This window comes from Butyrivibrio sp. INlla21, assembly GCF_900116875.1.
GTDB lineage: Bacteria > Bacillota > Clostridia > Lachnospirales > Lachnospiraceae > Butyrivibrio.
Genome location: NZ_FPCC01000006.1, coordinates 1 through 114,493, shown reverse-complemented (window position 1 = coordinate 114,493; position 114,493 = coordinate 1). Strand labels below are relative to the sequence as shown.

Annotated in this window: 127 protein-coding genes, 7 tRNA genes, 1 other RNA gene, 1 pseudogene and 1 riboswitch (1 of these 137 cut by a window edge); of the genes and pseudogenes, 15 read left to right on the top strand and 121 right to left on the bottom strand. The window is 41.8% G+C overall.

Features of this window, described 5'->3' with window-relative positions; genetic code table 11:
- From BM377_RS05180 to BM377_RS05150, 7 genes are all read right to left on the bottom strand, one after another.
- Positions 1–522, bottom strand: partial view of a hypothetical protein gene (locus BM377_RS05180; RefSeq protein ID WP_092244753.1) — the 5' end (the start) only. 1,524 nt of this gene lie to the left of the window's left edge; 522 of the gene's 2,046 nt are visible here — the first part of the coding sequence; it begins with the start codon at positions 520–522; the stop codon falls past the left edge of the window.
- Positions 509–1,312 (bottom strand): CPBP family intramembrane glutamic endopeptidase, encoded by an 804-nt coding sequence (locus BM377_RS05175; RefSeq protein ID WP_092244750.1) that lies wholly within the window; start codon positions 1,310–1,312, stop codon positions 509–511. Before BM377_RS05175 ends, BM377_RS05180 begins: the two co-directional genes overlap by 14 nt.
- A gap of 45 nt (positions 1,313–1,357) precedes the next feature.
- Entirely contained in the window at positions 1,358–2,437 is a 1,080-nt protein-coding gene (locus tag BM377_RS05170; protein ID WP_092244747.1) for an alpha/beta hydrolase, read from the bottom strand.
- Between the two features lie 26 nt (positions 2,438–2,463).
- A complete protein-coding gene (locus tag BM377_RS05165) occupies positions 2,464–3,285 on the bottom strand; it encodes a CPBP family intramembrane glutamic endopeptidase (protein WP_092244744.1) in 822 nt (273 codons plus the stop codon).
- A gap of 8 nt (positions 3,286–3,293) precedes the next feature.
- A complete protein-coding gene (locus BM377_RS05160; RefSeq protein WP_092244741.1) occupies positions 3,294–4,082 on the bottom strand; it encodes a CPBP family intramembrane glutamic endopeptidase in 789 nt (262 codons plus the stop codon).
- A gap of 195 nt (positions 4,083–4,277) precedes the next feature.
- Positions 4,278–5,150, bottom strand: coding sequence for a LysR family transcriptional regulator (locus BM377_RS05155; protein WP_092244739.1), 873 nt, complete (start codon positions 5,148–5,150; stop codon positions 4,278–4,280).
- A 133-nt stretch (positions 5,151–5,283) separates the two neighbouring features.
- Positions 5,284–5,781: a hypothetical protein gene (locus BM377_RS05150; protein WP_092244736.1), complete on the bottom strand. Its 498-nt coding sequence runs from the start codon at positions 5,779–5,781 to the stop codon at positions 5,284–5,286.
- Positions 5,782–5,896: 115 nt separating this feature from the next.
- Here BM377_RS05150 and BM377_RS05145 point away from each other — a divergent pair, with 115 nt between their 5' ends.
- Complete coding sequence (locus BM377_RS05145; RefSeq protein WP_092244733.1) at positions 5,897–6,421, top strand: hypothetical protein; 525 nt, start codon at positions 5,897–5,899, stop codon at positions 6,419–6,421.
- 45 nt (positions 6,422–6,466) lie between these two features.
- Here BM377_RS05145 and rlmD read toward each other — a convergent pair whose 3' ends face one another.
- From rlmD to kduI, 19 genes are all read right to left on the bottom strand, one after another.
- On the bottom strand, positions 6,467–7,783 hold the full coding sequence (rlmD, locus tag BM377_RS05140; RefSeq protein ID WP_177223804.1) for a 23S rRNA (uracil(1939)-C(5))-methyltransferase RlmD: 1,317 nt from the start codon (positions 7,781–7,783) through the stop codon (positions 6,467–6,469).
- A gap of 85 nt (positions 7,784–7,868) precedes the next feature.
- Positions 7,869–8,267: a hypothetical protein gene (locus tag BM377_RS05135; RefSeq protein ID WP_092244730.1), complete on the bottom strand. Its 399-nt coding sequence runs from the start codon at positions 8,265–8,267 to the stop codon at positions 7,869–7,871.
- Positions 8,268–8,419: 152 nt separating this feature from the next.
- Positions 8,420–10,582 carry a glycoside hydrolase family 2 TIM barrel-domain containing protein gene (locus BM377_RS05130; RefSeq protein WP_092244727.1) on the bottom strand — a complete coding sequence of 721 codons (2,163 nt, stop codon included), beginning with the start codon at positions 10,580–10,582 and terminating at the stop codon, positions 8,420–8,422.
- 9 nt (positions 10,583–10,591) lie between these two features.
- Entirely contained in the window at positions 10,592–12,457 is a 1,866-nt protein-coding gene (locus BM377_RS05125) for a glycoside hydrolase family 35 protein (protein ID WP_092244724.1), read from the bottom strand.
- Between the two features lie 97 nt (positions 12,458–12,554).
- Positions 12,555–14,198, bottom strand: a complete 1,644-nt coding sequence (locus BM377_RS05120; RefSeq protein WP_092244721.1) for an ABC transporter substrate-binding protein — start codon at positions 14,196–14,198, stop codon at positions 12,555–12,557.
- A 60-nt stretch (positions 14,199–14,258) separates the two neighbouring features.
- Positions 14,259–15,185 (bottom strand): carbohydrate ABC transporter permease, encoded by a 927-nt coding sequence (locus tag BM377_RS05115; RefSeq protein WP_092244718.1) that lies wholly within the window; start codon positions 15,183–15,185, stop codon positions 14,259–14,261.
- 53 nt (positions 15,186–15,238) lie between these two features.
- The gene (locus tag BM377_RS05110) at positions 15,239–16,192 is read right to left on the bottom strand and encodes an ABC transporter permease (protein ID WP_092244715.1); all 954 of its coding nucleotides are present in this window, start codon (positions 16,190–16,192) and stop codon (positions 15,239–15,241) included.
- A gap of 247 nt (positions 16,193–16,439) precedes the next feature.
- Entirely contained in the window at positions 16,440–17,501 is a 1,062-nt protein-coding gene (locus BM377_RS05105) for a LacI family DNA-binding transcriptional regulator (protein WP_092244901.1), read from the bottom strand.
- Positions 17,502–17,673: 172 nt separating this feature from the next.
- Positions 17,674–19,302: an ABC transporter substrate-binding protein gene (locus BM377_RS05100; protein WP_092244712.1), complete on the bottom strand. Its 1,629-nt coding sequence runs from the start codon at positions 19,300–19,302 to the stop codon at positions 17,674–17,676.
- Positions 19,303–19,463: 161 nt separating this feature from the next.
- The gene (locus BM377_RS05095) at positions 19,464–20,495 is read right to left on the bottom strand and encodes a LacI family DNA-binding transcriptional regulator (protein WP_092244709.1); all 1,032 of its coding nucleotides are present in this window, start codon (positions 20,493–20,495) and stop codon (positions 19,464–19,466) included.
- A 65-nt stretch (positions 20,496–20,560) separates the two neighbouring features.
- Positions 20,561–21,319, bottom strand: coding sequence for a DUF4097 family beta strand repeat-containing protein (locus BM377_RS05090; RefSeq protein ID WP_092244706.1), 759 nt, complete (start codon positions 21,317–21,319; stop codon positions 20,561–20,563).
- A 6-nt stretch (positions 21,320–21,325) separates the two neighbouring features.
- Positions 21,326–22,303 carry a permease prefix domain 1-containing protein gene (locus BM377_RS05085; RefSeq protein ID WP_092244703.1) on the bottom strand — a complete coding sequence of 326 codons (978 nt, stop codon included), beginning with the start codon at positions 22,301–22,303 and terminating at the stop codon, positions 21,326–21,328.
- Position 22,304: 1 nt separating this feature from the next.
- The gene (locus BM377_RS05080) at positions 22,305–22,640 is read right to left on the bottom strand and encodes a PadR family transcriptional regulator (protein WP_092244700.1); all 336 of its coding nucleotides are present in this window, start codon (positions 22,638–22,640) and stop codon (positions 22,305–22,307) included.
- Positions 22,641–22,771: 131 nt separating this feature from the next.
- On the bottom strand, positions 22,772–23,824 hold the full coding sequence (locus BM377_RS05075) for an acyltransferase (RefSeq protein WP_177223803.1): 1,053 nt from the start codon (positions 23,822–23,824) through the stop codon (positions 22,772–22,774).
- Between the two features lie 35 nt (positions 23,825–23,859).
- Positions 23,860–25,125: an HD domain-containing phosphohydrolase gene (locus BM377_RS05070; RefSeq protein WP_092244695.1), complete on the bottom strand. Its 1,266-nt coding sequence runs from the start codon at positions 25,123–25,125 to the stop codon at positions 23,860–23,862.
- A gap of 100 nt (positions 25,126–25,225) precedes the next feature.
- Complete coding sequence (locus tag BM377_RS05065; protein ID WP_092244691.1) at positions 25,226–26,251, bottom strand: sugar kinase; 1,026 nt, start codon at positions 26,249–26,251, stop codon at positions 25,226–25,228.
- 52 nt (positions 26,252–26,303) lie between these two features.
- Positions 26,304–27,266 (bottom strand): bifunctional 4-hydroxy-2-oxoglutarate aldolase/2-dehydro-3-deoxy-phosphogluconate aldolase, encoded by a 963-nt coding sequence (locus BM377_RS05060; protein ID WP_092244688.1) that lies wholly within the window; start codon positions 27,264–27,266, stop codon positions 26,304–26,306.
- Positions 27,267–27,295: 29 nt separating this feature from the next.
- Positions 27,296–28,129: a gluconate 5-dehydrogenase gene (locus BM377_RS05055; RefSeq protein ID WP_177223802.1), complete on the bottom strand. Its 834-nt coding sequence runs from the start codon at positions 28,127–28,129 to the stop codon at positions 27,296–27,298.
- A gap of 52 nt (positions 28,130–28,181) precedes the next feature.
- Positions 28,182–29,045, bottom strand: a complete 864-nt coding sequence (kduI, locus tag BM377_RS05050; RefSeq protein ID WP_092244683.1) for a 5-dehydro-4-deoxy-D-glucuronate isomerase — start codon at positions 29,043–29,045, stop codon at positions 28,182–28,184.
- 264 nt (positions 29,046–29,309) lie between these two features.
- Here kduI and BM377_RS05045 point away from each other — a divergent pair, with 264 nt between their 5' ends.
- The 3 genes from BM377_RS05045 to BM377_RS05035 are packed head-to-tail and all read left to right on the top strand — an operon-like array spanning position 29,310 to position 32,293.
- Positions 29,310–31,004, top strand: a complete 1,695-nt coding sequence (locus BM377_RS05045; protein WP_092244681.1) for a vWA domain-containing protein — start codon at positions 29,310–29,312, stop codon at positions 31,002–31,004.
- A 52-nt stretch (positions 31,005–31,056) separates the two neighbouring features.
- Positions 31,057–31,539 (top strand): RNA polymerase sigma factor, encoded by a 483-nt coding sequence (locus tag BM377_RS05040; protein WP_092244677.1) that lies wholly within the window; start codon positions 31,057–31,059, stop codon positions 31,537–31,539.
- Positions 31,532–32,293: a hypothetical protein gene (locus BM377_RS05035; RefSeq protein WP_143104464.1), complete on the top strand. Its 762-nt coding sequence runs from the start codon at positions 31,532–31,534 to the stop codon at positions 32,291–32,293. The genes BM377_RS05040 and BM377_RS05035 overlap by 8 nt, the downstream gene beginning before the upstream one ends.
- Before the next feature lie 108 nt (positions 32,294–32,401).
- Here BM377_RS05035 and rnpB read toward each other — a convergent pair.
- Positions 32,402–32,876: RNase P RNA component class A (gene rnpB / locus BM377_RS05030), an RNA gene on the bottom strand.
- Between the two features lie 113 nt (positions 32,877–32,989).
- On the opposite strand from rnpB, the gene BM377_RS05025 reads away from it, so the two are divergent.
- A complete protein-coding gene (locus BM377_RS05025) occupies positions 32,990–33,799 on the top strand; it encodes a S1 family peptidase (protein WP_092244670.1) in 810 nt (269 codons plus the stop codon).
- Between the two features lie 3 nt (positions 33,800–33,802).
- Here the strand turns inward: BM377_RS05025 and BM377_RS05020 are convergent, their stop codons facing one another.
- The 11 genes from BM377_RS05020 to BM377_RS04965 all read right to left on the bottom strand — a co-directional run bounded on the left by BM377_RS05020 (position 33,803) and on the right by BM377_RS04965 (position 45,202).
- Complete coding sequence (locus BM377_RS05020) at positions 33,803–34,912, bottom strand: NAD-dependent epimerase/dehydratase family protein (RefSeq protein ID WP_092244666.1); 1,110 nt, start codon at positions 34,910–34,912, stop codon at positions 33,803–33,805.
- 68 nt (positions 34,913–34,980) lie between these two features.
- Positions 34,981–36,636: a nucleoside kinase gene (locus BM377_RS05015; protein ID WP_092244663.1), complete on the bottom strand. Its 1,656-nt coding sequence runs from the start codon at positions 36,634–36,636 to the stop codon at positions 34,981–34,983.
- 33 nt (positions 36,637–36,669) lie between these two features.
- On the bottom strand, positions 36,670–37,566 hold the full coding sequence (locus BM377_RS05010) for a class I SAM-dependent methyltransferase (RefSeq protein ID WP_092244660.1): 897 nt from the start codon (positions 37,564–37,566) through the stop codon (positions 36,670–36,672).
- Positions 37,566–38,741 carry an RNA polymerase sigma factor RpoD gene (gene rpoD / locus BM377_RS16715; protein ID WP_092244898.1) on the bottom strand — a complete coding sequence of 392 codons (1,176 nt, stop codon included), beginning with the start codon at positions 38,739–38,741 and terminating at the stop codon, positions 37,566–37,568. Before rpoD ends, BM377_RS05010 begins: the two co-directional genes overlap by 1 nt.
- A 750-nt stretch (positions 38,742–39,491) precedes the next feature.
- Positions 39,492–41,270 (bottom strand): DNA primase, encoded by a 1,779-nt coding sequence (dnaG, locus tag BM377_RS04995; protein WP_092244657.1) that lies wholly within the window; start codon positions 41,268–41,270, stop codon positions 39,492–39,494.
- A 62-nt stretch (positions 41,271–41,332) separates the two neighbouring features.
- Complete coding sequence (locus BM377_RS04990) at positions 41,333–42,340, bottom strand: deoxyguanosinetriphosphate triphosphohydrolase (RefSeq protein ID WP_092244654.1); 1,008 nt, start codon at positions 42,338–42,340, stop codon at positions 41,333–41,335.
- Positions 42,341–42,448: 108 nt separating this feature from the next.
- The gene (locus BM377_RS04985; protein ID WP_092244651.1) at positions 42,449–42,760 is read right to left on the bottom strand and encodes a hypothetical protein; all 312 of its coding nucleotides are present in this window, start codon (positions 42,758–42,760) and stop codon (positions 42,449–42,451) included.
- Between the two features lie 5 nt (positions 42,761–42,765).
- Complete coding sequence (locus BM377_RS04980) at positions 42,766–43,431, bottom strand: DUF6465 family protein (protein WP_092244648.1); 666 nt, start codon at positions 43,429–43,431, stop codon at positions 42,766–42,768.
- A gap of 66 nt (positions 43,432–43,497) precedes the next feature.
- Positions 43,498–43,950, bottom strand: coding sequence for a hypothetical protein (locus tag BM377_RS04975; RefSeq protein ID WP_092244645.1), 453 nt, complete (start codon positions 43,948–43,950; stop codon positions 43,498–43,500).
- Positions 43,951–44,102: 152 nt separating this feature from the next.
- Entirely contained in the window at positions 44,103–44,582 is a 480-nt protein-coding gene (ybaK, locus tag BM377_RS04970) for a Cys-tRNA(Pro) deacylase (RefSeq protein WP_092244642.1), read from the bottom strand.
- Positions 44,579–45,202: a VOC family protein gene (locus BM377_RS04965; protein WP_092244639.1), complete on the bottom strand. Its 624-nt coding sequence runs from the start codon at positions 45,200–45,202 to the stop codon at positions 44,579–44,581. Before BM377_RS04965 ends, ybaK begins: the two co-directional genes overlap by 4 nt.
- Positions 45,203–45,444: 242 nt before the next feature.
- On the opposite strand from BM377_RS04965, the gene BM377_RS04960 reads away from it, so the two are divergent.
- Entirely contained in the window at positions 45,445–46,722 is a 1,278-nt protein-coding gene (locus BM377_RS04960; RefSeq protein ID WP_143104463.1) for a 1-acyl-sn-glycerol-3-phosphate acyltransferase, read from the top strand.
- 138 nt (positions 46,723–46,860) lie between these two features.
- Here the strand turns inward: BM377_RS04960 and BM377_RS04955 are convergent, their stop codons facing one another.
- The 7 genes from BM377_RS04955 to BM377_RS04925 form a co-directional block, all read right to left on the bottom strand.
- Entirely contained in the window at positions 46,861–48,069 is a 1,209-nt protein-coding gene (locus BM377_RS04955; RefSeq protein ID WP_143104462.1) for a hypothetical protein, read from the bottom strand.
- A gap of 171 nt (positions 48,070–48,240) precedes the next feature.
- Positions 48,241–48,325, bottom strand: a tRNA-Leu gene (locus BM377_RS04950).
- A 178-nt stretch (positions 48,326–48,503) separates the two neighbouring features.
- A complete protein-coding gene (locus BM377_RS04945) occupies positions 48,504–49,382 on the bottom strand; it encodes a carbohydrate ABC transporter permease (RefSeq protein WP_242948094.1) in 879 nt (292 codons plus the stop codon).
- A 45-nt stretch (positions 49,383–49,427) separates the two neighbouring features.
- Positions 49,428–50,375 carry an ABC transporter permease gene (locus tag BM377_RS04940; RefSeq protein WP_092244624.1) on the bottom strand — a complete coding sequence of 316 codons (948 nt, stop codon included), beginning with the start codon at positions 50,373–50,375 and terminating at the stop codon, positions 49,428–49,430.
- Between the two features lie 95 nt (positions 50,376–50,470).
- Positions 50,471–52,174: a type 2 periplasmic-binding domain-containing protein gene (locus tag BM377_RS04935; RefSeq protein WP_092244620.1), complete on the bottom strand. Its 1,704-nt coding sequence runs from the start codon at positions 52,172–52,174 to the stop codon at positions 50,471–50,473.
- A 132-nt stretch (positions 52,175–52,306) separates the two neighbouring features.
- Positions 52,307–53,887 carry a response regulator transcription factor gene (locus BM377_RS04930; RefSeq protein ID WP_092244617.1) on the bottom strand — a complete coding sequence of 527 codons (1,581 nt, stop codon included), beginning with the start codon at positions 53,885–53,887 and terminating at the stop codon, positions 52,307–52,309.
- Positions 53,888–53,890: 3 nt separating this feature from the next.
- On the bottom strand, positions 53,891–55,459 hold the full coding sequence (locus BM377_RS04925; protein ID WP_092244614.1) for a sensor histidine kinase: 1,569 nt from the start codon (positions 55,457–55,459) through the stop codon (positions 53,891–53,893).
- A 54-nt stretch (positions 55,460–55,513) separates the two neighbouring features.
- On the opposite strand from BM377_RS04925, the gene BM377_RS04920 reads away from it, so the two are divergent.
- From BM377_RS04920 to BM377_RS04895, 6 genes are all read left to right on the top strand, one after another.
- Positions 55,514–55,846, top strand: coding sequence for a hypothetical protein (locus BM377_RS04920; RefSeq protein ID WP_092244611.1), 333 nt, complete (start codon positions 55,514–55,516; stop codon positions 55,844–55,846).
- A gap of 164 nt (positions 55,847–56,010) precedes the next feature.
- Positions 56,011–56,093 (top strand) — tRNA-Leu (locus BM377_RS04915).
- Between the two features lie 55 nt (positions 56,094–56,148).
- Positions 56,149–56,233: transfer RNA gene (locus tag BM377_RS04910), tRNA-Leu, on the top strand.
- A gap of 441 nt (positions 56,234–56,674) precedes the next feature.
- Positions 56,675–57,283: a class I SAM-dependent methyltransferase gene (locus tag BM377_RS04905; RefSeq protein ID WP_092244608.1), complete on the top strand. Its 609-nt coding sequence runs from the start codon at positions 56,675–56,677 to the stop codon at positions 57,281–57,283.
- Between the two features lie 121 nt (positions 57,284–57,404).
- Positions 57,405–57,677, top strand: a complete 273-nt coding sequence (locus tag BM377_RS04900) for a type II toxin-antitoxin system RelB/DinJ family antitoxin (protein ID WP_092244605.1) — start codon at positions 57,405–57,407, stop codon at positions 57,675–57,677.
- Positions 57,674–57,955 carry a type II toxin-antitoxin system YafQ family toxin gene (locus tag BM377_RS04895; RefSeq protein ID WP_092244602.1) on the top strand — a complete coding sequence of 94 codons (282 nt, stop codon included), beginning with the start codon at positions 57,674–57,676 and terminating at the stop codon, positions 57,953–57,955. The genes BM377_RS04900 and BM377_RS04895 overlap by 4 nt, the downstream gene beginning before the upstream one ends.
- A gap of 97 nt (positions 57,956–58,052) precedes the next feature.
- On the opposite strand, the gene BM377_RS04890 is transcribed toward BM377_RS04895, so the two are convergent.
- The 11 genes from BM377_RS04890 to epsC form a co-directional block, all read right to left on the bottom strand.
- Complete coding sequence (locus tag BM377_RS04890) at positions 58,053–58,916, bottom strand: arginase family protein (RefSeq protein WP_177223801.1); 864 nt, start codon at positions 58,914–58,916, stop codon at positions 58,053–58,055.
- On the bottom strand, positions 58,879–59,655 hold the full coding sequence (locus BM377_RS04885) for an adaptor protein MecA (protein WP_143104460.1): 777 nt from the start codon (positions 59,653–59,655) through the stop codon (positions 58,879–58,881). Before BM377_RS04885 ends, BM377_RS04890 begins: the two co-directional genes overlap by 38 nt.
- A 186-nt stretch (positions 59,656–59,841) precedes the next feature.
- Positions 59,842–60,489: a sortase gene (locus BM377_RS04880; protein ID WP_092244592.1), complete on the bottom strand. Its 648-nt coding sequence runs from the start codon at positions 60,487–60,489 to the stop codon at positions 59,842–59,844.
- A gap of 61 nt (positions 60,490–60,550) precedes the next feature.
- Entirely contained in the window at positions 60,551–61,633 is a 1,083-nt protein-coding gene (locus BM377_RS04875) for a Cna B-type domain-containing protein (protein ID WP_092244589.1), read from the bottom strand.
- Positions 61,634–61,659: 26 nt separating this feature from the next.
- Positions 61,660–62,508 (bottom strand): class C sortase, encoded by an 849-nt coding sequence (locus BM377_RS04870; RefSeq protein ID WP_092244586.1) that lies wholly within the window; start codon positions 62,506–62,508, stop codon positions 61,660–61,662.
- Positions 62,509–62,645: 137 nt separating this feature from the next.
- A complete protein-coding gene (locus tag BM377_RS04865) occupies positions 62,646–64,121 on the bottom strand; it encodes a SpaH/EbpB family LPXTG-anchored major pilin (RefSeq protein WP_092244583.1) in 1,476 nt (491 codons plus the stop codon).
- A 115-nt stretch (positions 64,122–64,236) separates the two neighbouring features.
- Positions 64,237–68,979, bottom strand: a complete 4,743-nt coding sequence (locus BM377_RS04860; protein WP_092244580.1) for an LPXTG cell wall anchor domain-containing protein — start codon at positions 68,977–68,979, stop codon at positions 64,237–64,239.
- Positions 68,980–69,039: 60 nt separating this feature from the next.
- Positions 69,040–69,615 carry a signal peptidase I gene (gene lepB / locus BM377_RS04855; protein WP_092244577.1) on the bottom strand — a complete coding sequence of 192 codons (576 nt, stop codon included), beginning with the start codon at positions 69,613–69,615 and terminating at the stop codon, positions 69,040–69,042.
- Entirely contained in the window at positions 69,608–70,207 is a 600-nt protein-coding gene (locus BM377_RS04850; RefSeq protein ID WP_092244574.1) for a hypothetical protein, read from the bottom strand. Before BM377_RS04850 ends, lepB begins: the two co-directional genes overlap by 8 nt.
- 248 nt (positions 70,208–70,455) lie before the next feature.
- Positions 70,456–70,541: riboswitch (cyclic di-GMP riboswitch) on the bottom strand.
- 372 nt (positions 70,542–70,913) lie between these two features.
- Positions 70,914–72,242, bottom strand: coding sequence for a flagellar hook protein FlgE (locus BM377_RS04845; protein ID WP_092244571.1), 1,329 nt, complete (start codon positions 72,240–72,242; stop codon positions 70,914–70,916).
- 115 nt (positions 72,243–72,357) lie between these two features.
- Entirely contained in the window at positions 72,358–73,257 is a 900-nt protein-coding gene (gene epsC / locus BM377_RS04840; RefSeq protein WP_092244568.1) for a serine O-acetyltransferase EpsC, read from the bottom strand.
- A gap of 89 nt (positions 73,258–73,346) precedes the next feature.
- Between epsC and BM377_RS04835 the strand changes: the two genes are divergently transcribed.
- Positions 73,347–74,405 carry a tRNA dihydrouridine synthase gene (locus BM377_RS04835; protein ID WP_092244565.1) on the top strand — a complete coding sequence of 353 codons (1,059 nt, stop codon included), beginning with the start codon at positions 73,347–73,349 and terminating at the stop codon, positions 74,403–74,405.
- A 3-nt stretch (positions 74,406–74,408) separates the two neighbouring features.
- Here BM377_RS04835 and BM377_RS04830 read toward each other — a convergent pair whose 3' ends face one another.
- The 5 genes from BM377_RS04830 to BM377_RS04810 all read right to left on the bottom strand — a co-directional run bounded on the left by BM377_RS04830 (position 74,409) and on the right by BM377_RS04810 (position 80,882).
- Positions 74,409–75,236 (bottom strand): energy-coupling factor transporter transmembrane component T family protein, encoded by an 828-nt coding sequence (locus BM377_RS04830; RefSeq protein WP_092244562.1) that lies wholly within the window; start codon positions 75,234–75,236, stop codon positions 74,409–74,411.
- Positions 75,236–76,945 (bottom strand): ABC transporter ATP-binding protein, encoded by a 1,710-nt coding sequence (locus BM377_RS04825; RefSeq protein ID WP_092244559.1) that lies wholly within the window; start codon positions 76,943–76,945, stop codon positions 75,236–75,238. The genes BM377_RS04830 and BM377_RS04825 overlap by 1 nt, the downstream gene beginning before the upstream one ends.
- Positions 76,946–76,949: 4 nt before the next feature.
- Positions 76,950–77,507, bottom strand: a complete 558-nt coding sequence (locus BM377_RS04820) for an ECF-type riboflavin transporter substrate-binding protein (protein ID WP_092244557.1) — start codon at positions 77,505–77,507, stop codon at positions 76,950–76,952.
- Between the two features lie 67 nt (positions 77,508–77,574).
- Entirely contained in the window at positions 77,575–79,251 is a 1,677-nt protein-coding gene (locus tag BM377_RS04815; RefSeq protein ID WP_092244554.1) for a putative bifunctional diguanylate cyclase/phosphodiesterase, read from the bottom strand.
- Positions 79,252–79,751: 500 nt separating this feature from the next.
- On the bottom strand, positions 79,752–80,882 hold the full coding sequence (locus BM377_RS04810) for an RNA-guided endonuclease TnpB family protein (RefSeq protein WP_092244551.1): 1,131 nt from the start codon (positions 80,880–80,882) through the stop codon (positions 79,752–79,754).
- A 134-nt stretch (positions 80,883–81,016) separates the two neighbouring features.
- Between BM377_RS04810 and BM377_RS04805 the strand changes: the two genes are divergently transcribed.
- Positions 81,017–82,198 carry a tyrosine-type recombinase/integrase gene (locus BM377_RS04805; RefSeq protein WP_092244548.1) on the top strand — a complete coding sequence of 394 codons (1,182 nt, stop codon included), beginning with the start codon at positions 81,017–81,019 and terminating at the stop codon, positions 82,196–82,198.
- A 9-nt stretch (positions 82,199–82,207) separates the two neighbouring features.
- On the opposite strand, the gene BM377_RS04800 is transcribed toward BM377_RS04805, so the two are convergent.
- The 60 genes and pseudogenes from BM377_RS04800 to BM377_RS04525 all read right to left on the bottom strand — a co-directional run bounded on the left by BM377_RS04800 (position 82,208) and on the right by BM377_RS04525 (position 114,038).
- Positions 82,208–82,942, bottom strand: a complete 735-nt coding sequence (locus BM377_RS04800) for a helix-turn-helix domain-containing protein (RefSeq protein WP_092244545.1) — start codon at positions 82,940–82,942, stop codon at positions 82,208–82,210.
- Between the two features lie 382 nt (positions 82,943–83,324).
- A complete protein-coding gene (locus tag BM377_RS04795; protein ID WP_092244542.1) occupies positions 83,325–83,522 on the bottom strand; it encodes a hypothetical protein in 198 nt (65 codons plus the stop codon).
- Positions 83,509–84,021: a dCTP deaminase/dUTPase family protein gene (locus tag BM377_RS04790; RefSeq protein ID WP_092244539.1), complete on the bottom strand. Its 513-nt coding sequence runs from the start codon at positions 84,019–84,021 to the stop codon at positions 83,509–83,511. Before BM377_RS04790 ends, BM377_RS04795 begins: the two co-directional genes overlap by 14 nt.
- Positions 83,999–84,349 carry a hypothetical protein gene (locus BM377_RS04785; RefSeq protein WP_092244536.1) on the bottom strand — a complete coding sequence of 117 codons (351 nt, stop codon included), beginning with the start codon at positions 84,347–84,349 and terminating at the stop codon, positions 83,999–84,001. Before BM377_RS04785 ends, BM377_RS04790 begins: the two co-directional genes overlap by 23 nt.
- On the bottom strand, positions 84,331–84,897 hold the full coding sequence (locus tag BM377_RS04780) for a hypothetical protein (RefSeq protein WP_092244533.1): 567 nt from the start codon (positions 84,895–84,897) through the stop codon (positions 84,331–84,333). The genes BM377_RS04785 and BM377_RS04780 overlap by 19 nt, the downstream gene beginning before the upstream one ends.
- Before the next feature lie 15 nt (positions 84,898–84,912).
- The gene (locus BM377_RS04775; RefSeq protein ID WP_092244530.1) at positions 84,913–85,434 is read right to left on the bottom strand and encodes a helix-turn-helix domain-containing protein; all 522 of its coding nucleotides are present in this window, start codon (positions 85,432–85,434) and stop codon (positions 84,913–84,915) included.
- Between the two features lie 3 nt (positions 85,435–85,437).
- Positions 85,438–85,863 carry a hypothetical protein gene (locus BM377_RS04770; protein WP_092244527.1) on the bottom strand — a complete coding sequence of 142 codons (426 nt, stop codon included), beginning with the start codon at positions 85,861–85,863 and terminating at the stop codon, positions 85,438–85,440.
- Positions 85,860–86,942, bottom strand: a complete 1,083-nt coding sequence (locus BM377_RS04765) for a cysteine desulfurase family protein (protein ID WP_092244524.1) — start codon at positions 86,940–86,942, stop codon at positions 85,860–85,862. The genes BM377_RS04770 and BM377_RS04765 overlap by 4 nt, the downstream gene beginning before the upstream one ends.
- A gap of 147 nt (positions 86,943–87,089) precedes the next feature.
- Positions 87,090–89,234, bottom strand: coding sequence for a DnaB-like helicase C-terminal domain-containing protein (locus BM377_RS04760; RefSeq protein ID WP_092244521.1), 2,145 nt, complete (start codon positions 89,232–89,234; stop codon positions 87,090–87,092).
- A 12-nt stretch (positions 89,235–89,246) separates the two neighbouring features.
- Positions 89,247–89,507: a replicative helicase loader/inhibitor gene (locus tag BM377_RS04755; RefSeq protein ID WP_177223800.1), complete on the bottom strand. Its 261-nt coding sequence runs from the start codon at positions 89,505–89,507 to the stop codon at positions 89,247–89,249.
- A gap of 1 nt (position 89,508) precedes the next feature.
- Positions 89,509–89,676: a hypothetical protein gene (locus BM377_RS16315; RefSeq protein ID WP_177223799.1), complete on the bottom strand. Its 168-nt coding sequence runs from the start codon at positions 89,674–89,676 to the stop codon at positions 89,509–89,511.
- A 15-nt stretch (positions 89,677–89,691) separates the two neighbouring features.
- Positions 89,692–90,198, bottom strand: coding sequence for a hypothetical protein (locus tag BM377_RS04750; protein WP_092244517.1), 507 nt, complete (start codon positions 90,196–90,198; stop codon positions 89,692–89,694).
- A gap of 162 nt (positions 90,199–90,360) precedes the next feature.
- Positions 90,361–90,418 (bottom strand) — tRNA-OTHER (locus BM377_RS16310).
- 61 nt (positions 90,419–90,479) lie between these two features.
- Positions 90,480–90,552: transfer RNA gene (locus BM377_RS04740), tRNA-Gln, on the bottom strand.
- A gap of 195 nt (positions 90,553–90,747) precedes the next feature.
- Positions 90,748–90,807 (bottom strand) — tRNA-OTHER (locus tag BM377_RS04735).
- 124 nt (positions 90,808–90,931) lie between these two features.
- Positions 90,932–91,003 (bottom strand) — tRNA-Trp (locus BM377_RS04730).
- 201 nt (positions 91,004–91,204) lie between these two features.
- Positions 91,205–91,627, bottom strand: coding sequence for a single-stranded DNA-binding protein (locus tag BM377_RS04725; RefSeq protein WP_092244510.1), 423 nt, complete (start codon positions 91,625–91,627; stop codon positions 91,205–91,207).
- 12 nt (positions 91,628–91,639) lie between these two features.
- Positions 91,640–91,972, bottom strand: coding sequence for an HNH endonuclease (locus tag BM377_RS04720; RefSeq protein WP_092244507.1), 333 nt, complete (start codon positions 91,970–91,972; stop codon positions 91,640–91,642).
- Entirely contained in the window at positions 91,929–92,468 is a 540-nt protein-coding gene (locus BM377_RS04715; RefSeq protein WP_092244503.1) for a hypothetical protein, read from the bottom strand. Before BM377_RS04715 ends, BM377_RS04720 begins: the two co-directional genes overlap by 44 nt.
- Positions 92,465–92,683: a hypothetical protein gene (locus BM377_RS04710; RefSeq protein ID WP_092244500.1), complete on the bottom strand. Its 219-nt coding sequence runs from the start codon at positions 92,681–92,683 to the stop codon at positions 92,465–92,467. Before BM377_RS04710 ends, BM377_RS04715 begins: the two co-directional genes overlap by 4 nt.
- A 10-nt stretch (positions 92,684–92,693) precedes the next feature.
- A complete protein-coding gene (locus BM377_RS04705) occupies positions 92,694–93,452 on the bottom strand; it encodes an ERF family protein (RefSeq protein ID WP_092244497.1) in 759 nt (252 codons plus the stop codon).
- A gap of 11 nt (positions 93,453–93,463) precedes the next feature.
- Positions 93,464–94,252 (bottom strand): DUF1351 domain-containing protein, encoded by a 789-nt coding sequence (locus tag BM377_RS04700; protein ID WP_092244494.1) that lies wholly within the window; start codon positions 94,250–94,252, stop codon positions 93,464–93,466.
- A gap of 483 nt (positions 94,253–94,735) precedes the next feature.
- Positions 94,736–94,996 (bottom strand): hypothetical protein, encoded by a 261-nt coding sequence (locus BM377_RS04695; protein ID WP_092244491.1) that lies wholly within the window; start codon positions 94,994–94,996, stop codon positions 94,736–94,738.
- Positions 94,997–95,149: 153 nt separating this feature from the next.
- Positions 95,150–96,079: a phage lytic cycle repressor MrpR family protein gene (locus BM377_RS04690; RefSeq protein WP_092244488.1), complete on the bottom strand. Its 930-nt coding sequence runs from the start codon at positions 96,077–96,079 to the stop codon at positions 95,150–95,152.
- The gene (locus BM377_RS04685) at positions 96,072–97,280 is read right to left on the bottom strand and encodes a DNA sulfur modification protein DndB (RefSeq protein WP_092244485.1); all 1,209 of its coding nucleotides are present in this window, start codon (positions 97,278–97,280) and stop codon (positions 96,072–96,074) included. Before BM377_RS04685 ends, BM377_RS04690 begins: the two co-directional genes overlap by 8 nt.
- A 75-nt stretch (positions 97,281–97,355) precedes the next feature.
- A complete protein-coding gene (locus tag BM377_RS04680; protein WP_092244482.1) occupies positions 97,356–97,802 on the bottom strand; it encodes a hypothetical protein in 447 nt (148 codons plus the stop codon).
- A 74-nt stretch (positions 97,803–97,876) separates the two neighbouring features.
- Positions 97,877–99,049, bottom strand: a pseudogene (gene iscB / locus BM377_RS04675) (RNA-guided endonuclease IscB); the annotation flags it as partial.
- A gap of 160 nt (positions 99,050–99,209) precedes the next feature.
- Entirely contained in the window at positions 99,210–100,364 is a 1,155-nt protein-coding gene (locus BM377_RS04670; protein ID WP_092244477.1) for an RNA-guided endonuclease InsQ/TnpB family protein, read from the bottom strand.
- A 39-nt stretch (positions 100,365–100,403) separates the two neighbouring features.
- The gene (locus BM377_RS04665; RefSeq protein WP_092244474.1) at positions 100,404–100,607 is read right to left on the bottom strand and encodes an RRXRR domain-containing protein; all 204 of its coding nucleotides are present in this window, start codon (positions 100,605–100,607) and stop codon (positions 100,404–100,406) included.
- A 279-nt stretch (positions 100,608–100,886) separates the two neighbouring features.
- Positions 100,887–101,012, bottom strand: a complete 126-nt coding sequence (locus tag BM377_RS16615; protein WP_278289935.1) for a hypothetical protein — start codon at positions 101,010–101,012, stop codon at positions 100,887–100,889.
- 9 nt (positions 101,013–101,021) lie between these two features.
- Complete coding sequence (locus tag BM377_RS04660) at positions 101,022–101,213, bottom strand: hypothetical protein (protein WP_092244471.1); 192 nt, start codon at positions 101,211–101,213, stop codon at positions 101,022–101,024.
- A gap of 16 nt (positions 101,214–101,229) precedes the next feature.
- Positions 101,230–101,661, bottom strand: a complete 432-nt coding sequence (locus BM377_RS04655; RefSeq protein WP_092244468.1) for a hypothetical protein — start codon at positions 101,659–101,661, stop codon at positions 101,230–101,232.
- Complete coding sequence (locus BM377_RS04650; RefSeq protein ID WP_092244464.1) at positions 101,658–101,864, bottom strand: hypothetical protein; 207 nt, start codon at positions 101,862–101,864, stop codon at positions 101,658–101,660. Before BM377_RS04650 ends, BM377_RS04655 begins: the two co-directional genes overlap by 4 nt.
- On the bottom strand, positions 101,827–102,714 hold the full coding sequence (locus tag BM377_RS04645) for a Panacea domain-containing protein (RefSeq protein WP_092244461.1): 888 nt from the start codon (positions 102,712–102,714) through the stop codon (positions 101,827–101,829). Before BM377_RS04645 ends, BM377_RS04650 begins: the two co-directional genes overlap by 38 nt.
- Positions 102,715–102,882: 168 nt before the next feature.
- Complete coding sequence (locus BM377_RS04635; protein ID WP_092244455.1) at positions 102,883–103,224, bottom strand: hypothetical protein; 342 nt, start codon at positions 103,222–103,224, stop codon at positions 102,883–102,885.
- Entirely contained in the window at positions 103,221–103,562 is a 342-nt protein-coding gene (locus BM377_RS04630; RefSeq protein ID WP_092244452.1) for a zinc ribbon domain-containing protein, read from the bottom strand. Before BM377_RS04630 ends, BM377_RS04635 begins: the two co-directional genes overlap by 4 nt.
- Complete coding sequence (locus BM377_RS04625; RefSeq protein WP_092244449.1) at positions 103,559–103,831, bottom strand: hypothetical protein; 273 nt, start codon at positions 103,829–103,831, stop codon at positions 103,559–103,561. The genes BM377_RS04630 and BM377_RS04625 overlap by 4 nt, the downstream gene beginning before the upstream one ends.
- Before the next feature lie 4 nt (positions 103,832–103,835).
- On the bottom strand, positions 103,836–103,991 hold the full coding sequence (locus tag BM377_RS16305) for a hypothetical protein (RefSeq protein ID WP_177223798.1): 156 nt from the start codon (positions 103,989–103,991) through the stop codon (positions 103,836–103,838).
- Entirely contained in the window at positions 103,992–104,453 is a 462-nt protein-coding gene (locus BM377_RS04620) for a hypothetical protein (protein WP_092244446.1), read from the bottom strand.
- Between the two features lie 11 nt (positions 104,454–104,464).
- Positions 104,465–104,734 carry a hypothetical protein gene (locus BM377_RS04615; RefSeq protein WP_092244443.1) on the bottom strand — a complete coding sequence of 90 codons (270 nt, stop codon included), beginning with the start codon at positions 104,732–104,734 and terminating at the stop codon, positions 104,465–104,467.
- Positions 104,721–104,966 (bottom strand): hypothetical protein, encoded by a 246-nt coding sequence (locus tag BM377_RS04610; RefSeq protein WP_092244439.1) that lies wholly within the window; start codon positions 104,964–104,966, stop codon positions 104,721–104,723. Before BM377_RS04610 ends, BM377_RS04615 begins: the two co-directional genes overlap by 14 nt.
- A gap of 9 nt (positions 104,967–104,975) precedes the next feature.
- Complete coding sequence (locus BM377_RS04605) at positions 104,976–105,155, bottom strand: hypothetical protein (protein ID WP_092244437.1); 180 nt, start codon at positions 105,153–105,155, stop codon at positions 104,976–104,978.
- Positions 105,139–105,288 (bottom strand): hypothetical protein, encoded by a 150-nt coding sequence (locus BM377_RS16300; protein ID WP_177223797.1) that lies wholly within the window; start codon positions 105,286–105,288, stop codon positions 105,139–105,141. Before BM377_RS16300 ends, BM377_RS04605 begins: the two co-directional genes overlap by 17 nt.
- A complete protein-coding gene (locus tag BM377_RS04600; RefSeq protein WP_092244435.1) occupies positions 105,275–105,652 on the bottom strand; it encodes a hypothetical protein in 378 nt (125 codons plus the stop codon). Before BM377_RS04600 ends, BM377_RS16300 begins: the two co-directional genes overlap by 14 nt.
- Complete coding sequence (locus BM377_RS04595) at positions 105,649–105,900, bottom strand: hypothetical protein (RefSeq protein WP_092244433.1); 252 nt, start codon at positions 105,898–105,900, stop codon at positions 105,649–105,651. The genes BM377_RS04600 and BM377_RS04595 overlap by 4 nt, the downstream gene beginning before the upstream one ends.
- Positions 105,897–106,313, bottom strand: a complete 417-nt coding sequence (locus BM377_RS04590) for a DUF551 domain-containing protein (RefSeq protein ID WP_092244430.1) — start codon at positions 106,311–106,313, stop codon at positions 105,897–105,899. The genes BM377_RS04595 and BM377_RS04590 overlap by 4 nt, the downstream gene beginning before the upstream one ends.
- A 208-nt stretch (positions 106,314–106,521) precedes the next feature.
- Positions 106,522–106,749: a hypothetical protein gene (locus tag BM377_RS04585; protein WP_092244427.1), complete on the bottom strand. Its 228-nt coding sequence runs from the start codon at positions 106,747–106,749 to the stop codon at positions 106,522–106,524.
- Positions 106,750–106,752: 3 nt separating this feature from the next.
- Positions 106,753–107,241: a hypothetical protein gene (locus tag BM377_RS04580; protein ID WP_092244423.1), complete on the bottom strand. Its 489-nt coding sequence runs from the start codon at positions 107,239–107,241 to the stop codon at positions 106,753–106,755.
- Positions 107,242–107,733: an HNH endonuclease gene (locus tag BM377_RS04575; protein WP_092244420.1), complete on the bottom strand. Its 492-nt coding sequence runs from the start codon at positions 107,731–107,733 to the stop codon at positions 107,242–107,244.
- A complete protein-coding gene (locus tag BM377_RS16295) occupies positions 107,730–107,882 on the bottom strand; it encodes a hypothetical protein (RefSeq protein ID WP_177223796.1) in 153 nt (50 codons plus the stop codon). Before BM377_RS16295 ends, BM377_RS04575 begins: the two co-directional genes overlap by 4 nt.
- A 217-nt stretch (positions 107,883–108,099) precedes the next feature.
- Positions 108,100–108,333 (bottom strand): hypothetical protein, encoded by a 234-nt coding sequence (locus tag BM377_RS04570; protein ID WP_092244417.1) that lies wholly within the window; start codon positions 108,331–108,333, stop codon positions 108,100–108,102.
- 238 nt (positions 108,334–108,571) lie between these two features.
- Entirely contained in the window at positions 108,572–108,817 is a 246-nt protein-coding gene (locus BM377_RS04565; RefSeq protein ID WP_092244414.1) for a hypothetical protein, read from the bottom strand.
- A 1-nt stretch (position 108,818) separates the two neighbouring features.
- The gene (locus BM377_RS04560; RefSeq protein ID WP_092244411.1) at positions 108,819–109,211 is read right to left on the bottom strand and encodes a hypothetical protein; all 393 of its coding nucleotides are present in this window, start codon (positions 109,209–109,211) and stop codon (positions 108,819–108,821) included.
- A gap of 97 nt (positions 109,212–109,308) precedes the next feature.
- Complete coding sequence (locus BM377_RS16290; RefSeq protein ID WP_177223795.1) at positions 109,309–109,482, bottom strand: hypothetical protein; 174 nt, start codon at positions 109,480–109,482, stop codon at positions 109,309–109,311.
- A gap of 66 nt (positions 109,483–109,548) precedes the next feature.
- The gene (locus BM377_RS04555) at positions 109,549–109,812 is read right to left on the bottom strand and encodes a hypothetical protein (protein WP_092244408.1); all 264 of its coding nucleotides are present in this window, start codon (positions 109,810–109,812) and stop codon (positions 109,549–109,551) included.
- An 856-nt stretch (positions 109,813–110,668) separates the two neighbouring features.
- Entirely contained in the window at positions 110,669–110,956 is a 288-nt protein-coding gene (locus BM377_RS04545; protein ID WP_092244402.1) for a hypothetical protein, read from the bottom strand.
- On the bottom strand, positions 110,956–111,726 hold the full coding sequence (locus BM377_RS04540; RefSeq protein ID WP_092244399.1) for a LytTR family DNA-binding domain-containing protein: 771 nt from the start codon (positions 111,724–111,726) through the stop codon (positions 110,956–110,958). Before BM377_RS04540 ends, BM377_RS04545 begins: the two co-directional genes overlap by 1 nt.
- 209 nt (positions 111,727–111,935) lie before the next feature.
- Positions 111,936–112,316: a hypothetical protein gene (locus tag BM377_RS04535; protein WP_092244396.1), complete on the bottom strand. Its 381-nt coding sequence runs from the start codon at positions 112,314–112,316 to the stop codon at positions 111,936–111,938.
- Between the two features lie 44 nt (positions 112,317–112,360).
- A complete protein-coding gene (locus tag BM377_RS04530) occupies positions 112,361–113,338 on the bottom strand; it encodes a tyrosine-type recombinase/integrase (RefSeq protein WP_177223794.1) in 978 nt (325 codons plus the stop codon).
- Positions 113,328–114,038: a hypothetical protein gene (locus BM377_RS04525; protein ID WP_092244390.1), complete on the bottom strand. Its 711-nt coding sequence runs from the start codon at positions 114,036–114,038 to the stop codon at positions 113,328–113,330. Before BM377_RS04525 ends, BM377_RS04530 begins: the two co-directional genes overlap by 11 nt.
- Before the next feature lie 259 nt (positions 114,039–114,297).
- Between BM377_RS04525 and BM377_RS04520 the strand changes: the two genes are divergently transcribed.
- Positions 114,298–114,493 (top strand): IS110 family transposase (locus BM377_RS04520; protein WP_143104457.1); only part of this gene is annotated, 196 nt, incomplete at its 3' end.

Below are 114,493 nucleotides of genomic sequence, written 5' to 3'. Positions count from 1 at the left end.
TATAAAAAGAAAAAAGGCTCGAACAATATTGAATCTAAATGGCATTCTGTCATTTACCACGATAGAATCAAATACTATTTCATCAATATCATCTACAATATTCAATTTTATCTTATCTACCTTGCCAAACGCTTCCACCGGCAGGTACATTGAATCCGGAACCAACGGACTTACAACATTTTGAACGAAATTATAGAAAAGAGCATGGCCCTCATCCGTAACGGAAGTCAGGACATGAAGCACACATTGTCTGTCTTTCCTCTTCCATCTTTCATCATTACAGTCCGAAACACCTATATGGATATTCTTTACATCGACGCCGATGCTCTCCGATTCCAATTCCATATTTTCTGAAACGGTATAACTTTGGCCACTCACAACAGGAGTGCCATCTTCAAAATAAAAAGTTGGCGTTATCGGCTGCCCCATATTTCCATAGAGCCAGAACTTATAATTAAATCCAAAAATCTCAATAAATAGAACAGCAAGGAGAGCTATAAACACAAACTTATTTTTCTTCATGAAGTTCACAGCTTACATTTTTTCTTTTATTAAGAACTACTATTAATAAGATAAGTGCGATCACTCCGAAGATCGTGTCGGGAATTGCAGACATGATTCCTTCTAAAATTGTTTTATCCATTGCAGGCATACCAATTCCGTCTAACTGACTTGAATAGCAAGCCCAAACACTTTCAACGAAATCATAAACTCCGTGTATGAAAACAACCACCCAAAAATTATTTGTAATATAGTAGATACTAGCTAAAAAAATTCCGGCAAAAAATACATATACAACCTGGAAAGTTGTAGTTACTACAAGATTTGGATACATCATAAGATTTGTAAAATGAATAAGAGCAAATGGAATCGCAGACATAACTACTGCCAAGATTATCCCTCTCTTGCTTTCACCAAACCTATTTCTTAATGTATTGAAAAGTACACCTCTAAAAAGAGTCTCTTCATATAATCCAACTCCAAACATAAGTATCAGCATAAAGATTGCACTTGGAAGTCCCTCCATAAAACCTATATCAGTCGGAGACATGCCACCTATAAAACCACGTATGCAACAAGCTATTCCAAGCAATCCTGCAACACTGAAGAGTCCTTTGGAAAAGCCTTTGAATTTAAATTCAATTCCATACAGCTTAGTCATGGAAACAACTCCAATTATGCCTATAACATATCGTATTATCGTTCCCGGAACTCCCAAGGCTCCATCCCCTAAAAGCGTCATCACTACTGTCGATACTAAAAGCAAAATGATAAACAGCACCAATCCCGGTGCAGATTTTCTTTTTTCCATATTTTTTCTCCTTAAAACTAATTACCAAACTAAGATCCCGATTTTTCACTCTGCGCGCTCCATCGCAGCAATCTCATGCACTATATCAGAGAACTCTCCTGATCTTACCTCTAAAAGTCCATGGGCCATATTCTTCATATAATACATTTTCTTTCTCGGAGCTTTTACACTGTCAAAATAATCCTGCGCAAGTCCGGAGTTTGCCTGATAGTCCATGTCACCGTTTATGTTGTAATACGGAACCTTGTACTCAGTTCTATCAAGTATGGAAAGGCTATTGAATTCTTCTGATGCATCCCAGTCTAGATAAGAATTGGATCCATTTGTGCCTGTCTTAAACCTATACCAATCCCAAAGACTATAATAGGGATTAAAGAAACAAGTTGCGGGAATACTATAATCACTCTTTTCAGCGCTAATGTTATATCCGTATTTTTCCATCATTCCCTGCCTCGCATGATAGTATTCACGACTCAATTTCGGAATTTCTCCCGACGCACACTTTTCAATGAGCTGCTCATCTTCTTCATTTCCCTTTGCCCACTCTCTGGCTGCTTCCCAGTACCTTTCCTCGTTCTTTGTCAGATCAACAACCATTCCTGTTCCGATAAAGCAGTCATAGTATTCGGGATGATCCTGTACAAGCATTGCTCCGTAGATAGACCCCCATGAATGTCCAATGATCGAGATCTTGTCTTTTCCAAGATGGCTTCTCAAAAACTCAGTCATCTCAACTCCGTCTTCCATCATGGTGGTGGTAGCATCAAGAGTAATAGGCGTAGTGTCTTTTGTATTTTTTAACCAGCTCTTTCCGCAAGCTCTCTGATCCCAGGTAACAACCGTATATACATCTGCCCACTTTCTTGTAAAGGCATAGTCCATCATGCTGGTCGAATAACCGGGGCCACCGTGAAGATATAAAAGAACGGGATTGTTCTTATCTTTGCCGTAGATGCTGATCCACTGCTTGGTTCCGTTTATGTCAACATAGAGACTCTCGTTTATTCCGCCCTTTGGGGTTCTTGAATTAAGGAGTCTTCCTGTTGTTCTCACCGCAGAAGCCGTAGCGATTATTATTATTAAAGCGCCTAATATTCCAAATAAAACTCTTTTCAAAATTTTCATTTAAAACTTATTCCTCCTAAAATACTTCATTCATTCTCATATCTTTCTATACACTTCTGAAGCTTGGAATCTCTTATAAGGAAAAGTCCTATGGCAACGCTCACAACAGTAATAGCTATTCCCTTAAGGATGAGTGCATCATATCCAAGCCACTCCGCAACACAACTGTTTATTGCTCCAAGTCCTTCATTTCTGAAAATGCAGAAGTAAACCATGACTGAAAGATCAAAAACTGCATGGAGTAAAGAGCATACCCAGATATTACCGCAGCGCACATAAAGTGCATTGAAAAAGAAACCTATTCCGATAGCATAAATAACCTGCGCATATATGGGTGTCGGATCACTACAACCATTAAGATTAAAAAGATGTATCAATCCAAACGCTATGGATGGAATTGTCATGGCAGTAATAATACCTGCCTTGGTGTTCCCGATCGCAGATCTGATAAAGTTAAAAAGGACTCCTCGCGTAAGGAACTCCTCTCCCATACCTGCTCCGACAGTTATCGCTATCACAAAAATAACAATATCTTTACTTCCCATAAGTGGGGTTCCATAATCTTTTATACCTTTGATCAAGTAGAAAACAATATTAAAAACAGTCCACGCAGTGAAAGCTCCGCCTACAACAATTCCTTCTCCAAGGCTTTTTAGATTGAAACGAAGTGATTTCTTTAACCCAAATGCAAGTATGAAAACTATATATGTCGCCACGCCTATAATGGAATGGATCATGTAATCCACCATGCCATCACCGGTACTGGGGATCATTGGTAAAAGTATCATTTGGGCAAAATATGACACAATAAACAAAATTATTCCTATCCAATACTTTGTTTTATTCATAATCTCTTTTACTCCTCAATTCCTCTTTTCTTAAATTCTCTAAACAGCAGAATAAAGAATATTACTGCAGTAACTGCAAATAAACCTGATGTTTTGATTGCTTCCAATACGGTGATATCCTGATCGGCATAAATATGTGATCCTGAAGTCACAAAACATCCCATAATGGTAGCTGCTATGTCAAAAAGTCCATGTAGGATGGAAACCACCCAGATATTGTCTGTAATGTAATAAATGCACGCCAAAGAAATTCCGATCAATGTCGCGTATGCAACCTGATTAAATGTTGTAACCACAAGATTGGGACAATCCATAAGATTGATAAAATGCATGCATCCAAATATGAGCGAAGAAAAAACTATCGACTTTACTATGCTGCTACGGCTTTCACCCATACGATTTCTGAATGTATTAAACAACACGGCTCTGCAAAGGGCTTCTTCAAAAAGACCTACACCCATTCCCCATATCAGAATAATGATAACTGCGGGGAGCGCCTGCAAAAATCCAAATTCCGGTGTTTGCCATGCATCAAATAGGTTATGCACACATTCAGCCAGAAAGAGCAGTGATCCGGCGGAAATAAGCCCTCTAAGCACATCTTTTCCTCTGAATTTAATGTCAATTCCAAACAGCTTGGCAGCAGCAATGATTCCGCCAAAACTTATGATTACACGAACTGACGTGAGTCCTAAGCCGAAATTCTCGGCTCCGCCAAATATAGTGCTTGCAATGTTATAGAGGACAAACATAATTATCGCGACCAAAAAACCCGCTACTGTTTTCCTTTTTTCCATTTCTAATCTCCTTTTGAATTAAATAAAAAACGTGGCTTGTTACTTTGTATATAAGGCCTTTTGTATACCACATCTGTCGTACTACTATTGACATGGTACGCTATGCTGTAAAACAAATCCACACACTGTTGGTATGGAAAAAATAAAAAAATGCCGCCCCGTGAGTATCATCGGGGCGACATTTTTGCCTGACTATTATTTCTTTATGATATCAACCAAACCATTGATTGCTTTGTTTTGATGCTTATCCTTATGGATCAGTACCTGCGAATATATTGGGAAATCATCTCCCTTCCAAGAAAGACGTTTGAGCTTTCCGGTCTTAACTTCTGTTTCTGCCGTGATATCTGGGATAAACGCCACTCCTAAGCCGTTTATGGCAAACTGTTTCAGTATTTCTTTACTGCTTGTTTCCAGCACTATTTTAGGTGAGATCCCATGCTTCTCGAGGTCTGCGACCAGCATATTCCTAAAATTACATTTGTGTCCTGTCAAAAGAAGTGGCAACTCTCCAAGCTCTTTTTCCTTAATGCTCTTACCTGCAATCGGATGCTCCGGAGATACGTAGAAGCCGAGTTTTTCCTTTTTCTTGTGCAGGATCTTAACCCTCTCATCCTCTATAAGCGGGTTTAGTGTATAAACCATATCAATCTCACCCTTTTGCAGAAGATCCGGAATACTTTCATGCGTGACAAACTGTATTCTGATCTCTGTCCTCGGGTTATCCTTGTTATACTCCATCAAGATTCGCGGAAACCTGGTTATACAAAGGGACTCAGATACGCCCAATTTCAATACGCCCGAGGAATTTGCTTCATCTGCCACATCGAGGCGAATATCCCGCTCTAATTGCAGCATCTTCTCAGCATATGCTATAAGTCTATCCCCTTGTGATGTTACCGAAATAGTTTTGCCAAGGCGCTCAAACAGTACACACCCCAGTTCATCCTCCAGCTGCTTGATCTGCGTCGTAACAGTCGACTGTGCATAACCCAGATTGTCGGCCGCAGCGGAAAAACTATCCAGTTCAGTGATTTTCAAAAAAGTGTTTAGCTGTGTAATTGTCATAATATCCTCCATATAGTTCAGTTATAAATCCATATCCACGTGAAATAAAAAGCTTGACACAACTAGTATTATCGTTATAGAATTCTTTCAAGAAATGTGGTTTTGTGCCGTACGGTTTTACCTATGCGGGGTACTACGTTTCTTTTTTTATGTCTATTATGTCATAAAGATATCTTTTTCCATCTGCACCATGACGTATGATCATTCTGCCTTGATAATAATTTCTTCCTGTTATATTTCCTTTATCATCAAATGTGGGTAGTGAAAACCTAACTGTACACCTATACCAACCGAATTTGGCATTTTTGCTATGTTTTTCTTCGTTATTCTCTCGAAATGATATGTTTGAGGCAATTTTAATAAGTTCAGGAATAACTTGCGATGCATTGGCTTTTGCTTTTCCTATTGTTCCTAATGCTTTGGAACTGTAGCGACTGTTTGCGTATTCATCAGGAAAATCAGATCCTATATAAACTATTTCATCTGTCTCATCTATCGTATAACTCTGCCCGACGTATTTTTTTAGATATTCTTCTACTCCCTTCCAATCAATTCTCCGCTTACTGCTGAAAATTATTGTATCTATCTGAATGACTCTTTGGCCTTTTTCATTTATTACTATGGATGACATACAATCTCCTGTATTCAGTAAATTTGAACCAAATAATAGTTTATTTCAATTTTACTGATGTTATGTTTGGTGTTATTATACGATCAAATCCAACCAAACGCAAGGAGGGCTTCACATGAACGAACTATGTAAGATCATTAAAGACACCGTTAAACCCAACTTCTTAAACATCCGAACTTCCATACAAACCTATGACAGGGATGCTATCTGCTGCGACGCTCCATGTTGGAGATGGGTGTATCACGCTCTCCACTCAGCCGACAAATGTTTTTTCAATCCGTTCGTTTACGAAGAACCTTCATTTCATGAGGCAGGAATGGATAATCCGGATAATCCCACAAGCGTTGTGCTCTCTGATGAGCAGCTCTTGTCTTATCTTGACCGAATAGAAAAGAAAACCATGGATTATTTGGATTCACTTACTGATGAAGATCTGTATGATAAGCCGGAGAAATGTATCTACACGCGACTGGAACTGGTACTTCGCCAATATCGTCATCTCTCCTTCCATACCGGAATGCTGAACGGACAGACCGCGGTAACAACCGGTAAATTCCCCATGTGGGTTTCGGAAACGGATAAATATGTCGATGACGGTATCTTCTTCGGGCGCTATCGCAAAGGGCAGATTACAACGTAAAAAAACCATGTGTTTCTTTCTGCGGAAACACATGGCTTTTCACAACTATTTCGTTAAGAGAACTACGGTCTCTACCCCGCGTGTAAACGGGAACATGTCTACCGGAACGGCCTTTTTTACTTTGTAGCCGCCTTTGGTTATGAGCCCTAAATCTCTTGCGAGAGAATCAGGGCTGCAAGAGATGTAGACGATCTTCTTCGGTGAAAGGTTTATCATCGATGAGATAAATTCAGGTGTGGAGCCGGCTCTAGGTGGATCCATAAACACGATATCTACCTTGTCACCGGAATCTGCCATCTGCTGCATAAATCTCGTCGCATCGTTCTGATATACGGTGATGTTCTTGACTTCATTTATCTTGGCATTAAGAATAGCGTCTTTTACCGCATCCTTGTTGAGCTCGACCGAAATGACCTCTTTTACGTGAGGACTCATTATGATACCGATCGTTCCGACGCCGCAGTAGCAATCAAGCACTGTTTCTTTTCCGGAAAGCTCTGCCATGTCAATCGCAGTCTTATAAAGGAGCTCTGTCTGCACGGGATTTACCTGATAGAAGGACTTGGGGCTTATCTTAAACTTCATGCCACAGCATGTGTCGTAGATAAATCCGGGGCCGTACATGGGCTTCTCCTTATCGCCGAGGACCATGCTGGTCTGCTTGTCATTTACATTGAGCACGATTGTAGTAATCTCGGGATGCTCTTTCAAAAGAGCCTTCACAAAGTTGTTCTTTGACGGAAAAATGGGCGAAACGGTAACGAGCACCACCATGATCTCGCCTGTATATTTACCTATTCTTATGAGCACATGGCGAAGAAGTCCATAGCCGTTGTCCTCATCGTAGGTCTTGATCTTGAACGAAGGAAGAAGGTTTCTGATCGTCGCAATGATCGCATCGGCCTTCTTATCTTCAAGCAGGCAGCTCTCAACCGGAACGACTTCATGGCTTCCCTCTTTATATATTCCTGAAAGAGGTCTTCCCTTTTTATCATGAGTAAATACCGCATGAACCTTACATCTGTAGTGTTCGGGCTCTTCCATTCCGATAAAAGAAGCAAGCTTGGTGTAGGGCTCGAGAAGCTTAGCCACCTTGCCGTGCTTGAGGTTAAGCTGCTTGTTGTAAGGCGTGTCGATCATCTGACAAGCACCGCACTTCTTAGAATACGGGCAACGACTGTTCTTTGAAACTGCGCTCGCTTCTTCACCACGCTTAAAGCTGCGTCCGGCGCTCTTAACAGGTTTGCGTGCCGCTGCGTTCGCGGGCTTCTTTCCTTGTGCGAATGCTTTCTTTGCGGACGCAGGCGCATTCTTTGCCGATGTATTCTTTCTTTGTGCGGTCTTCTTAATCTCTTTTGCCATAAAAAACTCCCTAAAAAAAGGTAGAAGAACATCCCCTACCTTCAAAACTCTCATAATTCACAAAGCGGCCGCCGGGCGGCTGCAATTACTCGGAATCGCTTCCTGAGATCTCTTCAACTTTGATCTTCGGGATTTCCATATCGGAACCGTCGTCTTCCTTAACCTTGACAGCTTCGCTTCTTCTCTTAATGATGTTATCGTTGTCGAGATCGCCGTTGTCCTTAAACTTGATTCCCTCGATTCCCTGGCAAAGCTCTCTTGCCTTGGCGATATCGCTTCTGTTGATCCTGAATGTGCAAACTATCTTGTTGCCGCTTCTGTCAAAGAGTCTCTGGAAAAAAGACTTATCCTGCCACTCGATAAAATAAGAAATCCTGTGCGCAAGAAATCTCTCTTCAAGGAGCTTCTTATTCTCTATACTGTAAACTCTGCAAAATGAAACTTCGTTATTAAAAACCTGACTATTCTGAATAATTGATGCCATAACTAACCTCTCAAAACTAATATATTTTCAATCTCGTAAAAAAGAATTATCCTCAACAAAAAAACAAACGCGGGGAGTGTATGTGTTAAAAACCCCGCACAAATATACTAACATTTCACTCCCGCGCTCGTCAAATTTACCTTATTATTTACTTAAAGATTTATATCAGCTTTTTCTTCAGAAGATGCCGCATCATATATCCTTACATTGATCTCGCCGCCCCCAAGTCGTCTCACATAAACGACAAGATTGCCTTCGTAACATTTCCTTGAATCTGATGAAAAAGAGGTGTTGTCCGAGAGATTGCCGTTGTCGATTCCGGCTAGTTCTCCGGCCCCCGATACCTCAACTCTGTACTCGGCGTCGCCTGCGCCCGTTATAAGAAGCTGGTAGAGATAGCCGATGTCGCCTGCGCTCTCCAAGGTATCGCCGTCCACCGCGATCTCGGGCTGCCACAACTTAACGCCGCCCACGCTCGCAGCCTCGCCGGGCTTCGAATCAACCGCGCCGCCAATCGCAGCCGCAGCCGCTCCGGCATCCGCCCCTGCGCCAACTCCGCTTCCGCCCCAGAGGCCTGCTCGTTCATTGAACTCTGCCTTAGGGAAGCCGGCGGTCGTGATAAATCCTGCGCCGGAGCCGTGGATCGGCCAGCCATGCGCTTCACCGAGATAATCAATTCCCGTCCAGAGGAACTGCCCGCAAATATAATCATTGTCTTTTACCGCATTCCATGCTTCAAGTCTGTGGCTGTTCTCGCTTCCGACAAAGGGCTTTCCCGGAAATCTCATGTGGTCTTCCGCATAGAGATGCTCCTTGTAGTTGTAGCCGACAACGTCCATCACATCATTAAATCCAAGCTTGGACGAAAGCTCAGGGAACGCAGCAGCAGCCGTAACAGGCTTGGTCGGATCCTCATCCCTAACGATATCCGCAAGCTCTTTTGCTATAACAACAAGCCGCTCCATATTTGGCTTATTAACATCGTACTCCATCTCTTTGGCGGGCTTATTGTTGTCGTTGTTGCCCGTCATCTTCGTAAATATCGGATGGCAATATGGGTCGTTCGGATAATCTATCTCATTTCCGATGCTGTACATAATGACGCTCGGATGATTCTTGTCGCGCCTTATCATCGTGCGAAGATCCTCTTCATGCCACGTAGGGAAATCCTCGTAATACCCTTGGTGCTTCGGCGGATACACGTTGTGTCCCCGGTGCCACTTATTCTTGGGATTCTCCCACTCATCAAAAGCTTCATCTATCACAAGAAACCCCAGCTCGTCGCATAGCTCATAGAGCTCGGGCATGTGTGGATTGTGGCTGCATCTTATCGCATTGCAGCCCGACTTTTTGAGTAGCTCGAGCCTGCGCCTCCAAACTTCCTTCTTCATCGCAGCGCCGAGACAACCGCCGTCGTGATGCACGCAGACGCCCTTAAGCTTCATATTCTTACCGTTTAAGGAAAAGCCCTTATCGGGGTCAAAAGAAATTGTTCTCACGCCAACCTTCTGCGAATCGGCGAGGTACTCCTCCTGTCCGATCTTTATGAAAGTATCGAGTGTATAGAGATTAGGCTCATCCACAGACCAGAGCTTTGGATACTCTATCGTTCCCCAGAAGTTTACAGTGCTGATGCCGTCTTCGCTCTTCTCAAGCTCTTTTTCCATCGAAAGAACAGATAGTCCCTTATTATCATAGACAACGCACTTAACACGTATCTTGCCCACATCACTAACGCCCGTAAATATCTTCTGGCTTACATTCACTTCCGCAACAGGCTTATCGCCCGACTTTCCGATAATAGCAGTGTTAAAAGAAAGCCCATGCAGCACGGGAGCAACTTTCTCTGAAACGATAAGAGAAACCTTCCTTGTTATGCCGCTTCCCGTAAACCATCTCGAATCCGAAATATCGGTATGAACGACCTTCACGCAAATAACTGTCGGTTCATCCCCAAACGAAGCCCTGTCCGAGATATCATAGCTGATCTCCGAGTAGCCATAGGGTCTTTTGCCCATAAAATAACTGTTCACCCAAACATAACTGTTCTTATAAATACCGTCAAAAACAAGCGTGATGCGCTTTCCCTTACATTCTTCGGGGATCTTCACAGAAAGCCTGTACCACGCGATACCGCCTCTAAGATATCCCGTTCCGCTTGAGTATTCTTCAGAAAACGGACCCGTAACGGCAAAGTCGTGCGGCACGGTTATCTCTTCCCATGAGCTGTCGTCAAAGCCCTTGTACCACGCTTCTTCGCACTCTCCGTAATGAAATTTCCATCCGCCCGTAATAATCTTTTTAACAGTATCCATAGCAAAACCTCAGCCGATATCCGGCTCGTCCTTTAATTCTATATAATCCGTGACCTTGCCCTCTGTCTCAAAGATGACAAGCTCATTCTCCCCTTCTCTTAAAAGAGGCGCGGGGATATACAATCTCTTTTGCGGCCCGATTTCCCAGAAACGTCCAAGATTGAAGCCGTTGATAAATGCCACTCCCTTGCCCCAGCCTTCGAGGTCAAGGAAGGTATCACCCTTTTCTTCAACATCAAATACAAACTTGTAAAAAGAGGGTGTGCCGTCAATATACTCTTTTCCAAAATCAACCTTATCAATGTTATCAAGAGGAAGCGGATAGATGTCCCAGTCGTTGTGGATGTGGCCGTTTATCTGCACGCACCTTCCGATTCCCTTGCGCTGAGTCTCCATCCTTGGACCGAAATTAACGCGGCCCATGTTCTCAACAAGTATGTCAAAGCGCTCGTTAAGTCCCTCAAAGCTTCCCGTACAAAGCCCGGGATCTCCGAGATTCTCATCAACAGCTTCAAGCGTATCGCCGCTTTCTTCCATGATCTTATTCGCAAGCTCTTTTGCGGGAGCGCTTACCGACAGGTATTTCTCGATCGGTATCTCGTGCTCTTTTTCAAGCTCGTGATCGTACAATGTCAAAAGAGGCTTCTCATCAACAAAGATACTGGCTCTGTCGAAAGTCTCCCAAAGCCTTATCCTCTCTATTCCCGCCTCTGAGTGAAGTCTTGATCTGTAAAGGATATAGCCGTAGCTCTGATCAAGTTCTTCCATGTTTACCGTGTACGGAAGATGCGTTTTGGTGCTCATTTCATCGATCACAGAGAAAAGACTCACCTTCTCGCTGCACCTTATTTTTCCGTAGCCGGCTCTTTTTATCTTGGGAAGTATTTCTTCCGAAACGGCATTGTATCTGCCGATTATTTCCTTATAAACTCTATATTTCTCGGTAATCCGACCGTCCTCCGTAAGAAGACCGTCGTAGTCATAGCTTGTGACGTCGGGTGTCAGCTCGTCGTAGTAGTTGGAGCCGTTCATGAACCCGAAATTCGTTCCGCCCTCAAACATATATATGTTGACGTTTCCCATCTCAAGCATCTTCTCAAGGTCCTTGGCGCTCTTTGAAAGATTGCCCGTTACATGTCCGCCATTCCCCCAGTGGTCAAACCAGCCCACCCAGAATTCCGCGCACATCAAAGGGCCGCCATCCGTGTAGTTTTTAAGTACGTCAAATCTCTCTTTTGTCTTTGAGCCGAAATTACCCGAAGGCAAAACGCCATCTATGCTTCCGCCCCTGTAGCAGTCGTGATAGGGGCCGTCCGAAGTAATAAGCGGAACTTCGATATCGTACTTTTTCATAAGATCTCTCATCCAAGTAAGATACTCTCTGTCGTTGGCGTAGTATCCGTACTCGTTCTCAATCTGCATCAAAATGATGTTTCCACCTTTGGTGATCTGATATTTACTTAGCTTAGGCAAAAGAACCTTATAATAATCCTCCACAGCATCCATAAAAGGCTTGTAGCTTACCCTTAGGCGCATTCCTCTGTCTTTTAAAAGCCATGCGGGAAGTCCGCCAAATTCCCACTCCGCGCAGATATACGGAGACGGTCTGATTATGATGTAAAGGCCAAGCTCTGTCGCTGTTTCAATAAACTTTTCAACATCACAAAAGCCTTCAAAACAAAAGACGTCTCTTTTGGGCTGCACAAGATTCCACGGTATATATGTCTCAACCGTGTTGCATCCGAGTGCTTTAAGTTTAAGGAGTCTGTCTTTCCAATATTCGGGAACAGTCCTGAAATAGTGGAAAACTCCGGATATTATTTTAAAGGGTTCGTCATTAAGATAGAATTTATCTTTGATCTCAAATTTTGCCATGATAGTGTCTTTCCGGTAATCCCTCATAAAAAAGTCTTTTTAAAAAGGGAATACTAATCCCAAAGAATAAGTATTCCCTTTCCGCTGTCATTTTGTATTACTTGTAAAGCTCGTCAAACTGCTTCTGAAGCTCAGCTGTAACATCATCGATGCCTGCTGACTTAAGAGCTGCCTGCATCTCAGCTACGATGTCCTCGGCACTGCCGTTGTAGATACCGTAAGAGATCTGCTTCATGTAGTTTGTATACTGCTCGTTACAGTTGTCGATCTTAGCCTGAATGCTGTCAACTTCGGGAACGAACTGTCCGTAAGGATAGTCGATCTTAATCTTGTCATACTCTGCATAGAGCTTGTCGATTGCATCCCAGTTTCTTGTAGCATCCTTAACTTCAAGATTATCGTTTCTGCCCCACCAGTAGTTAGTCATACCGTTGATGTTCTGTGTATCGGGGTTGTAGCTGTCGGGAGTCTTTCTAAGTCCGTTCTCATCGAGCTCCCATGAAACTCCCTCGATACCGTAATTGAAGAGCATGTAGCAATCCTTGTCGTTTCTGATAAGGTCGTAAACCATAAGTGCTCTCTCGGGATTCTCACTTCCTGCAGAAATTGCCATAGCACCGTGTGTGATTGAAAGTGCCACTACGTTCTTGGTCTCCTCACCAAAGTAGAAGAAACCTGTCTCTGCCTTCGGGTCATCCTTATAAATTGTGTTCTGAGGTAATGCTGAGCAAAGGTCTGTCCATGTCTGTGTATGATGCTGCTCAACACCAACCTGTCCAACTCTGAACTCGTCTCTGTTACTTCCTGATGTATTGTTAAGAACGTCTGTAGGCCAGATACCTGCCTGTGACCATTCTTTCATAAGCTTAGCGTACTCAACGAGTGAATCTGTCTCTGTCATAACAGGTGTTGTAACTGTGTAGAGATCAGACTTTGTGCCGCCCCAAATAGCGCCTGAGCAGATACCGTCTATAGATACGAAATCTGTATGTGATGCGATCCATCCGTTAGCCATCTGAGCGTACTCTGTTCCGTCTGAATCCCAAACATACTTAAGGTCTTTCTTATTCTCTTTTACCCAAAGAACGTACTTGGACATATCTTCCCAGCTGTGAACGCCGTTCTCAAGTCCGGCTTCCTTAGCCCAGTCAAGTCTGTAGATCCAGCCGTGGTTGGTCCACTGTGCAAAGTTGTCCTCAGGCATGAGATAAATCTCGCCGTTGTATTTGCAAAGCTCCCAGTGATCTGCGGGAACGCTCTCCCAAGTCTTGGGCGCGTATGTCTTAAGCATATCCTCTGAAAGTTCGAGGAAAGCTCCGTTCTTGGCATTGGGCCAAGCATCAAGCCAGTCTGAAGCTGTTCCTACAAGGTCTACACTGCCGTCCAATCTGGCAAGTGTAAGGTTATAGTTTGCAAGATAGTCTGTCCAAGGAATATAAACTATCTCAATCTCAGCGTTAACCTTCTCTGTAAGGATCTTGTTGAGTTCATCAAGCATAGCATTTAAGCTGGCTTCCTTCTCTGTTCCTGCCTCCGGTGGATCTCCCGTGGTCATATATTTAATTACAACGTGCTCGGAAGTATCGATCTCCGCAGCAGCTTCATTTGCCGATGTGCCGCTCTCATCTCCGCTTCCAGCGGGTGCTGAGCCGGTTCCGGCGCCTGATCCCGATGAGCCACATGCTGCTAACCCAATTACCATGCTTACGCTAAGCAGGGCTGCCAGTAACTTTTTCTTCATGTTAATCCTCCTTCTTAAAATGAAAAATAAAAAATCTGAACTCATTTCTATGAGCATCATTCAACCTTTAACGGCACCTACCGTGATACCTCCGATGAAGTATTTCTGTACGAAAGGATACAGAAGTACGATGGGGCCTGTAGCCAAAACCGCGTTGGCCATCTTAACGCTCTGCTCGGGAATATCCGTAAGCGTTACGAACTGTCCGGCAACGGAGTTTCTAAGTGCATCAAGCTTATTTACAACCTCATATAATGTGTACTGCAAAGGCTTTACAGCAACCTTCGTTGTAAGGAAAAGAGATGACTGATACCACTCATTCCAATATCCGAGTGCAAGGAAAAGACCTATCGTAGCAAGTGCGGGCTTTATCATGGGAAGGATAAGATGTATGAAGATCGTCATATCTCCCGCTCCGTCAATCTTGCCGGATTCAGTGATCTCATGCGGTATCTGCTTGATAAAGTTCTTCATCAGGATGATGAGCCATGGCGACATCATAAGAGGAAGAAGAACCGCAAGATAGTTATCAAGGAGCTTATAAGTCTTGGTCATAAGCAGGTAATAAGGAGCAAGTCCTGCGCTGAAAAGACTTGTAAAGTAGATGTAAAAAGAGATCGCATTCCTAAACGGAAAGTCTTTTCTCTGAAGTGCATATCCCGTCATCGCTATGATCAGAAGTCCCAAAGTGGTTCCGATAAGAGTAAGCGCTATCGTAAGTCCGTATGACTTCCAGATATTGCCGCTTCCTATAACCATGTCATAGCCCTTGGTTGAAAAGTCCATGGGGATCAGCTGAACTCCGTGAGTTCTTATATAATTTTCGCTTGTAAAAGAAGTTCCTATAATTATGAGAAACGGGAACACACACGCAAGAGCATACAGTGAAATGAGAACATATCCAAAGCCTCTTACTATGTAATCCGAAGTTCCTATTTTTATCTTGGAATTGCTTGGAGCAAAATCCATTTCTTTTTTCTTAGCCATCTTTATTTCTCCCTTTAAGTAATCACTTAATTTGGTATCTGCCGAATCTTCGATCAGAACAGTGAATAGTCCGGATCAATCTTTTTAACTGCAAAGTTGGCAAACATAACTACCACAAATCCTACCAGTGACTGATAGAAGCCGACTGCCGAAGCAGTGGAGAAATTAAAGTCTGACATTGTTGCTCTGTATACGAAGGTCTCGATGATATCCGTTGTAGGATACAGTACCGAGTTGGATCCGATTACGTTCCAGAACAGTCCGAAGTTACCTCTTACGATTCCTCCGAGTGCAAACAGAAGAAGGATGACGATCGTAGGTCTCAGCGACGGTAAGATAATGTATCTTATTCGCTGGAAAGCATTGGCTCCGTCAACCTTGGCCGCCTCGATTATCTCTGCATCTATTCCGCATATCGCTGCGAAATATACAACTGAGTTATATCCTGTCTGTTGCCATAAGTGAATGAGAACTATGATCACCGGCCATACCGACGGGTTCGAATACGGTTGCCACTTCGGTCTTCCGAGAGCTACCAGTATCTCGTTTACAAAGCCGGTATCATAATTGAGTAAGCTGTAAACAAGAAGTCCCACAAGAACCTGTGAAATGAAATAAGGCAGGAACATAAGTGTCTGCGAAACCTTCTTGAACATCTTGCTTCTCATCTCGTTTAGAAGTATCGCTACGAGTATTGCAAGGAAATTACCAAGTAAGATAAATGCCAGATTGTAAAGAATGGTGTTCTTGGTAAGATCAAAGAGCTTTCCGGATTCTGCCAGGAACTTGAAATTATCAAGTCCTATGAACTTACTTCCGAATATACCCTTTCTGTAGTTGTATTTAACGAATGCCACGTAGATACCGGGCATTGGCATATAACTGAATAAAAAGAAAAAGAGCACGGCCGGAAGACACATCAGTTCAAGTACTCTGTATCTCCATATTGTCTCGAAAATTCCCCTTTTCTTTATACCTTCGGGTGAGGTTTTCTTGTTTTTACTCATTACTCCCTCCGTGCAATTACTTAGTTGTTGTGCATTTTGAACTTTCTGCAACCGATTTCATATAATAATTTAAACATAATCAACAATGCCTCGTCAATAGATTTTTGAAACCGATTGCAGTTTTGTGAAAAAGCAACAAATTGCCCCTGTTTAACTTACACGTTTTCGTACGCATATATCCTGACAAACAAAAAAAGAAGGTATCTTAAGATACCCTCTTTTTTTGTGGAATATGACGATTATTATTTTATTTTTTACCGGAACGTGGTGCGGGTCCCGTGCTGTCTCTTATTACTATCTGAGGCTCTACCATTCTGATATTGTCCGTATCCTTGCCTTCTGCGGCGCTGGTGGCAATCTCAATAAGTTGCTTACCGTAGTCCTCATAGTTGTAATCAACACTGGAAAGCTTAGGCATTACAAGGTCTGCGATATATGTGTTATCAAAGCTTATTACCGATATGTCCTCGGGTACATGGAGCCTATGCTCTCTGATACTGCGAAGTGCTCCGCTTGCCGCAAAGTCATTTATCGCGATTATCGCGGTCGGTCTGTCCTTAAGCTCCAAGATCTTATTGGTCGCTTCGTATCCCGTCTCGGGATCGTAGGTTCCGTTAACGACATACTCACCGTTTTCCTGTATGCCGTATTTATCAAGTATCTCACGATATTTCTGGTATTTAAGAAATGTGGAATTAACTCTCATCTCTCCGCCGACAAGCGCGATCTTCTTATGCCCGAGCCCTATAAGATGCTCCATGACAAGATTCATGCCCTTGGCTTCGTCAATGACAACGCTGTGAACAGGCGCCTTATCAAGCTTACCTGTTACGACAACCGGGGTTGTCCTACATACGCTTCTGACCTTCTCGGCGTATGTATCGTCGGTTATCAGGTCATCCACTCTTCCGCCCATCTGTATGATCGCATCGACTCTCTGCTGAAGCAAAAGATCCAACTGCGCCTGCTCTCTCTCTTTTTCTCCGAGAGAATTGGCAAGGCTGACGTTGTAACCGGCCTCTTCCGCAGCAACCTCGCATGCCACGAAAAGCGCGGAATAATAAGGGTTTCTTACATCCGCCGCGATGATACCGATAGTCTTGGTTGATGTATCGGAAAGCCCCTTTGCAAGGGCGTTCGGTCTGAAATTGTATTTTTGGATTATGCTCTGAATGCGTTCCTTTTTATCCTGGCGAACGGCTGCGTTGCCTGTAAGGACGCGCGAAACCGTAGAAGCTGAAACTCCCGCTTCCTTGGCAATATCATATATGGTTATTGTCTTTCCGGCTCCCGTCTTATCTTTTTCCATAAATACTCCGATCAAAACAGTCTCTGTTGAAACCGATTTCAATTTTAATATTACGGAATGAAAAACGTATTGTCAAGATACCGAGCCTGGTGATTACTTAAAAAAGAATCCCCGAAGCGGGGAAAGTGGGGGTGCTCCGGGGATTCAAAATGGGAATTAGGTAAAACGCATATTAATATATATTGTTTTCATTTGCCCATGCATTAAGGGCTCTTTGTTTGGCTTCCATATAATCTTCAAGACCTGCGGCCTTTAAAGCCGTCTCAAGCCTTTCTATTCCCTCTTCGGGTTCGATAAATCCGTGTACAAGCTGTGGTGCGAATTCATCATAGGCTTCCTGCAAGTTTCTGCACTCTGCAGCGTAATTTGTGTTATCCCATGTAAAACCAATGGCCAGGGATCTGCATTCACAGTTATCGTTAAAATCGGAAATTTCCCGACCAAGGTCAGGTGAATCTCCTTTCCAAACATATGCGATATATGGATTGGGCATAAGCCACAACACATTGGGATAGTACTCGGAATTGTTAGCATCGACACCGTCCGCAAATGTTATGGTACCCTTGTGACTTAACTTATAATCAACACCCTCTTCGCCCCAACATATCAGATTCTCAATATAAGGATCTGTATAAAGAGCGTCAAGGACTTGCATTGCGGCGATGGGGTCTTGAGAGTCCCTGTTAACGCACCAGGGAAAGTTTGATACGGCCGAAGAACTCATAAAGCTCTCTCCCACATCAAAGACAACCATCTCTCTCCCACATTCACCTGAAATCTGAGTCTTGTATCCGGGCTTACACGCAGCCATTAAGGACATATAAGCTCCGGACTTGACCTTTGCCGAAGCCGCCTGATTGTTGGTCAGTGCATCCTCGGCAATATACCCCTCATTGTTCCACTCATAAGTTCGCAGACACCACTCCTTGAAAACATCCGATGAAAATACATCCTTGACCACAAGTGAATTCTCAGGATCAAGAAGCGTTCCGAAATAATCTCCCCCGAGATTATCAACCGTACTACCCTGGGTTAAAATATTATCCTGGGTTGCTATCACGTATTTATCGGGATATTTTTCATGGAGCTGTGCGTAAATATCGTTAATTTCAGACCAGGTGGCCTTTGGATAGCCGAGCTCACCCTTAGGGAGTCCGTCTGCGTTATATCCAATGCCGTCAAGGTATTCTTTACCGATACATACGGCACAAGTCTCTATTGCGTAATCTTTGATCGGAGGTGTTCCGTAAAGTGTGCCTCCAATGCGACATGCGTCCAAATATTCATCTCTGACTTTGCTCTTAAGTCCCGCGCAATAATCATCAAACAATCCGTTCTGCTCAAGATCAAGCGCATATCCGTCATTGATACAAGCATTGTACCCAAGGAAAGCGCTGGTAAAAAGATCAACCTGTCCTTCCGAAGATAAAAGAACCTTCATATCATCGCCGTATTGAGACGAATCAAAGATCCTAAGTTCTACGTCAAGTCCAAGTGTCTCTTCAGTGTGAGCTGAAATCGCAGCACTGATCCTATCTGTACCGACAGGTCTTCCTGTCCAGTCAAAAAATGCCACTACCACCGTTTGATATTCGCCGGTCTGACGAGCCATAGCCTTTCGCTCTGTGATCGCTTTCGCAGCCTTTTCAAAATCAATGTCTGCCACCAAGTCCCCCGACTTGGGAATAACTGCGTCCGACTCATATTCTTCAGCTTCGGAGCCAAACTCCATGCCACATCCTGTAAGAAGTGTTGTTAATAAAGCGCCGGTAAGAAGTAATGATGTAAACTTACCTCTCATCTCCACCTCCAAAATAATTAGGTTGATTAAACGATTAACCTAACATATTCTGAATATATTTCATTCGCGCTAAAAAGTCAATATGGTTTACATAATACTGTATAGTATATATAAAAAACGTCTGTTTTACAACAGACGTTTTTGTAAATAATGCACAATTTTTATCGTTTAACCATTACAGACTGCCTCTTGATCATCTTGCAAGGAACTCTCACAAGCTGCTCCGTCTCTTTTCCGTCGAGTTTATCAAGAAGCATGTTCATTGCTGTCCTTCCGATACCTATAAGATCGATCTTGGTCGTCGTAAGTCCCGGCATGAAGTAATCGGATATCACCTGATTATCAAAGCCTACTACGGAAATATCTTTTCCGGCTTGCATATTATGTTCAAAAAGATATTGATACAATCCGCCGGCAATCTGATCACTCATACAGAAAACCGCTGTGACTCCCTTTTCAAGGATCTTAGCTGATTCTCTGTATCCAAACTCCTTGCCCCAGCCAGCATAGATAACAAGCTCGGGGTCGTAAAGAATTCCTGCATCGTAAAGAGCTTTCTGATAGCCCAGCATACGAAGCTGCGCATGAAGGTTATCCTGCTCACCCGCAAGAACTCCTATCTTCCTGTGTCCGTGATCTATAAGATACTTAACAACAACTCTTGCCGCATCTTCATCATCAATAACAACGGACGGAACTTTTTTATCCTGAGAATATGCATAAGCAAGCACAGAAGGAATGTTGTATTCACTCGGGAATCTGCTGATATTTCTTGCATGTCCCGCTATGTAGATTATTCCGTCAACTCGGATTGAAGCCATTTCCCGGACAGCCGGCTCCATCACGGAATTACACATGGTCTCATTGTCGAACCATATATCATTCCATCTTGAATAAAAACGGAGATTCTGAACAATGGTCCTATATCCGTTTTCTTCGCATACTTCCATAACACCCTCGATCATCTCGGGTGTTGTAAACTGACCGATATCTTCAGCTATGATACCGATAGTCTGTGTCTTCTGTTTTCTGAGTCCCTGCGCGATATAGTTGAGTTTGTACCCCGTTCTCTCAACCACCGCCATGACTCTCGCCCTGGTCTCTTCACCTACATTCTTTTTCCCGTTAAGAATGTTTGAGACCGTAGCGGTCGATACACCGCACTCTTTTGCGATCTCTTTTATGGTTACCAATTTTCTTTTTTCCTTTCACGACCCCACTAAATACTATCAGCAACCCCTATATGTATTTCGTTTTATTATTTGATCTTTACGCTACCCATTGAACATTCAACTTTGATGTTTCCAAGATCACCGTTCTGGCTTGAAGAGGAAGCTCCATTGGCTTTAACATCTCCGCACTCTATACTTCCCAACTCGGAATTGGCTTCGACATTGTACTTGTTCACATCCTGCGCAAGATCGATCTCAACATTACCGAGAACGGCTGTGATATCAAGATCAGTGAAATCACCCTCAAGTCTAAGATCTCCCTTAACAACCTCTGCTTTCAGATTGTCTCCCTTTGAGTTATGGATCACAATCTCACCTGTAGGGACATCAATATCAAGATTTTTGGCATTCAATGTGTCAATGTCGAAATCCGCCATAACGGACTCTATTTTAGCGTTATCAAATACCTTTCCGTTAGGAATGGTGACTGTAAGCTTATTTTCATCATGAGCACGTATAGAAGTAACAGGGAAATTTCTGTCACCGTTGCTAACAACAAGTGTGTCACCGTCTGATTTGATCACAGGCTTATATTTATCTTTTCCTTTATAATCAACCTTGAAAACATCGCCATCCTTGACCTCAACCTCTACAAGTGCCATTCCGATCTCAATATTGTCGAAATCTTTATCAAAGACTTCACCCATCTTACTGTCACCGTCATTGTCTGAGCTGAAATCGTAGCTAATATGCATATTATCTCTGCATGAATTAAGATGTATAACAGATCCCACGATAATGGAAACTACCGTGACGATAGTTAATACGGTAATATATTTTTTCATTTTATTTTATCTCCTCTTATCACTATATGATGTTGAAATAACTCTGTGGATGACCCAGGCAATCGGCCAGATTATCCAAGACTTGTGCCAATGGAATGTCAAAAAGCTCCATATAAGGTAAACACATGTTACCGTTTTCCAATAAACAGGCATGATCTTATTGAAGATCTCATTGCCGTAGTCATGCTGTGTCGATCTGACAGAATCATAGTTTCCGGCAACCTTCTTGGCATCATTGATAGAAAGAAGCTTGTTGTATGCTCCTTCTTTTGCTGTTGAAGCAATGATAAGAAGTACTCCGATGCCAACCATGATAAACAACGCAGCCGGAGCCATTTCAGCACCGAAGAATGACTTGACTGTGAGCTCATCAAGAATGATAACAGGAATAAATGACAAAATGATGCACATAATACCGATAGTCTTCATAACAGCTTTACTGAGTATATTGTTTCTAAGCTCTGTATATAATGCGTTGGCTGTTGCATATTCAATAATGCAGTTGATGTTATCCAAAAAGCTCCATTTTCCCATACGAACAGATGAAAGAATAATGAGAGCTACTCCGATAGCTATACTTACAAAAAATCCGACGAGTCCCAATGCATTTCCCTCACTACCTGAAAAAAGGATAGGGAATATAGGTGAAATGATGAAAAGCATAACAGCTACACCTACAAAAAGCTTGTGCTGAGAAGCATCAAGCACATAATCCATTGCCTCTTCATCTGTAACGACTCTTGTATCAAGATCCACATTATTATTGACAACACCGCTGATTCCGAGTGTTTCGGCAAGCTCTTCAAGATTACCGAACTCCGAGATGATGATACCTACAGCCTCATTCTCATGCTTACCCTCAGCGATCAATTCTTCATATTTATCTTCCATCATCTGATAAAGCTCATTCTTAGCCTTCAGAACATCCATAGTATTTGGAAGGTTCGCAAACATAGTCTCCAAATAGTTTCTTATCGTTTCCATATCACTCGTCTCCTCTGATAAAGTGCTCTACCACTTCTTTAGTAAGCTGCCACTCAGCACATTTATCCTTATAATATGCCTGGCCTGCCTCTGTAATCTTATAGTATGTTCTCTTCTTTCCGTTATCGGCGTTCTGGCTATATGAAATAACATAGCCGTTTTTTTCCATTCTGGTAAAAGCAGAGTACAGGGTAGTTTCTTTGATGATATACTTGTCCGAAGTCATCGCCCTTATTCTCTTTGCAATCTCATATCCGTATGAAGGCTCCTCCATCAGTATGTATAAGATCATCGTGTCATTATACCCCCTAATGACATCACTGCTAATTTCTATCATATTATTAATCACTTCCTCTCCTCAGCTTTTTTTTATCATCTATAAATCACCTCGTCTATCGTACTATTCCTGTCGTAGTAAAATATACTACGACGAACGAGGTAAGTCAATACTATTTTTAAAAATATTTTTTATTTTCTTATTTTTTTAAATAAAAAGGTGATAACTCCGCATATAAACATCGATACGATGCAGTAAACAAAAGACATTAAAAGAAGCATATTATCGCTTCTACGGGTACCGATTATCAAAGGCTTAAGCAAATTACCGACTATCGGATCAAGCAAATATATTCCGAAAGTAAGTCCGCCGACAAGTTTAATGAAACCACCGATATTACCCGTCTCTTCACCGGCTCTTTTACCCATGATAAGTTTGATAAACATAAAGATTCCGATTGCCATCAGGAAATCAAAGCCGCGATATACGTTATCAAGTCCCGCAATCCACGTAAGGAAGATCTCAAGCACGTTTGCTCCCAGGAACAACAGGATAAAAGAGATTGCTTTAAGCTTATCCGTTTTCTCTTTTTCCAAAAGTCTGTCAAGACCAAAGCCCACAATAGGGTAAAATACGCAGTCAACGGTAAAAATGACCGGATTAAAATCTTCGGCGATATAGATATTGGAATCCATGATGACATTAAGGAACAGGAATATCATGGGTATGATCCCCGTTATCAATGTCCTTGCGATTATGATATAGATCACATCACGCATAGAAAGCCTTGCCGCGATGGATCTTAGAAACGGAAGCATAAGAAGTATTCCGATATATGCATACAGATACCAGTACGGTCCGGCTCCGTCAACCTTGGCCGTCGCAAAGCTTCTTATAAATCCGGGAACATATATGTGTCCCTGATTGCAGAAGTTGGCAACTATGCTAAATAACAGGAGAATTCCGAAAGTTTTGATTGCTTTTTTAAAGACATAATTGTAATCTCTGTCCTTATTAAGAAGCAGGCTTCCGGTTATCATAAAGAATAGCGGAACGTTGATCTTGACCAGCATCCCGATAAAAAGATTCCCGATCAGTTCTAAAGTTATATAGTCTTTGTCATACACAAAGCAGTTAATGTACCCTGCCGTGTGATTCAGTATTACCAAAAAACAAGCAATGATCCTTAAAAGTTCAAGATGTATCAGCTTATTGTCCTGCTTGTTCGCGCTCTCCAAAGGCACCTTAAGTAAATCCCCTTTCGCCAAAAATCATGCTGTTAAAAGCCCATGTAGAGCCCCGGAATATCCTCTTCCCTCAGGTGAAGTCTGTCCGATCCGTCCTCGGAATCGGCAGTTTCCATCTTAACAACGTTGACGTATCCGTCATTTATCATATCAACCATGTACACAACTATGGTGGGATCAAACTGATTGCCGGATCCCTTCTGAATCTCCTCGATTATCTCATCCTTGTTGAGATGTCTTCTGTATACACGGTTACTGGACATAGCATCGTAAGAATCCGCAACTCCGACTATTCTTGCATAAAGAGGAATCTCATCTCCTCTGAGTCCCTCGGGATATCCAAGTCCGTCATAGCGCTCATGATGATAAAGAGCTGTTTCGCGAACCCCCGGAATCGAGAGCTGCTTGAGCATATTGCCGCCCGCAACCGTATGGTTACGAATGGCTGCCATCTCTTCATCCGTAAGCTTTCCCGGCTTATTAAGAACGGTATCGGGGATACTTATCTTACCGGCATCATGCAAAAGACCTGCATAATATACGTTCTGTATCTCATTCTCCGGAAGATGCATTCTCTTTGCAATCTCAGCGGCATACATAGCAACACGCCTTGAATGGCCCCTTGTATAAGGGTCCTTGGCATCGATGAAGCTTATGAATGTATTCATCGACTGAAGGATGATCTTGATATCTGTCTTTTGCTTCTCACGGTAGCTTCTCGAATTGAGTCTTGCTACCATGAAGCCTACAAACACCGCTCCCCATATTATCAAAAAAACTATTATAAGGCGGCTAGCGGTAGTCGCTCCCGGAGGCACGGTCTTGAAGCCTCTGAGCATGAGTGCTGAAGGCATATATGCTCTTCTTGTATGGATAGTAAAACCAAAGCTTACACTTCCTCCGGCGCTGATCGTCATGTTGTAGTTGACCGGCGTAATAACAAGATCTTCTCTGTCATCGCGGGCAAGTTCAACATTCCAAACATCCGTAACCGAAGAACCTCTGGGCATGGCCAAAAAGATATTCCAATTCTCAAGGTCATTGGTTCCCAGATTATTTATCACAAATTCATATTGAGTTGCATATGTATTGGCTGTTCTTACACTTGAAACTTTCTTGACATTAGCATAGAACTCGTCGGAAAGTCTTGAACCGTTAAGACCGATCCTACATCTGTAGATCGATGATAAGTTGTTCCGCATAACAATTCTTTCGACCAATACCCCCGTCAGAAGCATTGCCAATACGGAAAAAAGTATAAGAAAAGTATTAGCTGTTTTATCCAGTCTTATATTCAATTCAATACCCTCATACTGTAAAATATCCTTTTTTAATTATACATAAAACACCGCACATTTTAAATAATGTGCGGTGTTCATATTAGATATTTTTATTATTTTATCTCTGGATTCTTCCCGATCCGTCTCCGCCTGCAAGCTTGTTGACTTCATCAACGGTAACAAGGTTGAAGTCACCTTCGATAGTATGCTTAAGCGCTGATGCCGCAACCGCAAACTCGATGGTAGCCTGAGGATCGAAGCCGTTAACGCAGCTGTAGATAAGTCCGCCTCCGAAGGAATCTCCTCCGCCTACACGGTCAACGATACGAAGTGCATACTTCTTGGAGAAGTAAGCCTGTCCGTCTGTATAGAGCATTGCGCTCCAGTTATTGTCATTGGCTGAGATAGACTCACGAAGTGTGATGGCAACCTTCTTAAATCCGAATCTATCAGTAAGCTTCTTGGCTACTTCGATATAGCCTTCTCTGTTGAGCTTACCTGTTGTAACGTCTGTTGAAGAAGCCTTGATTCCGAATACGTCATCCGCATCCTCTTCGTTGGCAATGCAAACGTCAACATATTTGCAGATCTCGCCCATAACCTTTCCGGCCTTCTCCTTGCTCCAGAGCTTTCCTCTGTAGTTAAGGTCGCAAGAAACCATGAGTCCGTGCTCTTTAGCCTTCTTGGCAGCCTCAAGTGTGATCTCTGCAAGAGAATCGCTTACAGCGGGAGTGATACCTGTGAAGTGGAACCACTCTGCTCCCTCGAAGATCTCATCCCAGTTAAAGTCGGCGGGAACTGCCTCAGCGATAGCTGAATGTGCTCTGTCATAGATGCACTTGGAACCTCTCTGTGAAGCACCTTTCTCATTGAAGTAGATACCTACTCTGTCACCGCCTCTTGTGATCTTTGATGTATCAACACCGTATTTGCGAAGTGAGTTGACAGCTGCCTGTCCGATCTCATGTGTGGGAAGCTTGGTAACGTATACGGAATCAAGTCCGTAGTTTGCAAGAGAAACAGATACGTTAGCCTCTCCGCCTCCGAATGTAGCCTCAAGATGATCCACCTGTACGAATCTTAAATAATTGTCGGGCTGCAAGCGCAGCATGATCTCACCGAAAGTAACAACTTTTTTTGCCATGATTTTTCCTCTCTAATCTAAAGATATTATAATGAACTTCCGCTCTCGGAGCTCAGTTTTTTACAAGATGAACAGCAAAGCCTCCAAGCTCGTCCGCAAGGTATGCAACCTTGAGATGATCGTCGGCGTCATATTTAAATGATGACTCATCAAATTTAACGCCCTGCTTACCAAGGTGATAAACCGCTCTGTCAACATTATTGGTTCCGATAGCAATATGTCCGTTTGCTCCTCTTCCCTTAGCCTTCATAACTTCTACAACGCTTCCTGCGAAGATTGAAGAATTGCCGACCTTCTTGGTAAATCCAAAGAGAGAATCAAACTTATCGGCTGTAGCTTCCGCTGATGCCGCGTCGCTCTCATTGATTCCGATGTGCTTCATTGTGAATCCGAGCATTGCATTTACAGCGTCTCTGGTCATAGCTTCGATCTCATCAAACTTTCCTGCAGAGATGAGATCTTTTTTAACCATCCAGCTACCACCGCAGCAAAATACCTTATTGAATCCAAGGTAATCATTCAAGTTGTTCTTATTTATACCGCCTGTAGGCATGAAATGCATCTTGGTATAAGGTGCTGCCATAGCCTTGATCTTGGCGATTCCGCCATTCTGCTCGGCAGGGAAAAACTTTACGCAGTCAAGTCCAAGCTCTATAGCCTGCTCAACTTCACCGGGAGTTGCCGTTCCGGGAACGACCGGTACTCCGATGCTCTTGATATACTCAACGTTGGATCTGTTGAATCCGGGGCTTACGATAAACTTAGCTCCGGCTGCCTTGGCTCTGTCCGCCTGCTCTGCATTAAGCACGGTTCCTGCACCAACGATCATCTCCGGGAATTCCTTAGAAATGATCTTGATCGCTTCCTCAGCTGCATCGGTACGGAATGTAACCTCAGCTGCGGGAAGACCGCCCTTAATAAGTGCCTCTGCAAGAGGTGCCGCGTCTTTGGCATCATCAATCGCAATTACGGGTACGATACCAATTTTGTAAAGTTCTTCGCAAATCTTATCCATTTTAATGCCTTTCTTCTTACTTAATGTATTTAATCCTCAAGCTTACTCGGATCAAGATTGCTTGGATCTTGTCCTATGTAAGCAGTGATACCTCCGTCAATGTAGACAACCTGTCCATTGATAAAATCAGAAGCCGGGGATGCAAGGAATACGGCAAGTCCCATGAGGTCCTCCGTCTTGCCCCATCTCTGCGCAGGTGTCTTGGAACGAATAAATCTGTCAAAGGGATGCATCGATCCGTCGGGCTGTTTCTCACGAAGAGGAGCCGTCTGAGGAGTCGCGATATATCCGGGCCCGATGGCATTACACTGAATATTGTACTGTCCGTACTCGGAGCAGATATTCCTTGTAAGCATCTTAAGTCCGCCCTTTGCTGCAGCGTAAGCGGATACTGTCTCACGTCCAAACTCCGACATCATGGAGCAGGCGTTGATAATCTTGCCGCTGCCTTTTTTGATCATGGCGGGAAGCACTGCCTTGGAGCAAATGAACGGTCCCGTAAGGTCTACGTCTATAACCTGATTCCACTGTTCCACAGTCATTTCGATCATCGGAATTCTCTTGATGATACCCGCATTGTTTACAAGTATATCAATTGTTCCGACTTTTTGCTCTACCTTAGCCACAAAATCCCGGACCTGTTTCTCATCTGTGACATCGCACACTTCTCCGAAAGCCTCGATACCAAGCTTTTGGTACTCAGCCATTCCCTTGTCCACAAGTTCCTTGCTGATATCGTTAAAAACAATCGTGGCTCCGCTCTGTGCAAACGCTGTCGCATATGCAAGTCCAAGTCCGTATGAAGCACCTGTTACCCACGCAACCTTGCCCTCAAGTGAAAAATTCTTTAAAAAGTCCTGCATTTCCATAACCTCCTAATATCATCAAATACTATGCGCTTACTGTTACGGTGGATCACATCAGATCTTTCATGGCAACATCGTCCATGTCGTCAAAGTCCTGATTTTCTCCGACCATTCCCCAGATAAAAGTGTAGGCCTGAGAACCGCATCCTGAGTGGATAGACCAGCTTGGGCTGATAACAGCCTGCTCATTGCGCATGACAATGTGGCGTGTCTCATTAGGTTCACCCATGAAGTGCATAACGATCGCATCATCAGGAATATCAAAATAGAGATAAACCTCCATTCGCCTGTCATGTGTGTGACAAGGCATTGTATTCCATACACTTCCCGGCTTAAGCTCGGTCATTCCCATCTCGAGCTGGCAGGTCTCTACCTGTCCGGGTAATATGTATTTGTTGATAACTCGGTGATTGGAACCTTCAAGGCTTCCCAATTCCTTTTTATTCTCATCCTTAATGATGACAACATCTTCCGAAGGAGTGCCTTCTCTTTTGATGAGCACCGTAGGATAAGTCTTGTGAGCGGGTGCGCTGTTGATATAGAATTTGGCAGGTTTCTGAGAATCCTTGCTGGCAAAAGAAATATCTTTTGACCCCATTCCTATATACATGCCCTGCTTATAGTCAACCTCGTACTTCTTGCCGTCGATCGTGATCACGCCGGCTCCGCCGATATTGATGACACCCATTTCGCGTCTCTGTAAAAAATACTCCGCTCTGAGTTCATCACCTGCGGTAAGTTTAAGTTCCTTGGTTGCAGGAACCGCCGATCCCGTAATGATCCTGTCGATATGGCTGTATACGAGTTTGATCTCGTCCGGCTTAAAAAGGTCGTCGATCAAAAATTCCCGACGAAGTCTCTGAGTATCATAGTGTTTCTCATCCATAGGTGAACAAGCTGTTCTAAGTTCCATATACCCTCCGTTCCATTGCATAGCAATAATTACAATCTGATATATGTAATGATACTAGATAAATTTTTCCGCGTCAGTTCAATTTCATTATAAAAACTTGCAAATCTTGACCTGTGTAAGCCCTTTCATACGGTAATATCATAACATAGCCAAAAATGTTTTGTATTGCAAAAGTTGTAGTGTGCAACATTTTGTCATCCTCCGTTGTTTATAAGGTATAGCGGCATAATAATCACACCAAAATGCTGCACGGAGGGATACATTATGAAAAAGAAAATTAAGAAGGGATTTAATGTAACGCTGGCAATGACGCTGGCAGCAACTATGTTGGCAGGATGCGGCGGCTCAAAAAGCACTGCCCCCACAGCGCAAGAAGCGGAATATTCATCGGATCCATCTGCTGAATATGCACCGAGCCCAAGTAGCGATCCTTCACTGAAGGTAGCATCAAGCGGTGAAAAATCTGCACAGAAATCCACTAAAAATGCTCAGTCTGACATGTCAGCCGGAAACTACGAAGAGGCGGCAACGGAGGGCGAAGAATACATGTACTATCCGCCCGAAAATTCGGAAACCTATGAAAAGCCCGATGAAAACGGAGCGACACTTGTAAGCGTCAATCCTCTTTCCACTTTTGCAATGGACGTCGACACAGCTTCATATTCTAATGTAAGAAGAATGATCGAGGATGGATATTCAAGGGAAGATATCCCCACAAGCGCGGTAAGACCTGAGGAATTCATAAACTATTTTTCCTATGATCTTAACTCTCCCGACAAGGGCGAAGCGTTCGGAATAACAACAGAGCTTGCCGATTGCCCATGGAATAAGGATCATAAGATCATGTTTGTCGGACTTAAGACATCAGACATGAACAGCGAAGAGCTTCCCGCAAGCAATCTTGTCTTCCTTATTGATGTATCGGGATCAATGAATTCTAATGATAAGCTTCCTCTTTTAAAAAAGAGTTTGAATGAGCTTGTCGACAACTACACAGGCGAAGGAACAATCTCCATCGTAACTTATTCGGGAGAAGAAACAGTTCTGCTTGAAGGCGAAGACCTTTCAAATAAGAAAAAGATAAAGAAAGCGATCAACTCACTTCGCGCAGCAGGCTGCACAAACGGTGAGAGCGGTATGAAAAAAGCTTATGAGCTTGCAGCCGAAAATTATATCGATGGCGGCGTAAACAGAGTCATCATGGCTACAGACGGAGACCTCAACGTCGGAATATCAGATCCCGACGAACTTGAGAACTTTATTAAAACGAAAAAAGATACCGGTGTATTTTTATCAGTACTCGGCTTTGGAACCGGTAACTTTAAGGACGCAAGCATGCAGAGACTCGCAGACTGCGGAAACGGCAACTACTCATACATTGATTCTATGATGGAAGCCAAAAAGGTTCTCGTTGATGAGATGACTTCAACAATGGTCACCGTAGCAAAAGATGCCAAGATACAGGTTGAATTCAATCCCAATAAGGTTAACAGCTACAGACTCATCGGATATGAAAACAGACAGATGGACGCCGCAGATTTTAACGACGATCAAAAGGACGGCGGAGAAGTCGGCGCAGGTCACAGCGTTATCGCTCTTTACGAGATCACAACCGCAGACAGCGAAAAAGCTGTAAACCTTAAGTATCAGAGCAATGAAGAAAAAGAATACGGCAATGAGTATGCAACGGTAAACGTCAGATACAAAGAGCCCGAAGCTGATGAGTCCAAGCTTTCAAGCTACACCGTTACAGATGAAGATGAAAAAGAAAAAAAGAGCGACAACATGAAATTTGCTCAGATCGTTGCAGAGTTTTCTCTCATTCTTTCAGACAGTGATTACAAGAAAGATGCAAGCTACAAGCACATTACAAGCACCTATCCCGAGATAGAATCCAAGGACGAATATAAGGATGAATTTATTCAGCTTGTAAGAATGGTGGAAAAAAGAGACCTATAAATGTTATAATACCCGTGTTAAAGTCTAAAATACAGATTAGTTGGGGATTAACATGGGTAAAAATCGCGAACGAGCGGCAATTCTTTTGGAAAAATACGGCAATGCCATACTAAGAACAGCGTACTCCTATCTTCACAACATGGAAGACGCGGAGGATATTTTGCAAGATACGCTTATACAATATTTGAAATCAGACTCGGATTATAATGATGAGTCGCATGAAAAGGCATGGCTACTCAGAGTTGCCATCAACTTAAGTAAAAACAAAATAAAATACAACAAACTAAGAGAAACCGACGAACTGATGGAGGGACTGGTTTCCGAGGAAAAAGAGGAACTTTCTTTTGTCTGGGAAGCAGTTAAATCTCTTCCGGAGAAGTATGCCGAAGTTGTTCACCTATACTATCAGGAAGGCTACTCCACCGTCGACATCGCGGCGATCTTAGAAAGAAAAGAATCCACCATAAGATCAGATCTGAAAAGAGCCAGAGAAAAACTCAAAAAAATTTTGAAGGAGGAATATGACTTTGGGTAAATACAATGATCTAATGAATAATATTGTCGTTACTGAAGACATGAAAAATCGAATCCTTCAAAATATTGAGGATGAACTTGATGGTAACACAGATACAAAAAGTAACGACAAGGAAAAAGTATCAAGTACGGACAAAAAAGAAAAAATAAGTTTCTTCCACACTCAGACGTACAGAACATGGCTTAGCGTAGCCGCAGCGGTGCTTATCGTCACAGCATCGGGTATCGCGATCAAAACCGTTATCGGTGACGGCTACAGACGTCATGATTCCGCTACAATGAGCGAAGGCGCTATGGGAAACATGACTCCTACTCAGGAAGCATTCGAGGCGCCGGAGGGCGCAGCTGAAGCCGCCGCCGAGGAAGCAGCATATGAAGTTCCCGCCGAGGAGATAAATGAAACAGAGGCGGCTGCTGAAGACCCTGTTCACAAGCAGGAAATCAAAAGTTCAAAAGACGCCGCACCTACAGACAGTAAAAAAGAGTCTGACAAAGAAACCGGCAACGAACCGCATATCTGCAAGGTAACCGGTCAAGAAGCTGACTACGTCAAACTTACAGGCGACGATGCGAAGTATTCTGTTATAGAGGAAACAAAGATAGGCAACGTCACCGTTACCGTCAGAGGAAACGGCGATAAGCTTAGCAGCGCAATGTGGTATGACGGCTCAGAGACATTCGCGGTATATTACGACGAGCCCGTTTCAAAGGAAGCTCTTACAGAAGCGGTTGAGGACGTGATTGCCAAGAACTGAATAAAGTGAACTTAATAAGACAATAAAAAAGATTCTGTTCCCGGTTATTCGGGTACAGAATCTTTTTTGGTCTGGCATATCGGGAATAGATCCCAATAATTGTTTTAAGCTGTGAGCAGGACTATAAGCCGGGTTATGTCGTGGATGATCATCTATCTAGGGCTGCCGTCACCGACAGTCTCAAGCGACCCACCTGAAAGCGAGCCGGGCCGACTCATTGCTTTCTATTCGGTCTTGCTTCGGATGAGGTTTACATGGCTACCGGTGTTACCACCGGCACGGTAGTCTCTTACACTGCCTTTCCACCCTTACGAATCAAATGAGGCGGTCACTCGGAATGCAAGCATTCCTCGTTACGCGGCATTCGCCGCATGTCTATGTCGTGATATGCCGTCTTACACGCAAGCGTGTATCCGGCAATCGCTCCATAGACGCCCGCCTCATTGCTAACGCGGTATATCTCTGTTGCACTATCTCGGGAGTTGCCTCCGCCAGACGTTATCTGGCATCCTGCCCTGCGAAGCCCGGACTTTCCTCTCCCATGCCCTTTCGTTTGCATGGCAGCGATCATCTATCCTGCTCGTATTATCTCGGTCAATAATATATTATAGTATTATGAAAGTACCTAACTAATTTAAGCAAAACAATTGTTTTTGTCAACACATAGATATCATTTAAATGTTATAAGGATAAATCATGTCACAAAAGAAAACCATCGCGCTGCTAACAGCCTTGATAATACTCTGCTCTGCGCCGTTTGCTTACCGCATCTACTCACTTAGGCCGCAGAACAAGTTCATGACAAAAGAAATAACTGCGCCCGTAGGAGATATCGGCACGGCAATCGATTATGTTTATAAGACGGTCGTAACTGTTAAATGCGGCGACGTGCAAGGAAGCGGAAATATATGGAGAATAAGTCCCACATATGTGGATATCATAACTGCGGGGCATGTAGTAGATTATGAAGACTCCCAAGATGGGACAAGTGCAGTGGTGGACAATAAAGATTCTCAAAATGCGTCAGGCGCAGCTAATACAGAAAGCGCTCAGCCGAATGCCTTCTCCCCTTGCGCCATCACCTTCCACGACGGGCTTGTAGCCGAAGGCCGGGTCATCAAGTATAACGAGGAAAAAGACATTGCTCTTATCAGGGTCAAAAGAAATGACATGAAAAAAGCCTCCAAAGAACAGGGCTTTGAAGGCGAAAACTCTTTTGATTATGAGAGCGTCAGATTATCTAAAGAAGCGCCTCTTTCTCACGACGATATTTTTATCATGGAAGCAAAAACAGGAACAGCCTCAGTCGGTACGATCGAATCGGTAGATGAGTTTATTCCTGATTTTAATATGAATATGATCTATTGTCTTTGTGATGTCGATCCCGGAATGTCGGGAAGCGGCTTATTCGATAACAAAGGTCACTACTTAGGGATACTATTAGGTGGCTCCGATGAAGGATGCGTGTGCCTTGGCACAGACAACATATCGTTCCGCGCAAAATAGTCATTAAAGATACTTAAGTGTCCTTTCTATTCCGTCGGAAAGTCCGTACATGCCCTTCCAGCCGAGTGCTTCGAGCTTGGAAGCATCAAGTGCTGAATTCTTCATGGTGTTGTAGCTGCTCTTTTCCGCATCTGAAGGATTCTCAAATACAACGGAAACGCCGCCCGCCTTTGCAAGCGCCTCGGCCACATCCCTGATCGATACGATCGCGTCTTTATTGGAGATATTGTAGGCTTGCCCACACTCTCCTTTTAATAATATGGTCAAAAGAGCTGTCGCGCAGTCCAGCATATAGCAATAAGACCGTAGCTGCTCTCCTTTACTCTTCATTACTATGTTTCTGCCTTCTACCGCGTCAAAGGTAAATGCGGCGGAAGCTCTTTTATCTGATTTCTTGATCGTCGGTCCGTAGATATATCCCGGGCGCGCTATGACAACATCTGCGCCGTACTCCGTAATATAGCATGAACACAGGGTCTCGGCGGCTCTCTTACCGTTCGGATAGCATGACCTTGTGCTAAGGACATCGACATAGCCATAATCGGTCTCTTTTATCATGCTGCCGTCGGCATCACAAGCATGCGCAGCTTTCGCATCACCGGCAGCCACCGAAGCGCCTGCGTTCACCGCAGCGCATTTTTCCGGAAGCTCTCCGTAAACCTCACTTGAAGATACGTAGAGGAGTCTGCTGCCCTTGTTCTTCACATTAAGATCAAGCATGCTCTTAACTCCGACTACATTGGAAAAAAGGGTCTCCGCAGGCTCTTTTAAAAACATACCGTTGTCGGCATTGCTTGCGGCGTGAATGATGTAATCGGCCTCCACGTTGAGCTTGTACATATAATTGGCGTCAAACTCAACGAACTTAATGTCCTCTTCCTTAAGCACGCCTTTAAACCTATCAAGCGTTCTCTGCCTGTTTCTGCCTGCGATAATAAGCTTGATACCTGCATTCTTTTCCCTGTTAAGGAAAGAAACAATATCAACAACGGGGGATGCGAGCATGCCCGTAGCCCCCGTTATAAGTAGGTTTTTGTTATATAGTTTTTCTATCTCGGGAATGTTGCCGATACAAGAAGCGACGTCATCCCAATATTCTTTTGCATATTTCATAATATCCGTTCACTCTGTTGCCTGATTTATCAATTCATTAAAGGCAGCCACCCTGTGATCACTAAATATCACACCTTAAAACAGCTTCCGCCGACGAACTCTCTGCAAATTGAGTTTCTTGGAAGCATTGAGCTGTCTACGCTGACAAAATAATCAAGGAACTTAAGAAGTCTCTTTGCCTCGTAGTATTCGGGTTCACCCTTTTCAATCGAGAAAAGAAGCGGCTCTGCGTAAGGCTTGATTACGGCAAGCTCATAGATCTGAGCTGAGTTAAACATCTCATCCGCATCCTCCTGGAACGGGAAGATATTCTCCTCTTCACCTGCGCGTACGGAATCCCACATGCTGATGGTCTTCTTTGCTGAAGCACCTCTCGTCCTTGCATCTCGTACGATCCTTCTAAGGAGACGTCCGTCTGTTGTAGGAATTCTGTTGTGCGAATCAATACTTAGCGTTGTAAGAGCGCTTATATAGATCTTAAACTTGGACTCTGCGGGAAGCGCATAAGTCATTTGTTCATTAAGTCCATGAATACCCTCGATAACAAGAATGTCGTTATCTCCAAGCTGAAGGAACTCGCCGTTCATCTCTCTTTTGCCCGTAATAAAGTTAAACTCAGGCATCTCAACACGCTCTCCCTTAAGGAGCTTACCCATGTCCTCGTTGAATCTCTCGATATCCATGGCTCCGAGGCACTCGAAATTGTAGCTTCCGTCGGGATTAAGAGGGGTATCCTCTCTGTTGACGAAATAATTGTCAAGGCTTATCGGGTGCGGAATAAGTCCGTACGTACGAAGCTGTATCGAAAGTCTGTTGGCAAAGCTCGTCTTACCTGAAGAACTGGGGCCTGCGATCATAACGAACTTAACGTCCGGACGATCGTGTATCTTGCATGCAATCTCGCCGATTCTTCTTTCCTGAAGTGATTCCTGAACGAGGATCATCTCGTTGATCCTGCCTTCGCAGACTTTGTTGTTGAGGTCACCGACATTGTCGATTCCCATCATTGCGCCCCAGTCACTTGCAAGCTTCATGGTGTTGAAGAGCTTGTTTCTGTCCTCAAGAATAATAAGCTTGTCCGGCTCTGACTTAGGCGGAAGGGTGAGCATAAGTCCCTCGCCCTTTCTCGTTATCATAAAGTTCTCGATATAAGACGTATTCGGAAGCATGTAGCCGTAGAAATAATCATAGAAATCCTGAAGCTTGTAGATGTTGATCTCAGAACTTCTTCTGTATTTCAAAAGAGCTACCTTATCGGTCATTCCCTGCTCTCTGAAAAGCTCGATGGCTTCATCGATGGGATATACGTTCTTTACGATAGGAATAGCCATATCGACAAGCTGTTTAAATCTTTCGGCTACCTTCTGTGCAAACTCGTCCGTAACTTCCATGCCGTCACGAAGCGTGCAATAATAGCTGTTTCCGATAAGGAACTCGATCTTTGCAGATGGAGCACTATTCTTACCTTCAACGTCTCTTATCGCCTTGATAAGCATCATTACGGCCGTTCTTCTCATGGTCTTGTGACCGATATCATCCCCAAACGTTACAAAAGACAGCTCGCCGTCTCTTTTAACTTTTTTCATGAGCTCGCAGATCTTTCCGTTAAATATAACCGCTGCGATCCTGTATCTGAACTCATGCTGATACTCTTTTGCGATCTCCTCGTAGGTTGTACCTTTATCGTATTCTCTTGCTGTTCCGTTAATCTTAATTACAGGCACTTCTCTTTCCTCCTTGCAATTTCGGATTATTTTTTATAAAAATGCTGCTTTTAAAATCGAATCAATATAGAATAACTCTTTTTTTATCTCGGAAAGTCTCTCCGCATGTGCATCCTTATCAAGGCTCTTAATTATCGATTCGTCGACCTGCCTGCCGTGTACAAGGTAATCATGCAAAAGAGAATTCGCAGAGAGTATATTGTGTTCTCCGTATGCGTTACAGATATTAAGTGCATCCTCTTTGGAAACGCCGCTCTTATCGCAAAGCATTGCGATTGCGTTTTCAAGCGCGTTGCCTGCATGCATATCTCGAATGCTCTCAGAAGTCTCCAAAGATTCCGATACCCCAAAGTTATCATCGAATATCACAAGCATCGGAAAATAGTACTTGCCGTCTTCGAATACAATCTTTTCATCCGCGATCAAATAGCCTTTTTCTCTAAGGTATGCTCTGAAAAGATCAAGCTCGGACTGCGGTTGCAATACCCCTGCCTTGATCCCGAGTGCGGAAAGATTGGCATCCTCCAATAAACGCTTCATAAGATCTCCGCCCATTCCCGCGATGACAACCGAATTAACTTCGCCCTCCTTAAGCTCTTTTAACCCATCGGAAAGTCTTGTCTCGATGCGACCTGAAAGTCCGTATTCATTTATGTTGTCGGCAGCTCCGGAAAGAGGTCCCTTTCGAACATCCATCGCAATGGCAGACTCGGATATATCGTTCTGCACAAGGTAGATGGATATGTATCCGTGGTCGCATCCGACATCAGCCGTGCGAAGCCCTCCCTCGTTCATTTCTGCAGAAGCGGAGTCTGACGCATCTGCAATACTGTTACATATGATGTCTCCTGCGCCTCTTAGCATCTCACAGATGGTCACAAGGCGCTTTGACATTTTTTTTTCTACAAGATTCATATCTCTATCACGCATTAGTCAAGATAATCCTTGAGCTTGCGGCTGCGGCTGGGATGACGAAGCTTTCTGAGCGCTTTGGCTTCGATCTGACGAATACGCTCACGAGTTACGTTGAACTCCTTACCAACCTCTTCGAGTGTTCTTGCTCTTCCGTCGTCAAGACCGAAACGAAGACGAAGAACCTTCTGCTCACGCTCTGTAAGTGTTCCGAGAACCTCAACAAGCTGCTCTTTAAGAAGTGTGAATGCAGCTGCGTCTGCGGGTACAGGAACGTTATCGTCCTGAATGAAATCACCAAGATGGCTGTCTTCCTCTTCACCGATAGGTGTCTCAAGAGATACAGGCTCCTGTGATATCTTAAGGATCTCACGAACACGCTCAACGGGCATGTTCATCTCTTTTGCAACTTCCTCCGGAAGCGGCTCACGGCCAAGCTCCTGAAGAAGCTGACGGCTTACACGGATGAGCTTGTTGATGGTCTCAACCATGTGAACGGGGATACGGATTGTTCTTGCCTGGTCGGCAATGGCTCTTGTGATAGCCTGTCTGATCCACCATGTTGCGTATGTTGAGAACTTGAATCCCTTACGGAAATCGAACTTCTCAACGGCCTTGATAAGACCGAGGTTTCCTTCCTGAATAAGATCAAGGAAAAGCATTCCTCTTCCGACATATCTCTTAGCAATACTTACAACGAGACGAAGGTTGGCCTCAGCAAGGCGCTTCTTGGCTTCCTCTCCCTCGTAGATTATCTGATCAAGCTCTTTTTTCTTGGCTGCTGTGATCTTACCTTTTTCCTTGTCCTCCGCGATCTCCTTGGATGCCTCGATACCTGCCTCCATAGACTTGGCAAGCTCGATCTCCTGATCTGCGGTAAGAAGCGGAACCTTACCAATCTCCTTGAGGTACATTCTTACGGGATCCTCGATGCTGATTCCATCGGGAACGGAGAGATCGATATTCTCCATATCAACCTCATCCTCATCTGAAAGGATCATATCATCGTCATCGGGGATATCATCCTCGTCAGACTCTGATACTCTGAGAACGTCGATTCCGGAATTCTCAAGAACCTCAAGTACGTTATCAAGCTGTTCCTCGTTGAGATTTAAGTCTGTGAAGAAATCGCTTATCTCTGTATACTCAAGGACGTTTTTCTTTTTCTTTGCAAGTGCAAGAATCTCTTTTATCTTCTGTGCAAAGAGCTCCTTTGTAGCTTCATCAAGCTCGCCGTCATTACCCTTGGCGTCCTGCTCTTTGCCCTTTTCGTCTTTCTTGGAAGCGGCTTTCTTTCCTGCCTTTGCGGGCTTTTCTTCCTTAGCCTTGGAAGTATCTGCCTTAGCTGCCTTCTCCTTCTTGGGAACAGCCTCCTTAGCCTCTTCTTTCTTAGTTGTCTTCTTTGTTTCTTCTTTTGCAGCTGTCTTCTTAGCAGGTGCTTCCTTAGTATCAGCCTTTGTTGTGCTCTTCTTGGTTGTTTCCTTCTTAGCGGGAGCTTCCTTTGCTGTCTCCTTCTTAGCTGCTGTTTTCTTGGTCTCTTCCTTCTTGGCTGTTGCTTTCGCCGTCTCCTTCTTGGCGGGAGCCTTAGCCGCTGTCTTCTTGGTGTCTTCCTTCTTTGCTGTCTCTTTCTTGGTTGTTGTCTTCTTTACTTCTTCTTTCTTTGCTGCCACTTTCTTTGTAACCGTCTCTTTCTTTGTATCTTTTTTAATATCTTTTTTGGCTGCCGCCTTCTTGGGCTCAACCTTTTTGGCCACAGTCTTCTTCTCTGCAGTCTTTTTAGCCGCAGTCTTTTTAGCTGCAGTCTTCTTGATTTCTTTTTCCTTTTTCTCTACAACTTTTTTAGCCATCGTATTTTTTCCTTTTCGAATAGTTTTTTCTAACTCTTAAGTACTTATGTCTGATAAAAAAGTCTGTTCATAATGCGTTATTTATGATCGCCGTCATCAATCATCCGGCGATATGTCTGCGTGCGTGAGCTTCTCAAGATCTTTCTTTCCCTGGATCGTCTTTTGTAAAAAGTTCGGATCGTCGGGTTTAAGCTCTCTCTTTTGCCTCTCGTATCCTGCAAGCTTAACGCCGCATATTATGTCGTGGAATGCCTTCCTCCTCTGCTCCTTGGTCTCTATCTCGATCAGGTTCGTGTTGAACATCTCGGCGACTTTGCCGTGTTCTTCCTCATCGGTGAATCTATCGAGTATCGAAGCAGGTGAAAAAGTTCCCTGCGACATTCCCTCAAACAATTCTTTCGCAACGCTCCTGTACAGGTCGTCGGAAAAATCTTCGGGCGTTATCCACTTTGAAACCTTGGGGAATATCCCCGGTTCATCGGTAAGCCATGTAAGCAGGAGTCTTTGGTTTTTCTTGGCTCCGTCCTCCGGCGAGTTCTTTTTCTGTATGCCGGATTTGGGCTTATCGTAAGTCTTTATCATTCCGCCCTGCGCCGCGTACGATGTGACGAGCTTTCTAAGGTCGTCGATCGCTATGTTATATCTTGCGGCAACCGCTTCTATGTAATTTTCTCTTTCAAGAGCTTCTTCAAACTCACAGAGTTTTTTGGCAACTTCTTTGTAGAAGTCCGTCTTGGATTCGGGATCCGACATGTCGTGTGCCTCTTCCATGATCCGTACTTCAAAGAAGAATGTGTTCTCTGCGTTCTTTATCCGCTCTTCAAAAGCTTCTTTTCCCTCGTTCTTGATGAATTCGTCGGGATCCTTGTACGGCTTAAGGTTGAGCACCTTGCCTCGAAGCCCCGCTTCCTTCAGGATCTTTATTCCCCTAAGAGCCGCTTTGGTTCCGGCTTCGTCGCTGTCGTATGACAGGATGACTTCGTCCGTATACCGCTTAAGTATCATGGCCTGTCCCGTCGTAAACGCCGTTCCAAGCGATGCGACCGCCATGTTAAAGCCCGCCTGATGCATGGCTATAACATCCATGTAGCCCTCGCAGATTATCATGTAACCTGCCCGAGCGTTTTTGGCATAGTTAAGTCCGAATAGATTTCTGCTCTTATCAAAAATGAGTGTTTCCGGGGAATTGAGATACTTGGGTTTTCCGTCTCCCATGACTCGTCCGCCAAAGCCGATAACCTTCTGTGATGCGTCCTGAATCGGGAACATTACTCTGTTCCAGAACTTGTCGTGCGTTCCCATCTTTTCATCGTGGGAAGCAAGACCCGCATCGATTATCTGGGCATCTGTGTATCCCAGCCCCTTAAGATGATCAACAAGATCATGGCTCGAGATATTGGCGTATCCCAGTCCGAAATGCTGCATCGTCTCATCGGTGAGCTTTCTTTCCCGGAAGTACTCCATCCCCTTCTGCCCCGTCTTACCCCTAAGCTGATAGTAGTAATACTTGGCGGCCTCCTTGTTGATATCAAGAAGAATCTGCTTTTTATCGCGCATGGCCTTTACGGCCGGAGAATCGTCTTCGTCCGGAAGCTTCATGCCGGCTTTCTCCGCCAGCTCTTTTACCGCTTCCTGAAATGTTAAGTTGTCATATTTCATCAAAAAAGTGATGACATTCCCGCCGGCTCCGCATCCGAAGCAGTAGAACATCTGCTTTTGCTGCGATACCGAAAAAGAACCGGATTTCTCATTGTGGAACGGACACAGGCCAAAATAATTGGCGCCTTTCTTTTGCAGATGGACGTACTGTCCGACTATGTCCACAATGTCATTGCGGGAGCGCACCTCTTCTATAAAGTCGTCTGAGTAGCGCAAATAATTAGTCTCCTACACATTTGTATTTCGTCGCGGGTTTATCGCCTCACACCGCGTCTTTATCACAGAACCGTCCATGACTTTGGAATATATACCTCTTCAAAAACGGAAACCGCGTATCTGTCCGTCATTGAGCTTACGTAGTCACAAACAATCCTCTCTTTGGTCTCACCCTCATCCAGCATTGCTTTCAGATAATCGGGGAGCTTATCTATATGCTCAAGATAATATCCGTAAAGGATCTTGATCATTTCTTCTACCTTGCCCTCCTGCCCCTTGGCGATCGGGTTCGTGTAGACATTGGCAAACATAAATTCACGAAGCTCCAAAAAAGCCTCATATATTTCTTCCGACATCATGATATCGTCCTTGTCCATACTGGTCGCTATGATGTCGTGAATGAACGTATCGAGCCATTCTCCGTTACTGTGGCCGATAACCTTGGCAAGCCTTTCGGGAATGTCTTTTTCCTGCATGATACCGCCTCTGATCGCATCGTCCATGTCGTGGTGCATATATGCGATCTTATCGGACAGTCTGACAACCTTACCCTCAAGCGTTGCAGGTGTTAGGTTGAGCTCATGATTTAATATTCCGTCTCTTACTTCCCAAGTAAGATTCATGCCTCTTCCATAGTTCTCAAGGATCTCAACTATCCTAAGGCTCTGCTCATTGTGCCTAAAGCCTCCGGGATTGACATCATTGAGCGCTCTCTCTCCCGCATGCCCAAAAGGAGTGTGTCCGAGATCGTGTCCGAGCGCGATCGCCTCAGTAAGATCCTCGTTAAGCAAAAGAGCTTTCGCAATCGTTCTCGCATTCTGCGAAACCTCCAATGTATGTGTCATGCGAGTTCTGTAATGGTCGCCGTCCGGAGACAAAAAAACCTGCGTCTTATCCTTAAGACGTCTGAAGGACTTGGAATATAGTATCCTGTCCCTGTCTCTTTGGAAGCACGGCCTTATATCGCACGGCTTTTCTTCTTTTTCTCTTCCTTTGGAATTCATGCTAAGAGTAGCATGCTTGCTTAAGAACTTTTTTTCTCTTTCTTCGAGCTGCTTTCGAATTTTCAAAGTAAAGTCTCTTTTCCGTGGGGTGACTTTTGGAAAGAAAAAACCCACATCAATAATATTCGACGTGGGTTTGCGATTTCCTTTTTTTGATTCAAAAAAATTTTATTTTTATTTCGTCCATTCCGTAATGCGGCTCTCATACTGCTCATTAAACCATTCAACGGCCTTCTCAAGCCCTTCCTGCGATACTTCAAAGTTCTCGCTGGTCTTGAGGCTGTCGTCCGTATGGGCATATGAATTGGGCTCGGGCCACACCGTCGCCATAAGCGTCGCGGGACCTCTTTGATCGACAGGAACGAATTTAACGTTCTCAAGCGGTTCTCTCGCCAGTCTGTATCTCATTCCCTTGTAGCTTCCGAAAAAAGCTTCGCCGTATTCATAATGTGACAGATTAAAAAATGTGTGTAATTCAATAGCCATAATTCTTAAAACTCAACCTTACCCGTATCCTGATGATTTACGACATAGTAAGCCGCATTGTCCGAAGGCTTGATGTAGACCTGGATTTCCTTGATATCGGTCATCTTGTTGCCCTTTGCAACATAATCCGCCTTTGCTCTCTCAACGATGTCCGTTGTTCTTACCTCGTGGTGATTGTACTGAACAAAGACTTCTTCTTTGCATTTGCGCTTTGCTGCCGTCTTGCTTATGTCATTTCCTACATTCTTGGCTACGTCCGCTGCCTTCTTGGAGCTTCTTTTTACAGCATCCGCTGCGGGAGCCGCTTTTTCTTTTGCCTTATTGATATAGGGCTCAGCCTTGGTCTTGATGTCGTTATATATGGGCTCTGCCTTGGCTTTAATGTCGTTGTAGACAGGCTCGGCCTTGGTTTTGATGTCGTTGTAAACAGGCTCTGCCTTTGACTTGATGTCGTTGTAAACAGGCTCAGCTTTGGCCTTGATATCGTTGTAAACAGGTTCCGCCTTGGCTTTGATGTCATTTATATAAGGCTCTGCCTTGTCCATGTAGGGCTTGGCTGCTTCCTTGACGTCCTTTATAACAGGCTCCGCAGCCTTGATAACAGGTCCTGCGGCCTTGGTAACTTCTTTGGCGATTTCTTTAAATGTTTCTTCTGCTGATTTCTTTCCCATGATTTTTCCTCCGTAATTCAAGCATTTGAATTATTGCTTGGTCAAAATAACCTTCTAAATATTATGTCATCTTCCGAGCTTCTTCATAAGCGACGCCAAAGGTCCTACAGCATCCTGAAGATCGGTGATTGCTTTGTTTAATCCTTCAAAATCTATTTCGGAAAGCGATTTAACGGCTGCCGCAAGGTTCTCGCCGTTATCGTCAACAAGCTTGTTCATGTTCTCGCTGGCTTTTAAGATGCTGTCAGTCATCTTGTCAATGCTTTCAATCGATGTCTCGGCTTTGGTTGCCACGCTGTTTATATGAGACAGTGTTGTGCTGACTTTGGGTATAACGATGAGCACGCATATAAGAAGCACTGCAAGCATTCCCGCTATGCAACATGTAGATATTTTTTGATAAAAAAGACGTTTCTTTGAAAGGTCTCTAATTTCTGTAAGTATCGCGTCATTGGATGTTGCGGTTACGTTTCCCGCTCCAGTGGCGTCATTTGCGATTACATTCCGGTTTTCTTCCATGCCTATCACCCTCCTCGCCTGTCGGCTTTAACACACGCCGACACCTGTCATTCTCTTAAAAGCTACAATACTATGATAGCACAGTTACGCACTTTTCTCACCACAAAAAGAGCCTTGCATATCATAATGCAAAGCCCTTGATACTTTTCATTTTATGAACATACATCTGCGTATGAATATCTTATTACTTTGGAGAGATCCTCGGTCGCAACTTCGACCTGATATCCGACTTTTCCGGCAGAGAAAAAGATCTTGTCAAAATCTTTCGCACTCTCGTGGATAACGGTGGTAAAGCTCTTTTTCATTCCGATGGGTGAGCATCCGCCGTGCACATACCCTGTGAGGGGCAAAAGCTCTTTTAACGGAAGCATTGCTACCGACTTCTCGGATACGGCCTTGGCGGCCTTTTTAAGATCAAGCTCTTTTTCCACGGGGATAACGAAAACATAGTAAGTCTTCGCCTTGCCTTCGGTCACGAGAGTCTTGAACACTCTCTCCTTGGGCTCTCCGAGTATGTCCGCGATCTCGCCGCCCGTAAGGCTTGAATCGGGCTCGTACGAATAACTCTTGTACTCTATTTTCTTTTGCTGCAAAACGCGCATTACATTGGTCTTTTCAATCTTTTCGCTCATCGTTTAAATTCCACGTTCTCTATTCCGGTATTAAAGGTCTCGGTAAGCTCAAGTCTTTCGTCTCTGACAAGCCCTCTTAGTGTATTGGCGTATTTCTTGGTTGTATGGAACTTAACCTTGGAAATGGACCTTATGCCGTTGGGATGCATATAGTCGATGGGCTTGGGATCCGCGCCCTCAAAATATGTCATGAGAAAAGGCATATTGTAGTCGTATGTGTAATAGCACTTATATTTAAGGCATCTGTTCTTGGAATCGGTTCGGCTACCCTTCTTGACGTACTTGCCGTCAATTCCGATGCTTCTAAGATAATCTACTTCGCCTTCCAGATTTCCTGATTCTTTCTCAATGCAAAGACAAGCCCATCCTTCCGGGTGCTCTGCCAATTCATTAAAACGCTGTGCAAACGCTTTACCATAAAAAAGTGCCAAGAACTTTCTCTGAAACTTACTCATACCGCCGCCTTCAACAAGCTCGATATATGGCCCTTCGCAAAAATAAATGTAAGCATTGTGCGACTTACACAGCTTACCGTATTCAACTGTAAATCCTCTTTGGGTCCACTCCTTGACCGCCTTGTCCAGGTCTTTTACCGCATAAATTACATGCCCTAGCTTCATCTGATACTGTCCTCCAAAAAATCATTGCCATACCCCTCGATCGGCATCAGATAAATTTTTCAATTTCATCCTTGAAATAGTATGCTCATACTTTACTCCATCCAAAGAGAATAGTAAAGTATTTTAAAGAGGACGAAATATTGAAGATTAAATTAGAACAAAAAAGTCATAAAAACGTAGCGGAATTACCCGTATACAAAAATAAAACTCCGAAAAAGCAGCGCGCTTTCTGGCGTTTTCTTATGAAAACCTTGTCAGCAAAAGATCTTAAAGACTGTCGGTTTACGTATGAGCTTGAAGGGATGGAGAAACTTGGCAAGGATGAGCCTTGTCTTTTTCTGATGAATCATTCATCCTTTACGGACCTTGAGATTTTCTCAAGGCTTTTCTCTGACAGGCAGTACCACATTGTAATGACTCTGGACGGCTTTGTCGGAAAAGAATGGCTTATGAGGAGCCTTGGCTGCATTCCGGCGCGCAAATTCATCACGGACATGCCCCTGGTAAAAGACATTGTGCATTGCCTTAAAGATCTTGGCAGCTCTGTACTCATGTACCCTGAAGCAAGCTACAGCTTTGACGGAACGGCTACGGCTCTTCCTTCAAGTGTGGGAAAATGCCTTAAGCTCTTTAACGTGCCTGTTGTAATGATAACTACAGAAGGTGCCTTCCACAGAGATCCTTTATATAACGGACTTCGTAAGCGCGATGTGGCTGTGAAGGCAACGGTGAAATATCTTTTATCTGCCGATGACATCAAGAATAAGAGTGTAAAAGAGCTGAATGAGATATTGAAAAAAGAGTTTTCATTCGACCACTGGAAATGGCAACGCGAAAACGGAATCAAAGTCACAGAGCCGTTTAGAGCCGAAGGGCTTGAGCGCGTTTTATACAAATGTCCTGTCTGCGGAAAAGAAAGAGTGATGAGATCAAACGGCATCGAGATCTCTTGCAGTAGCTGCGGCGCGACGTGGGCGCTTGGAGAAGACGGCGGTCTTGTGAGGAATGACGCGGCAACAAGTGAGGATATGGCGAGCGTAAGCACCGGCGAGCGCGAAGCTGCTGCGCATGAAGCCCTGGCTGTTGCAGATAAGCATGATGGCTACGATTTCAGCTATGTCTCCGATTGGTACCGCTGGGAACGCGACATGGTAAAGAAGGAAATCGCAGAAGGCAAGTATTATCTTGATATTCCCGTGGACATAATCGCGGTCAAGGATCTGCATGCCGCATATCAGATCGGCGAGGGACGTCTTGTTCACTCTATTAACGGCTTTGATCTGACAGGGTGCAACGGCGAGCTTGAATATCATCAGTCCGCCAAGAATTCCTATTCTCTCTACGCAGATTACTTCTGGTACGAGATCGGCGACATGGTAAGCATCGGAACAATGGATATTCAGTACTACTGTTTTCCAAAGGATAAATCTGTGAACGTCGCCAAAGTAAGACTTGCGACAGAAGAAATGTATAAGCTTAGTATTCCGGAAAGACTCAGAGCTTCCGAAGAAGCGATGTGATATTAGATATAAAAGAGTGGTAATCATTTCAAGGCGCCCCGCCTGCGGCGGTGCTTCGCAGCCTTGACATTATTACCACTCTTTTATTATTGGTGATCAACCGTATGTAAGCCGGCTAGCGCCGTTTACATACGGCGATCATAAAACCGCTTCCACTTTCTTTTTTATAGCTTCGAGATTGAGCGGACTTTCTGCGCTTTCCGCGGATAATAACAATGTGTCCCCAAGTATGAGGCCACTCTTTTCATAATCAATCAGCTTCTTTATGTTCTTGATTGCATATTCGGGATTATCAACAAGGCCAAGATGTTCCCAATAGACTGTCTTGTCTTTCCTTACGCTATACAAAGCAAAGTCAGGGTATACCACTCTTCCGTCATGCAGCATAAAGCTTGATTCATAAGCATAGGGAATCTTGAGATTATAGAAGTAATCAGCAAGTATCTTCTCTGATTTTGATCTGACCATTTCGCCTTTGTTGGTCTTATACAAAGGTGCAGCGCTGATTGTGTTCTTCTGCCCCTGATGTTCATCCAGCCATTTATTCACTCTCATCTCCTGTGTTGGCTTAACCGGCGTCACCAGCTCTTTTCTGCCGGCGCACATATTTTCGTAAATGCTGTCGATTCTGGCGATGTCATGGTTCTTAAGGAATCTTTCCAGTCTTTTTTCTTGCTTATATAGCTCTTTAATAAGCTTTTCATCATATTCTCGCTGAAGCATGAGCCTTACTTGTTCTTTGTTTTGTGAGGAGATGTACTCTTCCTTATTCGACCCAAGGTTTCTTAAGTAATATTGTTTTACGCCACGACACGATGTAACACGAATACTTCCATTGGGAAGCTTATTGTATTCTTGCTTTCTCTTCTCAACTCTTTTTATCAAATCTCGTAAATCATTCAATTGAGCTGACAACTCTTTCATATAATCTATCATTGTTATTCTCCTTAATTCTGTAGTATAACCGGCATACTCACCGCCGCAGCGAAAGTTTTCTTCTGCAAGCGGTGTAAGTGCTTGTTTTTGCACCGCTGCCACACATGTTTTTCTCTTCAGGCGGTGCGAGTGCTTGTTTTTGCACCGCTGCTGCGCTTGTTTTTCTCTGTAAGCGGTACGAGTGCTTGTTTTGGCACCGCTGCTGCGCTTGTTTTTCTCTGCAGGCGGTGCGGACGCTTTGTTTTGCACCGCTGTTGCGCTTGTTTTTCTCTGTAGGCGGTGCGGACGCTTTGTTTTGCACCGCTGCTGCGCTTGTTTTTCTCTGTAGGCGGTGCGAGTGCTTGTTTTGGCACCGCCCACGCTCAAATTACCCGCCACAAGCGGTGTGGGCGCATAATAATCCCCATTCAATCAATAAATCCATTACAAAAATAATCAAAACAGCGAAATAGTCGGCGAAATGCCAACAGATAAAATAGAATTCACATAGCCACAGAAGGGCTTTGTGATATGAATAGTCATGATTTTAACCATGCCTAATTCATGATATAAAAAAAATCAGCTCAACTGAGCTGATTTTCGTGCGGAAGATGGGACTTGAACCCACACGACATAAACAGTCACAAGATCCTTAGTCTTGCTCGTCTGCCAATTCCGACACTTCCGCAAACCGTCGTCATCTCTCTCGTGGCGACTTGTTTATAATAGCAAAGTCTATGCCTTTCGTCAACAACAATTTTCAATTTTTTTTAAAAAAATAAAGGCCTGCGGAATCGTCATTCCACAGGCCTTTATTCGGTAATAATATTTCAAAAAGGAAGATTATAGCGGTCTACTATTTTGGATTACTCCTTAACACCACCGAGTGTAAGTCCGCTTACGAAGTACTGCTGTAAGAAAGGATAAATACATACGATAGGAAGCATTGTAACGATAGTTGCTGCCGCACGCATTGAAACAGGTGTGATGGAGCTTGTTGAGTTCTTCATTGACTGAGCTGATGTACTCTGGCTGGTAACCGAAGCAAGGAGTTTCATAAGCTCGTACTGAAGAGTTGTAAGTTTGTTGCTCATTCTGTTGTAGAGCATAACGTCGAACCAAGAGTTCCACTGATATACTGCTACGAAAAGAGCTATTGTAGCGTAAACAGGCTTACAAAGAGGTGAAATGATCTTAAGGAAGATCGTTGTATAGCCTGCGCCGTCAAGCTGTGCCGACTCTTCGAAACTGTCGGGGATACCGTTCATATATGTTCTGATAACGAGCATATTGAAAGCGGATACCATTCCGGGGATAACGTATACCCAGAATGTATTGGTAAGGTGAAGTCCCTTGTACAAAAGGAAAATCGGGATCATACCACCGTTAACGTACATTGTGATAACCCAAAACAGTGAAAGGTGTTTAGCAAAAAGGAAGTTCTTACGGCTTACGATAAATGCAAGGATAGCACAAGTAATAAGTGAAAGAAGTGTACCTATTACTGTTCTTGCTACTGAAATGTAAGCACCTACAAGAAGGTCATCCTTCTTCAAAACAGTTACGTAACTCTTGATGCTGAACTTTCTGGGAATGAGGTAGATTCCACCTCTTAACGCATCAAGACCGTCGTTAAATGAAATTGCAAGTGTATTCAAAACGGGATAAAGCGTTACGATAACGAATACCGTCATGAATATCGTATTAAATGTGTAGAAAGCGATATCCGCAGTGGATAGCTTCATTTTCTTTCTTGTAGTTATTTCTGATTTACTCATTGCGGACCTCCCTTAGAACAATCTTTCTTCGCCGTGACGCTTAGCGACTTCATTACAGATCAATATCAAAACGATACTAACTGCGCTCTTAAAGATACCCGCAGCCGTTCCAAGTGAATAGTCCATCTGGCTGATACCCCATTTAAGAACGTAGATATCAATTGTCTGGGATACTCGCTGTACAAGTCCGTTACCAAGGAGGTACTGAATCTCAAATCCGGCGTTAAGTACGTTACCAACATTCATGATAAGAAGGATAATGATGGTTGACTTGATTCCGGGAATTGTAACGTATTTGATCTTCTGCCATCTTCCGGCACCGTCAATTGCTGCCGCCTCATACAAAGAGGGATCGATAGCTGTGATTGCTGCCAAATATATAATTGCATTCCAACCGGTTTCCTTCCAAACATTGGCAAAGGCAACTATCGGCCAGAAATATTCTTCGTGTGCAAAAAAGTTAATGGCTTGAGGAACAATATGGAATTTAAGTAAAAGCTCATTAACTATACCCGATCCCGAAAGAGCATCATGAAGGATACCCGTAACGATGATCCATGATAAAAAGTGAGGAAGGTATGAAATAGTCTGAACAACCTTCTTTTTCTTAACTCCTACAATCTCGTTCAAAAGAATGGCAAAAAGGATTGCCATGATAGTTGTTGCTATAAGATTGATAACACCCATAGCAAGTGTGTTTCTGATTACTCCGAGATAAGTTGCATCGGAAAAAAGTGACTTGAACTTCGCAAGTCCGATCCATTTGGAATGTAAAATTCCGTCCTTGGGCTTATACTGCTGGAAGCCCATAAGCCATCCTACAAGCGGTGCATAGTAAAACAGAAGTCCGTATGCGACAAAGAAAATTGACCATACGATAAGAACCCACTGTCTTTTTAACTGTTTAACCAGTTCTGCCTTCGGTATGTTGGAAAGCTTTTCTTTTTTCTGCTGAGCCATAAAACTTACTCCTTTAAATATTATTACGCTTAAATTTCAAAAAAATAGCGGGCATTCTTTAGAATACCAAGAAGGCCCGCTATATATTATTTTAATTAGTTCTCGTACTTAGCAGCTTCTGCAAGTCTTCTGTCGAGCTCTGTCTGCATCTCTGAAAGGAAATCTTCAGGTTTGCATGCATTGTATGCATCCATATATTCCTTCCAACCTGCATCAAAGTCGTCAGCCATAACAACCTTAGGAAGATACTGGTGCTTGCAATCTTCCATGCTTCTCCATGCTGTACCACCGGGTGTAGCTGTTGTCATAGTCTGTGAGAATGTGTACATAGGATACCAAGGTCCGGGAGCAGGTGTTGTTCCGAGCATCTCAACGTATGTCTTAACACCATATGCACTGAAGCACTTCTTGAGGTCATCAGAAAGTCCATCATAGAACTCTGTTTCCTGCTGCTCAGGCTTCATAGCATTCTTGCCATCTCTGCTTGTTCCTTCCCACTGAGGGAAATATGCATACTCACACTTGTGAGAAGCCTTGTATGCTGTATCAGCGTCGTTGTCTCTCATCTCCTGAGTCTTGGAATACATTCCGTCATCGCCAACCTGATAGTCAACGTCCTTAACTCCCCAGAATCTGAGGTCCATGATTTCCTGGCTAAGAAGGTCATCTACGAACTTAAGAGCGCCTTCAACGTCCTTACAGCTTGTTGTAATAGCAAGACCTGAACTTGTGTGAACGATTCCGCCTGAGTTGTGCCACTGGTTCTTCATTCCCTTTTCGATTGTGATCGGAAGAGGAACATACTGGCAACCCTTCTTATCAAGGCCTGCTGCCTTAAGAGCATCACCTGCTGTGTATGCGAAATCCCACCACTGATCGATCATACCAAGTACGCAACCTGTTGAAAGCTTAGCGATGTACTCGTCGTATGTCTGTGTGAATGACTCCTTATCAACGATACCCTTCTTGTACTCCTCGTTGAGCTTCTTGAAGTACTTAACAGCTGTCTCTGTTGTATTGTAGTCAACGATCTTCATTGTATTTGTATCAACGATTACAGAACCATCATTCGGATATCCGTCAAGGAACTGAGGTGCGTTCTCAAGACAGAAATATCTCCAGTCCTCACAAAGGATTGTGTAAGGAATGATAGGAGTTCCGTCTTCCATTGTAGGATGCTTCTCATAATATCCTTCGATAAGATCGAAGTACTCATCCATTGTTTCTACCTTAGGATAGCCGGCTTCTTCAAGTACTCTTGTCTGGATCCAGAAAGCCTCGTCATTGTGTGCGCAGACTCTCTCTTCACCATAGATGTTAGAGAACTGAGGAATCCAATAGATCTTTCCGTCGCTCTGACGAAGTGAATCCCACTCCTGATCTGTAAAGAATTCTTTGATGTTAGGATAATTGCCTGAATCGAGGTAATCATCAAGAGCTACAAGTGCTCCTGCCTCATACATCTGTACGGATCCGTCTCCTGCATCTACGAAATCAGGATACTCACCGCCGGCGATAAGTGTACCAACTGCCTCTTCTGCAGTCTGACCTGTAAGCCAAGTCTCTTTTACCTTAGCTCCTGTCTTCTCGGCAATGATCTGCTGAATCTCATTGTCGTCATTGATCTCAGCGTGAGGAACTGAAAAGAATGCTGTGAACTCTTTTACTTTTCCGTCACTTGCTGATCCGCCATCTTCGGATGCAGTAGCGCCCCCACCGGCATTACCTTTGCTGCATCCAGCAAGCGCTCCACCAACCATGAGCGTTGCAAGCAACATGCTAATCACTCTCTTTTTCATAAAAAAGAATCCTCCTTGTTTTGATATGACCATTGTATTAAAAATCGTCAATCAAAACATGGGAGGAAATATATAAAAAAGTAGGTCAAATTATAGAATCCTGAAAAAGTATAGTTTATAAATTTTTCGGGGTTATGATTCCTGTTTTCTGTACTTGGCGGGAGTGCAGCCCTTAGCCTCAATGAACTTGTTTACAAAGTAGTCAACGTCCTTGTAGCCTACTTTTTCGGCTATGATATATATCTTTTCATCGGTCTTTCTAAGGAGCATCGCTGCCTCATCAAGTCTGTGTCTGTTGAGATAATCTTTAAATGTGCATCCGTGTCTTTTTCTGAAAAGCTGTCCGAGGTATGCGCTGTTTACATAGTACTTTTCGCTGAGCTCTTTCAGAGTTATGTTGCTTGCGTAGTTGTTTTTTACCTCTTCTTCAACCTTGGCAAGAACGCCCTTGGACTCCTTCTTTCGAAGCTGCGCAAGATACTCGCCGTACTCACAAGCCATTCTGTAAAGGTGCGTCTTGGAGCCTCTCTTAATGCCCTGCTCATAGGCATTCTCGGAAATAAGTCGCAGGATCTCTTCCTGGTTAACTTCACTGTCCTGCTCAGTCGCGATATGGATAAGCTGGAACAAAAGATAATTGATGTTGAGATTCATAGTCTTTCCGGTAATTCCGGTTTTTTTCATCTCATTGTGGAACTCATCGACCTTCTGTTTGATCTTGACCTGTTCATTGAGTTCAATTGCCGAGATCAGCTCGTCGAGCTTGTTCTTACATAAAAGAATTCCCTTATCGGTGATCTGGTATTCTTCTTCATAGAAATAAATATCTTTTTTCTCTCTGAATCCATGGAGCGAATGAAGCATGCTCACGCTGGTAAAAGACTTTGATATAGCCTCTATGCCGTTTACGGTCCTTCCGACAAGCATAACTATAGGAAGTTCGCTTACTCTTTTTAAATGTTCAAGCATCTCTTTAAGATACTCTTCGTCGTTCTTTTTCTGCTCTTTGGCAAGGAAGTTAAGATACAAAAAACCTATGTCGTAAACGTTCTCATCGCCGAATCCGTCTCTTACAAGAAGGTAAGAATAATCATCAAGATACTCCGATGCAATATCATAGAGCTTGGTAATGTAGTTGTTCTTTTCATCGCCGAAATAATCACCGTCGTCCTCGCTAAAATCAAGCTCTATTCCGACATATCGCATCTGGCCGTTATCCGGAAGCTTATCGGTCAGATATTCGATGTGATCTTCGCTGTGTTTTCCTCTGAAAGCCGCGCGTAAGTTCTGTTCAAAAAAGGCTTTGACAAGCTTATTGTTTCTGCTAGCCTCGATCTCTTTATCCTTATTTTTCTCTATGACTTTTTTAAGCACGCCCTCAAGACTTTCTTTTTCAACAGGCTTAAGAATGTAGGCGTTGCAATGATATCTGAGCGCTTCCTGCGCATAAGAAAACTCGGCATATCCGCTTAAGATAACGTAAAAGACATCGTTTCCGCTCTCTCGTACTTTCTTAAGAAGCTCAATTCCGTTCATCCCGGGCATCTTGATGTCCGCGATCACAAGATCAATTTTTTCTTTCTCAAGTACTTCAAGCGCGCTCACGCCATCAAGTGCGGTATAAACTTCGAAGCCTTCCTCTTCCCAATTCAGAAGGACCTTAAGTCCCTGCAAGATAAAAGGCTCATCATCAACAAGTAAAACTTTCAGCATTATTTATACAATTCCTTTCAAACTCTCGATCGGTATTTTGATCGTAACGATCGTTCCGATGCCTTCTTCCGAATCAATGTCGAAAACAGTTCTATTGCCTGTCACCATCTTAAGTCTGAGTGATGCATTGATAACACCGACTCTTCCCTTTTGCTGGAGCATATCTATACTTGCATTTCTCATTGAATCCAAAAGCTTCGTAGCTTCTTCCTCGGGCATTCCGTTTCCGGTGTCCTCAACTTCTATATTCAGCATATCATCTTTTTTATAGATCCTAAGGAAGATCCAGCCGTTCGTGATCTTACTTTCTATTCCGTGAACGCAGGCATTCTCGACAAACGTAACGAGTGTCAATTTGGGAACATTGTATTCCAAGCACTCTTCGTCTGCTTCTATATTATACGAAAGTCTGTCACCGAATCTGTACTTCTGAAGTTCCAGATAATTCTCTACAAACTCAAGCTCCTGCTTGATAGCAACATTGTCGTGATCCCACTCTGTGTACTGGCGCTGGAGTTTCGCAAGCTTCTCAACCATGTAGGCGGTCTCAGACTCTTTTTTTATAATGCTGTGCATTCTTATACTCTCAAGCGCATTAAAAAGAAAATGCGGATTGATCTGACTGTGAAGCGCATGAAGCTCAGCGTGCTGTCTTGTAAGCACCATCTCCTGCTCTCTTAACTTGTAACTGTAAGCGATCCTGTTGATCCTGAGCATGAGCGCGGCGGGAAGGATTACATTTATAAGTCCCAAAACAATCAGCTGCCATCCCCAATTCTTGAGCCAGCCCGCTCTGTTAAGCCCATTGTTTATGACATGAATCTTGAGCTGCTGATTATATATCTGCATATCCGCAGTATATCCGATGTTGGCAAGCTCCGTCACTCTCCTGAACGGCTGCGCTACATTCGAATCTTTTTTATTGGAAAAAAGAATTCTGTCATTGTCGCACACATATGCGGCCATGTCATAGTTCATGTTCGAAAGAAGCGTATTGCACTTGGTGTAATCAAGGCTGATCAAAAGAATACTGTTGGAATTGTGATCAAAATAGTCCAGCTTTTTTATAAAGTAAACTCTTCTGGCACTCTCCGTTGTACCTGCACTGTTCCTACCGTAGAAAAAGTAAAGACCCATGTCCAAGCCGGTGTTTTGGGTATATATATACCACGGTTGCCTCTTACATCTATCGATCCTCTGAAACTGAGATCCGTTAACGATCGTATCGTTGTCCGTGTAGATAACGTATTCAACGTTACTCTGTCCTGCGACAACATTAATAAGAGTATCGTCAAAAAAATCTCTGTACGCATCGTAGTACTCAAGAGGCGACGAATACTCTCTGTTCATGTAGTTGTATATGTACCTACTGGTATAGATGCTTCTTGCAAGTCTGGCAGCTGTCTCAACCTCTTCCTGACAGGTGTATTTGACAGCGTCGGCTACACTTTCCATTTCATGCATGGTCTTGGTGTTTTCGGTACGCAAAATACCGCCGAGCACGACCGCATCCATTATTACCAGTGGAATTATTGCAAAAAACATGTATAGTATAATTAGTTTCTTTTTCATAGAGACTATTTTATCACATGAAATTTACAGCGTATATTCAAGGAGGTGAATGATTTGGAAAAAAGATTCAGAGACTATATAAGACACTTTGAAAAGCTTGATTTTGACGTTCTATCCGAGGAAGAGGTTGACCAGGAAAAAGAAGAGATAGGGCTTCATGTAGATATACTCCAGCATGAGATGCTTAGAAAGATCATAGTGACCATGGGTATCTTTGTATGTGCATGCGTTATTTTCGCAGCGGGAATCATCGCAAATGTGCTTTTCGTCGACATAATCGGAATCGCTATTTTTATCGGCGGAATCGTTATGGCGTTCAGCTACAAAGAGAGCAAGGATGTTATGGGTAAACTGTGCGTATTTGTTGATAAGTTGACCATGTTGTAACCAACATGGTATTCGGGACGATAACGGAATTTGCTTCGCAAAGATCGTCCCTCACCCTTGAATCACTTTTTCACGACATGCGCAGCGTAGTGCGCATGTCTGATTTAGAGCTTCAAACCTCTTGACAGCGCCCGAAAAAGTGGGTATCATTAACTACGTTGCTTGCAGGAGTGGCGGAATGGCAGACGCGCATGGTTCAGGTCCATGTGTTGGCAACAACATGAGGGTTCAAGTCCCTTCTCCTGCACTGGAGCTTTCCGGTGCAATGGTGAAGTTCATAAGCCCTTTCGGGGCGCATATATGCGGAAGTGTCGGAATTGGCAGACGAGCAAGACTAAGGATCTTGTGACTGTTTATGTCGTGTGGGTTCAAGTCCCATCTTCCGCACTACAAAAGGAATCAGTTCGATGAACTGGTTCCTTTTTTGTAGTGTGGAAGAGGTTCTCTCACCCAGCAGCTTCGCTGCATGGGTTCTGGGATTCTCACTAAACTCGCTGCGAAGGCAGCTCGTTAAGTGTTCACCCATGGCTCGCACTAGGCTCGTGCTTCGCTTTCAGCTTGCACTTACCAAGTGCTCTGCTCAAAGTCCCATATTATGCGCCTAAAGAATCGGTGAAAACCGGTTCTTTTTTTATGTGCGGAAGAGGTTCTCTCACCACGTGCTCCGCCCTACAGCACCGTCAATTTTATGACGGCTCATGTGCTTTTGTTAACACTTTGTTGCAGCGATTTGCATTAATATGTGCTTATTTAGTATAATGGTGTGGGGATTATATATTATCGGAAGGAGAATTGATTAACGCTTAAGTAATAAATGGAGGGAAAGAGATGTTTAATTACTATAAGTACAAGAGGTATGCAAAATACCTCGTTCAGTACCTTGGGGAAAGAATAAGAGGTATTGATTTTACCATGCGTGACTTATCACTCATAGAGGAATCCGGAGGTGTTCTTCACGGTTATTCCAAGACTGATGATAAGCATGCGGAAGAGATTTTGGATTGTTTGGACGTTGATTGCAGCAAGAAATTGCTCGATATCGGATGCGGAAAAGGCGCATTTCTAAGAGATGCAAGTTACTTCCCGTTTGGAGAGATCGCAGGACTTGAGTATTCATCGGATCTTGCCAAGATTGCCGAGAAGAACATGAAAAAGCTCAATCTTCAACGAAGAGTCAAAGTCATCAGGGGCGATGCCTGCAGATACAGTGGATACGAGAATTTCAATGTATTTTACTTCTTTAACCCTTTCAATAAAGAGGTAATGAACAGGGTTCTCAGAAGGATACTGTACAGAAGGTCCGATCCTTTCTGGATCATTCTTCACAACCCAGTATGCGCCGACGAAGTCCTTGAGCACGGACTTGTAGAAAAAGAAAGACTTTTTGATGATGTAAAACAGTATGAGACTGTTATTTATAAATGGGAACATGCGTAATATAAATAATTATAAATGCCATCCTTTTTATAGGATGGCATTTATTTTGCACTGGTTTGCATTGCAAATGCATTGCATTTGATGTATAATGCAATTAGAATATAAAGGAGGTGCACGCAAAATGGCTTCAACCACAAATTTCACTTGTAGAATTGACAGTTCTATAAAATCACAGAGTGAAGCTCTCTATAATGAGCTCGGAATGAATCTTACCACAGCCATAAATGTTTTTCTTCGTGAATCATTGCGTGTAGGTGGTTTTCCTTTCGATGTACGCTTAAACAAACCGAATTCAAAAACTGTAGCTGCTATGCTAGAGGCAGAACGAATCTCTCATGATCCAACCGTGACCAAATATGATGTTGAGGATGCTTTGGCTGAACTCAAGAAATGACCAGAAAAGTAATTTGGACAAGCCAGTTCAAAAAAGATTATAAGCTAGCCCTGAAGCGGCATTTAGATATAAACCTCATAGACAATATTATCAGGAAATTAGCAAATGGCGAAACTTTAAACACAAAATTCAGAGATCATGAATTAGGCGGAAATTGGAAGGGATTCCGTGAATGTCATATCCAACCGGATTGGCTACTTATCTACAGGATAGATGATGATGTAGTTACATTGACATTATCACGCACCGGAACGCATAGTGATTTATTCGGCAAATAATCATTATAGATTCAATAGTTTAAGTGACTAAAAGGAGCAAAATCCATCAACCATGGGTTTTGCTCCTTTATTCTTTACTATCAGAATTAGGTATATCTCATATAGTGTCTATAACCAACCTATTAAACTCATCATTCCCGGCTATCGCCGCACCGACGTCGATGCCTTCCTGATCGGGGGCGCATTCGCCGCAGATATCGATTCCGATAAGCTTTCTTTCGGGATCTGAAGCCAGCTCACGGATACATCCAAGTAGATCATAAGCGTTCATCTCGCCCTGATCCCAGTTGGTTATGAGTTCTTCTCTTTTTACTACATCTTTATCTACAGAGAGATAAACAGGATACTCGGTCTTTGGACGTCCTGTTTTTATATCATCGAGAGTATAAAAAGAAACTCTGGCTCTATCTTCCTTAGGAAGTTCTGAAATAAGCTTTTCATCGGCTCCTATTATGTGAACATCTCTCACATTGGGATTATCCTGCAAGACCTTAAGCACCCATCCTCCGCAAGATAAGATATCGCCGAACTTAGGCGGCTGCATATCGGGGTGATGGTCAAAGACAACCAGAGAAAAAGGCTCTTTTACCATAGATAAAAGAATGTAAGACATATAGTGATAGTTACCTGAATCTATGAAATGTATGCCATGCAAGAAATCTCGAAGTGCCGCGGAATCAGTCTCTTTTTCCACGTTCAATCCTTCATTATTGGCGCAGCAATTCACAGCAATCCTCTCTTTTATCTCAGTCACCGCAATATCGTCGCACATGCAATTGGTACCTGGAATATCCTTCATATCAAGAAGGAGCGCCTCTTTGCTACTGCCACAAAAACAAGAGCTTTTATCGCCTTGATAAAAGCTCTCTTCTTCATAAACACTTGAAAAATTAAATACAGTAATCTTGCCGTTCATCATGTCATTATCTTGTAAGGTCTGCCAAGTGCACGATCGCATCACTATCTATGATCTTCTCGCCCTGTTCCTCAATAAACATCGCTTCGGGAGCATTTACAAGAAGGATCTCGGAGTATTCAACTCCCGCTCTTCTCATGTCATAGATAATCTCTTCCCTGGCGGACATAAGCCCTGCCATAAGGTAATACATTCCACCGTACTTGTACAGAACAGAGTCAACAATCGGAAGTTTCTGAACAACCTTGGAGAATCTCTCTGCATCCTCAAGATTGTCAAATTCCATCATATATTTAGCATATTCTGAAAGAGGCTGATAGCTTGCCTCCGGTTCCGCATTCTCTTCAAGAGCATTCTCCTGATCACGACCGTATATCTTGCTGATCGTATCCGAAACCTTGGTAATTACCTCATTAAAAGCAACGCCCTTATCTCTGCCCGTCTTAGCCAAAATATCCTCAATCTTCTCTTTGGTCAGAGTATTAAGAACCGTAAGTGCCGCTCCGCGAATCCTCTCGGAAGCTTTCTTAATATCCTCGTTGGTCATCTTAACGGCGAAAATGCGCACACTTCCGTCCATCATGATATTCTTGCTCATCATCATAACTTCCGTCTCGGGATTGTAGTCGAGCTGCTGTCCGACCTCTTTTCCAAGCTGAGCAAAGAAAGATGTTGTGTTCTCCGCACCATTGATAACCGCCTCGGGTGTAAGACCTATCTCATGAAGTTCTGATGCGGCAATACTGCATTCAACTGTTGTGTCATTCATTTTTACTATAATCACTACGCATCATCTCCTTTCATGATTCTTTCTGTACTGTAATTATAGTTTAAAACATTAGCACTGTCCACATAAGAGTGCTAACTATTCTATAAAAAAACAATAAAGGATTTTATATATAAATATATCGGCTTTTAAGAGACCTCCGATAACTCAGATAATCCCGAAAAAGCCGATTTAATAAGTTCTTTATTTTTTTCTTATATGTTTACTCTTTTCAGCCGCATCAAGCACATCGGGAACAGTTCCCGTCTCCGATGTCTTTCCCGTCGATTCGCAGCGCACCGTAACACGGTTCGCACCGCCTATCGTACATGTAAAAAGAGTCAGATCCCATTCTCCCGCTTCCATCTCTTCAATATCATAAGATCCAAGCGTTTCAAGATTGGTAACTTCAAAATAAAAGCTCTTTCCGTTCATATCGGTCACTATTATCTCATCACCCGTCGCAAGGTTTTTAAGATTGCCGAAATGCTCAACATAGTTATGCCCCGCAATTATAAGATTATTCTCATAAACAGAGCCCTTATATCTGCACACTGATACTTTGGCATTTTCATTTGCCCATTCACTCTGGATCGGAAGCAAAAGCCCAAGGCTCGGTACCTCAACCGTTCCGATAAAGCTCCTGCCGTCCACATCAACAACAGGCATATCGCCCGATTCAACATTATCAACAACCATTCCGGGCATCTGCTCAACAACTCCCTCAAGAAATTCATCCGAAGCATCTCCCGCCTCGGCACTCTCATTAAAGTTGTGCCTTACCAAAAAAGCTGCCGCACATATAAAGATTACTCCTATAACTATGTAAATGTATCCGGAATATTTCTTCATAAATTTTTCCTCTGTATATTTTAGTATACCCCATGAGCCTTGATACTCATGGGGTAAAAAATCAAGCTTTTTTATGATTTTTCCTTATTCCTTTGACTATGAAAAAGATACCCACGATCAAAAGAATCGGAAGCGGCCACCAGAGCTGTCCTGTCTGAGGAAGTCTCCTTGCACCCAAAACCGCGGGGAGTTCTCTTATCGCTCCGAGAACGTCAGGGAACTGCGGTGGTCCGGGAGGAGTATTCGGAGGTCCTCCGGGAGGAGTTCCGGGTGGTCCCGGTGGTGGCGGAGTCGTATTGGTATACGTATTGGTCATGGTATAAACAACCATAAGTCCGTCATCATCTTCATTCTTGTTTACAGAAACCGTATAAGGGTTGTTACCCTCTATAGTTTCTTCAAAATCCCAAATATATCCGGGCTTATCCTTCCATGAATAAGACCAACCGTTACCACTGTTCAGTGTTACTCTCTTATATTCTTCGCCGTTTCTTTTTATAAGTACCGAAATGGATGTAGGTCTTACATTCTCATTACCGGAATCATTCCATCTCTTGTGAAGTTCAAACTCCACTTCTCGATTTATATCAAATTTTTCACATTTAGCTGTAGCTTCCGCAATATACTGAGCGCCATCATAAATCCATTCATCATCGTCCCCAAGCTGCGGTACAGTTATCAAAAATGATGAAAAGACATATCTACAATCATCCTTAATAACATCCTCGGTCTCTATCAAATACAAGCCCAACTGAACGCCTGCAAACACAGCCTTTCCGTTCTGTGAAACCGCAGTGTATGAAGGCTGATGATTTAAAACAGCCGTCGGTCTTACATCATCAAGAACCTGTTTCCACTGTCCCTGGTCCTTAATGGAATTGATAGATATAGATGTTAATCCGGCATAATCAGGATCCAATGTAAACTCACCGATCTCTGTTACGCTTCCTATCTTGTAAATATGAGATTGTACGCCGTCAAACAGCATGTCGTCGCCGAATTTGTAGGTTACGGAAAGCGAACCTTTTTTGGTAAGGTCCACAGCATTTCTGGCGTACGACTTAACGGAAAACATCCCCAATGAAGCCATTAGCACCATTACCGTAATCAATATTCGGCTAAAGATACTCTTTACCTTATTCATATAAACAATCCCTCTGAGAGCATTTATCAAACTTTTGCTCCCTTTGCCTTCTTAGGCCTTCTTGTCCTAATTAAAAAGACTATAAATGCAACTAACAATATCGGAGCACCTATAAACGGTGCAACAACCATATTACTGTATCTGGTAGCGTCCGCAGGTACTATAAGCCTGCTCTCTTCGTTATAATCAACACGTCTTGCCCTTACAAGCAGCCTATGAGTATTGATACCATAAGGTGTGCAAGTTACAAGCGTGACGTATTCCTCTCCATCGACAATTGCCAGGTCATTGGTCTCCTCCGGGAGAACAATGTTAATCTTATCAACCTGATATGCAAAAGTCTGATCCAATATGTGTAAAAGAAATGTATCACCAACGATCATCTGATCGAGGTCTGAAAAAAGCTTCGAGGACGGAAGCCCTCTGTGTCCCGAAAGTACAGCATGTGTACTCTTGGTTCCCGTCGGAAAAGATGTTCCTTCCAAGTGTCCTATTCCGACCTGCAATACTGATTCTTCCGTACTGTGATATATAGGAAGATTAACCCCAATATTCTCAATCTCTATATATCCCATAATACCCGATCCGGTGACATTCAAAACGCTGTTGTATTTATCCAGATCTTCACCTTCAAGGTTAAAATTCAGAGGCTTTTTGGCAAGTTCTTCATTATATGCATATGCCTCTTGCCACATCTTTGTATAATCCTCTTTGGGGATATTGTGAACAATCTCCTCGTAGTTGGATATCGCGCGGCTCTGGTTTTTTGAATTGATATAGTTACTGACAGACGGATAAAGAAAAATCACGATTCCTACGACAAATATCAGTCCAAATATTAAGTTGGGTAAGATTCTTTTTAGTCCTTTCTTCATCTGACAGTTCTAACTTCTTCACCTTATTGTATTTTGCGAATCTTATATATTCTTCGGGGGACCCCATCCCCCGAAGAATATTGTTATTCAACAAGATTCAAATTATATTATTATTTTTTTCATACCGATTATAAGAATTATTCAGCGTCAGCCTTTCTGCGAACGATGAAATATGCAATACCTGCAACAATGAGAATACCGCCTACAATGTAGAAGATTGTTGTTCCGATTCCACCTGTAGAAGGAAGTGTAAGACCTGTTCCATCCTCAACCTTCTCAACCTGTATATTTTCAACGGTAGAATTCTTGGTTACTATCATCTCCTGAGCGTGCTCATAAGTTGTGCCGTCAACAGTAACTTTGCCCTCAAGAAGGTTGTATCCCTTAGGAGCCTGTGTCTCTACAAGAACATACTTCTCGGGAGCGAAACCTTTGATAATAATGTTATCAGCCTCAACAGTTGTGAACTCTGTTACTGTTCCGTCAGGATCAACCTTATACTCAGTATCTGAGATCTTTGTAAGCTTAACAAGTGACTTATCAAGTTCTCTGTAAATCTCAAACTTTGCATCCTTAAGGAGCTTATCAGTTCCCTTTGCAACCTTTCTGATTGCTACAGGATATGTCTTATGCTCCGTCTCCTTAGGAACTCCCTTTCCATTATGTCCATATATAAGCTGAGCTTTATTGACATTTGCACTGGGAGAAATAACTGCATCCGCATTTAAAACAGCAGTATATTTAATAGTAACCTTTGTATCCTTGCTGGGTACACCTTCAAAAGTAACCTCAAAACCTTTAGTTCCATCATCGGGATCAACATATGAATTATCGATCGACCATGTAAGTCCCGCATTATCAGTATCAAATGAAATATTTGCATCTGTGATCGGATTAAGAGTAAGTCCATCCGTTACAGAGTCATGAATCTTATATCCAAGTCCGCCTTTTTTAAAGACACCTTCTACAGAATATTCAATGGTATCGCCTATCTGATGATCGCCACCTGTAAGGTCCTCATATATAAGATTCTTATTTGTAGCATCTGTAACAATCTTGATAATATCTGTTCCTTCATTCTTCTCTGCAAGTTGTGCATCGGGAGTTGTTGTATTTACAGCAACAGCACTACCAAGCGAAGAATTAAGAACATAATATCCAAATTCAGAAACGTCTATTTTAATATCTCCATCTTCTGTTGTTTCTTTTGTTGCTACAGGAGAAATGCTGTTCTCTTCTGCATACGCAAGAGCTGCCTTACCAAAAATCTTGGCATCAGCTTCAGATGTAAGTCCTGATGTATCAAGAATATCATTATCGCCTACTGTGAAAAGATCACTCATTTTAACGCTAAAAGTGCCGGTTTCATCTGTGTAGGTGTAAGTATAATTCTGGAATCCATCGAAAATCGGATTAAGTTTGTAAACGCCGCCCGCATTAGGCTTAGCTTCATCAGCAGGAACATAATCAAATACACGATATGCTTTATATTCCTGACCTTTTAATGCGCCGGTTATTGTAATAGATCCGGCAGCTGCAAAAGCAGTAACCCCCATTCCAAGTACCATAATCGATACGAGGAGGCCCATTATGAGTTTTCTTAGTGTTTTCATATTCCTCTCCTTCTTTTGAACCTTGTAAATATGTAATGTTGATAGTGTATCCGGTGCAAATGAGCACCTGTTTTAAAGCTTCCCTGCTTTAAATCCTTTCCTTCGAAGATGAATCTTACTCTTCATCCTCCTTCTTGCGTCTCTTTCCGAGGAGGCACACACCTGCTCCCACAAGAGACATCACTGTTGCTCCCGCTCCCGCAACCACATACGGAAGTTCTCCGATTCCTCCTGATTTAGGAAGAACATTGCCGCTTCTTTCGTTGGATACTTCAAGCATTGTATTGATACCTTCTGCATAGACATTTTCCCAGTTGGTATCCATAGCAGTCTGCTGATCCTTGAAGAATGCGTAGTATGTAATCTTAGGTGCATTTCTGTATTCGTTCTGACCTGTGGAGTCACACTCTACTATGTGATACTTCACTCTGTCAGGTACGGCTACTTCTGCGGTCCATTCATTTCCGGGACTAAGTGCTATAGGTCCCTTAAAGAACTCAAGTGAACCGTCATCATATGACTTGTACAGGTTTACAAAGACCGTTCCGAATTCCGTTGTTTCTGCCGGAGATATCGGATTTCCATCAAGTGTCCATACCTTTTTGAGCTTAATGTAAGGTGTATTTGTAAGTGTGATCGTCGTGCTTCCGTCAGCTCCGATATCCGTTCTGTTCTCGCTATTCTTGTAGCCGTTAACGATTCCTACGGAATCTTCGCTTGCGGATGTTTCGTTGATCACATTTCCTGACGCATCATATACGACATATTTAAGAGGATTGAGCTGTACAAGCTCGCTTCCGTTGTCGTAATACTCATCGGCTGCATATTCATATGCATTTCCGTTTTCATCAAAGGCTTCGAGATCTTCGAAGTTGTATGCCTTGGAAGTTGCCATTCCGCCACTCATGTAGTAGTCGGAAGCAGGTATCACAAACCTCTCAACTTCTTCGAAGTCACCGCCTGAAACTCTTCTCTTAAGTACTACAGTGATATCCCAGATATCGTCTGTACTGTTCTGATTCCAGTTCTTAATTACAGATACCTTGGTAGGTGTCTTGTTATAGAAGCCTGCGTTTACAGGATCTATATAATTGGCATCGGTGCAATAATCAACAACGCTTGCGTTATTGGCAAGGATCGTATCAATAGCATCTTGATCTGCGATCCTATAATATGTACGAACCACATTGGTCTGATCGACATAGTAGTCGACTTTAACTGCCATGATCGCCTTATCGATAGTTGTCTGAACACGGTTGCCATTATCGGCATTGCCTTCCACAAACATGAAGTAGTAGGTCTTTCCAACTTCCATATTCCAAGCATTGGCTCTTGTATCTACCGTATACTTGATACTGCTGCCTACGTTTGTGATATAGTTAGGCACCTTACCCGCGCCTGTACCGAATATTCTTCTGTCTGTACCGATAACATTTCTGTTCTCATCGACCATTCTGATCCAGAAATTGAACTTAAGAGTGTTATCGCTAAGAAGACTTCCGTTCAGGTACTTGAACATCTCGATATCAAAAGGCTTACGTGACTTGTTGTAGAATCCTACAAGTTCTCTGATTCTGTGAGCGTCATTGTAGTAGCCCTTACTGAAGCTCGATAATATGCTCTGAACTTCCTGTTCATTTATTCTGTAATAACATATCTCATTTATAGCTTGTCCGTTCTTGCCGGGATAATACTTAACCTTAGCAAGAAGTCCGCTCTTATCCTTAAGATAATCGCCTGTTGTATCATTCTCGGTCATCATGAAGTAATAGGTATTCTCACCGCCATACTCCATGCCGTAATCCGCAGGATTATTAAAGCTGTATTTGATCTGCCACTGATCATTGGTTATGTTATTGTCGATAACCTTCCATGATCCCTGCTTCTCATCAAACATGCGAAGAGTAAATTTAAATTTACCGCTCTCAGTACATCCTGCATAATACTGATCTACGTACTTTTCAAACTCAAGATCAAAAGGAATTACTGTATCGTCTATATTTGAAACATCAGCAGATCCAGACTCGTCAAGGTATCTTCTTACATCGATTTTGTGTATCTCACAATCCTTTTCGATTGTTTGTCCAATTACGGTTCCGCAATATGAACCTGTTGTAAGTACATATGCATCAGGTGCCACAAGAGTACCGGACATTATGTCCGCGTTGATCTTACCTGTATAAGGAACAAAGCCACCATTACCGTCTTTCTGAACGGGATTTATTATTATCCTGTTGGCAATCTCATTCCAATCACCTGTTCCCTCGCCGTTAATCTTAATCTTACCAAGCTTATACTCCGGAACTCCGGTAAGATCAATATTAAGAAGCAAGAACTGATCACCTATATCAATACCCGTATTAACTGCATAACCGTCATTTACACTCTGCGGGAATCCAAAATATCTACGAGTCAGGTCATTTTCAAGAGTGGGAGGCCCTGAATATGTAGGAGCTCCTCCGACGAGATTGATTACCTTTATTCCGTTAGCACTACATGCATCCTTATTAGCATTAACAAGCACAGAAGATGCTTTTCCTGCATTATCGAGCAAGCCTGTAACATCTACCGGGAACTTACCATCATATCTCTCAGTGTGGTATGGTCCATTATGTCCGGGCGTATCGTTATACGCTTCATCATATGTAACACTCTCATAACCGGTAAGGCTGTTAGGATTCTGCAAATAATAAACCGTTGCCCCGTTAACCTTCTGAAGGACAAATTCTCCGGTGAAATCATTCATGTCCTCAATATAGCTGTCTGTAAACAAGCTAATGCTGTCATTGTAACCCTTTAATTCTGCCTGTCCGTATTGAACAGTATATTTCCCGTTCTTTCCGCCGTTCTTTACCGGTCTTCCGGACTGATCAAGCTCAAATACATAGAATTTAGAATAAACTCTGTTTGTCTGTATTTTTGCAAAATCAAATGTATAGGAACCTTCTCCTTTTGCATCCGTAGTAATACTAAAAGCACTGTTCGGGATCTCTATTTTAGCTTCCGGATCGGAATAAAGCTTGAACTTAAATGTTCCTACCTTATTAGGTCCTTTTACGGTCTTATGAACCGTAATATTATAACTTACAAGATGCTTATAAACTTTCTCCGAGTTACCTATTGTAAAGTTCTGTATATTGTAGATTTTTTTAACCGCAATATTAGCTTCACTGTGCTGGCCATTAGGATATTGACGTCCTCCGCCATAATATTCTTCGGCTACAGCACCGAAGTATGTTGCATTACCAAGCATTTCTACCGCGCCATTAGGAGTGAACGACTCAGTTCCATCCCATGTATATCCGTCATCGGAATATGTAACCGCGCCGTATACCGAAAAGGATGATGTCGTAAAGCTGATGACATCGGCGTCTTCTCCAAGGCTTACTTCGCTCTCGGTAAGAATATCTACATTGATATCGTCTACAGAAATGCCTGTAGCATCACTTGTTGATGCATAGCCTTCTTTAACCGCTTCTTTAATAGGGAAGTGAAGGACAGATACGTCTTCCTCTTTTTCTGTTTCCATCTCGGATGAAAGCTGGCTGTCATCGAATGAAACAGATACGGAAACCGTTCCTTCTTTAGGCTCATACTCGATTTCATCAAGTACGAATGCTATATCAAAGAGCATTGTGTTGCTCTCATCATATTCAATTGCTTCTTCTCTGCCGGCTGCCTCTGCAATTGCCTGTGCATTTGCATTAAGGGCATCCATATATGCATCGTAGTTGTATCCGCTTGTGAACTTATCAAGAGGAGTAACGTTGAGCTCGATTCCCTTAGGGAATTCTTCGGGCTTGGACAAAATAACCGTTACAGTCATTCCGTCTACAGAAACAACAAACTTCTCCTGAGTGTTGACTTCGTCGTATACAAGCTTAAGATCTGTATCCTCGGTGATCTCGATCTCTTCGCCTTCTTCAGTCACTGCTTCATAATATACATACTTAAGGACTTCATCCTCAACCTCTGCAAGTGAAGCTGCACTGTCTTCGTTCTCTTCTTTTTCTACGGATACTTCCTTAGTCTTCTTATTTATAGAAACAATCTCTGTCTCTTCATCACCAAGAAGTGCCTTCTTATATATATAACCGTCAAATTTCTTTGCATCTTCTTTTATGTCAAAAGAATCTTCTATAGAAAGTTCTTTTGCCTCAGAGAACTCTGTTCCCTCGGCATCAACATAATAGACTGTGATAACAACATCCTTAAGCTCTTCGAGTTCCTTTTCATCCAAAGAAACTTCGCTGGAAGCCTCAAGTGATATCTCGCTTGATTCAAGGCTTGATGCATCATCTGCAGCTGCGGTTGTAGCCTCGCTTGAAGCATCAGATGCGGATTCGGAAGAATCTTCGCTTGAAGCTTCATCGCTTGCTCCTTCGCCGAGAGTAGCCTTTTTAGCTGCCTCATCATCTTCTTCAGAAGAAGCGGGATCATCATCTCCTGACTCATTTTCTTTATTCATATCATCGGGATTGCTTTCATTAGCGTCGTCGCTGTTGTCATCCCCATTTTCATCGTCACTTTCATCATCGCTTTCATCGTCCGGATTGCCTGACTCTTCGTCCCCATTGTCATTGCCTCCGGCCACTTCATCCCCATCATCGCCGTTTTCGTCATCGTCATTATTGTACATTTCTTCGATGAGTCTCTGCTCGTCCTCATCACTTGCGGTATCAATAATTCCCATTGACCCAAACGCATCCTCGGTCATGGCCGTAGCCGGCTTATTAAGGCCATACAAAGTTACCGTTCCGGTAAGCATTGCAATGCACAGTGCAAAAGCTAACCATTTCCTGTAGTTGCGATGTCTCTTGATGTAGTTTTCTGCGCGATTTTCAACACTCTTGCGCATATTCTGGTCCTCTTACCTGTAAAAAACGTTTCGCGGTTACATTATGACTGACTAAAGCTGTTATAGACCTCCCGATACATCGAACGGGAAGACTCTGAAGATCACTTTGCCGATGAGCTGTTCTTTTGTAACACAGCCAACGACACTGCTTCTTGAATCTATAGAAGCACTCCTGTGATCACCTAAAACAAAGTATCTGTTTTCAGGTACCTGGTATGGAAATTTAATATCTGTTGGATCAAAACTTTTTTCAGCGTACGGCTCTTCAAGCTGTTCCCCATTTACCGAGACGTTGCCGTCGGCATCGATATTTATCCAATCACCGGGCGATCCTACAACTCTTTTTACCAAAACCTTATTATTATAGTAAAAAGCAATAAGTTCTCCGGGTTCAAACGTTGAACTGTTCTGTGCTACCACGATCTGTCCGGTTTCAAGAGTCGGTGTCATGCTGTCTCCCGTAACCCTAAGTACCGTGATGTAAAAGCTTGATATCAGGACAGCCAGTGCTGCCACGATAACTACCACAAACAATGTTCTTTTGAGTACGTTCTTATATTCTCTTTTGCTGTTCTCCCTCTTAAGCTCTTTCTTAAGATCTCCGATCGAGGGTTTTAATACTTTCTCTTCACTCATCTACTTTGTCACTTTTTTTCTTTCTGCCTTGTACGGACGATTTTTTCTTAGTAGCTTGTTTGTTACTCGCTTCGAGAATCTCCTGCTCTTTCTCAAGCATATGTTTCTTGGCCTGTGCGAGTTCTTTCTTGAATTCCTCGTACTCTGCTTCAGCTCTCTTCTGAAGAGTCTCAACATATAAGTCTGCCGATTTCTGAGCGGCTTCCATAATTCCGCCGAGCTGGATTGAAGCTTCTGCAAGAGACTGTGAATTCTCAATCTTAAACATTGCATCGTCAACTTGCTTCTGAAGCTCTTCTTTCTCTCTTGTGAGTCTGGCCTTAAGTCCGTTTATGTCTTTTTCGAACTTAGCCTGCATCTCAGCCTTCTGCTCGTTGAACTTGGTTCTCATCTGATGCTTCTCTTCATCAAAGCCCTTGAGCATTGCGGCTCTTTCTTCAGCCATTTCCTTGAGCAATTGTTGCTTCTCTTTTTCGAGTTCTTCCTTAAGTTCTTCTTCGTGTTTCTTAGCTTCCTCGGCCTCCTCCGAAAATGTGATCATCATCTCCAGAAGTTCCGATCTGCTAAGTTTTTTTAGATTTACCTCAGCCATAGTCCGTCCTTGTCAGTAGTAATAAAAAAGTACATGCATTTGGCCTTTCGGCTTTGCATGTACCTTAAGTAAATCTTGTTGTCAGCGACATCGCAAAGTTTCTGTGGCCAGTTGCTCTGTGGAATTACTATCCATGTACTTCCGGTTTCCCGGTTGTTCATCCATGAACTTATTTCGTACCGTAATTGTAAAAAATAAGACCGTCTGCTAGTACAGTCCGGTCACCTTCATGGTGCCAACGAACTAGCACCAGCAACTGGCTGTCTTTCACGTATGTGATTAAGACCCTTTAGCTTTGCGTCACCATCTTTCAATGGCTTTGCCCTTTAAACGCTTAGTTTTCCCGTGGAACAATTAGTGTAAAAAAAGTTTATGTGTGTTGTGATTATCAATATAAACCATTGGACACAAAAAAACAACCACTTTTTCACAAAAAGTTCACAGTTTCCATCCACGCATTTCTCAAGTCCAGTAAATATCAGCGATTCAAAGTTTCGCTTTTACGAAAAAAAATATTTCAGTTTCCGTTATTTTTCATCAACATTACAATTTTAAGCTGTCTAAAAAGGTGAGTCATTATGTAGTTGTGCAGTTATTATACAGCATGCGAATACAAAAAAACACTGGGATAGCGCTAAAAAACAGCCATTTCGGAAACTTAGTTTCAAAATGGCTGTCATGATTTTAAATTAATATTTCTAAGTGTTTATCTCTTTAATCCGTGCAAGATCTGAAGCATTTCATCGGATGTTGTGATCACGCGGCTGTTAGCCTGGAAACCTCTCTGTGTTGTGATCATGTCCGTGAACTCTTTTGCCAGATCGACATTACTCGATTCCAAAACTCCCGCGGTCATGTATCCGCCGTCATAGGTGATATCCATGATCATTGCTTCTCCGGAGTTAAGTGACTGAGCATAGAGGTTATCTCCTATCATCTCAAGTCCCATCGCATTATTGAACTCAGCTACCGCGATCTGTGCGATCTTTACGGTCTGGCCGTTTGAATACTTGGCAAATATCGAGCCGTTGTCTGTTACCGAAAGGCCTGTCATAGTGCCGTTTGCATAACCCTGATTAAGTCCCTGCGTATCGCCTCTGTATCCGTAGAATGAAGAAGAATGCTTGCCGTTTATGCTTGCATAGTTCGAAGTATTGGAAAAATCAATGTCAATCGGTCCTATCATTGAAGCCTGTCCGCCAAACTCCATATGAACCATTCCGTTAGTCGCACCGTTTGCACTTACAAGTCTTCCGTTATTCTTGCTGTAAACAAGGTCAACATTTGCATTTGTCGTATTTGTTATAAGATCTCCATTGGAGTTCTGGATTGACTTAAGTGAAAGCTTAAAGGTGTTATCAGCCTCATCTTGTCCGTCTGTAAGACCATACTTAAGAGTATAGGTTTCGCCGTCTCTTCCGAAAACTTCGATTCTCAATGTCTTTCCGTCTTCGGTCTCAAGGTCCTTATCGAGACTGTCTATATTGCCGCTAAAGTATGAAGCCGATGTTGCCGTTCCGCCGATGGTCTTAGTCGCATCGGATATAAGTCTGAGATTGGTAAGATTAACGTTTCCGCCTCTGGGAATGTTTCCGTCACCCATGATACCGAATACGTAGAATCCATTGTTCTGAGTAACGAGATTTCCGTCCGCATCAATTGTGAAAGCTCCGTCTCTTGTGAAATTGCGCATCGCGGGATTTGTGCTCGCATCAGAAGAAACCACGAAGAATGAATCTCCCGTGATCATAAGGTCGAATGCATTTCCTGTTGTCTGCATTGAGCCTGACTTGGAAATGTTCGTATATATGGATGCAACCTTGGTTCCGAGTCCAACCTGTGAAACATTGGTTGTAGCGGTTGTATCGCCCGAACCTGTTCCGTTTTTCACAGTCTGATAAAGGACATCCGCAAATCCGGTTGCCTGTGATTTATAAGCAGTTGTATTGACGTTAGCGATATTGTTACCGATAACATCCATTTCAAGTTGGTGAGTTGTAAGACCGGCCACACCTGACCAAAGCGATCTCATCATATAGTTTTTACCTCCGAAGAGAAAAAGGAAATAGCTACACTACTTGCTATTTCCTTTATCGGACAATTTATTATTTTTCTTTAGCCCTTTTCGCAAAAAAATTTCAGAATTTTTTTCAGTTATTTTTCATGCTGACTCTGCTTGCAGCGGGAACCGAAGAAGTGATGAACGCATTAGCTCCGATAACCGATCCCTTACCGATAACAGTCTCTCCTCCGAGAATGGAAGCTCCCGAATAGATGGTAACATCGTCCTCGATTGTAGGATGTCTCTTGCTGCCCTTGAGCGCCTGTCCTCCTCTTGTGGAAAGACCACCGATGGTAACGCCCTGATATATCTTAACGTGCTCTCCGATAATAGACGTCTCACCAATAACAATTCCTGTTCCGTGATCGATCATAAGATACTTGCCCATTGTAGCTCCGGGATGAATATCAATTCCCGTCTTGGAATGAGCATACTCAGTCATTATTCTCGGAATAAGCGGCACCTTAAGAAGATACAGCTCATGCGCGATCCTGTTTACGGTTGTCGCAAAAAGACCGGGATATGAAAGAATAATCTCCTCTTTACTGTAAGCAGCGGGATCTCCGTCATAGCAAGCCTGCACGTCGGTATCCACATATTCTCTGATCTTGGGAATCTGCTTAAAGAACTCATGTGTAATGCGTCTTGCTCCGCAATCAAGCGTCTCTTCCGAAGTCTCCTCATAATCCTCGCTGTGTCTGAACGCAATGGCGATCTGCTTCTGAAGATTATAGATAACATCCTCAATGACAATTGCGATCCTGTTGCTGTCATTGTAGCTCTTATACACCTTATCCCTGTAATAGCCGGGATAGATAATACGGATAAGCTTGATGACAATATCTTTTACCGCGTCCCTGTCAGGCTGGTTGAATATATCCATCTTGTCGATATCTCTGTCATGCCCGTAATCAGCGAGTATGAGATCAACGATATCTTTTATCTCGTTCTTCAATGAATTTTTCTCATCATTGTACTTGTAATCCATACCACATTCCTCACATTGTTTTGACATCTAACACATATAATACCATAATAACCGTGAATGAAAACAAGTAATAAGGAGAAATTCGCCTGATGGCTTCAACAAAATTTTACTTTGCCCCAATGGAGGGCATTACACAATATACGCTCAGAAACACTCACCGTGCGATGTTTGGCGGTGAAATAGCCAAGTATTACACGCCTTTTTTGTCGGCTCCGAAGACTCATAAATTCAAGAAAAGGGAAAAGAATGACATTCTCCCCATAAACAACGATGTTTTCCCGGATTATACAGATATTGTCATCCCTCAGATCCTTGCAAACAGCGCAGAGAACTTCCTCTGGGCGGCAAAAGAGATCGCGGCTATGGGATACAAAGAGATAAATTTAAACCTTGGTTGTCCCGTCGCGACCGTAGTAACCAAGCACAAGGGCTCAGGCCTTCTTGCCGATATTTCTTACCTTGATAACATGTTAAAAGAGATCACTTCCGATGAGCTTTTTTCGGGAAAAGAAAATGCTAAAGAGTCAGCTTCTCCCAAATTCTCCGTAAAAACAAGGCTCGGGGTAACCGATGAATCAGAAGCCGATAAGCTTATGGAAGTGTTTGCAAAATATCCAATAAGCGAGCTTACGATCCACGCAAGAGTTCAGAAGGATTTCTATCAGGGAAAGCCAAAGACGGACGCATTCAAAAGAGCCGTCGAAATATACAGAGAATGCGGCGGATGCGCAGATATCTGCTACAACGGTGACATAAATAACATAGACGACTACAACAGGCTGATCGACGATATGAAGAGCCTAGACGCAGGAGCCGGCAACAGCGATAATCCCGGCGGCATAAGCTCTGTTATGATGGGCCGCGGAATGCTCAGAAACCCTGCGCTCGCAAGAGACCTTGCGGCCGGTTCAACAACACTTACAAAGGATGAACTGAAACAATATCTCGAAAAACTATACCAAGGTTATGAAACTTTCATTCATGAGGACAGAAACGTCATCTTCAAGATGCTCGAGCACTGGGCATTTATAAACAGTCATTTTGAAGACAGCGACAAGTGTTTGAAGGCAATAAGAAAGGCCAGAAGCAAAGGTGAGTATCTGGCCGCAGTTAGAAACATATTTTCAACTTGTAATTTTATTGCGTAATTTTTATACAAACGGGTTAAAGAAGCGATTCCCGTCCATGTAAGTAACGATCATGGTAAGCACAAAGAATCCGACAGAAAAGGCTATAGCCGCCTTATCTGCAGCTTTCAAAGGTCTTTGTGAGTACCATGTTCTTTTTTTCTTTTTTCCGAAACCTCTAAGCTCCATGGCATTGCTGACAACCTCTATCCTCTCCATAGTCGAGAACAAAAGCGGAAAGATAATGGCCGCAGTGTTCTTGATCCTATCAAGAAGTCTTCCCTTAGAGCTCATCTCTATTCCTCTCGCTTCCTGCGCGTTTTTGATCTTGTGGAACTCATCCTGAATGTCAGGGATATATCTGAGTGTGATCTCCATCGCATACGAGATCGTATATGGCACACCGATTCCGTTCATCGATGAAGCAAGTTCGCTCGGATCGGTCGTCACAAGGAAAATGAATATCGAGGGAATTACGGTAAAGTATTTGATAAATACATTAAACTCATAAAAGAGCTGTTGATACGTCAAAGTATAATTTCCAAAAAGATGAACAATATCGGTTCTGCTGTTATAAATCTTACAGCCCTCATAAGGCGAAAAGAAAAAGATGCAGACAAGATTGATCACCATAAAAAACATAACGGCCAGAAAAACGCCGCTTACCTGTTTCCACTTAACATCAGCGATCTTATAGATCGCAGCTCCTATAACGATCATCACCAAAAGCATTCTTGTATCAAAAGTAAGGGCACTTGTAAGGCACCACAAAATAAAAAACAAAAGCTTGGTGAAACCGCTAAGCTTATGGATAGGCGTATTCTTTTTTTCATACGAAATCATCTTACTCATTATTTCCGCCTTCTCTCATCTTCGATAAATCTTGCCGCAAACTCACTTGCGTCATCTATTCCGCACTTAACAGAGAGATCATAAAGTGAAGTTCTCTTAAGATATGCTCTGTCGCAAACATCGTTATCGGTTAGGACTTCTGCGGGAGAAGCGTTCATAAGGAGCTTTCCGTCAGTAAGTACAAGCGCCCTGTCGGTATATTCAAGCATCAGATGCATATCGTGCGTGATCATAATGATCGTGATCGGCATCTTCTTTCTGATATCATGAATAAACTCCATGATCTCCGTATAATGCCTGTAATCCTGACCCGCCGTAGGCTCATCGAGAATAAGAAGCTCAGGTTCCATAACAAGGATCGACGCTATTGACACTCTCTTTTTTTGCCCAAAAGAAAGAGCTGAAACAGGCCAGTTTCTGAAAGGATAAAGCCCGCATATCTTTAGGATCTCGTTAACCTTCTCCTTGATCTCATCCTCAGGTACGCCTCTGGAAGCAAGTCCCAGACTGACCTCATCAAAGATCATAGGTTTACTTATCATCTGATTGGGGCTCTGCATGACATAACCGATCTTTTCGCCGCGCTGCTTGATAGACAGATCCGCTATGTCTTTTCCGCTTAGCTTGATGACTCCGCCATCAGGCTTGTTAAAGCCGCAGATAAGCGAAGCAAGTGTTGATTTGCCCGCGCCATTTTTACCTACAAGAGATATCATCTCTCCTTTTTTTATTTCAAAAGAGACATCGTCAATAACCTGTCTCGATTCGTCATAGCTGTATTTAAGATGCGAAACTTCAAGAAGTGTCTCGCTGTTCTTCTCGGAAGCCGGGAACTTCGCCTCATGATACCATTTTTTTACCGCATCCTTATAAGGAGCAATATCCATAGTCTCTATATGCTGAGGGTGAGTATCCGGAGAAAGCTTTGCTCCGGCCGCCTTAAGCGCAGATATGTATAGCGGTTCTCTGATACCGTTCTCTGTCAAAACATCCGAACAAAGCAGCTCGTCGGGATGCATATCGGCTATAATCCTGCCGCCGTCCATCAGTATTACCCTGTCCACATCCTTGTAAAGGACATCCTCCAAGCGATGCTCGATGATCACTACCGTCATATCCTCGTTATGCATAATGTCATCGATAAGGGATATTGTTTTCTTTCCCGTAGCAGGGTCCAGATTGGCAAGCGGTTCATCAAAAAGAAGTATCTTGACGTCACATGCCATAACTCCGCCAAGGGACACTCTCTGCTTCTGTCCACCCGAAAGAGCTCCCGGCGCATTACCGAGAAACGGCTTAAGCTCAAGTTTTTCGGACACTTCATCAACCTTTTGGAACATCTCCTCCTGCGGAACATTGTCATTTTCAAGTGCAAACGCAAGATCCTCCGCAACGGTAAGAGCAATGAACTGACCGTCCGTGTCCTGAAGAACCGTTCCGACTATCTGTGACATGCCAAAAACTCCGAGTTTGTTTGGTTCTTCGCCGCAAACTCGGAGTGTTCCGCTCATATCCCCCGCATATGAACAGGGGATAAGAGCATTAAGGCAATGTGCCAATGTTGACTTACCGGATCCCGACTGACCTGCGATCAGTATCTTTTCACCGGGATAGATTTTTAAATTAATGTTTTTCAGCGTTGGTTCCTGCTGAGCGCGATACTTAAAGGAAACGTCTGAAAATTCTATAATTGGCGCATTTTCAACCAATGAATTATTCCTCCGCCTTTAAATCCGATGATTTACCGGAAATACTTGAATATGCAACCATAAGAAGTGTTCCGAGTATTCCGATGATGAGAATGTTGCCGAAGAAAGCAAACATACCCTGAACAAATACCTTATTTACAGGTTCTTTATAGATCAGGATATCCAAAACAGGTGCTGCGAGAATCCATGCAACCGCATTGGACACTATATTTACAAGAATAAAGAGAATGATGTTCTTACCCTTTGTAAAGCCGCCCTCCTGCACTGCAAACTTCTTGGCAAAGAAGCCGATGGCCGCACCAACGATAGCCTCGGGGAAAACCCAGCTCCACCAAACAGAGCCGTAGAATATCGCATCACCGAGCGCATGTCCGATAAGGCCGATTCCTGCACCTACGAAAGGACCAAACACCGCCGAAAAGAATGCAAGAATAGCCATTCTTACCTGAAGTGCGGTATTGGGTACGATCACAAGCGGAATCTGAGCATTGGTGAGAACAACAAAAAGAGCTGTTCCGATTCCTAAAGCAACTACTTCCTTAATTCCAAACTTACCCTTCATAACAATTCCTCCATAAAAGTGAATTTTGCAAAAACAATTATAACCAAAATAGTCTTTGAATCAACTATCAGACTCCGTCCTTGTATTTCTCTTCAAAATCCTTAACGGGCATAGGCATATCAAAGTAATATCCCTGGAACAGCTTACAGCCCATCTCTTCAAGGAACGCAAGCTGATCTTTGGTCTCTACGCCTTCCGTAATAACACCCATTCCAAGCTCATGAGCCATGTCTATGGTATAGTTCAGTATTACCCTGGCTCTCTTATGATCCTCCGTCTTTTTAAGAAAACCCATATCGATCTTGAGAACATCGGCGTTGATATCTTTTAGCATATTAAGTGATGAATAGCCGCTGCCGAAGTCGTCGATCTCAACGAGGAAACCGCTCTTTCTAAGGTCCATGATAAGCTTGGCGCACTTGTTGACATCGGTTGTTACTGCCGTCTCCGTAATCTCAATATTGAGTCTTGCGGGGTTGATATCATATTTTTTCACAAGGTCATCAAACTCTTTTTTGATATCAAGGTAATAGATGTCCTTGGGCGATACGTTGACTGAAATAGAGAGTTTCTCCCACTTGGTGCCCTTCCACTCTGCAAGCTGCGCAGCGGCAAGCTCCCAGATATATTTATCAAGCTTGTATATAAGATCCGCTCTTTCAAGAACGCTTATAAACACCTCGGGCTCAATAACTCCGTTCTCCGGGTGAAGCCATCTCGCCAGTGCCTCCGCTCCGAATATCCTGCTGTCGGAATAATGCTGTGGCTGCAGGTATATGCCAAACTGTTTATTGATGATGGCAAAGTCAAAGCTCGACAGGATTTCTTTTTCCAAGAGAGCATTGATGAGCATGTCGTCGTTGTACCAGGCAACCTCGCATACATTGTCTCTCTTGATGGTCTTGCAGGCCATATAGGCTCTGTCGCACATAAAAGACACATCCATACGCCTGTCATATATCTCGTACACACCAAGCTGAACATGAATGGAATACGTCCTGCTTGTAAGCCTGCTGGCGCGTTCTTTGACAGATGCAATGATCTTCTTTTCATCGAAACGATCCTTGGGCATGCACAGAGCGAACTGGTCTCCGTTGATCCTTCCGTACACATCCTCCTCTTTTACCATCTGCGAAAGCATATCCGCGACGTTTATGAGGATGTCGTTGCCTTTATTAAGGCCGAAAAGCTGGTTTATCAGCTTGAAATCTTTGATGTTGGAATAAACTATGATGTAGGCGCGGTCGGGCTCGGCTTCTTCAAGGAGTTTCCTTACCGCGGCGAAAAAGCCCTCTTTGTTATACAGCCTCGTAAGCTCGTCATGAGTAAGTCTGTACTGCTCCCCGAGGTCGTTGTCCATTGACTCGGAAACGTTCCGGATCACATACATGCTTCCGAGGATCTTGCCGTTATCATTAAGAACTTTGTATCTTACGTGATACAGTCTCTCTTTGTTGGAAGTCTTATAAACCTCGCACCATGATGTCGTTCCTTCCTCAACGCCGAGGCTCCTCCTCCACGCATCGAAAGTATCGTAAAGAATTGTAAGATTATCTATAACACGGAACATGGTAAACGCGCGCTTGTTGGCGTAAATACAACGTCCGTTCTCATTCAGAAAAATAATGCCTTTTTCATCCTGCTGAATACCGCACGAAATGAGCTGTACGAGTTCCTCGCAGGAACTGTTTTTATCATAATATGCTGTTGTACCAAATAAGTTTTCAGGTTTCATTTCAGTCATTATAATTATTCTGCTTTTCTATTATGTTTTTAATGTACACAACTATTGTAAGTATACCATTTTGCGCGGGGTTCTAATAGTTTTTTGTTGCTGTTTTTATGCAAAAAAAAGGAATCGCATATGCGATTCCTTAAAACATCGGAGTGACGTGATTCGAACACGCGGCCCCTACCTCCCTAAAGCCTATATAGGATAATCGGAATAAATGAATACTAATGTGAAAAGATATAGTTTATTCAGTGTTTATGCGGTGTTTGAATACTTTGCTTAAAATCCTTGTTGCGGGTTATTGTATATATTTGTATAATAAAATCTATTCTGGTTTGTATAAAAATGAAGATTTATACAAATAGAACGCTACAACCTCGTATTTATCTGTGAGTCAACTACTCGGCAATAAATTGCCGGGCTTGTAACTGCCCTGCGGTACGTCTGCGACTTCCGCATTTTATCGGTGTGGCTTCCGTGGCGTTACATCGTAGGATGGCTGACAACACCCTTCACAATTCAGATATACTGGACTGCGACTCTACAAGGTACTCAATTCCCTTACGGTAGAGATTCATAGCTCCTATACGGTCATCATTAGATTTATAACCGCAGTTCTTACAATAGAAGATATGGTTTACTTTATCTCTGTTGCATGCTTCAACATGACCGCACTTAGGACATGTCTGCGATGTGTAACGTGGGTCTACTTTAATGACCTTCTGCCCGTGCTCAAGAGCTTTATACATAAGTTTTTGCTCAAGGTCATAGTAAGACCATGATACCATTACATATCTGTCATGAACCTTAACAGCTTCGGTAGCGGTACGGATACCAGACAAGTCTTCCAGAACATGTAAAGTGCCTTTCGGATTAGACTCAACGAGTGCCTTACTGATGCAGTGGTTAATATCCTGTATCCAACGGTTTTCTCGTTGACCGATAGCCTTTATACGTTTGCGGGAAGATGGAGTACCTACCTGCTGGAGTTGCTTACGAAGTGCTTTGTAATGCCCACGTTTCTGTTTAACGATGTTGCCGCTATAAAACGCAGTTTTACCATTGCTTCCATAAGATGACACAAGAAACCTTATTCCTCTGTCATGACCAACAACATTGGTTACATTAGCATCAGAAAGTTCAGATATATTCATTTTTACAGATATATGCAAAAAGAATTTATCATGTTTATATACGACCTTTGCTGTGCCGAATGAATATGTAGACTTGTCAAAATACTGCTCCATCCCCTTAATGTCGTAATTGCATTTAATGCGACCATTAAGAGTACCAACAGAGAATTTATCTTTATTTATAGAATAATCTCTGTTCCATGATAAGGTCATCTGCGGAGCATTGTATTTGCAGAAAATCCAGTTCATACCGTTAGTCTTATTGGTTTTATAAGACCCGATAACAGTACGGACTACGTTACATGCCATCTGAGATGGGAGCTTGTATTCATCACGGAGTTTGTTGTAGGTATGCTTTTGGACAGATACTTGGTTTAAGTCTTTAGTCGTAAAGATATATTCAGATACAAAAGTACAGGCATCAGAATAGGCTCTCATGCTATTGAGTAATAACTGTATGTCATCATTATTCGGATGAATTTGTATCTTAGCTGTCTTTACAAACTCCATAAATAATAGTTCCTTTCTCTAAAATAGATTATACTATATTTTAGAGAAAAGATAAACTATATACTAAGGCATTCCTCTCGGCTACAAGTAACCGAGAATCCTGCCTATTTTTTCTTGAAAGGATTTTATGTAATATGGCTGGAAAAAGAAAGAACGGAGAAGGATCTTGGAGTAAGGTAAAGGTAAATGGATATCTGTATTTCTGTTACAGAAAAGACGGGAAAGCCACTTATGGGAAATCCGAGAAGGAAGTTCGGGCAAAACTCAAGGAAAAAGAAAGAAAAGCCAAGGAAACTACTGTTGTATATGATTCAAAACTTACGGTAGGGGAATACGTTAAAGATTGGCTTTATAAAAAGAAATATTTAGAAGTAGGGCTTACCCTTGAGTCTACTACTTTTGATGGGTATGAGGCAGCATTACAGACGAGATTGTTCGGTTATCCTCTTGCAGATCTGCAGTTGTCAGCTATTGATAAGACTGTTCTGCAGAAGTACCTGAAAGAACTTGCGAAGAAGTATAGCCGAGAGTCAATTAAAAAGACGTGGCAGGTCCTGACTATGTGTCTGACAGACGACGAATATGCTCACTACGAATTAGTTCCGGTTGTTAACTATAAGAAGATACGCATTCCAAGTGAAAGTAATGTTGCTGTTAAAAAGAAAAAAGTGCAATTTACTTCTGTTGAAGAAAGAGACTTATTGTATAATGAAGCACTTAGAAAAACCGGAAATGGGAAATATTTTTATGGCAACGCAGCGAGGCTCCTTGCTTTTATTATGTATTCGGGCCTCAGAGAGGGAGAAGCTGCAGGCTTAAGATGGAGTGATATTGATATAAAGAACAGGCTTGTGACGATTTCTCAAACGTACACCCAGATATGGAACCGTGATGAGTATGGACAAAGGATTGGACGTGAACATATAAATAAGGATCCGAAATCAGAAGCGTCAGCTGCAACTATCCCTTACAAGAAAAAAGCCGGAGACGTTATAGACATAATGAACGAGATGTATCCTCAGCATAAGAAAAACGATTATGTCTTTCTTTCTGCCAATGGAACACCTCTTACAAAAAGACATATCTTACACACTTTAAAAAGGATGCTAAAACACACAGGACTTGAAGAAAAAGATTACTCAGTGCACGACCTTAGACACGGTTATGGATCTATCCTTTTAAAAGAGGGTGCTGATATAACTACTATATCGAGATTGTTACGTCATGAAGAAATATCTACCACTGCAGATATTTATATTGGAACAACGCCAGACGATCTAAAGATATTGTTAGATAGAACAGAAAAGGACGACTAGATGTCGTCCTTAACTTATATGTATTGTTTTTTCTTTATAAGCGTCAAGAAAAGCCTCAAGATCTTCCTCTTTAACTCTTATGCTTCTTCCAATCCTATAAAAAGGAAAACCTTTTGTGTGGATCAGTTTAGACACGGTTGCGTGACTAAGATTAAGTTTTTCTTCTATATCTTTTGGTGATAAGTAGTCTTTTGGCTGCACTTGTCTTTCTACCTCTTTGTCTATGTAAACCCATGTCATACCGTAGGCGGTGCCGTTTTCTGCCAACGCTCTCGAGATATTCTTCCTTGCAGTTTCGGCTGAAGGTGCCATGTGCTCATATTCTCTTCCAGCTTCTCCCACAGAGAAATATTCCTTGCCGTTTTCCAATGACATTATTGCCTTGTTCTTACTGTTTACGTAAGGGTTCAACAATCCATTTTCTATCGCATGATGTACATTCTCTTTGTTCGTACACCACTCTAGGTTCTCAACACAGTTGTTTGACTTATTCCCGTCCAAGTGATTGACCACCGGAAGGTTACGTGGGTTAGAAATAAATGTCTCTGCCACGGCCCTGTGTACTCTTAACGTCAGCTTATCGGTTGTATGTCCTAGGGTTGTTGCAACAATCTTGTATCCCTTGCGAGTGGTAAACTGTTTGATAATCTTTTTGGTCTTTTTGTTTTTTATTTCACCATTGCTTGATATTAAAAATCTTTCAATAACCTTGCCTCTATAAATCAAAGGTCTCCATTCTTCCATGTCTTATACCTTTCTGTGTTAATTATTTCAAGTGTTAAAGAAAATATTTTAGGAGACTGCTTAAGATTGTCTTTTGAACGACCGCTTCAAACCATGCGCAATCCTCTCCTTCTTCTGTTGGGTTAAAGATTATGTCGTTGTCTATATTGCATCTATAGATATCTACATCTTTGATGTAATCTGTTATCATACTCTTTTTACAAAACATACATCTACTACATCTCTTCATCATCATTCACCTCAGTCTCGTTTATGTGTCCGGGAATTAAATGGTAATTTGATATTTTTATTCTTACCAAGGTGAAATTTGAAAGCCCCCAAGCTATAATTAGTAGCAATACTACTGTTCCTAAGAAGTGAATTCGATCACAAAATATCAACTCTAATACTTCAACCATGCTTTTCTAACCCCAACTATTGTGTGAATGTTGCCATGCTTGTAAATCTGCAATACAAGATACCCCATGCCCCTTAGAGCTACCACTGTTTCAGCCTTTATTTCTTCGGTCAAATATAGTCGGGTTGCTCCTTTCCTAGTAATAATTTCTAATCGTCTTAATATCCTCTCAAGTTCCGGCATTAGTACTTCCTATTCCCCCAGTTCTTTTTGCCTCTGCGCTGTCATCAACTGTGATGCCAAAAGGTAAGAATACGCCCTGCATAATTCTGTCTCCTGCAGGAAAACGTACCAAGTAATCTCTCATATTTCTTAAAGCAATCATGATGTGACCTTCATTGTCTGCGTAATAATAGTCAGAGTCTAATACCATACACGTATTGCTTAAGTTAATATCAGCCTTAATCCCTACTGAGCTCCTTACAACTCCGAGCATCATATAGCCTTCTTTTATCTCACATCGGATCCCGGAAGGAATTATCATCTTGTCATGCGGATGAAGCACAATATCGTAAGGAGTATAAAAGTCATACCCTGCCGAACCGCTTGTGGCTCTTTGAGGGAGGTTTATCTTCTCATATATATCTGCAATCTCTTTTTCACTGTAATCGTAGAGTAGTCTCTTTGAATCTTTCAAAAACTGCTCAAGAGAAACTTTTTCAAACTTCGCTATTTTCTGCATCTTTCTTCCCCTTCTGGTTGTATTTGTCTGGATTTTTAATGTAATATGTCTTATGGTATTCCGTTCTGTCTTGGATAGAGATTTCTTTCTCGCATAATTGCCTAATCTCTTCAGCATCTTCACTGTTAAGTTCTACGTTGTGAGAAAATGACTTTTCACATATCTTCTTAATCTCTGCAGCGGCTGCGTTGCTGATACCAATGTGTCCATGATCTTTAGTTGGAATGCCTGCCTCGATTATTTCCTTGATTCTTTCGCATCCGAAATTATCTACAGGCTTACTTCTTTCGATTATTTCCTTAATTCTTTTTATTCTTCCGACTGCCATATATCCTCCAAGTCTTCGTCATATAAGATAACTTTCACTACCGGCGATTCCCATTCTTCATCGGGAAAGAATGATACATCGCCTCTGTTTTTAACTGTTGTCTCGAGCTGCTTAAGATCTACTACGAACTCGCTCATACAGTTGTTTCTGCTAAAAATATTTGTTATGTCGGTGTCTTTTTCTGCCTTTTCGTCACCCACTAAACACTTGATTACCTCGCCGTTTTCAAGGACAAGATCAATCCGCTGTCCTATCCGTGCCTCGAAGAAACTTCCCACGGCAATCACGTAATAATCTTTAACTCTTCTAAATCCGTTTTCATCGGTTACTGCGAGTTGTTGAAGTTTATGTTGATTAGTGTTCTTTCCGAATGTTTTGTAAGACATAAAAGACTTGAATCCGCTGTATTCAGGGATGGTAAATTCTTCGCATTGTATCGTCGGTATCTCTATGTTTTCTATCGCTGCAGCAAATCCAGCTGACGCTGTTAAATTATTGCACTGTAAGGCAAGCGTCAAAACATATGTGCCTATAATAAAACCCTTCATAAATCCTCCCTAGTTCTACTCATCTCCCAACTCTAACTCCATTTTTGCATGTGCAGTTGCCATCATCGCAACAACATCATAGTAGTTCGTCCCCGTTTCATCTGATAAGCTTTCTACCAGAACATTTACCGCTGAAAGAACATCTGCAGCAGCTCCGGCATATATAACACAGTCTTCACACTCATCGTCTTCTGACAGTTGAAGGTGCACGTAAACTGAACCTTCATTTTCTTCTTTGTACGCATTCATGTGTGGAACTATTATGTCTTGAAGAAAGTTTGCTGTTTCTATTTCAACGTCCAAATCATCAAGATCTTCGTCTGTATCATCCTCGTCAAAGTTATCCTCGAGACCCACAAGCCAATCCGTTGTAACACCTAATTCTTCGGATAAAGAAACAAGTTGTTCAATTGTCGGAGACTCTATCTCTTCTTCCCATTGTTCTATGTCTTGAAGCGATGTTGATAGTAAAACAGCTAAATCTAGCTGAGAGAATCCTAACTCTTCCCTTCTTTCCCTGATTCTTTCTCCGTACATACATCATCCCCCAAGAAACATACTAAGCTGTTCTACTGAGTTTTGATTGTGTAACTGCCTAGCCTTAATGATTATCTGTTGCTCGGTCATCCCCTCGTTGCTATCAAGGACTTCGTTGAGGATCTTTTTATCCTCGGCATCTGCCACTTCTATAAAGTCCTTATAAGCCCACCTGACAGTTGTGAGAAGCTTCGCGTATGATGAAGTCTTGTCTTTCTTAAACTTCTTTTCGAGATAGTTCATGGTCATCAATATCAATTGCTCGCACAATAGATTGTTTGGATGGCTTCTCTCGAATTTGGTAGTAGAATCCAAGAACTTGTTCCAATACTCGTCGGTGTCTTCTGGTTCGTAGAAGTCTTGTAACATCTTCCAAAACTCTTGAAGTATAGCAAACTCTTCGTCAGTCTTTTTAATGATTTTCTTCACTTTAAAATCTCCAATCCTTGCTGCAAGGTTTTAAATAATGTAAGTGCTTCACTCACTGTATTGGTTTCGTTACATGTTATTCTTAGAGAGCTATCGGCTTCTTCTTCCGTAAGACCGATTGCTTTAAGGACATAACTGGTCTTTCCGGTATTGCAAGCGGATCCCGTTGAAACATAAATCTCGTTCTGTGCAAGGAACGCTTGAAGCTCTTCTCCTCGGTATCCGTCGAATCTGTAGTTAAGATTTCCCGGAAGTCTTCTCTTGAAATCCATAGGGCCATTCAAGTGAGCACACTCAATGCTGTTAATATTATCAAAGATAGCCATTCTCACTCTGCTTGTTTGAAGAAGATTGTCTACCATTTCATTAAAGGCAATCTCTAACGCTAGAGTCATAGCCATTATGTCAATGTAGTTATACGTCGAACCTCTAAGGCCGTTCTCTTGCGTTCCATAAATTCTCGGCTTGATGTATGGCAAAGCTTTCTTGGAGACATATAAAAAGCCTACTCCTTTAGGTCCACCAAACTTATGAGCCGAGGCTGAAAGCATATCAATACCGAGCCTCTTTACACTAAAAGGGACGTGACCAATGGCCTGAACTGCATCTACGTGCAACAAACAATCAGGACAAGTATTTCTTACTGTTGCAATGTCTTGAATGGTTCCTATCTCGTTGTTTGCATATTGAACAGACACTACATCCCAAGGTCTCATTGATATGTTGTAGATTTTTTCAAAGTTAACAGCACTAAGAAATCCCTCAGAATCAACGGATAACCTTGCACCTATATCACTGTTTAGAATAGAGTCATGTTCAATTTCTGTCGTGACTAAAAGGTCTGCGACCTCTATAGCCATAGCGTTGGACTCAGAACCACCGGATGTAAAGATAACATAATCATCAAGGTCGGCTCCGATCATCCCTAATATTTTCTTTCTGCAATCTTCGATGTCTCTCTTCTGTTTTGCGGCGTACATGCTGCTTGGATTCATCCAATCACTATCAATATGCTCTTTTATCCATTCTGATACCTTTGGATGAAGCTTAGTCGTTGCCGCTTGGTCAAAATAAATCATGCCTTACCCCCATAGACTTCTTCTGAAGAATAATTTGGAATATCATACCGACGTAGTATGTCTTTGATTTCTCCCACTGCTCTCCCAACTGTCATGTTAAACCCTCCACAGAATCATTTTATCATTAACTGTTAATTATTACAAGTGTTAATTACTGAATGGTGAACTTCCGTCGTCTTGTTGGAAGTCCTCGATTGAAAGCTGCCCTTCATCGCCAATAAGATTGAAAGGGGATTCTTCTTGAATGTCTTCAAAGATTTCCTCAACCTCTTTGGCCTCTTCTTCAGAGAGGCTTGTGAAGCCTTCATCGCCCGTATTCCAACCATAAATAATATTTTCCGCAAAATCATTTTTAAGTCTCTTCGTCTCTGTCTCAAAGAATAACGGAATGAATACATCTTGAAGTCCATTCTCACGCTCTTTACACACCTCAATAACGTTTGTTGCAAGGTATATTTCATCGTCTTGTTTCCAACCAAACATCTGGGCTGTCTTGGTCTGGAAATCTCTGTTATTTCTGTGTACGATAAAAGCATTGTCAACAGCATTTGCAAGGTCTGCGGATCCGCTAACATCATCTAATCTAAGGAACCCAAAAGACTTACGAGGATGAGCAACAAATATTATGTGGATATTGTTCTCTTCTGCCATTCTATGAAGCGTCAATACAAACTCTGACTGAGCATCAAACTTATTCTCAGATAGTGCTTTTATATTAAACGCCATGAGGTTGTCTAAGATGAGAAGATCTAATTTTTTTTCTTTGACTATCTTTTCAAACTGCTCAAGCATGGCATTAAAGTCGTTGCCATAGCTATTGTTGTATAGATAAAAGTTTTCTCCAAGCCATTGTGCTATCTTGTGTTGTATCTTTTCTTCAACGTAGTATGAATTTTCAAACTTGGCGTTAGCCTTGACGTATGCCTTGCCTGCAGCTTGCCTATATAACCAATTCATGTAACGTGTATCTTTAAGCTCTCCCGAGAATACTGCGACTCTATTTCCGGCATCAAGTGCGTTTAGGGTTACCTGATTAAGCCATGTTGATTTTGCAGATCCTCTCACCCCGGAAACCAAACTTACTTGCCCTTTTATAAGACCGCCTGTCTTCTGGTCGAAGTCTGTTATTCCGGTTTTGATATAGGTCTTAGGTTCTTCTTTCTTTTCAAGTATCTGCAGAGCAGTTTCAAATATAGGTTCGTTAGCTTTTTCCTCGATGTGCTGAACAGGAGGTTTATCTCGGTTAAAAGATTGGTATTTAATCTTTTGTTCGTACTGTTCTTTTTGCTCGTAAGCATCGGGTTCAAACAACAGCCTTACATCTCTCCACGTCTTGTCTGCACATGAATTGTGGAAACAATGAAAGCCAATAGCACCGTTGTTCATCTTGAAAAGAGCTGCATCCTTCCCTTTATGGTTTGAATCGAAAGGGCAGCAGTCAAGCAGGTACTTCGTTCCACCTGAGAACGATGTTTTCTTGTAATTAAGGTGGTATTTGTCAATCCATTCTTCGAGATCAAACTCTCTGGGATTGTAATTGTTGTACCGCTGTGGTTTTTCAAGCTCTACCGGATAATAGCCAACAAGTTTGCGTATATACTCTATGTCGGTGACAGCAACCTCTTCCGGGCCATTAAGTACATAAGACATTCTGTGTGGCCTTTTCGCAGTGCTTGAACCCTTTTGTGCCAGCGTTCCGTATAATTTGCATATTCTTGAAGGATTGAACGTTGTCGTGTCTACCTGAACCTCTTCGGTATCAAACAGTAAAGCTAAAGTCTCTAATGCCCTCTTGATAAGAAATTTGTTGTCGTCACAATTCTTAAGAGCGACCTTATATAAAAGATGCACTCCATTTCCGCTGAATCCAAATACCGGCTGTGCAAACCCAATCCCTTTAAGAAACTGATATATCTTGTTACCAAGGTCTTTGGCAATCTGGACCTGCTCGTTTGTTGAACTCGTGTCAGTAGGTCTCTTCGGATCCAAGTCAATCATAATGTAATCGTATGAACATATGTCATTGTCAGATGTTGTTGCCTTGGAATACTGTATCAACTTATCTCTCTGTTGTCTGTCATAACACGCCTCATTGACAGAGTTGACAGAAAAATAAACGTTAGCTCCTCTTAAGTCTATTTTCTTAAGTTCTTCGAGCATCACGTCTACATCTCGAAAATAACCACTGAAATTCTTTTTAGCCGCACCGAGTATGCGGATTTCAAATATCTCATCGTTAGGCTTTAAGATTGCTAACGCTTTACGTATTTCCGCTTCATCATAGTAAGCCATTCTTCCACCCCTTTATTGAAGACCTCTCTCGTCCTCATATTTTTCTTGTTCTGTTCGTCTATCATAAGTGACATATTTTTCTCTTATGTCGCTTATCTTAGGGCAGAACTTCATGGTCTTAATTAAATCTATTACGGCGGTGCTAACCCATTTAGCATCAAGATCACGTAAGCACTCGTACCATAATTCAAAGGTGTACTGTTCTTGAAATGCTTCTCTCGGGTATGCTGCTCTTAGATTGTTTGCTATGGCAAAAAACTCGTCTTTATTCAATTCAATGCTCCTCCACTCTAGCTTCGTATTCTTTAGGCTTATCACCTATTCTTTTTAACCAAAGGTTCTTGTGTCCTTCGGCTAAATTAAAATCATATTTTACACAGAATCTAACTCCGTTGATAATGACTATATCGCCCTTAGACACAACGTTAGGACTATATCCCATAATACATCCTCCAATTTAATTTCCCAGCCAGCTCTCCGGTAATGAACCGCCATACACGGGAACTTGGCTTGCATTATTTTTTCTGTTGTCATTATAATTGCCCTCAAGTACTTTAGGAAAGTTGTTAGGACAGATAAGCCAATCAAAGTTAAAGTTTGTCCAAGGTCGTGAAGTCTTTCCTTGTAAGAACGAACTCTGTTTAACCTCTTCAATGCACTTAAAGAAGGCTTCTTTACCATACTGTTTTATCCTTGCGGTAACTAAAGTAGATCTTTTTCCACAGATGTTCATTATCTTTGGTATGCCCAAAGGAACCAACTCTTTATTCCAAGCATCTATAATATCCTGATGTAGAAGCTTTGTACTCTCAACTACGGTAATTGGCTCTCGTTTTAATATCTCTTCTAATTCTTTTACTTGTTCGGGATCCGGTTCAAATTTAGGAACCGCAGTCATCACTTCCAAACAATCTGCTATTCTTTTAAGCTGTTCTGCAATCTCTTTTAAGCTATCTTCTCCCATATTATTCTCCTTTTAATCTTCATCGTCAGCGTCAGATCCGCTGCACTCATATCTGTGTTCACAGAGTTCGCACGAGCATTCGTCACTCCATGTGCCTGTCTGCCAACATTTTTCTGTAGCTTCGTGTACCATATTGTCACCTCTCTTTTACAAAAATAGAAATAGGCACGGGAAGACTCGAACTTCCATCTTGGGGGCTCTACCAATTGAGCTACGTGCCAACCTTGAAACTTTTTCAACTAATATGAAAAGGGGAATTGTTGGAGAGTTACCTCTCCCAACAGGATTGTCGGGACTCGAACCCAACCCAAGAGAATCAAAATCTCTTATGCTAACCAATTACACTACAATCCTGTATTGGCATATGATACTCCACCGTTTATAGTACGGTGTTTGCCTATATACATAGTAGGATATAGGTCGTCCTTTCAGTATCGCGTCTCTTGTAGTATGCCACTACGCAGGTGTGTTTCCTCGCTCGCCTCGGGCCTTCCGGTTAGACATCACGCATTCTCGCTTTGCCATTTCGCGAATACCGGATTAGGATCATTGACACGGGGAGATTTGAACTCCCGACCCTAGGCTCTAGCCAGACTGAGCTACGTGCCAACCTTTTCAACACAAGAAAAGGAAAAATGTTGATTCGGCTGTTTCCTCTTCTCTTTGCTTATGTACACTCGCAAAGAACCTTACTGGACATTTGACCGTCATGTACAAAGACGGCACCTACTAACAGGAGCTGAAGGAATCGAACCTTCATATGTGGTTTTGGAGACCACTGTTCTACCGTTGACACTAAGCCCCTGTGTACTGCGGGCGAGGACTTGAACCTCACACGATAAGTTTGTTTGCCGTCCTATCTTCCTCGGAATGATGTCTTACAGCTTGATTTATTTACTCCTTGCTGCCTTATCTCCACCCTATGTCTACCGTTCCATCACCGCAGTACTCAAGATATCTGTTACCGATACCCGTTATCTTTTCTATCTAACAATGGTAGATAGAATCAGTTGAAAGGAAGTTCTTCGGCAACTTCGTCCGGTACGTTCATGAAGTTGTCACTAGGATCAACCTGAGGTGCTGTATTTGCATGCTGTCCGTTCTGAGAGGTCTTGCTTTCAACGAACTCGGCCTCATCTGCCACTACGTCTGTAGTGTACACGGTAACTCCGTCCTTATTGACGTAACTGCCGGTCTGGATCCTTCCAACGATGCCGATCATCATGCCTTTTGTAAAGTACTTGCCTATAAACTCCGCTGTTTTCCCAAAAGCAATGACGCTCGGGAAATCTGCATCGTACTGGCCTTCCTTATTCTTGAATTTTCTGTTAATTGCTATGCTGAATCTAGCAACCGTGGAATTCTCACCTTGCCCTGTCCTAACATCGATTTCTCGGCATATTCTGCCAACGAGTGTAACTTTATTCATGTTCTTTTCTCCTTATTGATATTTAAAGCCTTTCCATTTATTGTAAACAAGGTCTTCCTCGTTCCAATCTGAATAAATAGATTTAAGGTATTCTTTTGCTCTTTCTACATATAATGGTCTTAACTGAGAGTTATCCATAGCTGAATGACATTTCCGGCAAACTGTTACGAGATTTCTCTCTACGCCAAGGCCTGATTGAGCCCTACTAATAACGTGTGCCTCACCACGCACTCCATAAGGTGTCTTACAAAAGATGCAACAAGGGACGCCATCTATGGAATCTCTTTTCTCTACCTCTTGTTTAACTGCTTGTGGTATTGATGTTGCCTTTGTTCTTTTGTTCATTTGCCAACTCCAACTCTCTTATGCGGGCCAATTCATCAAAGGTAAGCGTCTCAATGCCTTGAGCTTTTGCGTCTTGAACAGCTAGATCGACAAGCATATTCATTTCTTCTACAGAGAATGTAGAAGAGCCCCTAAGCATCACATACCAACGATACGTCTTTCCATCTGTCCCCTGCTTGGTTTCTCTCCTTGGGGCAAGATGGTAGGTACTTGCTAATAAGACTTGTTCTTCAGTAGCATCGTCGTCCGGCAAAAGCATGAATATCGGCTTATCCCCTACCCGTTCAGTTTGTCCCACTTGTCTGAGGTACAGGTTGTGTATTTTCATCTTTGGCACATGGGTAACAATAGTAAGCTCTTCTAGGAGTTTCCAATAATAGGAGTTGCTTGAAAGACTTCTGCGCTTCTTCTCTTTATGTTCTTCAATATCCCAAAGCTTTTGCTTATCTTGTCCCATTAAAAATGAAACAATTTCAAGCGCAGTCCCCATCATCATAGCAATGTCCCCACGCACTCATCTTCGACTTTTTCAAGTTCAACCTGCATCACGTCTAGTTCTGCAAGCCTTTCGTCAATTTCATCCAAGGAGGCGCTGTCTTTTTCATTGTCAGCTTCTGCCCACAACTCCTTGTAGAAACTGCGGACAACCTCAATGCTGCGAAGCGCTTCTTTAACCTTGACGTATTTACCAAGAACTACAAAATCAAACATATCCCTCACCTCACGCTGTTTTATTCTTCATTGCTGTACCATAAGCTACTGCAAGCTGTGCAGTGTCCAGAGCGTCTATCGAATCAACCTTGTAATAGGTTAAGAGTTTTTGAAGATTATCTCCGTTAAAGTGCTTCTTGCAAGCGTCGATCATTTCTTCTCTTGAAGGATAGCCTTGAATGTCACCACCTTCTGCTTTAGGCTCAGCCTTGGGAGCTGCCTTAGGTGCAGGTTTAGATGTCTGCTTAGGAGCTGACTGTACATTGTACGATGTGTACTCCTGTGAATAATTCTGGTCGGGATCATCTCCTGTGATAATCTTGTATGCCTTAAGAAGCGAGTACTTGTCAGAATAAGTCATTGCCTTTCCGGGAGCTTTATCCTGAGTATCGACACCATCACCGTATGAGTCCATATCAATGTATTCCTCAGGCTTATCCATGTTTATGAAGCGGTATTTTGTTGCTACTCTAAGGAATTGTGATTTGCTTATAGAACCATCGTTTTTAAAGTTTTCTAGTATACCAGAATCAATAATTCCTCTTTCCATGGGGTAAGAATACACTCCCCATTTAGCCTCTATAGGCTTAACTGCTGCAAGGACATCTGCCTCTCCTACAGCCTTGTACTGATTCTTTCCGAACCCTACGTTAAGGTTCTTGGCTACCGCCGAGATTTCCTGTGTGATAGCCTGCATCTTCTGGTAGATGTTCATGTCTTTTGTGTCAATAGGTTGCACGTTTGTTTCTTCTGCTTTTTTTGCTGCCATATATCCTCCTTTTATCCCGGAATTTCTTCTACAGTTATTCCGTTAAGTGCTATAAAATCTCTGACAACCTTAATGTTGTCAGCGCCTGTTATCTTGAAGTAGATTGTGTCTTCTTCGGTCTTTGGAAGTTCAACCTTTTTCTTTTCTTCTGTCTTGGTTTCTTCTTTGACTTTTTCTTCGGCAAGCTTCTTTACTGATAGATAATCGTTATTCTTTTGAATAGCTGCCTTTAAGTCATTGTTTGATTTCTTGTAAACATCAAGACACTCTTTTTCAATCTCGGAGCCGAGAGACTTAATAACATCAATGTCTGACCTTACCTTTATAACAGCCTCGGAAATATCGTAAACAATATCCTTGTCAGAATATGTCTTATTGTTCCATTTGGGTGAAGCTACGGCCTCATATGGAAGATACTCTGCGTAATCGCCAATGTTCGCATCATATAACTCCTTGAGGTGAGTCTGTTTCTCAGCGACCCTCTTTGCATCGAACTCTTTTAATTTTCCATCTATCATCCCGATAGGCTCATCAATGACTGCGAGAAGATCTTTAACATTGTCTTCAAACTCTTTTAGCGGCTTCTGGAATTCAGCTTTTACAGCTTTCTTCTCGTCTTCAACTGCCTTGCGGATCTTTCGCAGAGTTGCTAAGTCTGCCTTGGCTTCGTCAGTACCACTTTCCGTGATTTCAAGCGAGGTATAAGCAGTCATCTGAATCTGCAGAGCTTCTTTAATCTCTTGAAAATTGAACTTGATTATGCCGGGCGATTGCTCGACTCTGACTTGTAATTCTTCCATACATTTTCTCCTTTTATTCTTAGTTCTACATCTTGCGGTTGACTATGTAAAAACACAAGATGTTGACTTTTAATTATTTATAGTATATTATGAAGTCGTAGGGAGGAATAAACCTCCTGAGCGAAGGGAGATTAAAGCCTTCATGCATAACACTTTTATCTGAGGTATCCGCTCTGTGACTGGCATCCGGCGCGGGTACTTCTATTTTTATAGCGTTTTATGCACTTGGTTTACCAAACTTGTGATCCTTAACGAACACAACGTTCCCACCACAATAAGGGCAACTTTTCTCCTTGATTGTGCTAGAATATAATTTCTTTTCTGTTATTACAATACTATCTTTTGGAAAAATCTTATGGCATTTAGAACACTGATAAAAGATTGAAGAATCGTTTGACATCATATATATCCCCCCAACAACAATTGTCTAATACAATTATACCACTACTGTTAAATAATTGTAGTGTTAAAAACTCAACAAATCTAATTGCCGAGTTTTATGCAAATATTACAATCGTTCCTTGAGGCGAAATATATCAAGCCGTCTTTCTCTTTCTTAATGTCTGTTCCTTCTAAAATCTCAATAGAACAACCATTATCCCCTTCAATGTAAACGCCATTATCAGATCTAACGATGTGGTCGATTTTCATAGCAAAATCACTATGGACGATAGGAGTCTCTATAGTGATAACAATAGCTACGTAAGCAATGTCTTCAATCAGTTCTTCTAGTGTAATATTCATAGCAGTTCCCCCGAGTCAATGAGTCAGCCTGTAGTAACATATTAGAACATTTGTTCGTGGTTTTCAAGAGGTATTTTAATTATAACTCTTGTTGCAAACAATATCAATTGTTAAATTTTACTAGTTATTACTAGGAGAAAAGGTGAGATTTGCTCACCCTAAGTATTTCTCATATTTCAACAACCATCGCCCGACAGCTTGGATTTCTCCGTACCTTATCTTCATCTCATCTCTACATGAACGCATAGCCTTGCGAGGATCCTCTTCGCCCTGCTCTTTCATAGTTCTTTTGATAAGGTCTATTCTTCCAGACTCTACCAAATGTCCGTTTAAAAACGCTTTGGTTCCTTCTCTGTCAGAGATTCTTCTTAGCTTATTTACTATGTTGTATGCTTTTCTTCTGTCAGACGAGTAGTCCTTGACGTTATACAAGGACTTGATAATTCCGGGTTCGTCTTTAAATCTTACCCTTTCATGTTTCTCGCTAGTAGCATTCGGTGGATAATAGAAATATTCATCTGCAGATTCTCTGGCAATATCTATAAGCTCTTCCGGTACGGAAAGTTCACGCCCTGACCTTAATGTGACTTTATTATCCTTGAATTGGTTGAGCTGAATGTCAACAAGGTCCATGCAGCCTACACCACCTAATCCTTCAAATACTGCAAATAAGACAAACTTCTCAACAGGGTTCTCTAATAAGTGTACTTGTTTAAGGAGACCTTCTCTCGAGACAATCTTATCTTCTGCAAGACTCTTATTAACGCATTCAAGGTACATCTCGTTTGTCACTTCTTCGTAATGATTTATTCCGTCACTAACCATATTTTGTTCAATACAATAATAGGTATATCTTCTGAAGTTACTTACGCCCATCATGAGTGTTTCCATTGATGGAGTGCAGAAGTGTTTGAGCAAACCAAGTATCTCAGTTATGTTAAAGTTGCTAAGGTCTTTTTGTAGAGCCTCTTCAACCGGTGCTGCTTGGTTGAAAAACTGTGTAGCTGCAGCTTCTATTGTCTTATTTATCCCTGTCTTTACTACCGTCTGAATATAGGCCCTCTTAAACTCCTCGTTATACATTTGAAGCCCCTTTCCACACATCGTTAAGACGTGATATATCTCTCTGGTTCAATCTCATACTGATCTTTGGACCTGCTTTCTTGGCAAAAGATTTTATTTTCTTGGCATTATAACAGCCATTGAATAAACAATAAACTACACAGATAGTAAATTCTCTATCCCATCTGGTATCAAATATCGTGGAATCATTATCTTCCAGCTTTTCAAAATCCTTGCCTATCTTCTTTGATAGAGATATTTCCTCGCTTCTTGTAAGGTCTTGGCTTCCTTTAAGGTATGTATAATCTAAGATGTTTGTTAAAATTGCAGTGTCTATTATACCACCGTTGTTGTTGATGATGCCTCTGAGTGCTCCACTGTTAAGCCTCTGTGCAATAATGTTAGAGGCTTTGTATTGATTAAATGTTGCAGAGTCAGCCTTAGACATCTTTGTTTTCTGGTCTTCTTGCCATATAAACTGCTTTGCTTTTTCCTCGCTGAAAGAAACAACCCTAAGTTCCATTGTGTAATCAAAGTCAGGGTCGTTGTTTGTAAGCTCGCTTATAGCAATATACCTGTGATAACCATCCAGAATATCAAAATGACTTATGCTTGTTATGCTCAGTTTGTTTTCATCTTCGTCATAATCAAACTCAGCATCATCCGGTAGATTAAGGGTAATAGTGTTAGGGATATAGGCATTCCTTGTAAAGGACTTCTTTATCCCCTCTACAGCCTTTCTGTTAAGAGTTATCCTGTAGCTTTCAACAGTGCCATGATTTACCCTTGTCATCGTCCTTTGAGTGTTTGAGTTGTAGTTTACAAACTGAGTATCCCTAAAGAGCATAAGCTGTCTGGCCGTTATACTTCCAAGCCATTGATCTTCTGATACTTGTATTACGTTAAATTCTATAGGGAATGTTATAGCTGATTTAGTAACCTTGTATTTAGAATACTTTTTAATCTCTATTGGTGTAAAATAGTCTGGGATAAGTTTATTGTTGATAGCGTTCATTATCGCAAATAATTCAAAGTCACTTGCAGTACTTACATGGACTTTTTGCGACAATAGGTCCGAAGCCTTAGAAAAAGGAATCCCGTGCTTCTTGTTTAACGCATCAATAAGAGAGCTGATGTTTGCCTTATAACTAGAAGGATCCTTTTCTAAAGCTCGTAATTGCCTCTGAATTGATTCTTCAACTTTATCTCTGGGCTTTAGCATCTTACACCTCACACATATAGTAGTCTATATACAATATACTATTAACAGTTAATAAATGCAAGCTGTAATTGATACTTAGTTATGCTTGTCAGCAACCAAAACTATTCCTGTTTGCTCGTCCAACAGATTGACTAAATCTTCTGTCGTATACCCCATATCGCTGTATTTCTTTATTTTCTTGTCAACACGCTGGAATAACGAGGTTATCTGCCCGTGGTCGTTATCAGGCGTTTCCTTCCATCCATAGTCTTCTATCATGGTTAAACCGAGAACAGCAAAGAAGTGTATAAAATTTTGGTCTACGGCTTTTTGATACTCGGCATATGCGGACCTGTCAAGGTGCTTCTGAGTATGCTCCATGATGTTTTCAACCTTGCCTAAGGACTTTTCTAATCTTCTTCTCTGACTCCGGTTTTGACCGCTCGCATTGATCATATTGGCAACATCTTGAATGCAGTCGTCACTCATGTAATCTTGCCTATTTTTAAGATTTAAAACATTTAATGAATGATACTTATCCATGTTATAAATAAATCCTTTCGTCTGTCATGGGCGAAAACCCACAGGCTTGCCTGTGGGATGAAGCCCTGTCGATCTTACGACATATACCAGCCTCCGATATGTATGATCTTCTGTATCTTATGTATTGATACGGGAAGACGTTCATTTAATGCTACCCGTGTTCCGTTACTGATAACACCTTTTACTGTATATCTGACACCATCAACCCAGACAATATCATGCGGTCTGTAACTGTATCTTTGTGTTCGGATTGAATATCTGCCTTCCGAGACTTTCTTTCCACGATAGATACGTTCATTCAGTTCTGAATTACGAGGTATACTGCGCTTTGTCCTTCCACAGGATAGTTGACTGCCCTTTTTTATAGAACCATCACGTATGTCTATATACTTCGCATCGTAAAACTTACTGAGGATACGATTATTTCTACGGCGTTTCTCATAATGAACGGTATTAGTCCTGTGCCTTGGGTGGAACTCTCCCATGGCATAAGCGTCGTTAGCATGAGACTTCTTGATGCTTAGATCCTTACGGGAAAGTTTGGTCTTTGCTCCGTAAGTCATGCGAAACTCCTCGTCAGGTGCAAGCTCTTTTAACCTTTTGAACATGTCGAACCTTACCATCGTCATGAACGTTGCCGGAGACATATTCGGGAGCTTTGGTTCAAAACCATAAAGTTTTCCACCTGGCTTGTGGTTCTTCGATATATGACATTTTTCGCATACCGTAGCAAGATTCGAGAGTCTGTCAGTCCTGTCACCTTTCCAAAACCCAACGTGATGTACATGAAGTATGGCTCCGTCTTTAAAAGGAGTACGTTTACAACATATACATTTGTATCCGTCACGGGTAAAGACTGCTTCCCTGAGGGTCTCCGCTCCGTAACGTTCTCCATGCTGGTAATCACTACCTTCAGGCAGAGATTTCCCTTCGGCTATCGCTTTAAGTACCTGTGTATCGAATTGTCCCATTTCGAATGTCGCTTTTGTTATAGGAACTACCTTATGATACATAAGGAAGATATCTATATGTCTGTCACGCTTGTTACGTATTGATGGAGCAAAACCATCCTTCACGATCATGCCCTTACGGTTATCGAAACGTGGTTTACGGTAACGTAGGCGATTTCGTCTGCTACGACGGTATTTGCGACAATCGTTGTGATGTTCTGGTTCGTCTGTCAAAAGATCACGCTGTTCTGAAACATATTCATGTTTTTCAGAACATATGGAAATACCTATGTGTTTATATCCGGTATCCTGCTACTCAAAATGTGTGTAAATATACTCACATTGAGAAAATTCCTACTTCTTCCTATATATTTTCGTTAAATTTCAACTACTCACAAGTTCTTGTATAGTCCATAGGCGTAACTTCCCGACTTAGCCATCGGTAGTTTTGTATTATTTAAGCTATCTGATAGTCTTTACAATCTCTAAGATTAAGACTTGCGTTATAATCTCTGTCTGCTACATAGCGGCAAGCACAGATATATGTTCTGTCTGATAGCTTTAAATCTTTCTTTATATTTCCGCAACAATTGCAGATTTTAGAACTTGGAAACCATCTATCTACAATCCTTAATTCAATATTGTTTTGATGGCACTTATTGGTTATTTTAGTTCTAAACTCATATAGTTTCTGTTGACTTATTGCTTTTGAAAGATGTCTATTTTTCATCATTCCAGATATATTCAAGTCTTCAATAGTTATATAAGATGGCTTGGTTTTCACTATCTTTGCTATTGCCTTGTTGATATAATCTGTTCTGATGTTATCTAACCTATGATGTATTCTTTGGACTTTTCTCTTTTGCTTCTGTATATTCTTTTGAGTAGACTCTCCTTTCTTTTTATTTTCATACATACGTGACAGACTTCTCTGTTCACGTTTTAGTTTCTTTTCAAGTCTTTTTACCTCTTTAGACTTATTTATATTTGCAAAGACTTGTTTATCACTACAGATTGCTAAATCCTTTATTCCTAAATCAATTCCTACCCCTTGATTAGTATTTTTCTCAACTTCTTTTTTAGGAACATCTATCAACACAGATACATAGTATCTTCCTGCCTTTTCAGATACAGTTCCGCTTTTAATTACTAAACTGCTTTTAGTTGTAGGGATATAACCTTTTTCCTTAAGCCTTACCCATCCAAGCGTAGGTATTTTTATCCTATGTCTTTCACAACGGATAATCGCTTTAGCATCTGTCTTTACAAAGTACATTTTTACATCCGACTTTCCCTTTTTCTTGAATTTAGGGAATTTACTTTGCCTTTTGAAAAATTTCTGATAAGCACCATAAGCGTTTGCAATACTTTGTTTTACAGATTTACTACTAACTTCTTTTATCCAAGACAGTTCTTCATGTTGTGAAAGATAATCATTGTTTAACCACTTGCTAAAATCCATAGCGGATTGAAGTTTTTCTCCATGTTCATACCTTTCCTTTTGTGTGGCAAGATAAAAATTGTATATGTATCTGCAAGTACCTATTGTTTGATTTATCTTCTGTATCTGTTCTTGTGTGGGATTGATTTCAGTTTTGTAACTTACAATCAATTAACATCACCATCCTTATACACATTTGTCTATATTTACTCACATATTTCTATGTTTTCGATTACTTAACAGTTTCTCCTTGAATTCAACAATTTGTACATTACCATCCTCACGGTCAAGAAGTCTTATCGTGAATGGTCTGTACTGATAAATAACAGCACGTCTACTTTTTAAGAGTTTACGTGCCTTGTAGTTTGTTGTGGGCATCAGTCTGATGCCGGTCTTTGACAATACAGCAACCACGCTGATGCCTCCTTTCTAAATATGGCTTACGCCTCCGGCCATAGTACTGCCGGGTTCTCTCCTTACGGAGGTGGTCCACATCGCACATGTTAATGGAAGGTTTTGATGGCTCCGACTTCTGCCTTACCCTGACAGATGTTTACTCGGCCTCGTAGAGCATGGAACTTGTGGGGTATCCCATGGTACCTATGTATTCTTCCTTAACGTAGGTCGCAAAGACCTTGTGCTTCTCACTAAGGGATCGCCTAAAACCTTTCGGTCTTAGTCAATCCCACGGGCTTACCCGTGGGTATTAGTGAATTCTTCATCGCTCGGGAATTCAGTGAAATAATTTATCCTAGTTGCTTCATATTCCCCTCTATTATCTTCTTTAAACCCCTTTAATATAAAATACTCTATTAACATCTATCCTCCTCATCCCAATATATCCTCACAGGCTTGCATAGTGTGCATGTCATTTATTGCAAAAAGCATTGCCTTTGTTAAAACTTCTTTTGAGACGGCTTCGCTATCGGTCATCCAACTAGCCATTACCGTTTCGGCAGCTGCTCTTTCTTGTTTTCTTTTATTTAACTCTACGTACCGTATGTAGTTTGGTTTTTCCATACTTCCAATCCTCTCTTTACTCCTTATCCATTATCGCCCCACAAACTTCACAGTAATTCAAGTTATTTTCCTTGGCGAAATCCTTAATTCCCTTATCTAGCTCGCTTAACTCTTTTAATGTGTAGCCTGCGGAGTTATATGAGTAATCCTTAACTCTCACAGTGTTGCAATTAGAGCAATATATATCTGTGCACTTGTTGCCTCTACATCTAAGTTCCCATTTAGCATGAATAACAGGCTTTACATCGTCCATCTTCTCGCCAAGGCACTTCCCTATTTCTTTGAGCTGCGACAAGGCTATATCTCGTTCTGCCCTTACTTGATCGTAGGCGTTTGCTATTTCTTTTTTTTCAAAGCCGATAAGACTCATAGCGCTCGCAACCGAGCATGATAGTTTTTTATAAGTTGCTTCAAGTTCTTTCAAATCGTCATATACTTGTTTTGTCATTCTTTACCCTCGCTTTCTGCCTTATACTTGTCGATAATCTGTAATATTCCATACAATGTCATGCCTTTTTCGTGACTATTAACTCCGTGTACTATTGGATATGCGTTCTGCTCAATCTCGGCTCTTATCTTGTCTATCCTATCTAACCATTCGTCATTGGCTGTATCATAGCCCCAGGATGATTCTATCTGATATTTCAGCATACTGTTCATCCTTATTTACCGAATCCCACGGTCCTCCCTTAACATGAGTTATATCTACAAGTTCACTTGCAGATAAACCGCTGAATCGTTTTAAAGTCGCATCAATATGGTCAATTTTACCAATACCGTCCTCTGCAAACAAAATCCTGCTTCGTGCTGGCATTTTAGCATAATCTTCTTCTAGATGTGTATCATCAGCACATTCTTCAATCTCCTTCATGCCCTTATATGCTTCATAAACAGATTCAACTACCGGTCCGTATTTAAATGCAAATATCTTATCTTCAAAAAGTTTCCTCTGGGTAGCACAAAGATAATCTGCATAACACATATACACTAATTTTTCCAATTCCAAATGCGTACACTTCCGTACTGAAAGGATATATTTTGCAATATCAATGCCTTTTAAAACTCGATCTTTAGAAATTAGTTTCACAAACTCATCAAGCGTATCAACAACCTTGACCCCTGCAAAAAAAGCATCCTTATCCGGCACCGAACCCCATTTGTCAGAATCCGTTTCAACATAATGTGTCGAAATTGAAACTGTTTCGCCACAAGCATCTTTGATTTTTTTCACTTCAGCTGTCAACATTTCAGGGGTCGTCTGCTCATCAATGACATAATGCAACGCAATTCTCGTGCCTGATGAGTATGAACTACTCAAAATCATGAAATGTTTAATCATTCTCGACACCTCTTTGTTCACCTCCGATCCAACCATCTGAATATCAGCCCCGCTATTACGCTGAATACAATATATATCATTGTTACTTCTAGCATACAGACTCCCCTCTCTTTTAATTTCTTCTAGTATTTGAGCCATCATGATCGCACTTATAGTGCTCATGTCTTAAAACGGTCTCTGCTCTCCTTCTGTTCTATGTATCTGAGTTCGTCAACACATTTCTTACAATAAACTCCCGGTTTTCCTTCTATCTCATATAAGAAAGACATCCATTGGCGGTTCCATATCCCGAGTTGTTTGCATCTAAGGCATTGACCTTGCCCCTCGCCTTTAGCCTTCGTTATCTTCATTGGGACTCCTTTCTTTTAATTCCACGTTGACAATTATAGGATTGTCTATGTGGAAGTTTATTGATTTCTTGATTACATTCTCAGCCGCCTTTGCCGATCTGTATATTTGCGCTCCCAACAACGTCTGGCTTAGTTCTTTGTTGCACCCAGCATAGTATCTTCCGGTGGCGCTATCCTTGATGGCGACCGCTTTTACATCTGGCGTTAGCTCTTCAAGAATCGTCTTGTAGTCTTCAACATCCAGGTATATTTCTACGTCTTCTGCCTCCAGCTGATTTCGGATATACTCAGCTAATAGTTCTCTCTTACTTACATTTTTCATTCTTCGACCTCTATTACAAATAGTGTTTTATCTTCTGGATTTACCTGGCAACAAAAGTTTGCGTGTAAGTTGCATGTTCTACCTGTTGCATAGCTGACCAACTTGTTTCCAAAAGGATCCACGCAATCCATCGTATTGCTTTCAATCGTTGCGTCCTCTAATGTTGGCTTTGCAAGGGCTGTAACATAGCACTCCTGACCGTTTATGCTGGTCTTGAATTTTACAAAACACTTCTTGCTACAATCAAATGCAGTTAAATCAAAATAATATGTATTGCAATATGGGCAATGCACCATATAAGGGTCAATTGGCGCACCACAATTAGGACAGTTTCTCACTTCCAACCTCTCTTTCTTCTGAGCTTTTTAGGGAACCTTAAGTACAGATCATTACCTGATACCATGTATATGCAAAAAGCCTTAAAATTTGTTATATTCTTAATCTTGCATGGGATAGTAATAGAGTCTGAGGCAAAATACTTACTACCAATACTTTCTTTGGGTTCCTCAACAGAGGTAAGCGCGATTACTTCGCAATTCCCGAGTTTTTGATAAGTAGCATCAGGTGAATCTAAAGGTTTTATCCACATGTCAATATTGCTGTACATTATTTCAGTCACCTCCTGCTTTTGATATAGCAGCTTGTTTGGCAGCAGCTTTTTCATCGAAGTCACTTATTATCTTACTTGTAGTTGTCTTTCTATCATATCCAAGATATGTATATTCTGCGTTGTATATACTCTCAATAAGCTTTTTCAGATCCTTCATTCAATCTACCTCCCCGTAGGCTTTTGGCAACGTCATCCACGCATGAACTATTACATTTCTGTATCCTAGTTTTTCTATTTCCAGGGTTTGCCATTCGTCATAAAAGGTTGAATACTCGAGAATAGCAATCAAAGGCTTTGTAATTTTATGACCAAGATAACCGGTCCACGTTACCAAGTATTCATCGTGCTTTTTAGGCAGATCTTCCATTGCCGCACAATAATGCCATGTCTTTTCTCCAAGACCCTTGCCTAGTTCTTCGAGCTGTGTCAGAGCTACGTCCCTTTCCCAACGCAACTGTTCATAAGTTGATGCTGATACAGAATCCACTTCGGGAAGTGTCTCTAACCATTCTTTGTAACTTTCATGCCCTAATACAAAGTCTATGTTGGCGTTCTCATGATCATACTTGCCATTAGCAAAAGGGTGTGATAACGCCAGATCTTTTTCAATTAGCCCCATTTCTCATCTCCTTATTCTGTTAATAGGTTGTCTATGATTTCAAAAATTTCATCTGCTGACAACTTATTTACAGGCATATAATAGTTATCCCATGTTGCTTTCAATATCTCGCTTTTTAACTTATCAAGATACGGCTTTACTATTTCCTGCTCGGTGAACGTTGATATTGTCTGTATATCTTCGCATATATGGTTTGTTGAACGTGTTATACATCCGTCATTATCCATACATCTAATTTCATCTAATACTCGTTCTATGTCTACATATTCATGCTTTGCCATCTTCTACCTCTCCTATCACTATTTTTAGCTTTCTTAGAGTGCCATATTGTCCGTTTTTCTCTAACTTCTTCATATAGGCTTGTATCTTCTGATACTGGCGCATGGTTTCTATTGCCAGCTTTAATGACCCTGCATCTGCGGAAGTAACATAGCAAACAGAATCTTCACTCTCTGTTGCCTCGTCTAAAATAGATGTTAATGTTTCAATACTGTTCTCAATCATCATTCCCATCTTCTGCCCTCATATCTTCGTAATAAAATATTGATAGTATTCCTCTTGTAAATCATGGTCATGTAACCACTTTTGATTTCTATAATGTGTATCTCTCAAAGCCACATAATCTTTTCCTGCGCTCTGACTATCCAAAGCAAAAGATAACTTGAATAGCTGTTGTTTTAATTCATCAATCGTCATTCCCATCTGTCTGTTCCCATTTGTTAATCTTATAATCCACCATACCTACAACCTTATCTTGATGTTCTTTAGCAAACTGCCATAATTCTTCTGATGTATTGAATGATAAGGTCAGCTCGTGCTTTTCAATCATTCCCATCTTCTACCTCGCTTTCTGACTTGTATTTGTCAATAAGTTTAAGTACATTTTTGTAAGCAAAAATACTGCCAGTACATTGTTCTGCTTTAGCAGTTTCTTTTTCTTCATGGCGAAATACAGAACGTGCAAAATCTTCTTGTTCGATTTTTGCTTTTATCTCGGCTCTTAGCTTGTCAAGCACCGCATTGATTTCACTTTCAAGTGGTTTCATCTTCTTGAAACTTTCTTCGCAGATTGCCACACCGCCTATCTCGTAAAACTTATAGTCGCAAGGAAATTTACAAGGGTCTTGTACTGTAGGGTCATTCCCATAGCCTTTGATAACTTCTCTCAATTCGATAACAAACTTGTCGTGTATTTTCATCCCTTATCCTCACTTTCTTTTAATGGACATTCCTTATATTTGTATGTCAGCACTTCATCATCTGTTAAGTTGTAAATATACCTAATGCCATTACAAAACGGACAAGTTATCCCCATATACGGTTGTCTATCCATTACACATTCTTGTTTCACCGAATAGTTGTGGAACGCATTAAAACCATGCATTTTTGCTAATGGGCAAAAAACGCATCCTTTAGGAGTGTCTATTGTTAAAATTGATTTACTCATTCCTTATCCTCACTTTCTGCCTCTGGTAATGGCATCCATGCTACGCATTCAAGATTGAAATAATAATCGCAATCTCTAACATCTCTATCTGTAAATCCTCGTAATATCCAATGTTCTTTTGTAGTTGCCATAGTTTCAAGCCCCATATAAACGCAAATGAAAGGTAAAGGATTTATCCAACCTGTATCAGCTTCTTTAAATATACCCAAATACCAATCTCTATCGTTAGGAAGCTTTTCGCTAACAGGAATCCATCTCGGCTCTAGTTGTTCTTTTGAGGCTTCATCTCTTACCGCTTTTCTGATTGCGTCAAACGCAATATCTATCATGTATATAGTCGGGCTTTTCGTCATTAACCATTTGTATTGATTTTCTATCTCTGCTAAAAGCCTTTCTTTCTCTTCTCTTGTCATGTCCTCACCTCATCAATTCCACTCAAAATTTTCGCAAGTTCTAATGTTATGCCCTCTCCTTTTGTAACAAACTGTTTTGTCAATTCCGCAATACCAATGACAAGCCTCGCAAGTTATAGGCTCTTTGCCGCCAAATTCTTTGCATTTACTTGAATCTTTGTTTTCGCAATCGGTACAAGGGTATTTATAGGCTTTTCGTGGCATGTGTCTACATTTCATCATTACCCACCCCATTCTGTTTACTTCTCAACTCGATAATCTCGGCTCTTATCTTGTCAAGCGTAGGATATTGCTCTAACATTCCGATAACATACTGCAAAGCATCATCATAGCAATGGTCACATCCTGTCTGACCGTATATTGGACATTCTTCGCATAATTCACGCTCTAACTCACTTGCGGATTTCATACAATGTAATGCTATCTTTCTTGTCATTCCTTATCCCTCACGTTCTGCTCTATCCATCTTTGCCCCACAATTAGGGCAATAACTCCATTTAGGCTTGCTTGATTGTTCTATAACACAATGACAATTACTACAATGCCAATCCTCATAAGTAATATCTACAAGTGTTTTTCCTTGGTATTCTCTGCCTAGTTCTTTTCCATGCTCCCAATGTCCTTTTCTTGGCTCTTGTGGTGTTACTGAGGGCAAATTAGCCACAAACTTTTTGATAAAATCAAATGACTTCTTTTTCCCCATCCCATGACTGAGGATATAATCTATATATCCGTTTATTGCCTGTCTGCTTACTGCATCATCTTCTAAATCATTCTTAGTGATCGGCTCTTGCTCTAGTGCTTTGATTGCCATATCAAAGGCTATATTTAATGGTTCGTGCGTGTTTTCAAGCCACGAATTACTATTAACCAATATGTGATTTACTTGCGTCAACAAACTTATTGCTTCTTCTCTTGACATTCCCATTTATTCCACCTCTTCAAAGGTATAACCTTTATGTGTTTTAGTTCCTCTTGAATGAATACATCTTGATATATCTCCTGCATTACCATTAATTGCTCTCGCACAACTTCCAAGAGAACTATATATTTCTCCCGTTTCTACTATCTTAACTTTTCTTGCTTTATGAACTAGACCTGTATCGCTTGCATGGATATTATTTTCTTTTGATGTAGTCCATTCAAGATTCCATACAACATTATGCGTTTTAATTCCGTCTATATGATTAACCTGTTCTTTGTTCTGAGGATTAGGTATAAATGTTTCAGCTACTAGTCGATGTACTCTATATTGCTTTTGTTCTTTATCTTTGTATAACGAAACACTCATATATCCAAATTTATTCTTCTGTTGCTTAACTTCTCTATTGCTTTTGAGATTTATTACATTTCCAAAAATATCAATAGAATATAAGCCTTCGTAACCATTTATATCCCTAACAATCACTTCTCTTGTCATTCCTCTTCCCTCTCTTCGTATTCCGTACAATCATCCTCGGTTTGCTCTTTCTTGCATCCGTCTACGAACCATTGCTTTTTACGGGTGTTGTAGTATTCAAAACAATCCCATGTAGCCCAGCGACATTTATTACAATCGTGATTACTCATTGTTTACCCCTCTCTTCAAATGGCTCAAGTGGAATACATGGCCAGTAACTAAGTTAAGCCCATAATAACCGCGCGTGGAATACCAGGAAGTGAAACGACAATTCAATGTTCTTGAACGGATATTCCCACTGATTTACTACGATCTGTATTGTGGGTATTAGATTTATTACATCGTGCCATATATAGAATTCTTTTCTGCGTAGTTTCATATTCCCTCCTAAAAAAAATCTCTTAGGCCCATGCCTAAACTATTCAAGTATTCCTCGCTCCATTCGGGAAGCGGTTCTTTTTCTCCGGCGGCAATAGGGCCATACTCGATATCGTCGCTCCCGTCCGTTTGGTCATACAACCATTCTTTAAAGCATTGGTCGTTGTCCTGCCTACAAAAGAAATGGTCTTTGTACTTTATGTACCTTCCCTCAATCTCTTGGTGGCATATCTCGCATTTCATTGTGGCTCCCCCTATTCTCGTCCATGTATCTTGAAATCTGCCCTGCTTTGACACTCCCACGAATAAATTCGTGGGATTCTTGCTTCTTCCACTATTGCGCTGACCTAAAAGGTTCAACGTCTTACATTGTGTCCACAAGCGTAGATTCGGGTATGCCCTACCCTATTCGCCACTATCTTAGGCTAGTGACAGCCCTCTGTTTAAGATGTTTATTGCGGCGTTGTAACCCCCATATCATTTAAACCGCCCCCTTAAACTTATCTCTCTGGTACTTAGCCTTTTTATATTCGCTGTACTTCTCTTTGTTGTTATAGTATCGTTCAAGCATTCTCTTTTTTATTCTCTCTTTGTTTTTCTCGTAATAGGCGGCCCAATACCCACTGCGAGGATGAGTTCTCTTTGGTGCTTTGCCTGTCTCTTTTGCTTTCTCGTAAATGCAATCTGGATAAGGACAGGTTAAACAATCATTATGCTTGCATTTCATATCAACAACCCCTCTCTACAACCTTTATTAACCCTTGAGCGTTTAACCAGCCATATAAACAATCACCGTCACAAAAAGCTTTACGTTTATACATGATTGCTGTTCCGCTCCATTCCTTGCCACAAAAAGTGCAAGTACTATGTGCCTCTAATCTCTGTGCTTTTCGCTTGGCAGAAATCTCTTCTTTGTGGGCCTCATAATATTTTTTGTGGTTTGCTTTTAATCTTTCTTTGTTGTCCTCTCTGTATTTTCTGTAATACTCTCGAGAGTACTTCTTATTCTTTAGCCTATACTGTCTGTTATAATCTCGTGTGTAATTAATCTCAGCGTTGCTGATTACATCAACAATACAATCAGGATATTTGCAGTTAAAACAATCTTTATCACAAATCAAAGAATCACCTTCTTACACTCTTCTATGCTTTTTGTAGTACTCTGCATGCCTTATCTTTTCATAGTTTTCTCTGACATAGGCATGTTGATCATGTATATCATGAATGCACTTCGGCAGCTTGCACTCTAAGCAATTCTGATTGCATTTCTTTTGTGGCATTGAGCAGAACCTCCGCATCTTCTTTTTCTAATTTGAATTGTGGGATGACGTCCCAGGGATGGTTTTTAATATTCCCAAACAACGCTCTTAGCCTTTCTCTTTCTGTTAGCATCTCAAGTACCTCGCTTTCTAAATTATATCATTTACTGTTAATTATTGCTAGTGCTATTTATAGTTTTTAGCATTCTTTGGGGAAGTCTTCTGCATTGCATATGATATATTTATCGCCATAATCAACATATCTTTCTTTGAAAGTTAGCTCAATCCATCCATGATGTTTTTCTAACTCCGGCTCTAACTCTTTCCTAAGCCAGTTTTCTTTGTCCTCAGGGTACCAAAAATCATAGCCATCTATAGGACCAGATCTTGGTGAAAACCCTTGCGTGCCATGTTCGTAGTGCATAGGCTTTATTTCTCTTCGGTACAGTTTTATTTCTTCCATATTTTCTATTTCCTTTCATTTCATTTTTTACCCCGAGGATAATGCAACGGCTTTTAGGCAGACTTTCCCTACGTTCGTGTAGAAAAAGTCATTACACTGTATTACCCGTCGGATTGATGTTTCCGTATCTCAGTATAGCCCTTGACTTGCCAACATCTCAGTTGGCCCATAACCTTGAATCAATGCTCCCAATTCTCAAATGGTTACGGATCCCTTTTTTATAAGCATTTCATCCTCCAAGCCGATATTTATTTTATTAGGGTTTGCGCTTTCCACCCCTATGACGAGCAAGTTATGACAAGGACGATCATCACGAGTCCGGGCTTCTTTACTATTTAGGCGAGCCATACCGCGTCCATTTTTGTAGTGGTCGTTAAACGCTATTCTGTTATCCACTCTCATATTGAAAGTGCTTTGTGGGATAATTGCGAAGATAGAAGGTCTCCGCTTGACAGAAACGCCATTAACCGTTAATATCATCTTGCGTGGGAAGATATTAGCGGATGACTTCTGTCTATCCACTGGTACTTTCAGGAAGCCGCGGCTTATCGCTGTGGCTTTCCTTTATTTTACAGATGTAAATATTAACAATTGACAATAGCACAATGATGATGTAATATTTACATAAGATTAGCTGCCGATCATATCCACTCTGGTCGGGACTATATATAGGACGCTTAGATGCGTCTACATTAGGTAAAATGAGAGTCTAGCCGCCAAGCTGAATGACTCTTATTTTATTTTGCTCAAGCTGTTTACACATATTATAGCTTGTCATTATTCTTTTGTAAATCACTTTTAATTTCTTCTAGTGTAGAAATAAAATAAAGACCGAGATATACTACATCTCAGCCTTCTAAATAAATCCTACAACCATTTCCACGTTCCCGGTATTGAATACAAAATCATCTCCCTCTACAGAGGCTTTTGTTAAATATTGGGGGTTAAAAACAACCTTCATATCATCCTCACCGTATAGTGTCATGCTCTCTTTGTTGGCGCTTAGTTCCCAATGATCAACCGTAAATGCCGTGTCTATGTCTAAAACATCGTCTGTTGTTCTTAAATGTGCTGTAAGAATGCCATTCCCGTATGCACAATTATATAACTTTTGCATAAAACTTAGCATTATTTTAGTATCCATCAGAACTCCTCTCTTCTTTCTAAAGCCTCTTCCATTAAGCTAATGTCTTGCATGATTGATACTACGTATCCATAGAACGGCTGGTAGGCCCTTACATACAGTTCCTTTTGTATCTCGGTGCTGTCTATTACTACTCGTCTAGGCGTTCCGTATAAGGCCGTTGGGGCATAGAAGTCAAGCCACTTCTCATTTATCTTAGAAAAAGCCTCTCTAAAGGTCTTCCCCAGAAGATCTTCTTTCTTTTCTTTTCCAAACAATTTAACTATAGCGTCGTTAACATAGTGAAACTTGAAATCCATAGGTTTATCCCCGTCAAAGTACATCTCTATTACACAGCGAGGAACCGGAGATATGTCAAGCAAGTGATACTTCTCTATTTCCTTTGTTATCTCTTGTGAAGTTTTCTTTTTGTGGAATTGGGAAACGTATTTTTGATGTGCTGTGGCAACGTCTTTTAAATGATTGGGCGTTATCCTGAGCCTAGAGCCGTCATACATGAGAATGGTTTCATTTTCTACGGCAGAAATTTCATCAATCGCCACAATACAAGAGCGATTTATTTGAGCAAATTGATTATCTGGTAGCTGCTCTTTAAGCGATGATAAAGTCATATAGGTATCAAAGCGGTCCATGTCTCTTACGTATATGTGGCATACCTTGCCTTCAGTCTCTATAAACCTTATGTTTCTGAACTCTACTTGTTCCTCAATGTAGTTAGAAATAAATGACAGATAGTTTTCTCTTACAGAATATTTAGTCGGTGCCCCCATAACCTTCTCCTTATCATTATCAGCTGAAAGAACTATAACAGACTATTTTGCGTTATGGCAAGAGTCACTCTTAAAAAAAATTAAAGAGCGAATTTGGCGATTTAAGGCGGTTTTATTTTGTGAATGGAATTTTATCGAGAACATAAAGAAACCCACCTAGAATCGACTCCTAGGTGGGTAAAACACTATAATAAATTAACTTATCTCGCTTACCATTTATAACCGCAATTATTACATTCCATTGTCTTGCCAAGGTTAGAACTGCCAAGACCAAAAATCCCGGTTGTAATCCAACGTTTACCACCAGTTATCTTTTTAATATCTGGGGATCCGCAAGTAGGGCATTTAGGGATATACTGTTGCTTCTGGGCTTTCTCTTCAGCTTTTTTATTTCTGATTTCCTCAATCTTGTTATGGTATAATTCATATATTTGTTCTGCAATATCGTGTTCACAGCCAGAAATACTTTGTATACATTCTATACCTTGTTCCTTGTGGTCAAAGATAATGTTACGATTTAAGTCTACAACTCGTTTATCTTTTTTTTCTCTTTGCTGTTCTATCTTTTGATAAGCTTCATCTACTGTCATTTTGAAACACCTCCCTATAACTACGTCTAATGTCTATTATAAGACTAATTGAGCAAGAATTCCATTATATCTGCAGCTTCTTCTTTCTCTTTATTGTCAGTTACCACATATTTCTGTGTGGTAGAAACCTGCTTGTGTCCTACGATACGTCTAACCTTTTCGATATCTCCCGTTTGTTCGTACATGATAGAACAGAAGCCAGCTCTTAATTTATGTGGACTTAATTCTACACCCAAAGCATCATAAGTATGCTTTTTAACAGCAGAATAAATATCCATAGAGGTAATACGGTTTCCATATAAAGAGATAAACAATGCGTCAGTGTCATCCTTTATATGGCTGTTCCTTACTCTCAACCATTTATTCAAAGAGTTCATTGTTTTCTCAGGAAGACAATACTTATGTATTTTATCTCCCTTGTCTATCACAACCAATGCATTGGTATCAAAATCAATATCGGAAATATTTATAGACGATAATGCACTTCTTCTTATACCGGTTGTCATTAGTATCATTAAAATAGCGTTATCTCTAAACCATAAGAATGGCGTCTTTGATTCTTGATATTGAAGTATCTTGTTGAAATCATCTGCTGTTATTTTTACTCTTTGTACGTTATCATCTTTTGCTTTTGGTGGGCCGATTAAATCCATATAGTTCTGATCACACTTGCCACTTTTTCTTAGATATGAAAAGAAGTTGTTTAAGCACATGTAGAATGCTCTTTGATATGAATTAGTTGTAGGTTGTTCATTTCCTTTATTATCCTTCTTTACTCTTATCCCAGAATAAAAAACAGTAACGTTTGCTTGGTTTAAATCAGCTATCCGAATGTTTTTAATGTCAGTATCTATTGACTTTAACAATAACCCTATTTTATTAACATAATCCCTACAAGTTGCCGCCGTACATCCCGATGCCTTTAAAATCTCATACCATTCAAAAACAAAGTCAGGATAGCCTTTTAATTTGTTTTCAATCGTATTGAATATCTTTAATTCATTTTCTAATCTACCTTGCATAATAACCTCCATCGTGAATATATGTTCCGTAATCAGACTCTTGTGCTACCACCTGCCACATGCTTAGTCCGTGGTCATCGATATCTTCTTGTAACTTAGGAATTTCTGCCAACACATCGTCCCAACATACATTTTCAGGGAACTCAGGGCGAAACGATTTAGTGTTTCTCACTTTGGGCGCACACGGATCATTGAATCTTTTTTCAAATCCGTCAGCAGGACAAACTACTTTTTGGCTTTGGTAGTCATAGTAGTAATGGACTAAATCCATTCCTCTATTGCGATTGCCTTTTATGATTATGTAATCTGCTTTTGTATAAATGTCTTTGTATTTCTTTCTTAAATGAAATTGCGAAAGATACTTTTTCTTATCTGACGGCAAAAGCTCTAGCTCTACAGCCCTTAGCCCCATTTCTATTGCTTTTGGTGTCGCAGCATTGAACTGTTCTATTTCTTTTTCTTTAGATAGATTTCTGATTGTCTTAAAGTGTTTGTCTTGCAAGACTCTATCACCATTCATGTCAAGAGCGGTAAATCTGATAGCGTCCGTTTTACGATCTCTATCCATTCCAAAGTAATCAGTGTAAGTATCACAAGGGCCCGGATCTTTCTTTAGTTGCTCTCGTCTCCATTGACCTGCTTTGTATTGTTCTATTCCAAATGATGCGAGCAATATTATTAAAACTATAAAGAGAGCCATAACAACACCTCCTACTATTAGTATTAGTCATAGTCTTTCTTTACCTTTTCTATAGGTTCGACTATGCTGTTTAAGATACTGTGGATTGGTTGTTACCTCCTACCGCATAGACGGTTTTTAAAAGGCTCCAACCACAGTCTCTTTGTTTATTTGTTAATCAGTTAGTTACCGCATGACGGTTTATCAAGAAGTAGGTTACGATTGCAAGGAGCCCTGTGGATTTGAAACAGTATCAATACTATTTTTCGGGAGGTTCTATATGATCTATGTAGGAATTGATGTCGCTAAAGACAAACACGATTGCATTATCAAAAACTCTGTTGGGGAAGTTGTTTTCAAAACATTCACCATCAAAAACAATCTCGATGGGTTCAATGATCTTTATCAGAAAATAGAATCCGTAATGGAAGATGTATCAAAAGTAAAAGTAGGGCTAGAAGCCACCGGACACTATA

What these genes read in the sequence shown, in the direction of transcription:
- BM377_RS04645 (WP_092244461.1), bottom strand. Translation starts at nt 102,714, where the DNA reads ATGAGCACTATAAGTGCGATCATGATGGCTCAAATACTAGAAGAAATT.
- BM377_RS04545 (WP_092244402.1), bottom strand. Translation starts at nt 110,956, where the DNA reads ATGGATACTAAAATAATGCTAAGTTTTATGCAAAAGTTATATAATTGT.
- BM377_RS04575 (WP_092244420.1), bottom strand. Translation starts at nt 107,733, where the DNA reads ATGACAAGAGAAGTGATTGTTAGGGATATAAATGGTTACGAAGGCTTA.
- BM377_RS04960 (WP_143104463.1), top strand. Translation starts at nt 45,445, where the DNA reads ATGAAAACCTTGTCAGCAAAAGATCTTAAAGACTGTCGGTTTACGTAT.
- BM377_RS04535 (WP_092244396.1), bottom strand. Translation starts at nt 112,316, where the DNA reads ATGACAGTAGATGAAGCTTATCAAAAGATAGAACAGCAAAGAGAAAAA.
- BM377_RS04905 (WP_092244608.1), top strand. Translation starts at nt 56,675, where the DNA reads ATGTTTAATTACTATAAGTACAAGAGGTATGCAAAATACCTCGTTCAG.
- BM377_RS04660 (WP_092244471.1), bottom strand. Translation starts at nt 101,213, where the DNA reads ATGGAAAAACCAAACTACATACGGTACGTAGAGTTAAATAAAAGAAAA.
- BM377_RS16315 (WP_177223799.1), bottom strand. Translation starts at nt 89,676, where the DNA reads ATGGGATATAGTCCTAACGTTGTGTCTAAGGGCGATATAGTCATTATC.
- kduI (WP_092244683.1), bottom strand. Translation starts at nt 29,045, where the DNA reads ATGGAACTTAGAACAGCTTGTTCACCTATGGATGAGAAACACTATGAT.
- BM377_RS04845 (WP_092244571.1), bottom strand. Translation starts at nt 72,242, where the DNA reads ATGATGAGATCGCTTTGGTCAGGTGTGGCCGGTCTTACAACTCACCAA.
- BM377_RS04765 (WP_092244524.1), bottom strand. Translation starts at nt 86,942, where the DNA reads ATGATTTATTTTGACCAAGCGGCAACGACTAAGCTTCATCCAAAGGTA.
- BM377_RS04530 (WP_177223794.1), bottom strand. Translation starts at nt 113,338, where the DNA reads ATGCAAGGTAGATTAGAAAATGAATTAAAGATATTCAATACGATTGAA.
- BM377_RS04700 (WP_092244494.1), bottom strand. Translation starts at nt 94,252, where the DNA reads ATGGAAGAATTACAAGTCAGAGTCGAGCAATCGCCCGGCATAATCAAG.
- BM377_RS05120 (WP_092244721.1), bottom strand. Translation starts at nt 14,198, where the DNA reads ATGAAGAAAAAGTTACTGGCAGCCCTGCTTAGCGTAAGCATGGTAATT.
- BM377_RS16290 (WP_177223795.1), bottom strand. Translation starts at nt 109,482, where the DNA reads ATGCTAACAGAAAGAGAAAGGCTAAGAGCGTTGTTTGGGAATATTAAA.
- BM377_RS04815 (WP_092244554.1), bottom strand. Translation starts at nt 79,251, where the DNA reads ATGACTGAAATGAAACCTGAAAACTTATTTGGTACAACAGCATATTAT.
- BM377_RS16300 (WP_177223797.1), bottom strand. Translation starts at nt 105,288, where the DNA reads ATGGGAATGATTGAAAAGCACGAGCTGACCTTATCATTCAATACATCA.
- BM377_RS04680 (WP_092244482.1), bottom strand. Translation starts at nt 97,802, where the DNA reads ATGGATAAGTATCATTCATTAAATGTTTTAAATCTTAAAAATAGGCAA.
- rlmD (WP_177223804.1), bottom strand. Translation starts at nt 7,783, where the DNA reads ATGGCAAAAGAGATTAAGAAGACCGCACAAAGAAAGAATACATCGGCA.
- BM377_RS05025 (WP_092244670.1), top strand. Translation starts at nt 32,990, where the DNA reads ATGTCACAAAAGAAAACCATCGCGCTGCTAACAGCCTTGATAATACTC.
- BM377_RS16305 (WP_177223798.1), bottom strand. Translation starts at nt 103,991, where the DNA reads ATGAAGGATCTGAAAAAGCTTATTGAGAGTATATACAACGCAGAATAT.
- BM377_RS04980 (WP_092244648.1), bottom strand. Translation starts at nt 43,431, where the DNA reads ATGGGAAAGAAATCAGCAGAAGAAACATTTAAAGAAATCGCCAAAGAA.
- BM377_RS04720 (WP_092244507.1), bottom strand. Translation starts at nt 91,972, where the DNA reads ATGAACAAAAGAACAAAGGCAACATCAATACCACAAGCAGTTAAACAA.
- lepB (WP_092244577.1), bottom strand. Translation starts at nt 69,615, where the DNA reads ATGAGTGAAGAGAAAGTATTAAAACCCTCGATCGGAGATCTTAAGAAA.
- BM377_RS04870 (WP_092244586.1), bottom strand. Translation starts at nt 62,508, where the DNA reads ATGAAGAAAGGACTAAAAAGAATCTTACCCAACTTAATATTTGGACTG.
- BM377_RS04605 (WP_092244437.1), bottom strand. Translation starts at nt 105,155, where the DNA reads ATGGGAATGACGATTGATGAATTAAAACAACAGCTATTCAAGTTATCT.
- BM377_RS04710 (WP_092244500.1), bottom strand. Translation starts at nt 92,683, where the DNA reads ATGTTTGATTTTGTAGTTCTTGGTAAATACGTCAAGGTTAAAGAAGCG.
- BM377_RS05165 (WP_092244744.1), bottom strand. Translation starts at nt 3,285, where the DNA reads ATGAATAAAACAAAGTATTGGATAGGAATAATTTTGTTTATTGTGTCA.
- BM377_RS04760 (WP_092244521.1), bottom strand. Translation starts at nt 89,234, where the DNA reads ATGGCTTACTATGATGAAGCGGAAATACGTAAAGCGTTAGCAATCTTA.
- BM377_RS04810 (WP_092244551.1), bottom strand. Translation starts at nt 80,882, where the DNA reads ATGGAGTTTGTAAAGACAGCTAAGATACAAATTCATCCGAATAATGAT.
- BM377_RS05040 (WP_092244677.1), top strand. Translation starts at nt 31,057, where the DNA reads ATGGGTAAAAATCGCGAACGAGCGGCAATTCTTTTGGAAAAATACGGC.
- BM377_RS05080 (WP_092244700.1), bottom strand. Translation starts at nt 22,640, where the DNA reads ATGATAGAAATTAGCAGTGATGTCATTAGGGGGTATAATGACACGATG.
- BM377_RS05115 (WP_092244718.1), bottom strand. Translation starts at nt 15,185, where the DNA reads ATGGCTAAGAAAAAAGAAATGGATTTTGCTCCAAGCAATTCCAAGATA.
- BM377_RS04590 (WP_092244430.1), bottom strand. Translation starts at nt 106,313, where the DNA reads ATGACAAGAGAAGAGAAAGAAAGGCTTTTAGCAGAGATAGAAAATCAA.
- BM377_RS04965 (WP_092244639.1), bottom strand. Translation starts at nt 45,202, where the DNA reads ATGAAGCTAGGGCATGTAATTTATGCGGTAAAAGACCTGGACAAGGCG.
- BM377_RS05135 (WP_092244730.1), bottom strand. Translation starts at nt 8,267, where the DNA reads ATGGCATCAATTATTCAGAATAGTCAGGTTTTTAATAACGAAGTTTCA.
- BM377_RS04935 (WP_092244620.1), bottom strand. Translation starts at nt 52,174, where the DNA reads ATGAAAAAGAGAGTGATTAGCATGTTGCTTGCAACGCTCATGGTTGGT.
- BM377_RS05175 (WP_092244750.1), bottom strand. Translation starts at nt 1,312, where the DNA reads ATGGAAAAAAGAAAATCTGCACCGGGATTGGTGCTGTTTATCATTTTG.
- BM377_RS05145 (WP_092244733.1), top strand. Translation starts at nt 5,897, where the DNA reads ATGAACGAACTATGTAAGATCATTAAAGACACCGTTAAACCCAACTTC.
- BM377_RS04685 (WP_092244485.1), bottom strand. Translation starts at nt 97,280, where the DNA reads ATGCTAAAGCCCAGAGATAAAGTTGAAGAATCAATTCAGAGGCAATTA.
- BM377_RS05150 (WP_092244736.1), bottom strand. Translation starts at nt 5,781, where the DNA reads ATGTCATCCATAGTAATAAATGAAAAAGGCCAAAGAGTCATTCAGATA.
- BM377_RS04525 (WP_092244390.1), bottom strand. Translation starts at nt 114,038, where the DNA reads ATGGCTCTCTTTATAGTTTTAATAATATTGCTCGCATCATTTGGAATA.
- BM377_RS05045 (WP_092244681.1), top strand. Translation starts at nt 29,310, where the DNA reads ATGAAAAAGAAAATTAAGAAGGGATTTAATGTAACGCTGGCAATGACG.
- BM377_RS04635 (WP_092244455.1), bottom strand. Translation starts at nt 103,224, where the DNA reads ATGAAAAATGTAAGTAAGAGAGAACTATTAGCTGAGTATATCCGAAAT.
- BM377_RS05020 (WP_092244666.1), bottom strand. Translation starts at nt 34,912, where the DNA reads ATGAAATATGCAAAAGAATATTGGGATGACGTCGCTTCTTGTATCGGC.
- BM377_RS04655 (WP_092244468.1), bottom strand. Translation starts at nt 101,661, where the DNA reads ATGACAAAACAAGTATATGACGATTTGAAAGAACTTGAAGCAACTTAT.
- BM377_RS04900 (WP_092244605.1), top strand. Translation starts at nt 57,405, where the DNA reads ATGGCTTCAACCACAAATTTCACTTGTAGAATTGACAGTTCTATAAAA.
- BM377_RS04820 (WP_092244557.1), bottom strand. Translation starts at nt 77,507, where the DNA reads ATGAAGGGTAAGTTTGGAATTAAGGAAGTAGTTGCTTTAGGAATCGGA.
- BM377_RS04580 (WP_092244423.1), bottom strand. Translation starts at nt 107,241, where the DNA reads ATGGGAATGTCAAGAGAAGAAGCAATAAGTTTGTTGACGCAAGTAAAT.
- BM377_RS05060 (WP_092244688.1), bottom strand. Translation starts at nt 27,266, where the DNA reads ATGGATAAGATTTGCGAAGAACTTTACAAAATTGGTATCGTACCCGTA.
- BM377_RS04540 (WP_092244399.1), bottom strand. Translation starts at nt 111,726, where the DNA reads ATGGGGGCACCGACTAAATATTCTGTAAGAGAAAACTATCTGTCATTT.
- BM377_RS04835 (WP_092244565.1), top strand. Translation starts at nt 73,347, where the DNA reads ATGGCTTCAACAAAATTTTACTTTGCCCCAATGGAGGGCATTACACAA.
- BM377_RS16295 (WP_177223796.1), bottom strand. Translation starts at nt 107,882, where the DNA reads ATGAGTAATCACGATTGTAATAAATGTCGCTGGGCTACATGGGATTGT.
- BM377_RS04985 (WP_092244651.1), bottom strand. Translation starts at nt 42,760, where the DNA reads ATGGCTATTGAATTACACACATTTTTTAATCTGTCACATTATGAATAC.
- BM377_RS05130 (WP_092244727.1), bottom strand. Translation starts at nt 10,582, where the DNA reads ATGGATACTGTTAAAAAGATTATTACGGGCGGATGGAAATTTCATTAC.
- BM377_RS04595 (WP_092244433.1), bottom strand. Translation starts at nt 105,900, where the DNA reads ATGAGTAAATCAATTTTAACAATAGACACTCCTAAAGGATGCGTTTTT.
- BM377_RS04695 (WP_092244491.1), bottom strand. Translation starts at nt 94,996, where the DNA reads ATGAATATTACACTAGAAGAACTGATTGAAGACATTGCTTACGTAGCT.
- BM377_RS04610 (WP_092244439.1), bottom strand. Translation starts at nt 104,966, where the DNA reads ATGGGAATGATGATTGAGAACAGTATTGAAACATTAACATCTATTTTA.
- BM377_RS04880 (WP_092244592.1), bottom strand. Translation starts at nt 60,489, where the DNA reads ATGAAGAAATATTCCGGATACATTTACATAGTTATAGGAGTAATCTTT.
- BM377_RS05110 (WP_092244715.1), bottom strand. Translation starts at nt 16,192, where the DNA reads ATGAGTAAAAACAAGAAAACCTCACCCGAAGGTATAAAGAAAAGGGGA.
- BM377_RS04945 (WP_242948094.1), bottom strand. Translation starts at nt 49,382, where the DNA reads ATGAAGCTATCCACTGCGGATATCGCTTTCTACACATTTAATACGATA.
- BM377_RS04615 (WP_092244443.1), bottom strand. Translation starts at nt 104,734, where the DNA reads ATGGCAAAGCATGAATATGTAGACATAGAACGAGTATTAGATGAAATT.
- BM377_RS04690 (WP_092244488.1), bottom strand. Translation starts at nt 96,079, where the DNA reads ATGTATAACGAGGAGTTTAAGAGGGCCTATATTCAGACGGTAGTAAAG.
- BM377_RS05160 (WP_092244741.1), bottom strand. Translation starts at nt 4,082, where the DNA reads ATGGAAAAAAGGAAAACAGTAGCGGGTTTTTTGGTCGCGATAATTATG.
- BM377_RS05155 (WP_092244739.1), bottom strand. Translation starts at nt 5,150, where the DNA reads ATGACAATTACACAGCTAAACACTTTTTTGAAAATCACTGAACTGGAT.
- BM377_RS04790 (WP_092244539.1), bottom strand. Translation starts at nt 84,021, where the DNA reads ATGCAGAAAATAGCGAAGTTTGAAAAAGTTTCTCTTGAGCAGTTTTTG.
- BM377_RS04620 (WP_092244446.1), bottom strand. Translation starts at nt 104,453, where the DNA reads ATGGGGCTAATTGAAAAAGATCTGGCGTTATCACACCCTTTTGCTAAT.
- epsC (WP_092244568.1), bottom strand. Translation starts at nt 73,257, where the DNA reads ATGGATTACAAGTACAATGATGAGAAAAATTCATTGAAGAACGAGATA.
- BM377_RS05125 (WP_092244724.1), bottom strand. Translation starts at nt 12,457, where the DNA reads ATGGCAAAATTTGAGATCAAAGATAAATTCTATCTTAATGACGAACCC.
- BM377_RS05170 (WP_092244747.1), bottom strand. Translation starts at nt 2,437, where the DNA reads ATGAAAATTTTGAAAAGAGTTTTATTTGGAATATTAGGCGCTTTAATA.
- BM377_RS04650 (WP_092244464.1), bottom strand. Translation starts at nt 101,864, where the DNA reads ATGCTGAAATATCAGATAGAATCATCCTGGGGCTATGATACAGCCAAT.
- BM377_RS04895 (WP_092244602.1), top strand. Translation starts at nt 57,674, where the DNA reads ATGACCAGAAAAGTAATTTGGACAAGCCAGTTCAAAAAAGATTATAAG.
- BM377_RS05085 (WP_092244703.1), bottom strand. Translation starts at nt 22,303, where the DNA reads ATGGAAACGATAAGAAACTATTTGGAGACTATGTTTGCGAACCTTCCA.
- BM377_RS04800 (WP_092244545.1), bottom strand. Translation starts at nt 82,942, where the DNA reads ATGGAAGAATGGAGACCTTTGATTTATAGAGGCAAGGTTATTGAAAGA.
- BM377_RS04785 (WP_092244536.1), bottom strand. Translation starts at nt 84,349, where the DNA reads ATGGCAGTCGGAAGAATAAAAAGAATTAAGGAAATAATCGAAAGAAGT.
- BM377_RS04585 (WP_092244427.1), bottom strand. Translation starts at nt 106,749, where the DNA reads ATGACAAGAAAGATAGCATTACATTGTATGAAATCCGCAAGTGAGTTA.
- BM377_RS04625 (WP_092244449.1), bottom strand. Translation starts at nt 103,831, where the DNA reads ATGTACAGCAATATTGACATGTGGATAAAACCTTTAGATTCACCTGAT.
- BM377_RS05055 (WP_177223802.1), bottom strand. Translation starts at nt 28,129, where the DNA reads ATGCAGGACTTTTTAAAGAATTTTTCACTTGAGGGCAAGGTTGCGTGG.
- BM377_RS04565 (WP_092244414.1), bottom strand. Translation starts at nt 108,817, where the DNA reads ATGAAATGCAAGCATAATGATTGTTTAACCTGTCCTTATCCAGATTGC.
- BM377_RS04780 (WP_092244533.1), bottom strand. Translation starts at nt 84,897, where the DNA reads ATGAAGGGTTTTATTATAGGCACATATGTTTTGACGCTTGCCTTACAG.
- BM377_RS05100 (WP_092244712.1), bottom strand. Translation starts at nt 19,302, where the DNA reads ATGAGAGGTAAGTTTACATCATTACTTCTTACCGGCGCTTTATTAACA.
- BM377_RS04795 (WP_092244542.1), bottom strand. Translation starts at nt 83,522, where the DNA reads ATGCCGGAACTTGAGAGGATATTAAGACGATTAGAAATTATTACTAGG.
- BM377_RS04725 (WP_092244510.1), bottom strand. Translation starts at nt 91,627, where the DNA reads ATGAATAAAGTTACACTCGTTGGCAGAATATGCCGAGAAATCGATGTT.
- BM377_RS04830 (WP_092244562.1), bottom strand. Translation starts at nt 75,236, where the DNA reads ATGAGTAAGATGATTTCGTATGAAAAAAAGAATACGCCTATCCATAAG.
- BM377_RS16615 (WP_278289935.1), bottom strand. Translation starts at nt 101,012, where the DNA reads ATGTTAATAGAGTATTTTATATTAAAGGGGTTTAAAGAAGATAATAGA.
- BM377_RS04975 (WP_092244645.1), bottom strand. Translation starts at nt 43,950, where the DNA reads ATGGAAGAAAACCGGAATGTAATCGCAAATGACGCCACTGGAGCGGGA.
- BM377_RS04775 (WP_092244530.1), bottom strand. Translation starts at nt 85,434, where the DNA reads ATGTACGGAGAAAGAATCAGGGAAAGAAGGGAAGAGTTAGGATTCTCT.
- BM377_RS04940 (WP_092244624.1), bottom strand. Translation starts at nt 50,375, where the DNA reads ATGGCTCAGCAGAAAAAAGAAAAGCTTTCCAACATACCGAAGGCAGAA.
- BM377_RS05105 (WP_092244901.1), bottom strand. Translation starts at nt 17,501, where the DNA reads ATGGAAAAAGATAAGACGGGAGCCGGAAAGACAATAACCATATATGAT.
- BM377_RS05010 (WP_092244660.1), bottom strand. Translation starts at nt 37,566, where the DNA reads ATGCGTGATAGAGATATGAATCTTGTAGAAAAAAAAATGTCAAAGCGC.
- BM377_RS04715 (WP_092244503.1), bottom strand. Translation starts at nt 92,468, where the DNA reads ATGATGATGGGGACTGCGCTTGAAATTGTTTCATTTTTAATGGGACAA.
- BM377_RS04930 (WP_092244617.1), bottom strand. Translation starts at nt 53,887, where the DNA reads ATGCTGAAAGTTTTACTTGTTGATGATGAGCCTTTTATCTTGCAGGGA.
- BM377_RS04805 (WP_092244548.1), top strand. Translation starts at nt 81,017, where the DNA reads ATGGCTGGAAAAAGAAAGAACGGAGAAGGATCTTGGAGTAAGGTAAAG.
- BM377_RS04925 (WP_092244614.1), bottom strand. Translation starts at nt 55,459, where the DNA reads ATGAAAAAGAAACTAATTATACTATACATGTTTTTTGCAATAATTCCA.
- BM377_RS04860 (WP_092244580.1), bottom strand. Translation starts at nt 68,979, where the DNA reads ATGCGCAAGAGTGTTGAAAATCGCGCAGAAAACTACATCAAGAGACAT.
- BM377_RS04570 (WP_092244417.1), bottom strand. Translation starts at nt 108,333, where the DNA reads ATGAAATGCGAGATATGCCACCAAGAGATTGAGGGAAGGTACATAAAG.
- BM377_RS04555 (WP_092244408.1), bottom strand. Translation starts at nt 109,812, where the DNA reads ATGGAAGAAATAAAACTGTACCGAAGAGAAATAAAGCCTATGCACTAC.
- BM377_RS04865 (WP_092244583.1), bottom strand. Translation starts at nt 64,121, where the DNA reads ATGAAAACACTAAGAAAACTCATAATGGGCCTCCTCGTATCGATTATG.
- BM377_RS04600 (WP_092244435.1), bottom strand. Translation starts at nt 105,652, where the DNA reads ATGAAAATACACGACAAGTTTGTTATCGAATTGAGAGAAGTTATCAAA.
- BM377_RS04850 (WP_092244574.1), bottom strand. Translation starts at nt 70,207, where the DNA reads ATGGCTGAGGTAAATCTAAAAAAACTTAGCAGATCGGAACTTCTGGAG.
- BM377_RS05090 (WP_092244706.1), bottom strand. Translation starts at nt 21,319, where the DNA reads ATGAAAAAATATATTACCGTATTAACTATCGTCACGGTAGTTTCCATT.
- ybaK (WP_092244642.1), bottom strand. Translation starts at nt 44,582, where the DNA reads ATGAGCGAAAAGATTGAAAAGACCAATGTAATGCGCGTTTTGCAGCAA.
- BM377_RS04875 (WP_092244589.1), bottom strand. Translation starts at nt 61,633, where the DNA reads ATGAATAAGGTAAAGAGTATCTTTAGCCGAATATTGATTACGGTAATG.
- BM377_RS04705 (WP_092244497.1), bottom strand. Translation starts at nt 93,452, where the DNA reads ATGGCAGCAAAAAAAGCAGAAGAAACAAACGTGCAACCTATTGACACA.
- BM377_RS04750 (WP_092244517.1), bottom strand. Translation starts at nt 90,198, where the DNA reads ATGGGAGAAGATAGCTTAAAAGAGATTGCAGAACAGCTTAAAAGAATA.
- BM377_RS05065 (WP_092244691.1), bottom strand. Translation starts at nt 26,251, where the DNA reads ATGGCAAAAAAAGTTGTTACTTTCGGTGAGATCATGCTGCGCTTGCAG.